Genomic DNA, 115343 nt, shown 5'->3' on the forward strand with positions numbered 1-115343 from the left:
TGCTCAAGAATGGTCGCCTTCAGTTTCTCCTCCTCTTGTTCCAAAATGGTGAAGTATAGTTCTTCTTTGGATGAGTGAAAAAGATAGAATGTTCCCTGGGCGATTCCCACCGCTTTTGTCAACTGTGTGATGGATGTCTTTTGCAGCCCGAATCTCTCAAAAAGCTCCTTTCCTTTTGTCAGCAGCTTTTCATGAATGATTTCCTTCTCTTCATTTGTAAATCCCTTGGACAAAATTTCCACCTCCATGAACCTATGAATATTTTTATTTTTTATTCATAAAAATTATAACTTTCTCCTGTACAAAAAACAATTAATTTGCAAGCTGATTGTATGCTAGATGGTGAGTAAAATCAGAAAACTATTAAACAATAACAGAATATCCACCAATTCCAAAAAGAGGAGAAGACCATATTATCTTTTGGGCAGACGCCCTTTCAGAAGGTATTATGAAGCAATTTCCCGATAAGTTTTAAACAAAAAAGCAGTACCTATTCAAAAAATAGGCACTGCTTTTTTCTATTTAAAGCATCTTCTCCAAAAACACCTTCGCACGTTCGGACTTCGGTGCGGTAAAGAATTCCTGCGGCGGAGAGTCCTCCACGAGTACGCCATTATCCAAAAATAATACGCGATCTGCCACTTCGCGGGCAAAGCCCATTTCATGCGTCACAATCGCCATGGTCATACCCGAAAGAGCGAGTGACTTCATAACCTCCAGCACTTCTTTAACCATTTCCGGATCAAGTGCAGAAGTCGGCTCGTCAAACAGCATCACTTCCGGGTCCATGGCAAGGGCACGGGCAATTGCAACACGCTGCTTCTGTCCGCCGGAAAGTCGGCTTGGGTATTCCTTCGCCTTTTCCACCAGACCCACTTTTTCAAGCAGGTCCATCGCCTTCGCTTCTGCATCCTTCTTACTGACACCTTTCACGGAAACAGGAGCGTAAGTCAGATTTTCCAACACGGATTTATGCGGGAAAAGATGAAAGTGCTGAAACACCATCCCCAGATTTTGACGCACCTTCATGATGTTTATTTTTTTTCTTGTCACATCTTCACCTTTAACGAAAATATGACCGGATGTCGGTTCTTCCAAAAGGTTTAGACAGCGGAGAAATGTTGATTTTCCAGAACCGGATGGGCCGATAATCGCTACTACTTCCCCTTCTTTTATCTGAGTTGATATGTCTTTTAATACTTCCAGCTTGCCAAAGGATTTATGCAAATTATCGACTTTAATCACTGCGTCTCATTCTCCTTTCTATCACTTTTCCAAGAAGAGTCAGAATCATAACAAGTACGTAATAGATCAGACCTGCAAAAATGAAGGCCTCCAAGAAAGCATAGGTGTTGGATCCAACCATATAGGAGCGTCTCATTACATCGCTTACCCCGATTACCGTAACAATGGCGGATTCTTTTGTAAGTGTAATGTATTCATTCATAAGTGCAGGTAAAATGTTTTTCAGTGCCTGTGGTAAAATGATATCTCTCATCATCTGACCGTAAGGAACGCCAAGAGCCATCGCTGCTTCACGCTGCCCTTTGTCTACAGCAAGGATTCCGGCACGGATTACCTCTGAGATGTATGCCCCTGAGTTCAGTCCGAATGCCAGCACTGCTGCTGTTACCGGTTCAAGATTGATGCCAATTGCTTGTGGTAGCCCATAATAGATAATCATCAATTGCAGTACAAGTGGGGTCCCACGGAAGATGGATGTATAAATATCCGCCAGAATTGTTAGTAGTTTAATTCTACCAATTTTACATAATGCCAAAAGTGTTCCAATAACAAACCCTATAACACCGGCCAAAGCTACTACTTGTAAGGTAACTTTCAGTCCTTCGAGTATATATCCAATGGAACCACTTATTGAGCTGAAGTCTAAGAAATCGAAATTCAAGTGCTACCATTCCTCTCTGCTGTAAATGCCTCTGATAACAAAATCAAAAGGGTAGCATGTACCCTTTTGATTTATAAGTCTATTATTCTTCCTCTCCGCCGAACCATTTCATGATTAGCTTATCCAATTCGCCGTTTTCTTTCATTTCCCCCAGAACACGGTTGAATTCTTCTGTAAGTTCACTGTCTTTCGGCAAAGCAATGGCAGAACCTTTTTCATCTGTATCGAGATTAAATCCAGTAAGATCGGAATCCTTTTCCATGAAGCCTTTCATGACTGTGTCTTCAATGATTGCTGCGTCAATACGCCCAGTTTTTAATTCTTGAATTAATTGAGGAATGCGATCACGGTCTTCAATCTTCTTTAGTTTGATTGTCTTATTGATTTCCTCTGCTTGTTCCAATTGAATGGAACCTAGCTGGGCACCGACCGTTTTTCCTTCTAAATCTTCCACTTTCTCAATTTTGCTATCTTTTAAAGAAACAACCATATGGTGAGCTGTATAATATACATCTGTAAAATCAACTTGCTCTAAGCGTTCTTCCGTCGGCGTCATACCTGCAAGAATCAAATCGATGTTCCCAGCATCCATTGCCGTGATCAAGCTACCGAAGTCGATATCCTGAACTTTAAGCTCATAACCCAATTCTTCTGTAATCGCTTTTGCTAGATCGATGTCGAAACCAATTATTTCTTCGCCCTTTTCCGTATCTATGTACTCGAAAGGAGGATAGTCAGCAGAAGTCCCCATTACCAGGACTTTCTTATCACCATTTTCGTCTTCATTACCACTGCCGGCTGTTTCGCCGCCATTGTTGGATGTACCGCATGCTGCTAGCAATCCTACTACTAAAATACTCATCAATGAAACTAAAAACCATTTTTTCACAATAATTTCCCCCTATGCTATTTTCAGAAAAGTAAAAATTAATACAATTATGAAACAAAATTGAGTTTTTTTCAAGTAATATTTGCATGTATGTTTATTCGATTAATTGTATTTTAACACGGTTTTATATTTATGCAATATAGTTAATAAAGATAAAAGAATTCTTTATATTTTTATTATTCTGAAATAAATATTAGGAGTTATAGCTTAAATTTCAATTGGTCATGTTATAATTAGAATGAACTAGAAAAGGAGGTGATAAGCGATGCATACTGATGAGAATAAATTGGATCTAATTCTGAACAACATGACGTATTTCAAGAAGTCCCAAGATGAAATGAAAAAAGAACTGATAGGATTGAACGATAAGACCCACACCCTCTCTATCAATCAACAGAAAATGAATGAAGAACTCCATGGGCTGAACGAAAGGACCTTTATCCTTTCAGTTGGGCAGCATCAGATAAGAGAAGAGCAACATCAGATAAGAGAAGAGCAACACCAGATAAGAGAAGAGCTTCATTCTTTAACAAACACAACCAACACATTCAGAGAGGAATTCTACATATTCAGGCAAGATACTCATGAAAGATTTAATGAAATAAGTTCCACGCTGACTAGATTAGAAGAAGAGCAAACAAAGGATATTGAAGCAATTCTCGAGAAAATATCCGTAAAATTGGATGAAAGGGATCAAAGTGATTCCAGATAGTCTCCATATTTTTTCTTCTCTAAGGAATATCACCGACAGATATGTCCCCATCGGAATTTCTCCCTAAATTTCATACACATTCCTGATAATCAAAAAGAAAGTGCAAGGAGCACTTTTTTAAAGTGTTCCTTGCACCAGCATTCTCTAAGCACTCAACTCTATGTCGATTCGCTCTCTCAACTTCCTCCTTGCCCGGTGGATTTTTGACTTCACAGCAGATGGATGCATCTTTAAAGCCTCAGCAATCTCCCGCTCCTTTAGCCCTTTTTCCATTTTAAGCACGAGCAACTTTTGGTCATCCATTGAGAAATCTTCCATCGTTTCTTTTAATATTTCTTTCATGAAACTGACTCCCACTTCTGCTTCTACATCCGTTTTTGCCTCTTTTCCGAGACAGTCGAGCATATATAACTCCATCGGGTACCCTTTTGTCTTTTTCTCACGCCTGATAAAATCAATGGCCGTCCTTGATGCGATTACACATAGCCAAGAACCGACTTTTTGCATGTCCTCCAGATCATCCTGCTTCTTGAATGCCTTGATGAAGGTTTCTTGCACATTATCTTCTGCATGTTGGCGATCGCGGATGATTGCTAGGCTAACGCGGAATAATCTGTCGTAATAGGTGTTGTAAATAGTTGCAAAATCCATTTATTCCACCACTCTCAAGCAGATGTTCACTTTAAAAAGGTCTCCGTCTGTTTCTATATTCAGGCTGCCCTCGTGTAGGTCGACGATTGACTTTGCGATGGCAAGGCCCAGGCCGGATCCTTCTGTATGTCGGGAGGTATCCCCTCTTTTAAATCGCTCGTACAACTCTTCACTCTGGTCGTTAAGTTCATACTTAGATATATTCTTAAAGGTGATATTCACTTTATCCCCAGATTTCTGCATTTGGATATACACCCGTGACTGCTCTAAAGAATACTTGATGATATTTCCGATGAGATTATCAAACACTCTCCATATTTTCTGACCATCGACCATTGCCAAAATTGGTTTTTCAGGAAGGGTAACTCTAAAATGCAAGTTCGATTCCACCATCGAACTATTCATTTCTGCAAGTGCCTGCTGAAGAAGCTGATTGATATCAACTTTCTCTTTGGCTAACTCCATGTTTCCGCTCGCCATTTTGGAGACTTCAAAGAGGTCATCAATCAACCCTTTGAGGCGTTGTGACTTCCGGTCAATAATCTCAAGGTATGCTTCGCGATCCTCAAAAGACAAATCTTCTCTTTTCAACAATTCTGTATAGGTGATGATCGAAGTCAGCGGCGTTCTCAGATCATGGCTGACATTGGTAATCAGTTCCGTCTTCAATCGCTCGCTTTTTGCCTGTTCATTTAACGAGACTTTCACCCCTTGATTTAGGACATTCAAATTGGCCGCCATCTTTGCCAGCTCAGATTTCCCCTTTATCTCCAAATCCTCCCCTAATCTGCCTGCTGCCATCTCTTCCGTTTTCATGCTGATCCGGTTGAAATAGCCGATGCTCTTGATAAAGTATCGTATAGCTGGAAAACCTACCAAGAACAAAAACAACAAGTAAAAAAAGAAGAATATCGGATGAATCAATACAGTGATGATTGTGACTCCCAATACAAATACTATCCCCAGAAGAAACAATGCCTGAATACCGATCGATCTGCTAAGGAACGCTTCTTTTAAACTACTTTTAAATCTGAGATACAAGCGTCTCAAACTTCTTGATATCCTTAATACAAGGCTGTCGGACCACTCTCTTTTGATCGTATGAAAACTCTGATGACCAGAAGCGATGTATCTTAGTTGTTGATAGAGTAATAAGCTTAAAATGGCACCTAAGATGAAACTGATAACAAGTTCCACAGTTTCAGTAATGGAACGGAAATACAGTCCTACTTCAATACTGTCTTCTATCCAAAAGAAGGTAAGCATCGTGAAAAAGGCAGTTACTGCTGTCATGACAACTCGGACATCAACCGGTATTTTTTCATAAATGCCCTGCCACCTGCCTGCCTTTTTCGGAAGCCTGGCAACCTTTATCATGATGAGTAACCAGACCAAGAGTGCCACTACCGCGCCAACTCCCAATCTCCAAAACCATTTTCTTGCCAATTCATAACTGGACTTTGCATTCATGATCTCACTGTCAGGCGAAAGCGAAGTTGGAACTGCTATTTTCCCTACATACGGCGTGACTGCCTGAGCTATCGCCTGGTACATCCAATCATCATTGGGCCAATAGCCTGCCGAGATAAAACTTTCCCCATCGATGCCAAAGCTATGACTGTAGGACACCTTTTCATCAGAGAACTGGTTCTCTACGCCATCCTCACTGTAGCCTGTGTTAGTTATAAAATCGTTTCCATTGGAAGCGTAGTAAACAAGCTCATCCTGAAATCTTGATGCTGTTGACTCATGATTGGCAAGAACCTTAAAATATTCTTCCACCATCTTTTCTTTCTCTGCGATGACCTTCTTTTCTACATGTTCATCACTTTCAAAGTTTTTTTGTATATCTGCAAGCTTCGCATCACGTTCAGCTATCAATTCTTCGACATTCTCGTCGGATTCACCAGAATCGGCAAGCTGGATTCTGTCTTCATATTGATAGCGGATATTTTCCAGTTGCTCGTCGAGGAATCCATAACGATAGCGATGGTTATCTATGTCCTCCTGTGTAACCGTAATGCTTGCTTTCACATCTTCTTCTGACAGCGTCACTTCCTCCATCGCCAGGTTGTTGATGAACATACTCAGTTCATACTGAAACTCATCTGTGTTGAAATAACTTTCATTCTCATACTTATATAGATTGAACAAAAAGTACATGCTGCCACTGAGTGCACCGGTGAACACCAACGCCATCAAAAAGGCAAATACCCTATTTCTCCATTTTGTAGCCAATCCCCCATACCACCTTTAAATATCTTGGATTTTTCGGATCTATCTCTATTTTTTCTCTGATTTTACGTATATGTACAGCCACCGTATTTTCCGCATTGTAGCCAGGCTCCTTCCACACCCGCTCATAAATGTCGTTGATGGAATAAACACGCCCGGCATTGCTCATCAGAAGTTCCACTATCTTGTATTCGATCGGTGTCAGCTTCACTGGCTCTCCCTGAACAGCGACTTCTTTCGCTTCTTTATCAAGTGTAAGTCCATTAAGATCGATAACCTTCTTGATTCCTTCAAAAGTACCAAGACTCACATATCTTCTCAGCTGTGACTTGACCCTCGCCACCAGCTCCATCGGGTTGAAAGGCTTCGTCACATAGTCGTCCGCCCCAACCTGCAAGCCCAATATTTTATCCGTGTCCTCACTTTTTGCACTCAGAATGATGATTGGAATGTTCTTCTCCTCCCGTATTCTGTGTGTGGCAGAAATGCCATCAAGTCTTGGCATCATTACATCAAGCAAAATGAGGTGCACCTGGTTTTCATGCAGCATCTCGAGCGCTTCCACTCCATCCTTCGCCTTCAGAACTCGTACCCCTTCGTTTTTCAGGTAGATCTCTATCGCATCCCGAATCTCTTTTTCATCATCCACAACCAAAACCGTATACTTCTCCATCTCTCACCCTTCTCCCACTTGCCTTCTTTCCATAAACCTATAATACTTTGAAAATCTTAACAACAAACGATCTATTTTCTTAAGAATTTCTTAAGGTTGGCAGTTTTTTCTTTATTATAACGTTTAAAATGATAGCCTAGGCAACCCAATAAAAATAGACACCCAGATCATCTAAGTGTCCATTTGTCCTCAGGCTATTTTACTTCGTCATAATAAAGCCCTTCAAGCGTACTGATTTTTATATCTTGCGGAACCTTCAAATACAGGATTGGCGCTGAATGACTGCTACCAAAACCATCGTCCTCAAGCCAGCTATCATTTGAGAATTGGGAGTAGACGAACTCCTTTTTAATCATTTTCAGATCGACCTCAAGCTTTGATGGCTTCATGATTGTTAAAGTTCCATTCTGAAGCTCTACAGTCGGAGTAGGGATCTCTGTGGAAAGATCAAATCCGTTCACTTCCAGATAACTCGCATACAATGTAGCTTCGACCCTATTTTCCAAACTGCCATCCCGTTCTACAATGATAGAAACGTAGTAATCGGGAGATGAAACTGCAAGTTGCAGGTCTTTTTCTTCTATGGAATAGCTGTTTTTGCTTCTAAGATGTTTCTGATCCACTTCTCTTTTCTCCAAGAGGTCTTCATATAACATTTCCCAGCTTGCATCCGCTAAGGGGATACTTTCAACGGGCTGATATTTCTTATTAGGCAGAAGGTAGAATACAGCAGTCGCCACTAATAATAATGCTATATATCCTGCCAGAAGATTCATACTCCTGGTAGAAGACTTTGCACGAAAAGGTTTTTTGATAAGAATGAATAATGGTATTAGAATGACTATTGGAATAATTATACTTATTAACAGCAAGGTCACTAGAATGTTCACATTCTTACCTCCGTTCTATCATTGATCATCACTGATATATACAGTAATGAGGCAACTGTAATCAGTACTTTAATAAAAAACAGGAGAAAGGAGGCTTCCGTAAAGAAAAATCCTAGTACAGACGCGACGATATCCACTCTTCCTATTATCCCACCGAAAAGTAAAAGTCCGAAAAATACTACCGGGAGCACGACCTTTACCAATGGATGCAGCTGTACCAGCGTTCCCACAAGGTAACCCAGCGCGGCAAAAAGGATCATATATAGAAAAGCGGCTAATGCTCCTTTAATGATTATTACAGGAGATGTCTGCATGTTGGAAAAATACATCACTTCCGTACTTGGCATTACATACAGGATTACTTTTATAAAGAAACTCGACAACAGTGAAGTGATTGTTCCAATCAATCCGACCGTTCCGAGAAAAGCGAAATTGGAAAGATCGCTGCTTAATCGATTTGTGACCAGGTTAAAATCAAAATTTCGATATCCCTTCAACGTGACTGTGATGGATGTGATGAAGGCCCAGAGCATCGTCAGCCCTATCACGACATCGACTGAATAGTATTTGATATCCAAACTGAATGCCTCACTGGATGTTCCAAATGAACTCATTGCATTGAACGCAAACAATAATGCGATTGCCTGTATCACCATCAAGGAGGTATATACACCGGAATACGCCTTCAATTTATGGAGATACTGCTTTTTGACCACTTCCCTGAGCGTCACCTTATTTAAAGACATCATCGATTCCCCCTTTGGCCCTATTTGTCAGATATACACAGGCATCGCTTGCGGACACCGGCGTGAGAGTAAGCCCATGACGTGCAGCCTCTGATAAGCCATAATCCTTCTTCACGACGACATATTTGCTATCAGGACCTATGCTTTTCGCATAGAGTACTTTCCTGTCAAGCAGCCATTCCTCCAAGACGCTCTCTTTACCAGAGATGCCCACTGCGTACTCCTTCATCTCTTCCATAGAAACGCTCAGGAGGACTTCCCCTTGATCAATCAATAGGATATCTTCAAGAAGATCCTCAATTTCATCAAGATGATGACTTGATACAATGATGGTTCTAGGAGAAGCTAAATAGTCTTTAAGTAACGCCCGATAAAAGTCTTTCCGGACTGCCGCATCCATACCGGTTGTCGGTTCATCGAAAATGGTCAATGGACATCTTGACGCAAGCCCGATTATCATGTTGAACGTATTTCTCTTCCCTTTAGAAAGCGTGTCGTGCGATTGCTTCGGATGGAAGGAGAAATAATCGAACAGCCTTCTTGCAAGCTCCGCATTCCAGTTCGCATAAAACCTTCCCATTTCTCCAAGGATTTCACCAAGGTTCAGTGCAGGGGCAAAGCTCATATGGTCATCCACAAAGATGGTATTGGCCGACACAGTGAGACTATTGAATGGACGTTCCCCCCAAACCTTGATCTCGCCTGAAGTTTCTTTATAGAATCCGGCAATCAGCTTCAATAAGGTTGTTTTCCCGACACCGTTTCTTCCTATCAATCCCGTAATCTTGTTTTCTTCCAGATTGAAGTTCATGCCATCTAACACTTTAGTATGGCCATATGCCTTCGTAAGACCCCTGCACGCTACTACCCTCATCGCTGATCCCCCTTCCCAAGCGATCGAATCATGTTGACCAGTTCCTCTTCATCCACATGAAGTCGCGCCGCTTCCTCCACTAATTCCAGGACAAGTTTTTTTAATGTATGATCTTTCCTTTTTCGTAAAATAATCTCTTTCGCTCCCTGATTGACAAACATCCCAAGACCCCTTTTCTTGTATAAGACATTTTCATCCACCAAAATATTTAAACCCTTTGCAGCTGTTGCGGGATTGATGTTGAATATCTCCGCCAGCTGATATTGCGAGTGAACCTTCTGATCTGTTACAAAGCTCCCGTTCAATATTTCCGCTTCGAGCCATTCTGCAATCTGTACATAAATAGGTTTTGATCCATCCGCGTTTAAAATCAACTTCGCACCTCCTCTAACATAGTGCATTACTGTTGTAATGTAGTATATAATAATTTCCATAATAAAACAACTGCTTATAGCCTATTTTTGTAAATTTTCTGAAACTGACAAAATCGGACAGGCTCATTTTGATATAATGACGGGGTTCTCCATAAGAAAATTGACAACTTTTTCTTTCTCCTATACGTTTACTTTAGGCCTAAATAATGCCTGCTTCTTCAAATAATATTTCAGTGTGGAGTGTGAAAAATGGATACACCCCAAGAAATTATCCAAGTGCAAAATCTAGTGAAAAAATACGGTGATTTTACCGCGGTAAACGGAATTGAGTTTTCTGTTCAGAAAGGGGAAGTGTTTGGCCTTTTAGGCCCTAACGGTGCAGGAAAATCGACGACATTGGAAATGCTCGTCGGACTACGCAAGCCGGATGCGGGAACTGCTATCGTAGGCGGATTCAATATTCAATCGGAATTAAAGAAGGTAAAAGAGGTTATTGGTGTCCAGCTCCAGTCGACCACATTATTCGAGCTTCTGACCGTAACAGAAATACTAAAGATGTATGCCAGCTTTTATCCAAAAAACGTGGATATTCCTGAGCTTATCGAGGATATGCAGTTAACGGACAAAGCGAAGAGCCGGATCAAGGGCTTATCAGGCGGGCAGAAACAGCGTTTGGCCATTGCACTCGCCCTCGTTCACGATCCTTGGATCCTGTTTCTGGATGAACCCACTACCGGCCTGGACCCACAAGCCAGAAGAACCCTTTGGGATATTGTGCTCCGTTTAAAGGAACGGGGAAAAACGGTTGTACTGACCACACACTATATGGATGAAGCGCATGTGCTCTGTGACCGCATCGCCATTATGGACCAGGGACAGCTCATCGCTTTGGATACTCCTTCCCTGCTTGTCAAACGGCTGCAGTCTGACAGCGCGGTTGAATTTCGCTTCCCAGACCTTGCGGAACAAGTATCTTTCGAACAGTTGAATGGAGTTAAACAAGTTGGAAAACAAAATGATACATATGTACTTTATACGGATGACATTCAAACAACCTTAACAGCCTTGATACACTTTGCTGCTGAGAAAGAGCTTGAATTGATGGACCTTCAAACCAGGACCGCAACCCTGGAGGATGTCTTTATTCACATGACAGGAAGGAGATTGCGAGAAGGATGAGAGCTTACTGGCAATTAACACTCGGGCAATTACGGATTTTCCTTCGCAATCGCCAAGTACTATTTTGGACACTTGCTTTTCCTATCTTTCTCATGGTGATGCTTGGCTCGTTCCTGGGGAATGGGAGCGAGATAAGTGTATCGCTTGCGGTGGTTGATGAAGACCAGTCAAATGAGTCCAAGGAGCTTATTGATATATTCAAGGATTACAAGGCACTTAATATGACCATGATAAGCGACCGGGATGAAGCATTTGATGTATTAAAAGAGGGAGAATTGAACCTCGTGGTCGTTATTCCGGATGGATATGGGGAATTCCTGGCGGAAGCACCTTCGGACACCGAGCCCTTTTCATTGCCTCTATTTTTCGATGAAACAAATATGGCCGTATCACAGATCGGTATCCAGCTTGTAAACAGTACAGTCGATTCGATCAGCAAGGAGATGGTGCAATATTCGCCGCTTCTAGAAACGAAGGCGGAAGGAATTGAAGCACTGGATTTACAATACATTGACTTCCTGGTCCCTGGGATAGTAGCCATGATGATCATGAGCAACAATATGAACGGAGTTGCAGGTCAAATCGCATCATGGAGGGAACGGGGTATTCTCAGAAGAATGCAGGGAACCACATTGAAGGCGTCTACATTTATCGCAGCCCAAATTACTGCGCGCCTTTTATTGAACGGCTTTCAGGCATTGATCGTCCTTTTGGTAGCCCAGCTCATTTTTGATGTAGAAGTGAGAGGCTCCTGGTTTACCCTGGTGACATTTGTTATTCTGGGGACGCTTGCTTTTATGGCCATAGGTTTTATTATTGCAGGTATTGCAAAGACTCCAGAAAGTGCGGCACCTATTGCCGGTTTTCTATCTTTTCCATTGCTGTTTTTGGGAGGCGTCTTTTTCCCGATCAGTGATATGCCTGAATTCCTGCAACCGATTGTGAACGTTATTCCGATCTCCCATCTTAGCCATGCATTGAGAGAAACCATGAATGTCGGGGCGTCATTTATGTCATTGGGTACAGAGGCTCTCATCTTGTGTTGTTGGCTGGTTGGAGCTTTCATCGTAGCAAGCTATACCTTTAAATGGGAATAAAAATAAAGCTATAAAAAGAGGAGAAACACATGAAAACTCAAAACTACGAAAACCATGTAAGAATGCATCCGATTTATCATTATTTCTTAACTTTACTGGTTCTTGCTTCGCTTATTACAGCCGTCGTGAATCTGGTGCTTTCCCTTCAATCAGGTGAAAATGTATGGTCAGCCCTTGCAATTTTGCTGATGGCTGCAGCTTTCGTCCTGACATTTATCCTGCTGCGCATCTACCCTTTGCGTGCCCAGGATAGAGCAATTCGGGCAGAAGAAAGTTTACGTCATTTCATCTTAACCGGTAAACCATTGGATTCCCGCTTAACAATGGGTCAAATTGTGGCACTTCGCTTTGCATCTGATGCAGAATTTCCCGAGCTTTGCATGGCAGCTGCTAACGAGGATTTGCCATCAAAGGAGATCAAAAAGAGGATCGTGGAGTGGCGGGCAGACCATAATAGGATTTAAGTGAACCAGTTGAAAGAACAAGGCTCATCCCATTTTACCGGGATGAGCCTTTTAACCGTTCTTCTATTCATCTTTCATATCATCATATATCTTCTTCAATAGAACCTCATCGGGATCCTGACTGAGCTCCCACATCATGGCACCACCAAGACCCAGTTCTTTGATGAAAGCCGTTTTATGGCCGATGGATTCCTGATCGTCATAGCTGACCACGGTCGTTCCATCAAAAAGCACGGGTACTTTGGAATCTTCTATCCATACACGGGAGAAACCATTCTGATTCACATAATCAGAGGCAATCTTAGCGAAACTAAGGGAGGTTCCCCCGCCGCTGAAGGACTGGTATAAACCGTTATTTCCTGAATCGGTGACCTGCTTGAAAACTCTTCCGTAAAAAGGAAGACCCATGACAAGCTTTTCAGGCGGAACTCCACCATTGATATAGGTCTGCACCCCATCCCCTACACTCCATTCGCCATGAAACCCACTCGCTGGATCAGGGTGAAGCGGTGCATTCAATCCAGATAAAGGATCCCATTCTCCATGGATATCATAGGTCATCAGCTGGATATAGTCGAGATAAGGATGAATTTCCGTGAGCTCGAGGTTGGCCGCATGGGCTTTACTAGCACCTGCCGCAATGGTTAGCAGGTATTCCTTACCATCCTTCTCAGACTGCTCGTCCAATGTTTCACGGATCTTTTTCAACAATAGAGTGTAGTTCCTTTTATCTTCGGGGCGGTTCGTGTTATCCGCTTCCCCACCGCTTACAGGGTACTCCCAATCAAGGTCTACGCCATCAAAACCATAGTCCAACAGGAATTGGCGTACACTCTCTGCAAATCTCGCTCGGGACTCCTCTGTAAGTGCCGCATCCGAGAAATTCTCCGACCATGTCCAGCCCCCGACAGATATCAGCGTCTTGAGGTGTGGGTGCAGTTCCTTCAGTTTGTTCAGTTGTTGGAAGTTTTTAATATCAGTCGCGGAATCCCCTACCGCAATCTTGCCATCCCTTGTAATGTTGGCAAAGGCATAGTTGATATGCGTAAGCTTGCTCGCATCGATATCCGTCACCTCGTATCCGGAATAGGCAGCCCATCCCGCGTAATAGCCTACGAGTTTAGCAGATTCAGGTTCCGTATTCTTGACCATCAATTTTTTGATCACTTCCGTCTTTTGATTCGAATTATCATAGGCGATAACCTTCAGGATCTGTTCCCCATCAGGCACCCAACTTTCTGTAGCCCAGTTAATCGTGTAAGGCTCTGAAGTCACAATGCCAATCAGGTATTCGCCGTTGTTGCTGTAAAATTCCACCTTGCTGATGTCTTGATCATCCGTTGCATTCACGGATAGTTTGACATCTCCACCAACCGAATTCTCTTCTGTTGAATCGGACTCGGCTGTAATCTCACTTATATGTGGCGGCTGATCTATTGTTTCTTTTTCTGTGGCAGTTACTCTGCTTGTATTCGGAGAGTCATTCTCCGGATTATCTGTCGTTAATACGATAACGACACTTACTATTAATATAGTAATCAGTAAAATACCGATCCATTTCATGCTGTTATGTTTTTTCCTTCTACGCTGCATTATGATTCTATATCCTCCTGTTCCCATACTTATCTATCATTGTAATATGGGGATACATCGGGAAGTAGCGGTAAATATTAGCACAGTTATTTTACGGTTTGTGAACAGGTATCAATATCTCAAAATGGGGATCATTCGGGTCACGATTCACCGGATACCGTTCATGCTTAATTGGCAGGTCGTCATAATAATCTAAACCAGATTCCATGAAAGGTATATATTCATTCTGCTTAAACCACTGATAGATCTTGGAGTAGGTATGGCCAATATCCTGACCTTTATCATGAGTCACCTTCAGATAGGTCATTTCTGGCACACGAATATCGACCATGCCAACTGGCACTTCCTGTTGCTCCTGCACGCGAAAGACGGAATAGTGTACAAATCCATCTGGACGGAGATGATAGGATAGCCCCAATTGAACTTCCGGCTCCACTACATAGGCCAATTCAGCAACCCGGTTACTCATCTCAGCAATAACTTCTTTTAAGCTACTGACCTCGGTGTAAGGTCCTTCCCACTTTAACCCGATTGCTTTATATGCAGGTAATTTTACCAGTTCGTATTGAAGTTTTTCCACATAGACTCTTCCTTTCTCTAAAAAAGGTCTCACAAAAAGAATCGCTCCATCAAACCAAATGGGAGCAGAAGTATGTATAAAATAATAATCATTACCGTTCCACTCAGTATTAGAATGGATTGTTTAGGTTCAGAGGAATACTTCCAATGGAAAAAGGCATTTTCCAAATCGAGAATGATTAGAAATATGAGCAATCCCACCATATAATTGCTAAAAGCAAATCCATGTTCAAATGAATACATGTTGAAAGCAATGATGAAAATTAATCCTGCAAATCTGAGAGACAGATCGACTTTTTTATGTGTTTCATTGACAAAGCCATAGGAAAAACCACTCTTTTTCTTTTCGATCTTGAACATCTTCCTGACGGCAATTTGCATAGAAATTACTAGAAGAAATATCACAATGAATAACAAGAGAAGCTTGAATAAAAACATCTGATTTCCCCTCCTCCTTTCTATTTGATGTGTTCCTTAACTATGCCGTTCTTACAGGTGAGATAAGATGAAAGTGTAAGTCTGAATCCACCGCTTGTAGCAGTAAAGGTTTCATCGACCCACTATAGCTTAGCTGCACCACTTCCTCCTCTATCGTTTTCAGGGCATCCATCAAAAAATTCCCATCAATGGCAACTGATAGCTCACTTTCCCCTTGCAAATTGATAATGCTTTGGACCTCTTCAATTTCTCCAAACACAGTGGAAGTGGAACAAATTCTAAGTTTCAAATCTCTGGTGACTTCCAATAAAACCTTGTTATTTTCAATAACACTGCCAAATAAAGAAGCACGGTCAATACCTTGCTGAAGCATTTCTTTGTTCAATGTGAGGATGGTTCTTGCCTCTGTCAGTATCAAACTCTCTACATTTGGATAGTTCCCTTCAATCAGACGGGAAAAAAGAGTAATTGAATTGAACCGAAAGATAATGTGGTGCTTGGATATGTATAGCTTTAAAATCTCATTATCTACCTCGGCCAGCCTATTAAATTCGTTGAGTGCTGAAAAGGGTACAACACAGGAAAGTGATTCTTTAGTATCCACCGTCCCTCTGCTGAAAGCCAATCTATGGGAATTGGTTGCCGTACAAGAGAATCGTCCATTTTCCAATGAAAGATGAACGCCTGTCAGGACTGGCCTTGTATCACTTCTGGACACAGCAAATAGGGTCTGTTTCACCATTCTTTTAAAAACGGAGTTGGGTATCCTTATTTCCTGGGAATCATCTAATTTGGGAGGGATCGGAAAATCATTAAAATCAAACCCATTCAGGTTGGCATCTATTCCATTGGATAATATCTTGATCTTGTTTAAATGGTCTATTTTAATATGTATGTCTCCTGGCAGCCTTTTTACGATTTGCAGCAAATATTTAGCAGATACAACAGTACTCCCTGAACAGACAATATGAAGCCGATGACTTTGTTTGTTGCAGACTGGGATCACCTTTTGAATGGTAAGGTCCGAGTTAGTTGCTAGTAACGTAATATTCTCGCTCTCTGCTGTAATCTTAATACCTGAAAGAATGGGATTCATCGTCCTTGATGATACAGCTTTACTGACATCTTGAATTGCTTGTAGGAATAATTCCCGTTCAATAAAAAACTCCACTTTATAACCTCACCATCTAATGTTTTCGTCAAGTTAATGGATATTTATGTGTTCCGATTTTATTATTGAATATACTTTTCCTTTATTATATTCACATGGTGAATCCCATGACCAGCAATGATATATGCTATTGCCCGGGCTGTTATAGGAAGTTCATTTGCTGTACCACTTCTAAGCCACGCGTGTTCCGGTATTCCACCTAATAGACTTAAGGTTGATTTTCTGACAGTTTGAAGCTCTTCCACTAATTCAGAGAGCGGTCTTTCAGTAAAATTCCCCTCAAATGCATAATCCTCTTCGCTGAATCCAGCAAGTGGCGCCTTGTCTCCCCTGGCAATCCGAAGCAGTCTATAGCTCATTATCCGTTCCGTATCCATAACATGGCCAACGACTTCCTTAACCGTCCACTTTCCACTTGCATATGCAATGTCACCCTGCTCTTCCGTCAGACCAGACAAAAGGTTTACTGTATCTGTTAACTGACTTTCAAGAATCCCCAACAGATCTCCTTCGGATACCAACTTTAAATAGCTATCGTAATAGGAGGGGTATTCATTTTTCTCAGGACGTTTCAGCATGTTCTTCACTCCATTCTCTTATTCTTTTTTGACTCTATTATCACTTCAATTAAAAATAGAATCCCTATAATCGGTAATATAAATAAAAGCAAAGATTCTAGCCAAACATATTCAAGAAAAAAGCGATTAATGAGTTTTACGATAATTACTATAAAAAATAAGTTGGTTAACACTTTTTGAAACTTCGTTTGCTTACTTGCATCTTCAAAAAATATTTCCTTTATGCCCATTGGTCACCTTCATTCAAATAATCTTTCTTTTGCTACAACAAGTTTGTCATAGTCCAACTCTCCTGTATGCTTTCCAACTATCACACCTTCCTCATCAATGAAAAAGGTTGCCGGCATGTCCAATACTTCGTAATAACGAAATAATCCTTCCGTATCGAAGAGGATGGGAAAAGAGAAACCTCCTGTAGTCACATGTTTTTCCACAACGCTTTTATTTACTTCATTGCTTGTGATGTTCACAGCTAACACATCTACCTCATCTTTGTAATCCTCATAAAATCTTTGGATTTCCGGCATTTCTTTTTTGCATGGAGGACACCATGTAGTCCAGAAGTTTATGATTACGGGTTTTCCTAGGGAATCTGATAAACTGACTTTGTTTCCTCCCATGGACTCCAGCTTAAAATCAACAGCTTTTTCTCCCTTTGCACTAGCTGGTTTTATTTCCCCCTCTTTGGAAAACTGCTGGTAGACTGCAGTACCGATTAATAGTGTCAGTATGATAAATGCGAATACTTTTCTCATTTATACACCTTCCTTGAGACCAAGAACCGAATAAACCCTTTCCCTCTCAACTTCTTTATCCATGTATTCAAACAATCCAATACGGTTACCCCAAGGATCAGAAAAAGTTGCCCACTTTACAGGCACTTCTTCTCTGGAATGAATATCGAATTCCTCAACATGAAGTCTATGTATCAATCGGGTTCTTTCTGCCTCTAAGTCAGTGACCCCTAAACGCAATGGCCCACTTCCTTCCGATGGAATTCCCTCAGCAACCTGTAGCCAGCATCCTGGTATCAGTTCCCATTCGGAGAAGCCTTCATGAGGTGTGAAATCTGGTTGCTTATTCAGTAATATCTCATACCACAATTGCCCATCCTTCATATCTTGTACACGAACCTGGTATGTCATTTCAAAAATCAAGTTATCTTCCTCCCTCTAGTTCATATTGGAAAATTCCACTATCTCAATCCTATTACCAGATGGATCTTCCAACACAAAGAAGCGTCCAGGTGGACATGGCTGCGGTTCATTAAACAGGATGGTGGCTCCTTTTTCTTTTAAACTGGCAAAATCATGCTCAATATCATGTGATAGAATGCCAAGTAAAACGGATGAATGAGCATCTTTTCTATTAGATTCCGCTTTTTCAAGGACAATGGGAAGACCTTCATGCAACAGACTGACAATGTTTTCGCCATAGTATTTGGAAACCTTGAAGTCCAACACTTCTGTATAAAATCTAACGGCGTCCTGCATATTTCCAACTTTTATTGTAATCACACAAACCTTGTTCAGCATAATCCTTCCTCCTACAAGTTATTTAACAAATTCTCTAACTCTAGTAAGTTATCACCCAACCACACCATCTCAGCAGCAAATCGGACTGGCGGCCCTTTGAACTCATCCATGTCCGCTTCGATCCACCAGGTGCTTTCCATGTACCATAGTAAGGAAAGGGCTTTATATAGATACCCTCCATCAACTTTTCGCTCTTCCTTATAACCCTCCATAAATGCAGTGGCGGCTGATACATTCAAATCACTTTCACTCAAACAGCCAGATATAACCGCTCTTGCTACATCGAGCTGTGGGTAGTCGTATTTAAGCCGGTCGAAGTCAAGGATGGCAGAGACCTTGTCTTGCTGAAATAGAATATTATCCATGAAAAGGTCACGATGAGCCCATCCTGTATCATGCAAAGTGAAGTCTTCCAGCTTAATTGTTTGAGTAACCTGCATTTGCTTTTCGATGATTGAAATGATGAAATGTTTCCTTTTGCCTTCTGCATTTTTTAAGACCGATTGCCAGTAGTTTATTCTGTGTTCTAAACTTGGAGCTATGAACTCAGGCTTCTTTTTCTTGGGAATGCCGGCATCATTTAATACTTGATGCATCCTTCCAGCCGCTTTTCCAAGGTGGTACATCTGTGATTCGGTGGCAGTACCAGGTTGCAAAATGCTCCCATTACAGAATTCCATGATCATGAACCTTTCCCCTTTACATGACTCCAGCATATATTGTCCGTCAATCGGGGAAAGCTTCGGACACGGGACATTGTGGCGGAATAGTCTTTCCTGTTGTGTATAGGCAAAGTGCAGTTCCTCGTTACTATACTTCCTGAATCTTTCCTTGTTGAATTGCTTGATCAAGTAATTTCCCTGCTCCGTCCTGACTCTCCACTTCAAATTTAGCCAGCCGCGATAGATCGGAACACAGTCCAATATTTCCATTCCGTAAACCCGGAGACAGGTTTCGCTTATATCTTCCAGTATCTCTTCTTTTGTATTTATCAATTTGTAAACCGCCAATCATCTATCCTTCTATTGAACCTGTTCCATAAAAACATTTCCTTTGCCTCTATAAAAATCTTCTTTTTCACAAGAGATCTCTTTAACCATTTTATTTAGTGCAATTCCGAACTCTACGTACGCATGACCTTGGGCAGTAAGGACATTGCCTTTTGAAACTACTGGTCGATAGGAAAATAGCTCCTCGTCAAAACAATCAAGGAAGAGTCTTTGTTCCTTGGAAAGTGTTATTGTATACGGAGTATCTTTCAGCAGCCCTGCCCTCGCCAACACGAATACACCACTGCAGATGGCTGCAGTTATTTTATTGAATGCACCAAACTTACCCACCAGTTCAAATAGGGCATCAGCTTTAGCAATAGGCCCAAGATCCCCGCCAGGAATAATCAGCAGGTCAAACTCCATTGGGTCCACTTCATCAACAGACATATCTGGCATCGTCATCAATCCTGCTTCAGACCTGCATGGATTTTTTTCAACGGAAAAGGTGTATAACTCATGCGAATTCCTTAGCATCGATATCGCAGGTGCAATTTCAAATTCACAATATCCTTCAAAAATAAATAAGAGTCCCTTTTTTCTAATTTTCTCATTTGCTCCTGTCATATTTTCCATGTTCTAGGGCTTCCTGCATTTAATAATAAGAGTAGTAGGAACCATAGTAGCCTTCTCATAGGAATACCAACGGTTAGAATGCCTCTCCCTATCCTTTTGAGTCAGTCTGACATCCTCTACAATTCGTTCGATATGGAAACCTTGATCAATTAACGTATTAATATATGTACTTACTTTGACCTGCTGCATCATGGCAGGGATTATCCATGCCTCATGATCGTAAGAGCCCTCTTCATGGTAGGACTGGTCCATGATCAATGCTCTTTCTTTCAATCTGACTCTGCTATATAGTGGATGTTCCCAGCTGAAAATGAAACTACCGCCTGATTTTAAGTAACGGTACACATTTTCCACTGTTTTGGATAAATCCGTTGTCCAACCAATCGCAAAAATGGAATACACGATATCAAAATACCCTTCAGGCAATCCGGGGTTCTCCTCCATCGGGGATTCAAAGAGCGTTACTTTTGAGTGACTGTCGTCCAAAAGCTTTCTCGCCGCATCAATCTGATTCGTGGATAAGTCCAATCCCCATAGCTCCTTCGCCTTTCGTTCGCTCATATATTTTAACGAATGCCCACTGCCACAGCCGATGTCCAATACATTCAAACCTTTAACTTCGCCGAATAGATTCAATTCATCTTCCAAAGGCGCCAACGGACCATACTCCGGGAGGGGATTCCTTCCATAGAAGTTCTCCGCAGCCTCCTCCCAGCTTCTTTTATTTACCGCAATCATATCTGTATCCATTCGCCGAACCTCCAATACCTTTATAAGAACATATATTCTCTATTTGTGATGTATTCCCTGCAAAAATTTGTATTTTTCTCAAAAAAATATCAGAGCAAAATTACTCTGATTATATCTATTAAAGCGCTTAATAAAATTTTGAAGAGCGCCATATCTTCCACATTCATTACATAAAAAATCAATCTCAACGGAACAATAAATCTGTTTAAGGAAAAGGCTCTTTTTGTAGAGTCTTGTTGTTTTTGATATACACGATTTAATTAAATATAACAAATGGACGTGGTATTGGAGTTTCATTACTATCTGGTTAACCTATTACATTTCTCGTATCTATCATAGATGGTTTTTCAAGGACCGTTCTTTTAAAAGAAAGATTTTCTATAACCTATTCAAAACACCTAGAGGATAATCGCCGCATGGATATCCTCTTTGTTCATCCTTCAGGTCAATCCTTTACTAAAGCTCCTCTCAACGTGTTATTCCCAGATTCCAGATAACCTTTTAAACAGGTTAGCATATAAACCCATCCTTCTTTATTATCAACTATGTTCCTTATCAGGTTGTCATCATTGTCATTAAATCCTTCCTCGACAACTTCCACAACGGTCTCATTATCCAATGCATGAAGCGAAATCGTAACAAGATGTCCTTCCTCATTTGTACCCCACCGAAAAACAATTTTCTTGTTTTCCTTGATTTCAATTATATTAATATCACCTTGTGCATCGTATTCCTCATATCTTAATGTGACAGTTTTACCTTGTTCCCATCTTTCAGAACTTGAAGAAAACCAGTAGTTTCCAATCTCTGAAGGGTCAACGAAGGCTTCAAATACTACATTGACTGGTCTGAATATCTTCATTTTTGTAACGTTTTTCATAATAAATTTCTCCCTTTCCATTTTAAAATACTGGAATCAGTTTATTAATCTCCTACCTCTATTCCAATTGGCCACAGTTGTTATTTATTCCTGCTTAGTTCGATGATTGCCGTCACATTTTTCCGACTTATCATAAGGTCTATCCTGCAAAAGAGAATCATAGATTAGAGAAAGGTTCCTCTTTTGGACCATCAGAAACCATAGGAAATAGGGGAGAAGCACATGTTTGTTGTCTTTTTTTACGAAGAAAAAAATCAACTGTTAAATCAATTGCGCAAAAATGTTCCATCGATAGGCGACGATTTAGTCATTAAAGGGCGTAAAGCGAAAGTGTCCAATGTGACCCATGTGGATGAAAAGAATGTCCACGTTCATGTCATTTTGGAAAAAGTAAACAAGAAACAGCTTGTCCTTGATAATTCAAAAAAGAAGAAAAGATAGACTCCTTTCTTCTATACAAAGAACGCATCTGTATGAAAATTCATAAACGGATGCGTTTTTTTATTTCCATTAATCCACGTCATATTTCCTGTTTTTCGAAGAAAGTATGCATTGTAGCATAATTAATGTTTTAATAATGATGGGATACAATACATATCAGGATGGTGATCGCATGACATATGAAATAGATAGCATTTTAATAACGGAAGATCAATTAAAGCAAAAAGTGAAACAGATTGGCGCACAGATGCAACAGGATTTCCAGGATGAACCCTTTGTCCTCATCATTGTGTTAAAAGGTGCTTATGTATTTGCAGCAGACCTGATCCGAGAGCTCGAAGGATCGGTCACCATTGATTTTGTGGCTGCTTCGAGCTATGGAGACCAAACGGAAACTACAGGAAAAGTGCGACTCTTAAAGGATATTGATGTTAACATAACCGGTAAACATGTCGTCCTTGTCGAGGACATCATCGATTCCGGCTTGACGCTAAGCTTTTTAATGGAGCACTTCCAGCTGCACAAACCGAAGTCCATGAAAATTTGTACCTTGCTGGATAAGCCTGAACGTCGAAAGGTAGATTTAATAGCTGATTATGTAGGATTTGTCATTCCTGATACATTCATTGTCGGTTACGGCATCGACTATGCGGAAAAGTATCGAAACCTGCCATACATAGCAACTGTAAAAGAAGCATAAGGCCGACATTGTCTGCCTTATGCTTTCTCTTTGAAATCCAAAGCTGAATTATTTTACATACTCTCTACAAACTCTTTTCTTTCGGATAATACACGATCCAATTCCCGATTTTTCTGACCGGCCTGCACTCTTAAATCGGTAAGGATGCGACCGATATCTGACTGCTGTCTCTTCGTATTTTCCAAAGATATAGTGATTTTGTCCTGCACCAGCATGTCCATGATGATTCCATCAAAGAAATAATCGGAGAATTTCAGCAGTCCTGATACCTCCAGTTCCATCGTCGCGGTCTGATTCAAGTTTAGGAGTTCCTTTTGAAACTTCCTCATCAAGTATTGCGCCTCATGGACGTGCCCGCTCGAATCATCCATATGGCCATGCTTTAATGCGGTCGAAAGCAGTCCTCCACCTATCATATCAACAGTACCCCAGCCTTTTGCCTTTTCCAGTGAGTCAACGGCACGTTTGAGTGCATCATTCACCTGATTACCGGCATGGATCGCCTCGTTCAGTTCTTTTTGCAATGCATTTACATCGGCTTCTTTTTCATACGATTCATAAAGAAATGTGGAAGTTCGGGCATTACTTTCTTTCAAGTATTGCTCCTTTGTGGCAATAAGCTTTTCATAATCCTTTTCCACATTAACAGCCTGGTTCAATTTATCTTCAAGGTCGCTGATGAGATCCATTACTTCCATTTTAGCAAGTCGTGCTTCTTCGAGCCTAAGCTGAACCGCTGCCACTTCTTTCTTCTCTTCCTCCAGCCTTTCGTCCGCTGTTCCTCGCAAAGTCAGGAAGAACTTGGTCACGCTGAAGCCTTCCAGACGCTCTACATCCTTGTGCTCCATATCCAATGTGTTTTCTAGATTCAACACATCCTTCTCCAGGTCGGCAAGCTCTATCCTATAATGTTTAAGCTGATTGTCCCACTTCTCCTTTTTCCTTATCTCGGCTTTCAATAGGATCAGACCCTCGTTTATGTCTTTAAGCATTTGCAATTCCCCCTATCCATCTAAAAGAAAGACGCTTATACAAGCGCCATTAAGGTTTACTTTGTTAAATAGTCATTCATTCTGTGTTCTACTATCTCTCCATCCAAGAAATGGACCACTTCTTCGGCCCGGTTTGCAATATCCCTATCATGCGTGATTAATAGAATGGTAATGCCATCTTTTTGATGGATGTCCTCTAACAATGAAATGATATTTTCCCCATTTTCGGAATCCAGATTTCCTGTTGGCTCATCTGCAAGTATTATTCTTGGCTTTGTGACAAGTGCCCTTGCTATCGCGACACGCTGTTGCTCTCCACCCGACAAGCGGGAGGGCAGGTGATGCATCCGTTGGCCGAGACCAACCCGGATCAATGCCTCCTCCGCTTTCTCCCGGATGATTTTAGTGGAGAAAAAGCGCAATAATGGCATCATCACATTTTCCAATGCTGTTGATGAGGATAATAGTTGAAATTGCTGAAAAATATACCCTATCTTTTCTAATCGCAGTTTAGCAAGCTGATATTCTTTAAGTTGGTGGACAGGCTGGTCATCCACCCAAATTTCTCCGCTGTTAATCGTTTCAAGGCCACCTATGGAATGCAAAAGAGTTGATTTCCCTGAACCTGAAGGCCCAATAACCGATATAAAACTCCCTGTTTGGATAGTCAGCGAAACATTTCTCAACACATGCAACTGTTCATTTCCAACTTGATAATACTTTGAAACATTACATAACTTTATCATTCGAACAACCCCTCTATATAATCGCTAAGCTGCATGTTGATCTCTCACGGTCGACTTCATTTTTATAAGGCGAGAGATGATAATGGTGAAAGCAAGCAGCAAACAGATCGACACGCCGAAAGCGAGCATATAAGTCCATAACGGAAGTGTGATACTCGTGAATAGCTTAAGTACTAAGGAAGCACCCAATACTCCAACCAAGGATCCGGTAAAGGCAATGACTATTACTTCCAAACTGAGAAACCATTGAATCTGCCTTAGGGACCAGCCGATGGAACGCATGATCAGGAACTCTTTCTTCCTTTCTACTATATTCAGAAAAAGAAGGAAGAAAATGCTCGTAATTGTCAGTGTCATTCCACCAATTAGAAAGATTCTTTGATACGATTTTATATTTAGATCAATCGTTTCTCCCAGGACACTTAAAAATAGAAAATCGGACATACTCTGCTGTGTCGCTACGAAAATCAGACCGATAAACAAAGTCATTGCCAATGTGCCTACTAACAAACCGAATCGCAATGGTCTTCTTACCACTTGGTGCAGGACATAGGTCCCCAACCCTTGGATCGGGATGAGTCTACTTGAGCCCCATTGATTGGTTTCTCCACTTAACCCCGCTCTTGGGGATTTCCCGAGTGATTTTCCAGCTCCAGAAATATATCCTATTCCAATCACTGCATGGAAAATAATCCAAATAATGAATAAGTGAAACGCCTCAAGAACGCCAATGAATCCATTTACAATAATTATAGTAAGTATTGCTAATGAACTTATTGTCAGTACCTCAGCACATAATCCCAGTACAATTTTTACCCGGGACCAGCCGATGGCTCGAAGCGTGGCAAATTCCATCGACCTTTTCAGTAAACTATGCGTGATGACAGTATAGGAAAAGACAAAGCTTATGATCAATAAGTAGAAAAAGAGCCATTTATTCGTTTCATCCATCTGTTTTTCAATGCTCCAGCTGACTCCTTGCTGCTGCCAGGCTTCCTCCACCACTCCCACTTCACCCTGTGCTGTGCCCTCTAGCTGTACATGTACTTTTCCACCGGCTGAGCCGAGCATAATTTCCACATGATGTCCTGTTTTTTCCATGATAGCTGCAGCTACCTGCTCAATCTTCCTTTGGCTTTCCCCTGAGCGTTCCGCCACTCCATCCACCACCACTCTGATGGAAGACACCGGAGGATTTCCTCCATAAAACCATTTTGCGGCATCCAGGGAAGTTAATAGATCTGGAGCCCCTGGATAATAAGCGCTCTTCAAAGGAATTGGGATGAGAGGAGTTGGTTCTATTTCTCTCCCTGCGCCATCTTTGATGATCATGCTATGATGAGGAGTATAGATGTCCACCGGATCTCCTTGTTTCCAGGCACCTTCAATTACCGGTCTGATTTTGTTTGCATCATAATATCCCACAATCTTCGGTGTAATCTGCTTATCTTCTTCTTGTTCATAGCGATGGCGGTAGCTCGGGAACTCAATGGGAAATTCCGCAAACTCGGGGGCATCAAACCTCTTGGCTCTTACAAAAGGGATGGATTTTTCCTGAAAGCTTATCTCTTCATATAACAATGGGCTGTATTTATATAAAGTAGAATAAGTGGAATATTGCATAAGTTGCTCATCATAACTGTTGCCATCCAAAAACAATTCAGCCTTTTTGTTTTTCCATTCAGGTGAAAATGTAGGAAGGGTAAGACTGCCAAGCTGCTGTTTAGGTAGGCTTTTCAGATAATTTTCCGCACCATCTGCCAATTCCTCCTCTGATACTAGATCAGGCACTTGAATTTTGTTCACAGTAATCGATTCTGTCACTTCGTATTCCTGATTTTTTAGTGCGATAAAGGGAATGTGGGGCATAAAAGATTGATTCTCAATTGGTGTATGGAGACCAGATAATCCTCCCTCTACACTTGTGGAAAAGGAGAAAAGCTTTTCCTCTGCGTCGGGATCTACCGCCACCACCATCAACTCATTAGGATACCTAAGCATGGTGCCCGGCGGAACCTGTACTTTGAAGCCTTCTGGAATACGCTTCTCCTCGTTGTAACGATTGTAAACCAGTGATTCCTCCAATTCAGGGGAGTAGTAACTGGTCACATAGCTGTTTTCAAATAATATGTATTCATTCAAGCCATCAAATGCTTTTTTTAGTTCATGTACTTCATAAAGTTCGCCAGGTTGTGCATTTTTGGCTTGAACATTGAGGGAATCCCCTTGATAAAAACCAATCAGGGATAATGGGGCTGCCACTTTTACTCCTGGAATATCACGAATAGCGGATACATCCTCCAACGTTATTCCACCATAGCTGGCCAGATTAGATTGAGGCGGAACCCACCCCTCATCCAGGACACGCTTTTCTTTCACGGCTTCAGGGAGTACTAAAATATCATACTGATAACGCCATTTCTCTTCCAGATTGTTTCTGGCTTCAATGGTGATACGATCTGATACTGCAAGCGATCCAATATATCCAAAACCAATAATATTTAGTGTGACAAGTATGATAAGAAAAATAGCCCACCTTTGTTTAAAAGATGACTTCAGATAATTGAATATGATATTCCCCCCATTTCTACAGCTTGTATAATTAAACAATAAAAGATAATCTTTTCCATTTCAAGCATTTTCAGTAAATTCACATTTTACTTGATTTTACTTTACCCTATAAAAAACGACATCCCAAAATACACAAGCACACACAAAATGGACCCGACCATAACCGGCCCGACCCTTAATGTCATTTTTTCATGTTTCGGCTGATAGCTGCCTGCCAGTGAGTCAAATACAGCAACCTGTGAATTTTTCGAGAATACATCCCCTGTTGAACCAAGAATGAATGCAAGAAGTACAAATGAGACCGATCCAAAAAACATTGTGCTTAATAGATTAAAGTCAAAGAAAAACGAAATGCCTAACAGGATTCCCAACTCAACAGCCAGGACTATTAACACACCAATAAGATACTTTTTCACTTTCTCATCCCCCTAACCTTTTCATCATAATAGGTATACGATGGGAATTGCAGGAAGTTTCAGATAATTTGATAAAAAAAATAAACCGCAGCTATTCTTGCAGCTGCGGTTCAGTCGGTTGACTTACAATTCTTCACAATGCTCGTCGAAGTATCCTTGAAGCTTGGAAATGACGGACATTGGTGCATGCCCTTCGATTTCGTGTCTTTCTACCATCGTGATGATCTTTCCATCTTTTAATAGAGCAAAAGATGGTGAGGATGGCGGATAGCCTTCGAAGTATTCACGTGCTTTTTCAGTTGCCTCTTTGTCTTGTCCGGCAAATACCGTTACAAGGTTTGTCGGGCGATTATCGTAATGGACAGCATGTGTCGCTGCTGGTCTTGCGATACCACCTGCACAACCACAGACGGAGTTGACCATCACAAGTGTTGTACCCTTGCGAGCAAATGCCTCTTCCACATCTTCTACTGTTCTTAATTGTTCGTAGCCAGCTGCATCCATCTCTTCTCTTGCCTGACGGACTACATCATTCATAAATAAATTGAAATCCATGTTCATGTTGTATCACCTCTTATTTTACTAATCCTATCATACCAATTTTTTTCGAATAAATAAAATAAAATGCAAGTTTAATCTTAGGATGAACGGGTATTATAAAAGTAACATCTAGATATCCATACCCCAATACTCCCTAGATGAAGGAAAGTGATGACCCGCTTTCCTTTTTTTATTGCCCTTTTTTATAGATCTCCATCAACTGATTGACCGCAGCAGACACCGATATCTTGTCCTCTCGGATCTTTTTCTCCATCACTGGAAGCTGCTTCTTCACTTCATCATTCTGGAAAAACATCATCTCAAGCTGGCTTTTAACCGAGGTATAAAGCCATGTCTTCTTCTGCTCGTTCCTTCTTTTATCAAATTCTCTTGATGCTTTTGTTGTTTCCAGAAAATCATTGATGGTCTCCCACGTCTGGTCTATCCCGATATCATGGAGCGCCGAACAGGTGAAAGCCTTTGTCTCCCAGCTCTCTGTTGCAGGCTGAAGAAAATGCAGGATCTGTTTGTACTCTTCTGCCGTCTTCCTGGCTTTGGTTGCATTCTCGCCATCAGCTTTATTGACCACAATCGCATCGACAAGTTCCATGATGCCTTTCTTCATTCCTTGAAGTTCGTCTCCTGCACCTGTCAAAACAAGCAAAAGGAAAAAATCGACCATGTCCCTGACAAGCGCTTCACTCTGTCCCACCCCAACGGTTTCCACAAGGATGACATCATAACCTGCCGCTTCACAGAGGAGAATGCTCTCCCGCGTTTTACGATGCACCCCTCCAAGTGTCCCACTTGATGGGGAAGGACGAATGAAGGCCTGCGGGTGTCTTGCAAGCTGCTCCATTCTTGTTTTGTCCCCGAGAATGCTGCCGCCAGTGCGCGAGCTGCTCGGATCTACCGCGAGAACAGCCACCTTTTTTCCAAGGCTGCACAAGTACAGTCCAAAAGCTTCAATGAAGGTACTTTTCCCGGCACCTGGCACACCGCTGATCCCAATCCGGACAGACTTGCCTGTATCAGGCATAAGCTGCCCAAGAATGTCTTGGCTTTTGCTGAAATGGCGTGCTGCATTGCTTTCCACGAGGGTAATCGCCTGGGCAAGGTCAGAACGGATACCGGCTTTCACTCCAGTGACGATTTCCTCGGTGCTTCGTTCCTGTTTGCGGAGCACCTTTTTCTTTTCTTTAGTCATTGGAGGCTTCCACATCCTCGTAGCCAAGGCGGTCGTAAATTTCCTCAAGGACTTTTTCCGCTGCGCGAGGAATCACTGTTCCCGGTCCAAAAATAGCGGAAGCGCCTTTACTGTAGAGGAATTCATAATCCTGAAACGGGATGACCCCGCCAATGACCACAATAATGTCTTCACGATTCAATTTTTTTAATTCGTCCACAAGCTGTGGCAATAATGTTTTATGTCCGGCAGCAAGCGAGCTGAATCCGATCACATGCACATCATTTTCCACGGCCTGTATTGCCGTTTCCTCCGGTGTCTGGAAAAGCGGCCCGATATCGACGTCAAAGCCTAAATCGGCAAATGCAGTTGCAATTACTTTCGCTCCTCTGTCATGGCCGTCCTGCCCCATCTTCGCAATCATGATCCTTGGTCTTCTTCCCTCTAATTCGTAAAATTCCTCAATTTTATCCTTCACGATTTTCATCTCATCCTCATTGGAAAATTCGCTGCTGTAAACACCGCTGATCGAACGGATGACCGCACGATGACGGTTTGCCACCTTTTCGATCGCATCCGAGATCTCTCCAAGACTTGCTCGCACTCTTGCTGCATTTACGGCCAGCTCCAACAGGTTCCCTTCCCCGGTCTGCGCTGCAAGGGTCAAAGCCTCCAAAGCTTCTTGAACTTTTGCATCATCACGATTTTCCCGCAGGTTCTGCAATCGTTCTAACTGCTTTTTGCGGACCTCTTCATTGTTGATATCGAGCACTTCTATTTCTCTATCCTCTTTATCCAAGCGGAACTTGTTCACGCCGATGATCGCTTCTTTGCCGGAATCGATTTTTGCTTGGCGGCGTGCCGATGCTTCCTCGATTCTCATTTTCGGAAGGCCGGTTTCAATTGCCTTGGCCATTCCGCCCAGCTCCTCGATTTCCTCGATATGCTTCCAGGCGCGCTCAATCAATTCATTCGTCAGAGACTCCACATAATAGGAACCTGCCCATGGATCGATGACCTTTGTGATGTCTGTTTCCTCCTGCAGGTACAATTGTGTATTGCGGGCTATTCGTGCCGAAAAGTCCGTCGGTAGGGCAATCGCTTCGTCCAATGCATTGGTATGCAAGGATTGTGTATGCCCGTTCGCTGCTGCAAGTGCCTCGATGCATGTACGTGTCACGTTATTAAATGGATCCTGCTCCGTCAGGCTCCAGCCGGATGTCTGGGAGTGTGTCCGAAGTGCCATCGACTTTTCATTTTTCGGACCAAATTCCTTCATCATTTTTGCCCAGATGAAGCGCGCAGCACGCATCTTGGCCACTTCCATGAAGAAGTTCATCCCGATTGCCCAGAAGAATGAGAGCCTTGGTGCAAATGCATCAATATCAATGCCTGCCTCAAGACCTGTACGTACATACTCGAGACCATCTGCAAGCGTATAGGCCAGCTCGATATCCGCCGGCGCCCCCGCCTCCTGCATATGATAACCTGAAATACTGATACTATTAAACTTCGGCATATGCTTGGATGTGTAGGCAAAAATATCCCCGATGATCCGCATCGACATTTCCGGTGGATAGATATATGTGTTACGCACCATGTATTCTTTTAAAATATCATTCTGGATCGTACCGGAAAGTTTCTCCTGGCTGACACCCTGTTCCTCTGCTGTCACGATGTAAAAAGCCATTATCGGAAGAACCGCGCCGTTCATGGTCATCGAAACCGACATCTTATCAAGCGGAATTTCATCAAAAAGGATCTTCATATCCAGAATGGAATCGATGGCCACTCCCGCCTTTCCAACATCCCCGACCACCCTCGGATGATCCGAGTCATAGCCGCGATGGGTGGCAAGGTCAAACGCAACGGAAAGTCCCTTTTGCCCCATTTCCAGATTGCGTCGGTAAAAAGCATTGCTCTCTTCCGCTGTGGAAAATCCAGCATACTGGCGAATCGTCCACGGACGGTTCACATACATCGTCGGATAAGGTCCCCGCAGGTAAGGCGCGATACCAGGTAAAGTGCCAAGGTGATCGGCTTCTTTTGTATCTTCCGCCGTATAATGTGCCTTCAGCTTGATCTTTTCATTCGTTTCATAAAATAGATCTTCAATCATGTCTTTGTGCAGAGTTTCAGTTTCCGCTGCACCGATTGTCTTGTTTAACGGTCTGTTAGTAAAATCAGGCTTCATTTGACGTCAACCCCATTTCTTGGTGAATCGCAGTCAGCTGCTCATAGCAGTTGGATTTCATATGGATAAAGTCGGTTACACCTAAATTTTTCAGATTGGCTTGACGCTCGGCATCCGGTAATCCTGCAAGGAGAATTTTGACTGGATGTTTTTGGAGAAGGCTTAAAACATGATCCAGCATGTTTCCATACGTGTCATCACTGCCACATATACATACATAATCCGTTGAGGGTCTGTTCTTAAGCCAAGCTCCCAATTCTTGAAGGCTGGAAAAACTCGGACTTGAAATGGTGGACAACCCACCAACATGGAAAAAGCCTGCCGCAAAATCCGTTCTTGGTTTATGGGACGCAAGACTGCCAAGATTGATCATGGTGATACTCGGTTTCGTACCGGTTTTTTTCGCATATTCTTTTGCTTGGTAACGCAAGGTTTCAAATGGCTGTGAAAGCGTCATTTGTGTAATCCGCTCCACTTGAATCACTGCACTTTCTGTTCGTGCGGCAAAGTGCTTCTGCTCTCTATTGGAAAGCTCCTCGGCTAAGTTGGCATACATATTCGTTCCAACCAGTACTTTTTTTCTGCTCTCCACATCTTTCAAACGCTTATCACGGACCTGTTTTACTTTTTCTTGAAGGAAGCCTGCTTGTAATGCATCTACAATTCCACCAAGCCCTTCAATCTCCTGGAATAACTTCCATGCTTCTTCCGCCAGCTGATGGGTAAGCTTTTCCACATAATAAGAACCTGCAGCAGGGTCCACCACTTTTGAGAGAAAGCTTTCTTCTTTTAATATATAGTGCGTGTTCCTTGCTATTCTTCTTGAGAAAACATCTGAACCTTGCTGATAGCTGTCAATATTGATACTCTCCGCTCCCCCGATCGCAGCAGAAAAAGCTTCGGTCGTCGTGCGAAGCATATTGACATACGGATCCAGATTTGACTTGGTGAATACCGAAGTGGTCGCATGTAAGGTCATTTTCTGTGCTTCTTCTTCTCCACCAAATGCTTCAACGATGTTTGCCCATAATAACCTTGCTGCGCGCAGCTTGGAAACCTCCATAAAGAAGTCGCTGCCGACCGGGAAACTGAAGGCCATTTCTGATGCCGCTTCCTGAACTGTTGCGCCTCTCTCCATCAGCGCATTCAAATAAGTGACGGCAGTTGCTATCGATGCTGCGAGTTCCTCGACAGAACTTGCGCCGCCATTATGGTAAGGTGCAGCTTGTATCCAAATCGTCTTTACGCTTGTTCCACTTTGTTTTTTCCACTCCAAGTTGGCTTTCATTTCATCGAAGAGCTGTTCCAAAGGCTCGTTAAGACTACCGGATGTGGCCAATTCTCCTATTGGATCTGTTCCAATGATCCCGTGCAAATTTGTCTTTTCGATACTACTATCTTTTAATAGATTCAAAAATGCAGTTGCACTTGAACCGGTGTAAACTTGTAGCGGGACCTGCTCGACATGCACATCTTTCAATAATGCTTCCAGCTCTTCAAGTCTTGTTATCTCCAATGCCTTTGGGTTTAAAGCTGGTTTTACAAAGAAGTGAATCGCTTGCAATCCTTTTTGCAACTCTTGGAGAAGCTGATTGTTGATTTCCTCCAATGATGTGCCAGGGTACAGCTGTTGACTTACTGTCCAGTCGGCACTCCCATTTTTATCTACAGGACTGATTCCCTCCAGATCCACTTCTGTATAAATCGGCTTTCTTGTTATTCCTTCATATGTAAGGCTATTCAGTTTTGGAACAGGCTTTCCCTTTAATGCTTTTTCAGCCTGGGCTGCCCAGTCCTCCAACGTCACTTCCGGGAAACTATTATTCTTCATTTCATCTAACTGACTCATTTTTCATCCCCTCGTTCCCTATGCTGCGTAACCGCTTACATGTCTATCTAGTCAAAATAGTTCTTATATTTATTTTAATATAGTTATAGAGGTTCGGCAAACTATTCAGCGACCAAATGAAAGGAGTGTTTTTTTCTGAAAATGGGTAAATGATTGAAATAACGTGATATGGAGGTTGAAAATATGGAAGGGAACAATGAGAAGGTTGCAATTATCACCGGAGCTTCTTCAGGAATGGGCAGGGCGAGTGCAATCAGCCTTGCGAAAAGCGGAGTCAGGGTGGCACTCTTTGACTTAAAAGAAGAAGGTGCAAATGAAGTCAAACAGGAAATCGAACAACTCGATGGAAAAGCTTTGGTGGTGACAGTGGATGTGTCCGATCCGACTGAAATGGAAAAAGCTTTCGAGCAAGTGCTCTCCAGCTGGGGTCGGCTTGATATCATATTCGCCAATGCCGGCATCAATGGGAAAATAGCTCCAATTGAAGATTTGAGTGCCGAGGATTGGGATAATACACTGAACACAAATTTGAAGAGTACCTTCTTAACCGTAAAATTCGCCATCCCCCATATGAAAGACCATGGCGGGAGCATCATCATCACAAGCTCAATCAATGGCTCGAGGACTTTCCGCGGCTTCGGTATGTCCGCGTACAGCTCCTCCAAGGCCGGACAGGTAGCATTCGGAAAAATGGCTGCCCTTGAACTGGCAAAATATCATATCCGGGTCAACGTCATATGCCCTGGTGCAATCGAAACCAACATCGACAAAAACACTTTTCCGGATGAGGAAAAACTTGAAAAAATAGAAATCCCAATCGAATATCCGGAGGGTTCCCACCCATTGGAAAATAAACCGGGAACACCTGAACAGGTTGCTGATCTTGTATCGTTTTTGGCGTCGGATGCGTCCAGTCATATTACTGGTAGCCAGATCTTTATTGATGGGGCGGAATCTTTGTTGTAGTTTACTGTCCAGATTATCATCCTAGAAATATGGTTGTCCAAATGGGGTATAAAAAAGCATGCTGGAAAACGAGTCATTTCTCCCGCATGTTTTTTTCTATTCGCTTTTTGTCTTCAATTACACCACAATTTAAATTTGCAAAACCGCTATATTAATCAATCACTATTCATTAGTATTCAATAGAGCGTAATTCTCAGAAAACTCCAGAATTGCTTTCGATTAATAGAGAATGAAAAAATTTATATAATCTCATATCCTATTTTAAGGACATATTTACAGCTTCAATAGCATTACTTACAGAAGGTGAACATCTAATTTCCTTTTTCACTACAAAATCTGATCCTAAAATATTGAAAACAAGCGCTATCCTTGTTCCAGAATTGCGCCTTTATATTAGCTGGCATAATTGAATATCAGTTGATATCAACACTTTTACAATTGAATAGAAATTCTAGATGGACGAATTCCAGGAAACCACCAAAAGTTTTGGCCATTTTTCTTGCCATTTATTCGCCTTATTTTCAAAGATCTCTTTAGTTATCATCAGTTTGTTTGGTCTAACTACCATTGAAAATAAATCATCCAAATCATAAGGAGCATAGATTTTATGGGAACCATCTTGTTCTAACCTTAAACCTAAAGCAGTTGCGGTGGTTGGCCAACTGTCAATCGCTGATTCAAGAGAGTTGTATGGCTTTATAGAAAAGCCAAACTTATCCTCATACCAAAGATGAACTCTTGCTTGATTTTTCACATCTATCTTAAATTGAAAATCTCCAAGTAATCTTAACAAAATATCTTTAAACTTCTTCTCACTTTCAAGTGTTATATCTTCAGGATCATAATAAACAATATCAACGTCCGAAATTCCATATTCAAGAGGATATCCAGAAATATCATTCCAAACCGTGTTCGTAATACATCCTGCACCAACATAATATTTGAAAGGTAGATTCAAATCTTTAAGTATTTGAAGAACTCTAATTAATGGTTCACTCTTTGTTATAGTCGCTACTAATAAATCCTCATATATTTTCATATTTCGCCCTCTTGCTTTAAGTAAACTTATTCAATTAACACGACCTTATTACTTAATACCAATTATTTCAAAACAAATAAACAAACTCAATCATTTTTTTATATTTAAAAGGACACTTACCTTATAACAGATAAGCGCCCGATAGCCGAAGAACAAAATCATCCAAAAATTTGTGCAGCTATGCCATATAATGTTTTATTCCGTGGTGGTAGTAGCTTTGAGTTCTTAATCATAATAGGGGGTTGACTTACTTTGATGAAGTTACATTTTTCTAGATGCGACATAAATGCATCATTGCCTGATGGAATATCTATTCTTAATTTACCTTGATGATTTCTAGCTAATCTATCAATTAATGCAGACGCTGAATGATGATCTGGTGCTACAATTGGGCCAAGTATAAGATTGATAGGTCCTAGAATGGACAAACCATACCCAATGATTTTCCCATCTGGATTTTTGACAACTAGAGACTCTTTAGCTTGGTTTATCCTATTGCTAATGAAATTTCTTCTTTCTACACCAAATGCATCCTTATCTAACTTTACAACTTGAGGTAAATCTTCCTCTCGCATCGGAAGAATCTCTACTTCCAACATGTCATCTAATATTGTGGGAATATAATTGTCACAAAGATACTTATATACACAATCTGTATATTTAAATCCCATACTCTCATACATCGGAATTCCTTCTTCTGTCGCTATTAGCATAATCGCTGCATCCTTAGAAACAGAATTTAAACATGCTTGTGTTAATTTCTTTCCAAGTCCTTGCCCTCTGTAATCTTGATGAACAATGACCATACCAATAGATGCAAGGTTTGAGCCATATGGAATTACTGCTGCACTAGATACAATTGTCCCTTCGTCATTTTTGTACCCGTAAACTTTGCCAGATGACATGATAGTTTGAATTTCATCTTTATCATAGTCCCATCCTACGGAAGTAGATAATTCAATTAATCCAGGTATATCCCTTTCCTTAAGTGTTTCTATATTTGATTTACTATTATAGGATATAATCATTTAGAAATACTCCCTAGTTTTAGCACCCAACTATTATCCTCGACCGTAAATATTTGTGGTTGCAATAAGTCAATAACGGCATCTTCTAACAAATTTTCTCTTGTTGCTTCGGTTTTTATTGGTATGTTAGCATAAGCTGAAGTTGTTATAATAAAAGTACATGAAATTAAAAGAGCTAAAATTCTTTTCAATTAATCACCTTTATCTTTCTTCATTAGTTTCGCACATAATAAAGACTTTATTCTTGTTTAGCTAACCCGCCCAATTCTTAAGTAAAGAGCCACTCAACATTCTGCAATCGCTCCCTGTTTGCTGGAGATCCCATTACTAACAATTATTGAGAAATTGCATCTTCTTCCCAGTAATTCGCACGAAAATCAATAGTAAAGGTTTAATCTAAAGCATCCCCAGGTAGAAGCCAGGTTTTCTGGCTCCCTCTATACCTTCACGACCTCTCGATTGCTCCATTTAAAACTTCCCCTACAAAAAACTACCACATAAACGGAAGCGATCACCAGTATCCCAGCCAAAGTAGAAAAACACAATAGTATCTGGCCAATCGATACTAGCCCGGTGAACAGACCCAGTAACACAATTCGTAACAAAAGCCCAACTGCTCTCAACAAACCATCGACCCTACCGATGATCTCGTTGGGAATGCGGTCCATCATGAATGCATTTCGAGCAACCCTTGAACCACTATTTCCGATGGCGATAAATAACATCATGAATAGATAGCCTGGAATGGCCAAGTACACCATGAAAGCCATAGCCATCGTAAAAAGGATCATTGCTGCTGCAACCAGCTTTTCATCCTCGAACTTTTGGCCAGCAATTGGAACAAATACCCCGGCTAAGACGGCGCCTAATCCATACACCATCCCCTGGATCCCGTAGATATTCCCTTCTACCTTCAACACATCTGCCAAGTAGACCGGGAATAGATAGTTTGTAAGCATCACCGCTATAAAAGGCAGGGAAGATGCCAACAGAAACAGGAACATACCTGGCTGCTTCTTCATAAAACCAAAAGCCGCAGTTACGCTCACCTTAGTCTCCTTAGAAGCTCCCTCTTTCTTCTTCCTCACATACGGTATTTTTACGAAAAAGTAAATGGCAAGTGCGTACGTACACACATCCAATAGCAAAATGTAATGAAGGTCCCACCTTAATAAGAGAATACTGGCGAAAGCACCAGCAAGCATGCTAGACAGCTGCCCTTGAACCTCCATCGTGCCATTCAGGACCTTAAATTGACTTTGATGAAACAGCTCCTGATTTAAAGCAAACATCGTCGGATAAAAAATCGTGTAATAAAGGCTGCCAATCATATAAATTATGATATAATGCCACAACTCATACTCCATCCCCATAAACCCGATGCCAGTAAAGATTAGTAAAGCAAGCAGGCTGACCACCTTACTACTAACAATCATTCTCTTCCTTGAAATCCTATCAATTAAATACCCTAGGTACGGAGTAAGAATAAAATTGATGATGGTCATGCAAATTGCCACATAACCAAACACTTCATTCCCGTTCTCGCTCGTCACCAACAACCAAGGGATTGCGATCATGGTGATCCCACTCCCGATGGAAGATGCCACATTTGCCAAAATAATATAACGAAATCTTTTATCTTTATATAAACTGTTCATTGGTGTACTCCCTCTCCATATTTGATACCTTCATTATAAGTGGTATAGTGAAACGCCACATTCAGCAAAGGGTGGAAGTACCTATACTGCTTTATGACCAAGAAAAGTATGGATAGCTGCGACTAAAGGTGTATGAGTGACCCTTTTGAAAGTAACTGCAATCCCATAATTATTGTATTCGATAGAATACCTTGGCTTAGAGGGAGGGGGATTCTTGGAGTAAAATTTATGTCATGCTTTTATTCACTCTCATTTGCTGTCCAACACCACCTCTTTACGGGTGGAGATGACCAAAATATCTTTCTTTCATAAACAAGAAAGTAGTAGTTAAGTTTTTGATGATAATTACGGGCTATGAACATCCCTTACAACCGCCATCTAATGCCGAAAGTAACGCCTCACTTTTAGCCAGTAATGTTTCCTCTGTGGAAGAACTGCAAGCTGCCATTAACAAGGATAATAATACGACCATAAGCATGGGGTAGAATCTCTTTGCCACCACAAATCCCTCCAATTATTCATTCACCAGAAAAAATAGATATTAATTTATTATCTAAGTCATAAGTAAAGCTTATGGTTCTTTTAAACTCTTCTCCTTCTGCACCACCATACACATGATAACCAATCTCCATGCTTTCAGGTTGGGGATTGTAATAGACAAAATACATGGGGAGGGATGCCAAGTCAGTAGTAATATAGTATGGACCATCGAATGTATCTTCACTTCCTTCAACGATGACTTCATCTTCTTCAGAAACTTTAATATCAACCCCGTACTCCGTTTTTATCCTGTCTAGATCGCCTTCCTCTATAAGTTCTACTATATTTCTAGATTGATGGTCTAGATTCTGAATGTTACTGCTAAAATTCTTAATCTTATCTTTTAAAAGTTGGTTCTCATTTCTAACTTGTTCTATTTCCTTTCTAATTTCACTTGTTTCTAAATCCTCATTACCTTCTGCGTCTTCTTGTGGGCTGCCAGCTTCATTATTGGAGCACCCGAAAAGTAAGCCGACCAATAACAGCAATAATCCGATTCGTTTCATACTTATACTCCCTTTCCAAAAAAGTCCTCCTAATCCCCATTCGCAATAAATCGAATGGTGCGGTCTTTATTGAATCCAAATATGATTGAGAATTTCCCCTCTTCCCCTGGGGTTCTATTGTAAAAATAATAACAAACACTTATCACTTCGCTGGTAGAATTATCCTGTATAGCATCTCCAGGAGCTATGTACATAAGGCGCATGGGGTAGTGGATTTTAGTTGTCGGGTTATTTACTTCAAATCCCTCATAGCCCTCAAACTCAAGCCTATCCTCACTCGCGTTGTAATCTACATTGTATCGTTCTTTCAATTCTTCGAAATCCCTACTCCCCAATAGGGAAATGATGTTCCTGGCAGTGTGGTCAAATATTTGCAAATCCACGACCATCCCAGAGAATTCTTCGCGCAATACTTCATTCTCCTCCTGAAGCGCAGCCAATTCCTCTTGGAGAGATTCATTGCCACCATCTATAGAGGTCACGAGATCCGCGTCGTTGGTTTGGAACTGCAAAACAAGGAATAGCGCCGCAGTAAGTGCTGCAGTTACTCCAAGTCCAAATAAGGCTACACGTTTCCTAGTGGATTTTGGTTCTTTTTTGCGCATATTGTGAAGAATGGCCGCTTTTTTTTCAGGGGATAAGAATGGATCATGGCAGATGTATTCATCCACACCTGCTTTCCACTTATTTCGATTCATGGAATGCCTCTCCTTTCAGCTTATCTCTTAGTTTGCTCCGGGCCCTAAAAAGACGGGTTTTCACAGTATTCAAGGAGGTATTGCATACATCCGCAATTTCTGCGATGGACAAATCTTTGTAATAATATAAAATAATGATCTCCCTGTCCTTTACAGGCAGTGATAATATTTCTTGCCCAATCATATAATTCTCACTCTGCTTTAATACGGACTCTTCGGTCTGTTCCGAGCCCTTAAACAAGTGGTTGAGCGTTGATAGTAGTTTGCTTTTTTTATAGGCAGCACTTCTTAAGTAGTCATAGCAACAATTTATGGTGATTCTGAATAAGTACGTTTTATAACTGGATTGGCCGCGGAATTTATCCTTATTCATATATATTTTCATAAAGACATCTTGCACGATATCTTCCGCAATCTGATAATCTTTTACATAGGTGTAAGCAAGCCGCGCTAATTCTTCTCCATATTTGTTCATTAACTCCACATATAGATCTTCCTCTTCTTCATATCCAATGGATTGAGAACCATTCATTGATGTCCTCCTCTCTTTTTCTCCAATACTTCTGATTAGACGGAAAAATATAATTTCAGGTTCTCTGGTAAATGGAATTTTTTTCGAATAATATGATTTTTTATGTAAGGGAAGCTCCGAGCATTATTCAAGCATGGATATTTAAGTAATACTCTTTATTCGATAATATGGTCCGTTTGCTGGATAAGGAATAGTTCTCGCTCCTCCACAATCATGCCCGATTACTTCATACCAATTTTTTAAATCTCTACCATTTTCTCAAAAATTAATTTGAAGCTTACCTTGTTTCAGATAAGCTACCCGTTAGCACAAGAAGACAATAGTTTACTTAAAGTTTATTTATTTTTATAATTTCATCTTCTACTATTTGATAATCTTCGTTTTCTTCATCAGTGAGGATGTAAAAGAATACACGACCATCGTAGTCAAAATCCATTTTCTCAAGGATTGTACCGATAAAAGCCCTATCCCTAACTTCAATATAATATCTTTCATTTCCTTCGATTTCTATGATAGTATCTTGAACCCGTATATTAAATTTACTCACTTTAAAATCACCACCCACACTTAAAAATAATACCGTAAAAGCTCCTTTACTTCATAATCCGCTACCATCCATTGGGGTTCGTGCGAGACTAAGTTGAGTTCGTGCCAAACTACCAAGAGTTGATGCGAACAGTATTTTTCCGCCACAAATAGTTGCTCTTTTAACAAAACAAAAACCGACAAAACGCCAAAGCGCCTTGTCGGTTTCCCACAAATTAATAAATTGAAGTATTCTCTTTGGACATCTTCTCGATGATCTCTTTGATGCGGGCAAGGAAGCGTCCGCATACTAGTCCGTCAAGGACACGGTGGTCAAGGGACATGCACAGATTGACCATGTCGCGTACTGCGATCATGCCGTGGTCCATGACTACCGGACGTTTTACGATGGACTCCACTTGCAGGATTGCCGCTTGTGGGTAGTTGATAATACCTTGTGATTGTACAGAACCGAATGAACCAGTGTTGTTCACTGTAAATGTTCCACCTTGCATTTCAGCAGATGTCAATTTCCCAGCGCGAACTTTGTTGGCAAGTTCCGTGATCTCACGGGCAATACCTTTGATTGTTTTCTCATCCGCATTGCGGATAACCGGTACGTATAGTGCATCGTCCGTTGCAACTGCGATGGAGATGTTGATGTCTTTCTTCTGGACGATTTTATCGCCAGCCCACATGGAGTTGATCTGCGGGAATTCTTTTAGTGCTTGAGCGACAGCTTTTACGAAGAAAGCGAAGAACGTCAGGTTGTAGCCTTCCTTCTTCTTGAAGTCGTTCTTTAAGGAATTGCGGTATTCCACTAGGTTTGTAGCATCCACTTCGATCATCGTCCAAGCATGAGGCGCTTCGTGCTTGCTGCGAAGCATGTTCGCTGCAATTGCTTTACGTACGCCAGTTACAGGGATTTCGATATCTCCCGCTTCAACAGGTACGTTGACCGGTTGAGCTGCTTTTGGTGCGCTGGCTGCTGCTGGTGCTGAAGGTGCTGGTGCTGCCTTCTCCGCTTTTGGAGCTTCCTGTGCAGGAGCCGCTGCTGCAGCTGGTTTGGAATCTGAAGTTGGGATATTACCGGATTCGATCACCGCTTGGATGTCTTTTCTTGTAATACGTCCGCCTGCACCTGTTCCAGTTACTTGCTCAAGATCCACATTGTTTTCTTGTGCAAGGCGCAGGACTGCCGGTGAGTAGCGACGCTTGTTCGGTGCATCCGCGTCAGTTGTTGCTGATGCAGGAGCACTTGTGTTTGAAGCCGCTGCAGGAGCAGACGCCTCTTCCTTCGGTGCATCAGTCTTAGCAGCATCTAAAGCTTCGCCTTCACCTGTTTCGATGTAGCAGATCACTTCGCCGACAGCCAATGTGTCGCCGTCTTCCGCTACAAGCTCTGTGATTGTACCTGTAAAAGAGGATGGAATTTCTGCATTTACTTTATCTGTCATAACCTCTGCTAGAGGGTCGTATTTGTTTACTTTGTCACCGACGCTTACGATCCAGCGACTGATAGTACCTTCAGTAACACTTTCCCCAAGCTGTGGCATCGTAATTTTTTCAACTGCCATGATGAGTGCCTCCTTTATTCCGTAAAGAAGAGTCAGCCGCGAAGTAGCGGGACTCTCTTCCTAGTATCAATACATGTATTAATAAGCCGCTAGCTCGCGCATCGCTTTTTCCACTTTGTCCGGATTAACCATGAAGTACTTCTCCATTGTTGGAGCGTATGGCATTGCAGGAACATCAGGTCCAGCCAGACGCATAATCGGAGCATCCAGGTCGAATAGGCAATTTTCCGCGATGATGGCAGAAACCTCACTCATGATGCTACCTTCTTTTGTATCTTCCGTAAGTAAAAGAACTTTACCTGTTTTAGAAGCCGCTTCCATGATCGCTTCTTTGTCCAACGGGTAAACCGTACGCAAGTCAAGGATGTGAGCGGAGATGCCATCCTGGGCAAGGCGCTCTGCTGCTTGAAGTGCAAAGTGGACACATAGGCCGTATGTGATGACCGTGATGTCTTCCCCATCACGCTTCACGTCTGCCTTACCGATTGGAAGAACATAATCATCAGTAGGGACTTCGCCTTTGATCAGACGGTATGCACGCTTGTGCTCGAAGAATAGTACCGGATCTTCGTCACGGATTGCTGCTTTCAACAAACCTTTTACATCATAAGGTGTGGAAGGCATGACGATTTTCAGACCTGGCTGGTTCGCAAATACCGCTTCAACTGATTGAGAGTGGTAAAGCGCACCGTGTACTCCTCCACCGTATGGAGCACGGACAACAAGTGGACATGTCCAGTCGTTGTTGGAACGGTAGCGGATTTTCGCCGCTTCTGAAATGATCTGGTTAACTGCAGGCATGATGAAATCAGCGAACTGCATTTCAGCGATCGGACGCATGCCGTACATTGCTGCACCGATTGCTACACCAGCGATTGCAGACTCTGCAAGTGGCGTATCGATTACTTTGTCTTCCCCGAACTGGTCATAAAGGCCGGTTGTCGCTTTGAAAACTCCACCTTTTAGTCCTACGTCTTCCCCAAGTACGAATACTTTGGAATCGCGCTCCATCTCTTCACGGATGGCCATTGTCACTGCATCTATATAAGAAATAACTGCCATGATGGTTCCCCCTTACTCTGCGTAAACATGCTTCATTGCGGATTCAGCATCTGCATATGGAGCATTTTCTGCGTATTCTGTTGCTTCGTTCACTTCTTTGGCAATCTCATCGTTCATTTCTTTCTCTTTCTCGTCAGTCAGTACGCCAACCTCTTTCAAGTATGCCGCAAAGCTGATGATCGGATCTTTCGCTTTTGCTGCATCCACTTCGTCACGCTCACGGTATGCACGATCATCGTCATCACTGGAGTGTGGAGTCAGACGGTAGGATATTGCTTCTACCAATGTTGGACCTTCGCCGCGACGGCCGCGGTCTGCCGCTTCCTTCACTGCCGCATATACTTCCAACGGATCGTTTCCGTCGATTGTAATTCCAGGCATTCCGTAACCTAATGCACGGTCAGAGATTTTTTCACATGCCACTTGCTTCTCATAAGGAACAGAGATAGCATATTTGTTGTTTTCGCACATGAAGATAACCGGTAATTTGTGAACCGCTGCGTAGTTCGCACCTTCATGGAAGTCCCCTTGGTTGGAGGAACCTTCACCAAACGTTACGAATGTCACAAGGTCCTTACCCTCCAAACGACCGCCAAGCGCTACACCTACTGCGTGTGGTACCTGGGTCGTTACAGGAGAAGAACCAGTTACGATACGGTTTTTCTTTTGGCCGAAGTGACCTGGCATCTGGCGTCCGCCTGAGTTTGGATCTTCCGCTTTCGCAAAGCCGGAAAGCATCAATTCCGTTGCTGTCATACCGAATGTCAATACAACACCCATATCACGGTAGTATGGAAGCACATAGTCTTTTTCACGATCTAGTGCAAATGCAGCTCCAACCTGTGCCGCTTCTTGACCTTGGCAGGAGATTACAAAAGGAATTTTCCCTGCACGGTTCAATAGCCACATACGCTCGTCAATACGGCGAGCCATTAACATCGTTCTAAACATTTCTAATACATTTTCATCACTTAGCCCTAAAGCCTGGTGGCGATTTTCTGCCATTGTATTTACCTCCTATATGTAGAAAGTGGAGAGCGATCTTTTTAACGACCCGCTCCCTTATTCTCTTTTTATGAATGAATTGCTTTTCCATCGACTGCCAGCGCAGCCTCACCAATTGCTTCCGATAAAGAAGGATGTGGATGGATCGTGTGTCCGATTTCCCATGGAGTCGCATCAAGTACACGTGCAAGACCTGCTTCAGAGATCATGTCTGTAACATGTGGACCGATCATGTGAACGCCAAGGATATCATCGTTCTCTTTGTTTACGACAAGCTTCACGAATCCATCAGATTCCCCGTAAACAAGCGCTTTTCCGATTGCACGGAAAGAGAACTTACCTGTTTTCACTTCGAAGCCTTTTTCTTTAGCTTCTTCCTCTGTATATCCTACGCTTGCCACTTCTGGGCTGCTGTATACACATTTGGAAATCATGCTGTAATCGATTGGAGCAGGGTTTTCATTGGCGAAATGCTCAACTGCCACTATTCCTTCATGAGAAGCAACGTGTGCAAGCTGCAAGCCTCCGATAACATCACCGATTGCATAGATGTGGGATTCTTTTGTCTGGAAACGGTCGTTTGTTTTGATGAAGCCTTTTTCCACTTGAATATCCGTGTTCTCAAGTCCGATGCCTTCCACGTTTGCTTGACGGCCGACAGATACCAACATTTTTTCAGCGGTAAAGGATTTTTCCTCGCCTTTGTGCTCCGCTTTGATTGTCACGGAATCAGCAGCTTTTTCCAATGTTTCAGGAAGTACTTTTGCACTTGTTACCACTTTGATGCCGCGCTTTTTCAATAGGCGCTGCATTTCTTTTGATACTTCCTTGTCTTCGGTTGGTAATACACGGTCTGCATATTCCAGTACCGTTACTTCCACTCCGAAATCGTCAAGCATGGAAGCCCACTCGATTCCGATTACGCCTCCACCTACGATGATGATGGATTTTGGTAGCTCTTCCAAGGATAATGCCTCATCGGAAGTCATGACCTGGGTGCCATCGATTTCAAGTCCAGGCAGGGAACGAGGACGGGAACCGGTTGCTACGATCACGTTTTTCGGGATCAACATTTCGTTTTCGTCGCCATTTTCGAACTCAACGGAGATCGTTCCAGGCATTGGAGAGAAAATGGATGGTCCCAAGATACGGCCAGTACCGTAAAATACGTCTATCTTGCCTTGCTTCATTAAGTGCTGTACGCCACCGTGAAGCTGGTCGATGATTTTCTGTTTGCGCTCCTGCACCTTGAAGAAGTCCAATTTCACTTCTCCGGAGATGACACCAAATTCTTCACTGTTCTTTGTTTGGGCAAATACTTCTGCGCTGCGAAGCAATGCTTTACTTGGGATACAACCTGCATGAAGGCAAGTTCCGCCGATTTTCTTTTTCTCTACTACTGCTGTTTTTAAGCCAAGCTGAGATGCACGGATCGCTGCTACATAACCACCCGTTCCTCCACCTAGTATGACTAAATCATATTCTTGTGCCATGTTTGCCTCTCCCTTCTTAGCTACGTACTTTGCTGTCCACTTTATTGCCTGGGTAAATTTTTGCATCCTCTTCGCCGCGAAGCACACGCAATGCTCCTTCTGTCAGGGCTTGAAGCTCATTTTCTCCAGGTTGTACAATCACGTCTGCAATCCAGCTGATACGGTCGGAGATCTGTTTAACAAATCCCTTGCCGTATGCAAGTCCGCCAGTCAGTACGATCGCATCCACTTTTCCTGCCAGCACGGCACTTGCGGATCCAATTTCTTTTGCTACCTGATAGGCCATTGCTTCATAAACCAGTTCGGCTTGCTTTTCGCCATTTTCGATCATTTTTTCTACTTGTACCGCGTCATTGGTTCCAAGATAGCCTACAAGTCCACCTTGCCCAACGAGTTTTTTCATGATTTCATCACGGTAGTAGTCACCAGAGAAGCACAGTGACACGAGATCACCGGCAGGTACTGTTCCGGCACGCTCCGGACTGAATGGTCCATCGCCGTGCAGACCATTATTAACATCCACTACACGTCCACCGATATGCGTACCAACCGTAATTCCCCCACCCATGTGAGTGACAATCAGGTTCAGTTCTTCATATTTTTTGCCAAGCTCCTTTGCCACACGGCGAGCTACAGCTTTCTGGTTCAGTGCATGGAAAATGCTCTTGCGCTCAATCAGAGAAAAACCGGAAATTCTGGCAACATCCGATAACTCATCTACAACTACAGGGTCGACAATAAAAGAAGGAATATTCAAGCCTGTGGCAATTTCATATGCTAAAATTCCGCCAAGATTTGATGCGTGCTGACCTGAATAGCCGACTTTAAGATCCTTCAGCATTTCGTCATTAACCGAATAGGTTCCACCTTCGATTGGACGAAGCAGTCCCCCACGGCCACAAACTGCACTCAACTTCGAGATATTGATGCCTTCCTGGTCCAATGCTTCCAGAATGGTTGTTTTTCTGAATTCATACTGGTCAAAGATTGATGCAAAGGAATTTATCGTTTCACTATCGTGACGTATGGTTTTCTCAAAAACGGAGCGTTCATTATCGAATACACCTATTTTCGTTGATGTTGATCCTGGATTGATGACTAGTATGCGATAAACATTTTCTAACAATGTGGAAACCTCCATTATTACAGGTAACAAGGGTGTCCCAAGCGTGTTTCCACGAAGCCTGGCACAGCCCCCGTTCCTTATTTCTATTCTCTATAATATTAGCGGCCGTTACGACGGCTTAAAATATGATGTCCGTTTTGTAAAAATTGGCTGCGTGACATTCTCATGCGTTCGATGCGTTCTTCTGCTAAACGGTCAGCAGCTTTGTATGTCGGGATTCCGTCGCGTTTTGCAATTTCAATAACTTTTTCGATGTTATCGTAGATGCCTTCTACTTTTTTCATCGCACGCTCACGGTTGTAGCCGTAAAGCTCATCCGCCACGTTGATTACCCCACCGGCATTGATAACATAGTCAGGAGCGTAGACGATACCCATTTCATGGATGATGTCCCCGTGTTTTGTATCAAGCAGCTGGTTGTTTGCAGCACCTGCAATAACTTTTGCTTTTAATTGCGGAATCGTTTCGTCGTTGATTGTTGCACCTAAAGCACATGGAGCATAGATATCACATTCCACGCTGTAGATGTCGTTGATGTCAACTGCTCTTGCCCCGAATTCTTCAACAGCACGGTTAACCGCTACTTTGTTGATATCTGTAACGATCAGTTGTGCACCTTCTTCATGCAGGTGACGGCAAAGGTTGAATGCCACGTTACCTACACCTTGAACTGCCACAACTTTACCTTCCAATGAATCTGTACCGAAAGCTTCTTTTGCAGCAGCTTTCATTCCGCGGTATACGCCGTAAGCTGTTACAGGAGATGGGTTACCGGAAGAACCGAATGCAGGTGATACACCTGTTACATAGTCAGTCTCTTCAAAGATAAGGTCCATATCTGCTACAGTTGTCCCAACATCCTCAGCAGTGATATATCGGCCATTCAATCCTTGGATGTAACGACCGAAAGCGCGGAACATTTCTTCGTTCTTGTCTGTACGAGGATCACCTATGATAACTGTTTTTCCTCCGCCAAGGTTAAGTCCAGCAGCAGCATTCTTGTATGTCATACCTTTTGCAAGGCGTAGTGCATCCTCAATCGCCGCTTCCTCAGAAGCATATGTCCACATGCGAGTTCCACCTAATGCAGGACCAAGTGTCGTATCGTGAATCGCGATGATTGCTTTTAATCCTGATTTTTTATCCTGACAAATAACTAGTTGCTCGTAATCGTAAGTCTCCATATATTTGAAAATTTCCATGATAAAATTCCTCCCCAAGATAGTGTTAATTTTTAGTTAGATATATTATTTAACAGAACAGACAGCTAGTGCTAAAGAATTTAATTTACTTTCGGCTGAGTCTGCTCTTGATGTTAAAACAATCGGAGCTATGGCACCTGATATGATGGCACCAACCTTTGCATTTGCAAAATAGATTAGTGATTTATAAAGGACATTTCCCACTTCAATGGTAGGTACAAAGAGAATATCCGCTTGTCCTGCCACCTCACTTTTGATTCCTTTATGCTCTGCTGCAAGTGCGCTCACGGCATTATCCAATGCCAACGGACCGTCTATGATGCAGTCTTTGATCTGGCCTCTGTGGTTCATCTGAGTCAGCAGGGCAGCATCCATTGTCGCTTGCATCGCAGGATTTACAACCTCCACAGCTGCAAGTGGTGCCACTTTCGGCATATCGATACCTAAAGCTCGTGCTACAGATACGGAATTCTGTACAATTTGGACTTTCTGCTCCAATGTCGGTTCAATGTTCATTGCCGCATCGGTCACAAAAATAAGTCGATCATAGCCCGGCACTTCAAATGCTGCCACATGGGATAGTACACTCCCGGTACGAAGACCATATTCCTTATTCAATACTTCTTTTAAAATTGTGGCAGTTGGGACATTCCCCTTCATCAGAACATCTGCCTCTTTACCGGAAACAGCCTTTACAGCAAGCTGCGCCGCTTCCTTTGCATTACCGGCAGATACAATCCTTACGCCAGCATGCGAACTTTCGATTCTATGGGAGGCAAGCATGCCAGTGATCTTTTCCTCATCACCGAAAAGGATAAATGAAGCTAAATCCTTTTCCAGTGCATGGGCGACCGCTTCCATCACCTCTTCATCCTCCGCAGCTGCGATAGCAACTACCTTGGATGGCAATTGGGTTGCTCTGCTGATAAGTTCATCTAGTTTCATCTCTTCAACCCTTCCTTTCTACACCATTTATATCTATGCAAGATTCGTGCCAACACGAAAATCATGTAAACGCTTTATTTATCTATAATCGTATATGCAAAAACTTGCGTATCGCGCAGTATTTTGCATGCATCATCAAGCAAGGTGGAACTTTTCCATTTTATAATAAAGATTACGGATGGATACTCCGAGCTCCTTTGCAGTCTTCGTTTTATTGCCTTTGTTTTTCTTCAGGGTCTTTTGAATAATCTTCGCTTCGTACCCTTCCAGCATTTCCATCAGCGTCTGATTCTCAGGAATGGCTTCTGACGATTCCTGACTGACATTTTCACCTTTGGCAAGTGCCGGAATATGGCTCGTATCAATCAGCACTTCACTATATTGCATGAAGATGATGGCCCGTCCGAGGACATTCTCGAGCTCCCTGACATTTCCCGGCCAGTCATAGGAGGCTAAGTAATGGATGGCTTGTGGTGTTAACCCCTCCACATTCCTGCCGTAGTCCTGGTTTATTTTTCTTATCAGATGCTCGCTTATCGCCTCGATATCCTCTTTCCGTTTTCTTAACGGAGGAATATGAATCGGCATCCTGTTCAACCGGTAATACAGATCTTCACGGAAGGTGCCATTTGCAATGCCCTTTTCCAGATTCACATTGGTCGCCGCAATGACCCGGACGTTGATGGATATCGCTTTTGTTCCACCAACCCTGATGATTTCATTTTCTTGCAATACCCTTAATAGTTTTGCTTGAGTGTTGGCAGACAATTCCCCTATTTCATCAAGGAAAATACTACCGTTGTTGGCTTCTTCAAAAAGCCCTTTCTTTCCGCCGCGTTTAGCCCCGGAAAAAGCACCTTCTTCATAGCCGAACAGTTCACTTTCCAAAAGCGATTCAGAGAGTGCCGCGCAATTGACCCGGATGAACTTGTTATACTTCCTGCTGCTTCCGTTATGGATGGCATGGGCAAATAATTCTTTCCCAGTGCCGGATTCCCCACGCAACAAAACAGTTGCAGGAGTTTTCGCACCCAATTTCGCCTGTTCGATTGCAAGGCTCATTTCCTCGGAAGAACCGATAATATCCTCAAAGGAGTATTTCGCTTCCAATGTACGGATGATCTGCCGTGCCCGGTCCAGCTCTGTTGTCAGCGTCTGGATCTCGGAGACGTCATGGATGACCCCGACACTCCCCTTCAGCTTGCCGTCCACTATAATCGGCGCAACATTAACAATAACCTCTTTTTTACCCGGGCCTACCTTTAGGTTTACCCCTCTTACCGCTCTTCTGGTTTCCAGCACCTTCATATGCATACTGTCACCTTCTGATATATCCGCAGTGGCAGGCTTCCCGATTACCTGTTCTTCCTTCAGGCCTGTCAGCCTTGAATATGCAGGGTTGATCATCAGCCCGCGGCCAAATTCATCCACAACCGATATCGCCTCATCCGAGGATTGAATGATCGCCTCGAGCATCGTCTGTATGCCCTTGAGGTTGGTCACTTCCTCAGCCAGGTTTACCACTTCCGTAATATCCTTGAATACCGCAAAAGCACCGATTACTTTTCCATCCTCATCAATCAGCGGGGACCTTGTAGTAATGATCTTCTTGCCGTTTTCCAGAATCATTTCTTTATTTTTTTCGACTCTTTTTGTATGTATCACATCAATCAGTCTGCTTGACGGAATATACTCGAGAACATGCTTGTTTTCAATGTGCTCTTTCTTTATTCCCGCAATCCGCTGCGCGCTTTTATTGAACAGGATCACCTTGCCCGACTGGTCGACTACCAATAACCCGTCATGCAAGAGATTGAAGATCAAATCGCGCTTATGCGATTCGTATTTCATTTTCGCAATTAGGTCTTCGCGTTCTTCCACAAGCTTTGCAGTAATGTGTGCGACCGTTCCTGGAACAAGAACCGTCTTTTTATCTTTCTTTTCTCTAATATCCTGAAAAACTTCTTCGGACCCGGTGGCTTCAATGATGATATCAAGCTTTTCGGCAAGAAAATCTTCCCACTTGTCACCAACTGGTATCCCCATCCGGTTTGCCATTGCCAGGCCTGCAGCGTCCTTGTCTATATCGACTACCGCAACGAGGTTGAACATCCCTGAATGCGTTAACATTTTTAAAATCGCAGAGCCACCTTTACCAGCGCCAACTATCAGTACAGTCTGCATAACAAACCCCTTTATTTAGTTAAGAACGACTAGTGAATCATCTTCTACTATTGTTGTGTCATCCAGTTGTAAATTGAAAGAAAATTCACAGTCTTCTTATAAACATATGAAATATCTTGCATACTTCCATCATAAACCGTTTTTTTCTTCTAAGCAAGACAAAATCTGATATAATATGGACGAACGCTCGGAAAGTGAGGCACATCATTTATGAAACGTATTGTCGCTCTAGTTATCTTACTTATACCTGGATGTTTTGCTGTATATGGGATCAAGCTTATGAGGGACATGGTGTTCAACATCGGCCACCCTATGATTCCTTATCTATGGCTGCAGTTTTTAATAGGACTTCTGTTTTTCCTGATCGGGCTATGGTTTGTAGCGGGATTCATCTTTTACAGGGACCGCAAACGCAGTAAAGTGCAGAAACGTTTTCAAAAATAAAAAAATCCGGTACTCCTTGATCTGGAGAACCGGATTTTTGTCTATTTTCTTAACTGCACTGCGATTTTTGGATAATCCGTGAAAAAACCTGCACAGTTTACCTCAAATAATTTTTTCATCACTTTTTTATCATTTACAGTAAAAGGTCTAACCGGCACTCCCGCTTTTTGGGACTGCTCGATCAAAACTGTTGGACATGCTTTGATACTAGGATGGATTCCATTCCCCCCCACCCATTTCGTATACTCCCAAGGCTTATAGATCCCTTCCATGTACAGAACCGCCTTATCGATATCAGGCACGAGTTTATGGAGTTTGGCAATGCTATAGTGGTTAAAGCTTGAAAAGATGATGTTGGAGTGGAGATCATATTTGTCTATCAGCTCCACCACCTTCTCCTCCAGACCCTCATAGGCGATGATGCCATTCTTGAGTTCAATATTGATAAGAATGCCTTTACCCTTTGCCCAGTTGAGCACTTGTTCAAGTGTGGGTATAGCAGCCGCTTTATATTGATCGGCAAATTTATAGACCGCGTTCAGCTTCTGCAATTCCTTCAGCTTCATGTCCTTCACGAAGCCTTTTCCATTCGTTGTCCTGTCGACCTTTTCATCGTGAATGACAACAGGGATCCCGTCCTTGCTCAGTTGAACATCAAGCTCAATGCCGTCTGCCCCATCTATGTATGCCTGCTCAAAGCTGATCATTGTATTTTCAGGATGAGTACCAGCAGAACCCCGGTGACCAAATATTTTTGTCATGTTTTCACACCTTTCGATATTCCCCTAAGAATAAGAGTTACAATTAAGCTCCGTTTTTAGTAAAATAAACGTATTACTATTCATAAACGAGGTGAACGAGATGCGACCATTGCAAATCTCCGCAGAAACCGCCCAAAGGCTAGCCAAGGCATTAGATGTACCGATTGAACAGATCATGCACCTTCCACAGCACATTTTAGTGCAAAAATTAGTGGAAATCGAACGTGAGGAAGCTAAAAAGGAATAGCTAATTCTGATTAAGTTTATCATGAAGAATGCGAAATTTAGATATAGCAGAAGCGGACTTTTGGGTTCGCTTTTTTTCTTTTGGCAATAAATCAAAAAATGACCAATAATCGCAATCACTGGTCATTTAATGATGTAGGCTATTCTATTGTTCCTTACCCTTTCAGGAAGCGCGGTGTTCAAGACGCAGCTTGTCTGCAACCATCGCAATGAATTCACTGTTGGTAGGCTTTGCTTTTGTCATGGAAACCGTGTAGCCGAACAACGACGAAATGCTATCGATATTCCCGCGGGACCACGCAACCTCAATGGCATGGCGGATTGCACGCTCTACACGGCTGGCAGTTGTGTTGTATTTCTTTGCAATATCCGGATAAAGGACTTTTGTAATGGAGCCTAAAAGCTCAATATCATTATAGACCATGCTAATTGCTTCTCTTAAATAAAGGTAACCTTTGATGTGTGCTGGTACGCCGATTTCGTGAATGATGCTCGTTATATTGGCATCCAGGTTTCTACCTTTTGGTTCTGGGCTTGAGGAGCGGAAGGACGATGAACCGGAACGTTTCAGGATCGGTGAAGATTTACCGCTTACCTGACGAATGCTGCTAACCAGGTTTTCCATATCAAATGGCTTAAGGATAAAATAGGATGCACCCAGATCCACAGCTTTCTTTGTAACATCCTCTTGTCCAAAAGCTGTAAGCATTATCACGTTCGGCTGCTTCTCAAGGTTCAGGGAACGCATTTTTTCCAATACTCCCAAACCATCAAGATGAGGCATAATAATATCTAAAATTAAGACGTCCGGTGACTTGTCTTGAATTAATTGAAGGCATTCCTGACCGTTATGTGCAACTCCTACCACTTCCATGTCTTCTTGCGCAGAAATATACTCCTCTAACAGGCCAACCAATTCACGATTATCATCTACCACACATACTTTGATTTTCATACAGCTAATTTCCTCCTCAGTCCCTATACATTCTTTTTTTTGGTTTGTAATTTTCTCTATATTTTTATTCTAATTGTTAAATTCGACAATGCAACCTCTTTTCCTCTAATATTATAAAAAATCCTTAAATTTATTAGAAAATGAGGGTTTTTCTTCAGATTCCTTCTTTTTTCGACTAATTACGCGTAAAGTCGCAAATTACTAGGTGCATTTGTCGAAAAATCTTTATATTCCCTATCATACCGTATGTGAATACCAAATAAAAGAAAAACTCCGTTAAACACTGCTGTTGATTTCCGCGCAAGGCTTCGCTTTCCGCGGGGTGCTTATGGAGCATCCTCAGCTTCGCCTGCGGGGTTTCCACTAAACGCCATCTCCCGCAGGAGTCTCCGCCTTTCGCTCCAATCAACAGCTAGCTCCCTGAAATCAAAACAAAAATTTAAGATAAACAAAAGAAAAAAAGCGAGCTGTATCAGCCCACTTTCTTCAGGTTTTCCTTTTTATAGATGTCAATTCCGGCTTCATTCAGCATCCATTCTATGTGAACACCATAACCTGAAGTCGGGTCGTTGACAAACACGTGTGTTACCGCACCGATAACCTTGCCATTCTGTATGATGGGACTGCCACTCATTCCTTGGACAATTCCACCTGTTTTCTCTAAAAGGACCGGATCCGTAATCTTGATGACCATTCCTTTTGTTGCCGGAAACTTTTGTGGTATCGAGCTGATCACTTCCACATCAAACTCCTCCACCTTGTCTTCATTTACGACGGTCAGTATTTTTGCAGGCCCCTCTTTTACCTCATGGGAGAGTGCGATCGGCAATGCTTTATCCATTATGCCGTTTTGGATATCCTGATGGAGCGTTCCGAAAATACCGAACGGACTGTTTCTGGTGATATCGCCGATGGAAGAACGATCGTTGGAGAAACGGGCCAGCTTCTCACCTGGCACCCCATTGCTTCCTTTTTCAATAGACGTTACGGTGGAACGGACAATCTGTCCATCCTGCACAACAATCGGCTTTTTGGTATCCATGTCCGAAATGACATGTCCAAGTGCACCGTACTTCATCGTGATGGGATCATAAAAAGTCATGGTCCCGATTCCTGCAGCAGAATCCCTGATATACAAACCGATTCGGAATGTACTGTCCTGCTTATCTTTTAAGGGAACTAATTTGGTCTCGATGGTTTTCTTATCTCTAGTTATGACAACATCGAGCGGAGCACCGGTTTTCCCGGCATTTTGAACAAATGGGGCAACATCGCTCATCTGTTCAATTGTTTCACCATTGATCTTTGTAATAATGTCACCGACTTGAATGCCCGCAATTTCACCAGGTGACTGCTTTCCCTCTACCGTATCCACTTGATGATGACCGACAACCAATACACCTAAAGTATTTAATTTCACACCGATGGACTGACCACCAGGATACACTTTATATTCAGGGATTACATCCACATTCACTTGCTTGATCGGGATACCGGCAAGTTCTAGTACAACTTGGCTTTCCCCGCTTTTCTTACCGTTAAGAGCCACTGCACCATTTTCCGTATCTATTCCAACAGAAGGTTCATTTCCTTTCACTACCGCATTCACAGGTAAGGATGATTGGAAATGTATGCCTTGCCCTTCAAACATCGTTATTTTATTGGGAATTTGGATAAACTCTTTAAATGGCTGACTTGCACAAAATACCATGACTGAAACAAGGAGAAATACACCGATAATTTTTCTAATTAAATCTTCTCTCAAGCTTTTTCACTCTCCTCGCTCCTATCCCACACCTTTCATGGCTACATTATATAATTTTGCCTTCTACGCCCACATTTATAACCAATATATAAATAAAAAAGCTACCCAATATGGATAGTTATACAAGGTATGTGGGATGTATAAATGCGAGTGTGGTGAGTTCGGGGTGATTTTCGAGGAAGCATTGATTTTTTTCAGTCAAATTCCACGTTCACTGGTGCTATTCTCACGTTTCTAGGTTCTGTTCTCACGTAACACCCACCTATTCTCACGTAACCTTGTTCTATCCTCTCACAACCGCACGATATCCTCACGCTGCTCTTCCTCCAATCGCACACAAAACAAAAAGCGCTTCCCACTCCAATAATGGGAAACGCACCTATTCTTTAAGCCTGCTTCATACTGCCAGCAAGCTCCAGTAATTCTTTTGCATGCTCTTTGGTGAGGCTCGTGATTTCGACACCCGAGATCATCCGGCCGATTTCGCGGATTTTCTCTTCTTCCCCAAGCACGTTCACTTTGGTTTTCGTCCGTTCTCCCTTTACATCCTTGCTGATGAAGAGATGTGTATCGGACATGGCAGCCACTTGTGGAAGGTGGGAGATGCATAGCACCTGTGAATCCACGGATACCTGATAGATCTTCTCTGCGATGCTTTGTGCGACACGACCGCTTACACCAGTATCCACTTCATCAAAGATGATTGAAGTAATCCCCTGATGCTTAGAGAAAATGCTCTTCAGAGCCAGCATGATTCGAGAAAGCTCCCCTCCTGATGCTACCTTTGCCATCGGCTTCAGCGGTTCGCCAGGGTTGGTGGTGAGATAGAACTCCACCATATCCACTCCATTCTTCTGAAAAAGAAAACCGTCTTGTCCCTTTTCTTTTCTCACTTCAAAATGGACGTCGAATATCGCTTTTTCCAAATAAAGATCCTTAAGTTCCTTATGGATGCTCTTTGTGAGCTTTGCAGCAGCCTTCATGCGGGCTTCAGTCAATGCTTTGGCTTCCAATGCGAGATCCTCTTTTAATGATTGTAGCGATTCCTGAAGCTGGTGTATGTGAGAGTCACGGTTCTGCAGGGTCTCCAGCTCTTCTTCGATTTTAGAGGCGTATTCCAGGATTTCCTCAACCGAACTGCCATACTTCCTTTTCAGTTGCTTGATTTCGTTTAATCTGCTTTCGATGAAATCCAGGCGCTTTGGATCGAATTCAAGCTGATCGATCTCGTCCCGCAGTCGATAGGATAACTCCTCAAGCTGATAGTAGGAGTTGGAGATTGTATCAAAAACATCCTTCAGATTCTTATCGATCTCCTCCAAGCCCTCCGCTTCAGACATGGCCTGTCCGATCCAATCAAGTGCCTTTTGTTCACCATGCATGGCATAGTAGCAGTTGTTCAGGGACTGATAAAGACGTTCATAGTTACTGATTTTGGTTCGTTCCTCAAAAAGCTCTTCATCCTCATCGATGGTAAGCTGTGCATTGTTGATTTCCTCTGCCTGGAATTGCAGCAGATCAAGGCGGTGTGCCACTTTCTGCTCGTTTTCCGTCAAGTGAAGGAGACGCTTTTCCACATCCTTGTACTCTTTATATATTTCTGAATAGGCCAGCAGCTCCTTTTGAACCGCCTTGCCGCCGAACTGATCAAGGAGTGCCAGATGTAGATCGGGATCCATGAGCTCCTGATGCTCGTGCTGTCCATGAATATCGACAAGGGTTTGTCCCACTTCTCGTAAAAGAGCGATTGTAACGAGCTTTCCGTTCACTCTGCATACACTCTTTCCTGTCGCATGGATTTCCCTTCTCAGTACCACCATCTCGTCTTCAATATCTATGCCAAGCTCCTTGCAGACCCGATAGCATGGATGGGACTCATCCTCAAGCAGGAACAGCCCCTCAAGCTCTGCACGTTTCTCTCCGAATCGTACAAATTCATGGGAGCCACGGCCACCAGCCAACAGGTGGATGGCATCGATGATAATGGACTTCCCTGCACCTGTTTCACCTGTCAGGACAGTCAAGCCTTTTTCAAATGAGATTGACAGAGATTCTATAATGGCAAAATTTTTGATCGTTAATTCTGCAATCATTCCATCACTTCCTTTACGGAATCGTCCTATATTTTTAAAGCATATTAATAAATTTTTCGGATAGCTCTTCGGCCTGCTCTGGGGTGCGGCAGATGACCAGGCATGTGTCATCTCCACAGATGGTTCCCAGTATTTCCGGCCAATCGAGGTTATCGATCAATACACCGATTGCATTGGCGTTACCGGGCATCGTTTTCATGACGATCATATGACCTGCGATGTCGAGTTTGACGAATGCATCCATCAGGGATCGCTTCAGCTTCTGCAACGGGTTAAAGCGCTGATCGGCTGGAAGGCTATATTTGTATCTGCCGTCCATCATCGGCACTTTTACAAGATGCAGCTCCTTGATATCCCTTGAAACCGTAGCCTGCGTGACGTTGAACCCAGCGCTTTTTAAGCGATCCACTAATTCATCCTGCGTTTCCACTTCACTGTTTGTTATCAGTTCTCTAATTTTAATATGTCTTTGCCCCTTGGTCATTTCGGCACCCCTTAAATATATCTATGTTGCATGACAATACCTAGCTTTATGTTAATTCAAACCTATTCATATGTAAAAGAAAACTATCGCCGCACGTTAAAAAAAGGAACAACTGAAAAGTCATTCCCCTTTTTCTGCTTTTAATTGTTGATGTGCCTCTGTAACCACTTGGGAAATGGTATATTTCAGGTGATCTGATCCAGCATCCTTTGGTCCGCACCATTTAAGATGGAGGAGGAATTCGATATTCCCTTCTCCTCCGGTGATTGGGGAAAAGGAGAGGTCTTCTACATCGTAGCCTTCCTTTAAGCTGAAATCGCGAATCATCTCAAGGACAGCCTCATGGATTTCCGGCTCGCGGACAATCCCTTTTTTACCTACCTGCCCTTTACCTGCTTCGAATTGCGGCTTTACAAGTGCCACAATATCACTATCAGGAACAAGCAATGTTTTAAGAACAGGCAGGATCAATTTAAGGGAAATGAATGAAACATCGATGCTTGCAAATTCAGGCATGCCGAATGTCAGGTCAACTGGAGTGACATAGCGGAAATTGGTCCGTTCCATGACAACCACACGTTCATCCTGACGAAGCTTCCAGGCAAGCTGGTTGTAGCCTACATCGAGTGCATAGCTCAGTTTCGCTCCGTTTTGAAGCGCGCAATCCGTAAAGCCACCGGTGGATGCGCCGATATCAAGGAGAATCTTGTCTAATACATTCAGATCAAAGACTTTTAGTGCTTTTTCAAGCTTAAGTCCTCCTCTGCTGACGTAAGGTATAAGATTTCCTTTTATCGTCAATGGGGCATCGATTGCCACTTTTTCACCAGGCTTGTCCAAGCGCTGTTCATTTGTATATACGAGTCCTGCCATGATGGAACGCTTCGCCTTTTCACGCGTTTCAATCAGGCCGCGTTCCACTAATAATACATCTAGTCTTTCTTTTTTCGCCATATGTCCTATGCCCTTTTTTGTTTTCTTCTTGTTGAAATCAATTTTACGTTTTCTGCTACTTTAGCAGCCGTCAGATCTATTTCATTCATTAATTCCTTTACACTGCCGTGCTCGATGAACCGGTCTGGAATTCCCATTCTGACAACTCTGTTCGTATAGCCGTGATCGCTTGCAAATTCCACGACCGCACTACCGAATCCACCTTGCAGCACAGCTTCCTCAACTGTTACAACTGGCATACCTGATTTGAACAGGTCATGCAGCATCGCTTCATCCATCGGTTTGATGAATCGCGCATTTACTACCTTCACTGAAAGTTCATCCTTTGACAAGGCTTCTGCTGCTTCAAGTGCCATGCCAATCGTTGTACCGAATGTCAGGATTGCAGCATCCGTACCTTCCTTCAGCACTTCCCACGAACCGATCGGAATTTCCTCAAGCTCCGCATCCATTTTCACGCCAAGACCGTTTCCTCTAGGATAGCGGATTGCAATTGGTCCTTGATCGTATTTACTCGCTGTATAAACCAGATGCTGACCTTCATTTTCGTCCTTCGGCATCATCAGCACCATATTTGGAAGATGCCTTAAGAAAGCAATATCAAACACTCCTTGATGGGTTTCCCCGTCCTCACCAACAAGACCAGAACGGTCAATACCAAAGAATACATTCAAGTTTTGGCGGCAAACGTCATGCACAACCTGATCGTACGCTCTTTGCAGGAATGTGGAATAGATGGCAACAAACGGCTTCATCCCTTGCGTGGCAAGTCCTGCAGCCATCGTCACGGCATGCTGCTCGGCAATGCCGACATCATACATGCGCTCTGGGAATTCCTTTGCAAAGTTCTCAAGCTTTGATCCGACAGGCATCGCAGGAGTGATGGCAACGATACGCCCATCTTCACGGGCAATCTTCCTGACGGTCTCACTTACCACACTGCTCCAGGCAGGGGGTGCGCCGGCCGGCTTCAGGACATCGCCTGTTTCGATTTTATAGGGACCTATTCCATGCCATGTCCCGATTTTATCGGATTCTGCAGGCTCATAGCCCTTCCCTTTTTTCGTCACCACATGGATCAGAACCGGGCCTTCAGTCTTCTTCGCATAATTAAGGTTTTCTATTAAATCGTTGTAATTATGTCCATCAATCGGCCCGAGATACGTAAACCCGAGCTCTTCGAAGAACATCCCGCTTACTACGAGGTATTTCAAGCTGTCCTTGATTCTTTCTGCCGTAGAAGCCAGTTTCCCGCCAACTGCCGGGATTTTCTTCAACAGCACTTCCAGCTCGTCTTTCACCCAGTTATATTTGCCGGCAGTGCGCATTCTTCCGAGTGCACTATGCAGCGCACCAACATTTGGTGCAATCGACATTTCATTATCATTCAGGATCACAATCATATCCTTCTTCTCATGCCCGATATGATTTAAAGCTTCAAGTGCCATTCCACCTGTCAAGGCGCCGTCCCCAATAACCGGGATAATGTACTCCTTGGCACCCTTGATGTCACGTGCTGCAGCCATCCCCATAGCTCCGGAAAGAGAGGTGGAGGAATGACCAGTTTCCCATACATCGTGCTCACTTTCATTGCGTTTCGGGAAACCGCAGAGACCCTTATACTTACGCAATGTGCCGAATTCACAGGCCCTGCCTGTCAAAATTTTATGTACATAGGCCTGATGCCCAACGTCCCACAGGAATTTGTCTTTCGGGCTGTCAAACACTTTATGAAGAGCGATGGTCAATTCCACCACACCAAGATTCGGACCGATATGTCCTCCGGTAGTCGATAATTGCTCAATCAGAAATTTGCGCACGTCGGCACTTAATTCTTCCAACTCGGCAATTGACATATTTTTAAGAAATTGCGGGCTTGTAATCTTTGTAAGATCCAAAAGGGATCACTCTCTTTCCTTGCTGAATTCGCTTATTTTTATCTTTAGAACAGTTCTGATGGAACCGTTTACTTTTGAACCGTTCCGCCATGGAATGATACCATTATGCTCCGCCTGAAAAAATAGCCGCTAACACAGGTGTGATAACGGCGAAAAGCTAAACTCCAATTAGTGGCTTCATTCCATTTATAAACAATAGTATAATTCTGCACCTTATATGTTAAGCATTTGTATTTTCTTCACAATTATTTATAAATTTTCACTTGATGTAAGTTTCCATATGTAGATGGGCATTTAGAGTATGCGATACTACTCTTTAGTCCCATTTACTATATCATAAAAAGAGTAAATGCTCAATTTTCCAAATGCTTTTTGTCGATTAATGGTCCCTTTTGGCAATCAGGTCACAGAGCTGTGCCAAAAGATCAGATTCAAGCGGCAAGCTCTTCAGCAACTTCTTTGCTTCTTCTATGTGGTGGTTCAGTTTTTCCTTGGCACCTTCCATAGTAAGAAGAGCTGGATAGGTCACTTTTTCATTCAGCGTATCAGACCCGACCGGTTTGCCTATCTTTTCAGCTTCTCCTTCAATATCAAGGATATCGTCCCTGATTTGAAAAGCGAGTCCAAGATGATCGGAAAACTTGGATAGCATGGTCAACTGGTCATCGGTTGCATCTGCAAGTACGGCACCCGCATAAATGCCATAGCCAAGCAGCTTTCCTGTTTTGTTCCGGTGGATATATTCAAGATCCTCAAGCAGTAGTTGTGCACCTTCCCCTTCCATATCCGCAACCTGTCCACCTACCATTCCGCTGGGACCTGCCGCCTTTGCCAACTCTTTGACAAGCATAAGCACTTTAGATGGAATAACTCCTTTTTCGAGCAGACTCTCCATCACTTCAAAGCTGTAGGTCAGAAGTGCATCTCCCGCAAGAATCGCCATTGCTTCCCCGTACACCTTATGGTTGGTAGGCTTTCCTCTGCGGAAATCATCATCATCCATACTCGGTAGATCATCATGGATCAGGGAGTAGGTATGAATCATTTCTATTGCGCACGCAACCGGAAGACCCAATTCCTCGTTTTTTCCGAAGGAATGCAGCGTTGCAAGGACAAGTAGGGGGCGGAGCCTTTTCCCTCCCGCTTTCAGGGAATATTTCATCGATTCCACAAGTACTGAAGGGGCATCCACGTTTTCCATATAACTATAAAGCTTATCTTCCACTATCGGTTTTCTATCTTGCAAAAAAGTTTGGAGGTTTGTATGTGTCGACAATTAAGCTTCATCCTCCTGTATCGCAAAGGACTCCAACTCACCGTTTTCCTTCAGGATCTTTTCCATTTCACCTTCTACATGGGTAAGCTTGTCATGACAGAGCTTGGAAAGCTTCATTCCTTCTTTATAATGGGAAATGGCCTCTTCCAATGGAACATCCCCTTCTTCGAGCTTTTCCACAATAGCTTCCAGCTCTCTCATAGCCTCTTCGAATGATACTTCTTTTTTCGTCTTCTTTTCACTCATTGTTTTTTCGCTCCTTTATCTCCTGCACTTCACAATCAAGGGTTCCATCCTGTAAATTAACCTGCAGGGTGTCCCCGACCTTCACCTGCTCTTTGCTTTTTACAATTTCTCCACTGCTTGCGTATGCCACGCTATACCCACGGCTCATTATTTTCAATGGACTTAATCCATCTATCTTGGTTAAGCGATTTTGAAACTCCCATTGCTTCTTTTGCAATGCCTGCCTCATGTATTTTGTCAGCATTTTGGTCTGCTGCTCCAAGGAGCCCTTCTCCAATTCCAGTTGCTTTCTGGGATGGTTGCGCTCGAGCAAAGATGATATCTGCAGTTGCTTGTCACGCTTTTTTTCCACAAGGCGCTTCATGGCTGCTTCAAGGTCATCCATCATCCGGTCGAGCTCCTGCTCCTTTTGAACATAGAGGTTTTTCGGGAATCTGAATGCATAGGACTTCTGCAGCGTTGCAAGACGGTCTTTGAAGCCTTGTATCAGTTTATTGGACGCGCGATGCAATCTGAATTTCCGGTCAGATAGCCGCTCCATCAGCTCATTGATATGAGGAACTGCCAGCTCTGCAGCTGCTGTCGGCGTCGGTGCTCGCATATCTGCAACAAAATCAGCTATCGTAAAGTCTGTTTCATGGCCGACCGCTGAAATGATCGGAATCTTTGAGGCGAAAATTTCCCTTGCTACGATTTCCTCGTTGAACGCCCAAAGCTCCTCAATCGATCCGCCACCACGGCCAACTATAATTACATCCACTCCATCCAGTTCATGTGCCTGTTTAATCGCCTTCACAATGGATGGTGCAGCATGTGTTCCCTGAACAAGTGCCGGGATGACAACGATGTTCGTGAGGGGATACCTTCTTTTAAGTGTCGTAATGATATCCCGGACTGCCGCTCCTGTCGGGGAGGTGATTACACCAACCGTTTGAGGATATTTGGGAAGGGGCTTTTTATATGTAGTGGAAAACAGCCCTTCGCTTGAAAGCTTTTTCTTCAGCTCCTCATAGGCAAGATATAGGCTTCCCACTCCATCCGGCTGCATTTCTTTTATGTACATCTGATACGACCCATTCGCCTCATACACAGTTAACTCCCCGCGTACCAGCACCTTCATTCCTTCTTCCGGTTTAAAGGCGAGGCTTTTGTTCTGTCCGGCAAACATCACAACCTGCAGCCTGGCATTCTGATCCTTCAGCGTGAAGTACATATGTCCTCTGCTATGCTGCTTGAAATTGGATATTTCGCCCTTTAGCCATACATCCTGCAGATGGGGATCGACATCAAACTTTCTTTTTATGTATTTTGTCAAAGCTGTAACTGTCAAGTACTTGCGATCACTCATTACGGGTCGCTCCTTTTTAAAGCCTTATCCTATCTCTTGTTCATATAGGAGGCTGAACAAAGACTATTTGAACATCCTCTATTATAAAAGAATATGAAAAAAGACGGAAGAACCAATGTTCCATCCATCTCTAAACATACCATATAGTCAGGAAAACGTCTTGTTTGCCCTTCCGATTTTTTGTGCTGATTGCAGTGTATTCTGGAGGAGCATCGTGATGGTCATCGGTCCGACTCCACCAGGAACAGGAGTGATGTAACTCGCTTTTTCCTTGACCATGTCAAAGTCCACGTCTCCACAAAGCTTTCCTGTTTCGAGCCTATTTACTCCTACATCAATGACAATCGCGCCATCTTTAACAAAATCAGGGCCAATGAGTTTTGCTTTTCCAACTGCAGCAATCAGGATATCCGCCTGCTTCGTGATGGAGGCAAGATTCTTTGTGCGCGAATGGCAATACGTTACTGTGGCATCTTCTTTTAAAAGTAGCTGCCCAACCGGTTTGCCGACAATATTACTTCTACCGATAACCACTACATGTTTTCCTGCGATAGGAATGTTCAAAGACTTGATCATTTCCACAATTCCATATGGGGTGCATGGAAGGAATGCCTGTTGATCGATCATCATTTTTCCGATATTTACGGGGTGGAAACCATCCACATCTTTGTCAGGAGAGATACTTTCAATGACTGCAAGTTCGTTTATGTGCTGAGGTAGGGGCAGTTGCACCAAAATTCCATGTACCGTTTTTTCCTGGTTATAGAAGGAGATGCGTTCCAATAGTTCCTGCTCCGTCAGGGTTTCGGGATAATGCTCCAAAATGCACTGCATCCCCGCTTCTTCACACGCTCTTTGCTTAGCTCGGACGTAGGAATGGGATGCCGGATTATCACCGACAAGAATCACTGCCAAGCTGGGTTGTGTTTGTATATCCGCTACAAGTTTCTGAACTTCTGTTTTGATGAAGGCTCTTTTCTCTGTTGCCAGTTCTTTTCCAGATACGATTACTGCTGTCATGAATAGCTCCCCCTTAAGCCTGTTACGCTTTATTTATGGCTGTTTTCGCATAGATTGTTGCTTTTGACGTACTTAAAGTAAACACGTTATATTACTATTCCTCGTGCTCTTTTCAGTGTAGTAGATTCTTTACCACTTTGAATAATATGGAGTGAAATGCTGTAAAAAATCCAATTGCCGATTTTTTTACGGGCGTAAAATAACAAACTTTAAGAAAAGAGCTTTATTTATTTTCAAAAGTTGTCTTCACTTTGGATAAAACGGCGTTAATAAAACTACTTGATTTTTCGTCACCAAATACTTTCGCCAATTCAATCGCTTCGTCAATGCTTACATTGACCGGGATTTCCGTTTCGTATTTCATTTCATAGACTGTCATACGAAGAATCGTACGATCGACAGTTCCAAGGCGGTCAAGTGACCATTTTTCCAGGTGCTGCTTCAGCGTGGAATCGATTTCTTCCCGATGCTCCATTGTTCCAAACACAATATTATTCAGGAAGTCGTCCGCTTTCTCGCCTTCTTCCAGCACATTTTGCACTGCTTCTTTCGGTTCTACATCACTAACATCCATTTGGAAGATAGCTTGAAGAGCTTTTTCTCTTGCTTTACTTCGCTTCATTCGTAAATCTCCTTATCGTGCCCAACTAGTATATAAAGATAATAGCACATTTTTATAAAAAAACACACATTTTCCATTCGCTTTTCACACAAAATACATACATTTTTAAACGGCGCATTGTATTCGTTCGTGTTTTCGGATATATCAACCGGCTTTGGGGAAGCGTTTATTATCCGTTTATTCCATTTTTCAGTTCAACATCATCATTACCTAGATTTCCTGGTGTTATTCGTTCCTTTCAAAAAAGGAAAGCGCCTAAAATTGTACCGAACATTGCTATGGAATACAAGTAATTTTTAGTAGAGCACCCGTGGCGTTTTGTCCATAAAAAAGGGCAGGCATTCAACCCGTCCTGAATGCCTGCTCCTTATGTTTGCTTTTTAGATTTCCTGTTCTACTTCCACTTCATTCTTTTGCGTCTCAAATTGAACGCCTACCACATGAATATTCACTTCTGTGATTTCAAGAGCCGTCATGTTCAATAACGCTTGGCGTATGTTGTCCTGCACTTTTTGGGCAACAGTCGGGATGGAAATGCCAAATTGCATCACGCAATACACATCCACTTTGATTCCTTCTTCGGAAAGGTCCACTTTAACACCTTTACCATGATTTTTCTTTCCAAGTCTTTCCACTACTCCTGCAGCGAAGTTTCCACGCATTTGTGAAACTCCTTCCACTTCCGAAGCAGCAATCCCGGCAATCACTTCAATAACTTCTGGAGCGATTTCCACTTTTCCAAGTGAACCGCTATTATCCATTTCCAATAAGTTTCTTTCACTCATGTTCGGACCCTCCTATTATTTTAGAATTCATGACATCATATTTTTCAAGGAATTTCGTATTAAAATTACCTTCTTTAAATTTTTCGTGATCCATTAATTTCAAATGGAATGGTATCGTGGTATGCACACCTTCGATAATGAATTCGCCTAAAGCCCGTTTCATCCTGGAGATGGCTTCTTCACGCGTTGCCCCGTAGGTGATCAGTTTTGCCACCATGCTATCATAATATGGCGGTATGCTATAGCCAGGATAAACAGCCGAATCTACACGAACCCCGAGGCCGCCTGGAGGAAGATACATTTCAATCTTACCAGGTGATGGCATAAAATTCTTTTCCGGATTTTCAGCATTAATACGACACTCGATGGACCAGCCATTGAATACAACCTCTTCTTGTGTCAAAGAAAGCTTTTCGCCAGATGCCACCCGAATTTGCTCTTTGATCAAGTCGACACCTGTAACCATTTCAGTCACCGGATGCTCCACCTGGATTCGAGTGTTCATTTCCATGAAGTAGAACTTTCTATTTTGATAGTCATAGATAAATTCTATCGTACCTGCACCCGTATAGTCCACTGCTTTCGCTGCTTTTACCGCAGCTTCTCCCATTTCAGCCCGTAATTCAGAATCGAGCACAGGAGATGGAGTTTCTTCCACAAGCTTTTGAAGACGTCGTTGAATCGAGCAATCCCGCTCACCGAGGTGAATCGTGTTCCCGAAGGAATCCGCCATCACCTGGATTTCCACATGACGGAAATCTTCAATGAATTTTTCAAGATACACACCAGGGTTTCCAAAGGCTGTTGCGGCCTCCTGCTGTGTAATGGAAATGCCTTTTTTCAGTTCCTCTTCATTTCTAGCGACACGGATCCCTTTTCCTCCGCCTCCAGCTGTCGCCTTGATGATGACAGGGTAGCCGATTTCACTCGCGATTTTCACTCCATCCGTGATGCTCTCGATGATTCCCTGTGAACCAGGCACGATTGGAACATTCGCCTTTTTCATCGTTTCCCTTGCGACATCCTTCGTACCCATTTTGGAAATTGCCTCAGGGCTAGGCCCGACAAAGGTGATATTGCATTCTCTGCAAAGCTCGGCAAAATCTGAATTCTCCGCAAGGAACCCGTAACCAGGGTGAATGGCATCAGATGCAGTCAATTTCGCCACACTGATGATATTGGTAAAGCTTAAATAACTGTCCTTTGATGCAGTCGGACCAACACAATAGGCCTCATCCGCAAGCTGTACGTGCAAGGAATTCTTATCTGCCTCCGAATAGACAGCGACTGTTTCAATATCCATTTCGCGGCAGGCACGAATAATACGCACCGCGATTTCTCCTCTATTAGCAATCAATAGCTTCTTTATCATAATACCCACTCCTTATACTGTTTTTACAAGGAATAAAGGTTGGCCGTACTCCACCAGCTGTCCGTTATCAGCTAACACCTCTACAATCTCGCCTTTAACTTCCGCTTCGATTTCGTTGAACAATTTCATCGCTTCCACGATACAAACAACGGAGTTCTCGCCCACTTTATCTCCAGCCTGTACGTAAGCCGCAGCATCAGGTGTTGGAGATGCATAGAAAGTACCAACCATCGGGGAAGTGATCTTATGTAGGTTTTCGTCTTCCACTTTTGGTGTTTCCTTTACAGCTGCTGGAGTTTCTGCTTTCACTTCCACTGCTGCAGGGGCAGCTGCAACTGGTGCTGCAGCCTGTACCGCTTGAGGTTGGGCTGCAACCGGAGCGCTAACCATCATTTGCTCCTTTTGCTTTTTCAATTTGATTTTGGAGCCTTCATGCTCATACAAAAATTCATCTATATTGGATTGGTCAATCAGTTTGATAATTTCTCTAATTTCTTGGATCTTTAACATGTCCTTCACTCCTTAAGTTCCTGTACTTTTCTTTAGGTGATGGTTTGTTTCATATGTAGACACCATAAGAGTTCATATTTATCATACGATACCAACCATCTAAATTCAACTGAAAAATAGTAATAGATGTTATTACCTAGTGCTAAATAAAGTTTTTCACTTGAAAACGCTTCACTTCTCTATTCTCTTATTCAAGTTGGATATTGACAAGCTTTTTTACTTCTTAAGTTATAGAAGGTTCGCATTTGCTGTAACTGTCGTGTCTCCGTTTTACTCCTCTGTTGGTTTCCACTGCAGGGGTTCGCTTTCCGCGGGCGGCCTCGGGAGCCTCCTCGGCGCTTTTGCGCCTGTGGGGTCTCCCTTGACACGCTGCTCCTGCAGGACAAGGAAGGCTCCGGCAGCGGTACATCGCACGCAGAAAATGCTTGCATTTTCAAGGAGTCTCACCCCTTGCGTTTCAACCAACAGGGGGCAATCCAAATAAATTTCGCGATCGGTTTTTTTCTAAAAAAGTTTATTAAAACGCCTTAATATAACAAAAACAGGTGGCGCCATTAGCACCACCTGTTTTTTTCTATTCGTTTTTGATGGAAGCGAAGTCGAACACGATGTTTTCGTTTCGAACATCCGTGAATTCACTGCGAACGATGTGGTAGATTTCATTCGCCATTTGCGGGGTATGTTCGCCGTTCACTTTCACCGTCACTTTGATCTGCTCGCCTGTTACACGAACGATTGCATCCTCTACATCTTTTCTGGATTTGATGCTAGTTTCGATCATCAGTTCTTTTCCTGCTATTTGATTTAGTGCATTCAATTCATCGCGAGCCTTGGAGATTTCCTCGGCAGGAAGCTCCGTGTTGGCCATTTGTTCATTCAGGTCGGCACGTTGCTGACTTCTGACGTTTTCGAGTTCAAGACGAAGTTCTGTGAAGGCTTCATCTCCGGAAATATATCTTACCACTTCATTTCCTTCTTCTTCCGTCCCTTCGGCTTCTTCACCGTCTGTTCCAACTGTTCCTTCTTCCCCATCACCAGCTTCTTCGTTGCCTGCCTGTTCGTTGATTCCCGGTACATCTGTTGCCATATTATCGGCTTCCTGATTTCCTAAAAAGTAGTAGACTGATAGAACAAATACTAAGCTTAACATGGTCAGTAACCAGACCGTTTGTTTTTTCAATAGCATGCTTATTCCCCCTTAGATTTTTTTGGAAGGACTGCCACCTTGTGCTGGGGTACGTCGAGCACGCGTGTAACAGCTTCCAAAATCATTTGTTTAACATGTATATTTTCAGCGCCCTGTGCTACTACAAGCACACCGCGGATGACTGGCTTTTTTGTTTCCAGTACGATCGGGTGCTCGTCATTCCCTTTTCTTGACATGACAACTTGTTCTTCCTTTGAGCCGTCTGTGACACTACGCTTTCCACCATCTTTGTCAGTTTCTTCCGTCGTTTGTGTGGAGGTGGATTCGTTTTTCTGAAGCACCTTCTTTTCGGTTGCATCGACATTGACGACAACATTGACTTTGCCGACCCCGATAATTTCTTCCAGTGCCTCTGTCATCTGGCTCTCAAAACTAGCTTCATAGTCAGAGATAGTAGAAGGTACGTTGTCACCATCTTTTTGATTGAATACAGGTGTCTCGGACTCCTGCTGGGTCATTGCCGGAATGGTAGCGTTTAATGATGACGCTTCCTCATTGCCGAAGAATAGGTTCCCAAACAGCATACATCCCACGCCGATTAGCAGCACGACGAGGAAGTACTGCTTTTTAGAAGACTTCTTATCTTTCGATGAATCAAATAAAAGAGATTTTAACCAAGGAATGAATGCTTGATTTTTCTTTTCCACCTTGTACTAATCCCCCCCTTCCACATCTACTGAGATTAATGTTTCGTGTAGTTGCCAACGATCTGATAGGAATGCTGCGATGTTTCCTTCCATGCCGGAGTTTGGTGAGGAAGGTTCTGGTTTATTAGGTCTGGAGGTGTCAATCTGAACAGGCTTTACTACTGAGATGGCTGTCTCTTCTGTTCCTTCTTCTAAAACTATCACTACCATTTCAAGGTCTTCTTCTGTCGGTATTTTGTTGAGCTGATCTTGATTTTTCACAACAAGATTTACTTTTTTTACAGTTAAACCATATTGTTCCCTCAACTCCTCTTCCACATCTTCTTTCATTTGGACAGCCGCTTGTTCTAAAATATATGCAGAGTGGGAGGCTTGTATTTCTTTTTTCTTCATTTCTATTAAATTTTCTGTATTTTTTTCTGAAATATAGGAAGGATGGGTCATCATCTTGGCAAACAGCTCGTCCATGTCTGTTGATAAAAGCTTCAGGATCGGTGTGAGGATAACGACTATCAATAATAAACCGACTACGAGCTTTGTATATTTCTGCATGCTCGAACTTGGGAGCAGCATATCCACAACAGTTGCCAGCAGTATAAAAAGGATGATGGTGGTAATCCATTCTGTTAAATAACTCACGACATTTTCACCTACCTACCGAATCATGACGGTGATATTTCCAGCCGCCACAATGACCGTAATGCTAAGAAAGAACATGAACGAAACGATGGCAAGTGCCGCAAAAATATAGATGATGCTTTTGCTGATGATGTCCAGGCACGTGATGACCGTTCCCCCGCCAAGCGGCTGCAGAAGTGCCGCTGCAAGCTTATAGATGATGGCGATCGACAGGATTTTAATAGCAGGGAATGCAGCAAGCAGAATGACCGTCACCACCCCCAGGATCCCTACAGTATTTTTTAATAGAAGAGAAGCGGTGATGACCGTGTCTGTTGCATCCGTAAACATCCTCCCAATAACCGGAATGAAGTTCCCTGTCACAAACTTGGCGGTCCGTATCGCAATCCCATCCGTTACAGCTGCTGTCGCTCCCTGTACTGAAATGACACCGAGAAAGATCGTTAAATACATTCCTAGAATCCCGATACTGACATTGCGAAGGAGCTGCGCAAGCTGGGTGACTTTATACTGCTCACTTAAGGTGCTGACAATGCTGAGCACAGCAGACAGGAAAAGCAGTGGCAGGACAATATATTGAATCAGCATGCCGCTCGTATTCATCAGGAAGAGGATGATAGGATGAAAAAATGCCGCGGATACGAGTCCTCCAGATGAAGCGATTAGCGCAATCAGTAATGGAACCAAAGCAATGATGAAGCCCGTCATAGCGGAGATCGCGTCAAGTGTGTAGTTGATGACAATATGAAAACTGTTCAGCGCAATGATGATGAGGACCATGAATACGACTGAGTAGGCAATCTTACTGACCGTCTTCTGTTCGAAGGCATTTTGCAAAGTCTGTAGGAACATACTGAATATGGTGAGCAATATCAGGCTTCCAAGCAGCTTTCCATTTGCCAGAAGTTCATAGAAAAGGTATTTTACAAACCCCTTCAGCCATTCTTTCAAGGAAAAGGACTTGTCCCCTTTTACAAATTCCATGAACGTCCCTTTCTGGCTTTCCGGAAGATAGCCACCGTATTCATCCATGATCTCTTCCCAGTAGACCTTTATCTCTTCGACTCCCACCCCTTCTATCTGATCGGTCACTAGTTCTGATGGTGATGAGGGAGATGCTTGTACAGATTGTGGCAGCAGGTTTATTAGGATAAATAGTGAAAAAAATGCTAGAAGAACTTTCATCGAATTCCCCCTCCCAAAACTTCTTTTTAAGAGGATGTTCAAAAAGTCCGGTAAAAATAGCTTTGAACTTCTTCGTCAGCTTGCCTCTGCGCTCCGCAACATTACAAATCATGCGCTTGCGGTGCTCGAGACTTCGCTTCCTCGAACTTCTTTGCTCTTTTTATCCTCCTTTTTGAACAAAAACTTTAAGAAGGTATCAGGTTTATGATTGTTTCGATAATGACGGTGAGGATCGGGATGGCCATCGCAAGAATGAGGATTTTCCCTGCCAACTCGATTTTTGAGGCGATGGCTCCCTGTCCTGCATCCTTGGTGATCTGGGCACCAAACTCGGCTATATAGGCAATCCCGACGATTTTTAAAATGGTTTCCACATAAATCAGGTTCACATTGGCATTGACCGCTATTCGTTCGAGCATCCTGATGACATGGAATACCTGGTCTATCAGGAATAAAAAGATGACACATCCGACGAAGACGACAAGCATGAACGCAAAGGTGGGCTTCTGTTCCTTGACAATGAGGGCGAGGAACGTGGCAACAAGTCCAAGGCCTACTATTTGAATGATTTCGATAGGTCAGCCCCCCTCATCATTGGAACAGGAACACCGATTTGATCTTTTTGAACAGGTCCTCCACGATGCTTGCAACCATGAATAAAATATAAATAAAGCCAAGCAATGTTACCCAGTTTGCATATTCTTCTTTACCAAGCTGCTTCAGGACGGTATGCAGAAACGCCACCACTATGCCGATGCCAGCTATTTTAAAAATGATATCCACTTCCATGCCCATGAATGCTTCCCCCTATTTTTCACATCAGTAAAATGATGAGCAATAAACCTGACAGCACCCCTAAGCTTTTCACCATTTTTTCATAGCGGATCTGCTTATCCCGTGCCTCCAGTTCCTCCCGTTCCAGATGCGTCATTGCCAGATGTATATGTTTTTGCTGGGTATGCCTGTCGTGCTGCCCCAATGTATCCCCGAACTGCTTCATGATTTCCAGCTCCGCCTTCTTGAAAGCGGTCGAGTTCCAAACCTCATCCAGGCTTTGGTGCCAAGCATCCTTAGCGTGCAGATTAGCTTGTTCCAACTTGTTGGAGAAAGCTTCAAAGAACCAGGTGAGCGGCTTATCCATCTGTTTGGCAATATTCCTTGTCGCTTCTGCCAGAGGGGTGTGGCCATACATGATCTCCGCTTCCAGAGATTGCAAGGCGACCTTCAACTGGCGCAGCTGCCTCGGCCGTTCGGTCAAATGCCTTGCCGCTTCAAAGCCAGCCCATGATGTGGAAATGATGATAAGAACCGCGCCAATCAATTTGAACATCTTCTCACGCCCTCTTCCCGGTAGATCTCTTCTCCAGCTTCGTTCAATATGCGTTTGATGGAGCCTGGCCCCTTGTCCCTCGTAAGCTCGACGAACCGCTTGACTGCCCTCAAGCTGATAATCTCACGCAAGATTGGCCGCATGAGGAGGTCTTCATAGGAAAAGGCATGTACGCTCATTAGAAGGCCCACCCCCGCATTCACCGCTTCCATGGTCGCCTCACTATCTTCCATTCTGCCAATCTCATCGACGACAATAACCTCGGGGCTCATGGAACGGATCAGCATCATCATTCCCTCCGCCTTTGGACACCCGTCCAGTACATCCACTCTTAACCCTAGATCATGCTGGGGAATCCCTTCCACACAACCGGCAATTTCAGATCGTTCATCCACAATCCCCACCTTGCATGAAGGGATGTTTTTTTCTTTTACACCACTGCTCATCAATCGCGCAAGGTCTCTGAGCATGGTCGTCTTCCCGGTCTGCGGCGGTCCGATAATCATCGTGCTTAGCCACCGCTTGTGATAGAGGTACGGAAGGAGCGGATCCGCCACTCCTATTTTCTGCTTGGCAATCCGGATGTTGAAGGAAGAGACATCCCTTATGGCCTTCACTTTTCCACTCTCGGTAATCACCTTGCCTGAAAGACCGATCCGGTGTCCTCCAGTAATGGTGATATAACCCCGGCGCAGCTCCTCTTCCAAGGCATAAATTGAATACTTACTTATTTTATTTAACAGATGAGTCCCATCTTCGCTCGTGACGGTGTAGGCAAGAAATAGTGGCAGGCCATCCACCATCACCTCCAACGGTCGATTGATCCTCACCCGGATTTCCTCCATCCTGTCCATCGTCTCGGGTGAAAGCCTCTCTATGACCTTGGCCAGATTTGGTGGAAGCACGTTCATAATACTCGCAATCATACAATCCCCTTCTTGTCCCTTTATTACTTACAATGTATGCGGGCCTGGACAATATATTCTCATTTATAGATTCCATATAGGATGAACCCGACTCCGATCGCTATGAATATGAGTTTGGAAAAGGAAATCTCATTCGCCATACTCACCAGTCCGATCATCATGGTCGATATAAAGATGACCGGACCGACAACGGCGAGCATCGAGTTCACCACCACCGCCTTCTTGACATCATTGAGGTAGAGCATAAGAAATGCCGCGCTGAGTTCCAGTATTCCTGAAAATATCCGTATGCCCGCCATCGTTAAGACAGCAGGATCTATATTACCTAAAAGCTTTTTCATTGATTTGTTTTCCTCCCTTTTGACGTACACACAATTTCCATTGTCTTGTACAACCTATGCTGGGGCGGGGGTGGACAGAAGTGGAATTTTGGGAGATTTGGTGGTGGGGTGGGGTGTCTAATGAGTTGGATAGAGCAAAAAAGCTCTTCATAACTCGGATGATGAGCTTTTTGCCGGCGTTCCTGAGGTAAAAAGCCGTTCATAACGGGTATGATGAGCTTTTTGCCGGCGTTTCTGAGATAAAAAGCCGTTCATAACGGGTATGATGAGCTTTTTCGCGGCGTTTCTGAGATAAAAAGCCGTTCATAACGGGTATGATGAGCTTTTTCGCGGCGTTTCTGAGATGAAAAGCCGTTCATAACGGGTATGATGAGCTTTTTCGCGGCGTTCCTGAGGTGAAAAGCCGTTCATAAGTCGGATGATGAGTTTTTTCGCGGCGTTCCTGAGGTGAAAAGCCGTTCATAAGTCGGATGATGAGTTTTTTCGCGGCGTTCCCAGGGCAAAAAGCTCTTCATAACTCGGATGATGAGCTTTTTCGCGGCGTTCCCGACGTAAAAAGCCGTTCATAACACGATTAAAGAGCTTTTTCGCGGCGTTCCCGACGTAAAAAGCCGTTCATAACACGGATGATAAGCTTTTTAGGATATCTCCAATAGCAAAAAGCCCTTCATAATAAAACATGAAGGACTTTTTGCACCCACCATTTGATAATTGGCTTAATCAGTTTTTTCACTGAAAGTAGGACCATTGCCGAACCCCCACTTTCTTAAAGTTCTTTCCAAGTATCTTTCTAATTCTCTCTTTTGATTCCACCACCCCACACCATTCATGAATTCTTCCTGTAGTAATTTTCGTCTCTGGAAAAAGAAGCTGAAACTCCTTCACACTCCGCATCACAGCCTCTCCAACCTTCTCTTCATAACCACACTCTCCACAAACACAGTTATGTCCCTCAACAGCAGGAGAAAACGAGGCACACTTAAAACACATCATCCCTTTTCTCAATCCCTCAAAAGTATAAGCGGGTAATTGTTTATAAGGAGAATCTGTGCAATGCAGGGAAACTAATTGTGCAGCCAGTGCCTTATGTTTGTTAGATAGCTTGGAAGACTTCTTTTCTAAGCTATTCAAATATCTACTAATTTGGGTTGGGAATATAAATGGTTTGTCGAGTGGGGTTTGGTAAAGGGTAAAAGCAGGATTGATAAAGACCACGGAGGGATCAATTTTCATGTTAATGCCTAGGCTTTGAAGTAATTGCCTGAACAGGGAAACACCTCTATTCAATTGGGTCAAGGGATTATTTATTTCCGTTTTGGATTTTGTATACAGTCTATCGGATTCGTAATAGAAATCCCCTTCAAAGTTTTTCACTTCATAAAAATGTAATACAGCATCAGTAATGATCAACGAGTCGATTTGAAACACGGTGTTATTGATTTTGAATAGCAAGTCATTAAGAATGAGGCATTCACACTCTAAGTTTCCTGTTAATAAATCAAACATCACTTCCCCATCGTAACCTTTTTGGAGGGAAAGATAGTGCAGTTTGTCTTTCTCCGGCAATTCCATTCTGACGTTCAGCGATTTTAGTATCAGCAATTCAGCAGATTCGGTACGAGTTTTATAGATCATGGCCCACTTCCTTTCATATCACTACTATACCAATTAACCTCATCTTTTGTAAGAATATTCTAAAAAACAGGGGCGGAATTACTCCGCTCGCTCCAATGCTCGCTCTTCACATAAATTGACCAGCAGGACTGACAAGTGTTTCTCCCTTGTCTGCCAAAGTACTTCTGGACGCTTCCATAGCTCCTCGAAAAAACTTTCCAAAAGCGCTTCCGTCTCGACAGCATTAGCTGCATACCTACTTATTATTTTATAGAGCATATCATCATACTCCAGATAAAACTTTCTAAAGGCCGACCGATTTCTTCCATTAACTATTGTAATAAATGCTTGTTTATTGGTGCGCATTCCATTCCCCTATTATTTTTAGTTGATATAGGTTCGTTTCCTTTAAAAAGACTTCCACAAACCTCTGCCAGCACATTTCAAGAACACAAAAAAACCGCCGGCTTCAATACGCAGCCGGCGGTGCCATCCTTTATTTATTCAACACATAAACTCTAGTTTCATAAGGCTTCAATGTCATTGCAGAAGCATCGTTATGCTCTTTCACTTTATAATTTTGCAAGCGCAGGTCACTAGAAGAAACCTTAAAAGCATCCAATTCAATTTCTGCTACCTCTTCGCTTAGGTTACATAGGACAACCGCCACTTTTTCACCTAATGTTCTTGTGTAGCCGTATACTTTCGTGTCCTCTTCCAGGATCAGATCATATGCTCCATACACGAATACTTCTTCTGCTTTACGTAGATTGATCATGTCTCTATAGAAGCTAAGGACAGAACCAGGATCGTTCCATTGGTTTTCCACGTTGATGGTTTTGTAGTTTTCGTTTACTCCCATCCATGGAGTTCCGGTTGTGAATCCGCCGTTCGGCTGATCGTTCCATTGCATCGGTGTTCGGGAGTTGTCACGGCCTTTTGCCCAGATGATTTCCATCACCTTCTGCGCGTGCTCTTCCCCTTTTGCACTTTCGATGTTGTAGAGATTTTTCATCCCAACATCATCATAGTCGTTGATGCTTTCGAAACGCACATTGGTCATACCGAGCTCCTGACCCTGGTAGATGAAAGGTGTTCCCTGCATCAGGAAGTAAAGTGCCCCCAATGATTTTGCGCTTTCCACTAAGAACTCTTTGTCATTTCCCCAAGTGGATACAGAACGAGCCTGGTCATGGTTCTCAAGGAACAATGCATTCCAGCCATTGCCTTCCAAGCCTTTTTGCCACTTCGTCAAGGTCTCTTTCAGTTGAAGAAGATCCACGCCGCCTTCTGTCCCTTTTTCCCAAAGACCAAGGTGCTCGAATTGGAAAATCATATTGAACTTACCGTTCTCTTCTCCAACCCACTCGTCTGCCTGGTTCAGCTTGACACCGTTCGCCTCGCCGACCGTCATGATATCATAACGCGCAAACGTTTGCTCTTTCAACTCTTCCAGATGCTTTTGAATGCCGTCTACATTCATCATGTAATCGAAGGAAGGTACATAATCCAGATGCTTCGGATTTGGCAGGTCAGGGAATCCAGGCTCTTTTTTGATGTGGGAGATTGCATCCACACGGAATCCATCGATGCCTTTATCCAGCCACCAGTTCACCATGTCATACAGGGCAAAGCGGACATCTTTGTTTTCCCAGTTCAGGTCAGGCTGCTCTGTTGCGAAAATATGCATATAGTACTGTTCTGTCTTTTCATCGTATTGCCATGCTGGACCGTTGAAAATACTTTCCCAGTTATTCGGCTCCTTGCCGCCTTTTCCGTCTTCCCAAATATACCAGTCACGTTTCGGGTTATCCTTTGAGGATGCAGATTCAATGAACCAAGGATGCTGGTCACTTGTATGGTTGATAACCAGATCAATGATCAGCTTCATTCCACGGTTATGGGTTTCTGCCAATAACTCATCAAAGTCCGCCATGTTTCCGAAGTCTTCCATGATATCCTGGTAATCGCTGATATCATACCCATTATCTACGTTCGGGGACTTATACATTGGGCAGATCCAAATAACATCTATGCCAAGCTCTTTTAGATAATCCAATTTTGAAATCACACCACGAAGATCACCAATTCCATCTCCATTGGAATCCATGAAGCTTCTTGGATATACTTGGTAGGCGACAGCCTCTTTCCACCATATCTTTTTCATCACGAAACACTCCCTTGTCAACAACACTTAAACTTCAAAATTTATATGGTAACGGTTGCGTAACCGTTTGCACAAATTGCGAAAAAAATATATATAGGAATAAATCCACTACTTTACTATACCATCTTTTTTCAGTTTTTCAACTAGCTTTTTCATGAAACACAAGGTCACAGGGGACACTATCAAGATAGACAACTACTCAAATAGGAGGAAGGCACCATGAAAAAATTTTGGCTTACTTTGGTCCTGCTCATCATTATGATCCCCCAAGTAAATGCCGAAGATTCCAATGGACTTCAGGCGGCATTCGTCCGGGACAAAGCGTTATGGCTTTATATGGATGGATCTGAATTAATGCTGCAGGAAAATCTGGCTATCTCCAATCTGGGCTGGTCCTTTGATGGACAGTGGCTGACCTTTGAGGCAAAAAACGAAGTGGAGGGGGAAGAGCCTGATATATGGCTATACCATGTTCCCACCAATACACATACTAAACTCAAAATGGTTGGGCATGACGTTCAATGGAATCCTAAGAAGAACAGTTTCGCTTTTTTGACTGGATCCTTTTTAACGGTCGTAGAGCTTAGGGAGAACAAGCCGATAATCCACCAGCTCAACGGCGGTGTATCACATTTCTCATGGGATGCTGAGGGGGAAAATCTCATTGCCTCTGCAAGTGCGGTCATGTTTCCAGATGGATGGAGCCACCCAAGGCTCTATGAGGTCAATTGGGAGATGGAAAAGCAAAACCAGGACCTGGATGTCAAGGTGGATCCTCTCTTAACAATCTCCTCTCCCCTGAAGCTTGATGAATTATCGATTCTATCCATTGATGCAGAGAATTTTACCTGGTCCAAGGATGGAAGGCTCCTGGCATTCGTCGTTTCCCCTACTGCATCGTGGTCAGAGGACAGCAATATGTTAAGTATATTTGTAAAAGAAAACAAAGTGTTGATTCCGATGGGCGAGATTCTACGAGAAGAGGATTGGATTAAATGGGCTCCCACGAAATCTCTGGTTGCCACCATCCAGGGAGGCGGACGTTTGCGAGGCGGTGTCAAAAACAAGACACTGACTGTCCAAAGTGTACTTCCGAATCAAACGAAACGCTTTACCCCGGACGGATTTGCGGACGTGAATTTTGATTGGCTGGATGATGATAGGCTTGTCGTTGCACGGGGGAAAGAATCCGATACCCTATCCGACTTTCGCTCCAGCTTAATTTTGGTCAATAGCAAAGAGGATGAACAAAAAAGTGACGGAAAGCCTTTTGTCGATCTGCCTGCGGGATTTTCTGATGACTTTCCAGTAACATTGGATAAACAGAAGACGCTCAGCTGGATCCGAACGGATGTAAACGGCTGGAAGAGTGTTTGGATGAGCGGGCTGGACGGTTCGGATGCACGGAAGGTAATCGAAGGGGTTAAAGAAGTGGTTTGGTTCGAAAATTAGTACGGAGTGGCCTGCCCTATTGCAGGCTTTTTTTCCTATATAAAAAGGAAAAGGCCCAATTCAGCCTTTTCCCTTCTCTTAAAATTATGCTCTGGAAACGTAAGAACCGTCAGTTGTATTAACAATCAGAACGTCGCCTTCGTTAACAAAGAATGGTACGTTTACGGATAGGCCAGTTTCCACGATTGCCGGCTTGGAACCGCCGGAAGCTGTGTCACCTTTGATACCTGGCTCCGTTTCTACCACTTTCAGCTCTACTGTGTTAGGAAGCTCTACTCCAAGTGTTTCACCTTGGTACATCATGATTGCAACTTCCATGTTCTCTTTCAAGTACTTCAACTCATACTCGATTTGGCCTGCAGGCAATTCAAGCTGGTCGTAGGACTCGTTGTCCATAAATACGTGCATGTCTCCATTTGCATAAAGGTACTGCATTCTGCGGTTGTCGATTTGAGCTTTCCCTACTTTTTCACCAGCACGGAACGTTTTTTCCTGGATCGCACCTGTACGCAGGTTGCGCAGTTTGGAACGAACGAATGCCGCTCCTTTTCCTGGCTTCACGTGTTGGAAATCCATTACGCGCCAAATTCCGTTGTCTACTTCGATAGTCAAGCCTGTACGAAAATCGTTTACTGAAATCATTATTATGTTTCCTCCTAATGCTATGTAAATAGTAGTCCTACCGGTATTGTATCCTTGAGAGATTCAGTCTACTCCACCAAGATAAGAGATTACCTTTACAAAATAATAAGTTCTTTTGTGGAATAGGACAGAGATTCATTGCCGGATTCTGTGACAATCGTATCATCCTCGATACGAACTCCTCCTAGGCCTGCAACATAGATACCCGGTTCCACGGTTACCACCATTCCTGGCTCCAATACAGTTTCGGATTTCACTGATAAGGATGGCCCTTCATGCACTTCCATTCCCAGTCCGTGTCCTGTCGAGTGACCGAAATACTCGCCATAACCCTTTTCCGTGATATAGTCGCGGGTAAGGGCATCCGCTTCACGACCGGTCATGCCAGGCTTGATGCCTTTCATCCCTCTCAATTGAGCTTCCAATACGACGTTGTAGATGTTGCGCAATTCGTCACTTGGCTCTCCAACTGCAAGGGTACGCGTAATATCGGAGTTGTAGCCTTTATAATAGGCACCGAAATCAAGCGTGACAAACTCACCTTTTTCAATAATTTTGTCTGATGCAACACCATGCGGCAGGGCAGAACGATACCCGGAAGCAACGATAATATCAAAAGAGGATGACACCGCACCTTGTTTTCTCATGAAGAATTCAAGCTCGTTGGAAACATCCAGCTCTGTAAGGCCAGGCTTTATGTACGTGATGATATGCTCAAAAGCTGCATCAGCAATCTGCGTAGCTTCCTTTAATATCTTAATCTCTTGTTCATTCTTAATCAAGCGTAACTTTTCAATAACGCCGGAAACAGGTACAAGATCCGCTTTGATGGTCGTTTTATAGCTTAAATAGCTGGAGAATGTAACATGATCCTGCTCAAAACCAAGCTTGTTGATACCGAGGTCTTTTACAACCGCAGCTATTTCATCCACAAGTCCGCCTTTATGCTGGACGATTTCAAAGCCGGTGCACTGCTTTGCGGCCTGCTCGGTGTAGCGGAAATCGGTGATGAATACCGCTTTATCCTCCGTAATGACCGCAACTCCAGCGCTGCCTGTAAAGCCTGTTAAATATTGACGGTTTTTTCCACTCGTCACCAATAATGCATCGATGTTCGACTGCTGAAAGTTTCCTCTTAATTTCGTTAATTTTTCCATTCCCTTACTCCCCCTTAATTATCTTTACCAACCCTTGTACTGCCAAGTGATAGCCATACTGGCCAAGACCGACTATCTGCCCGTATGTGACAGGCGCGGTAACGGATGTATGACGGAACTCTTCACGCTTATGTATGTTTGAAATATGTACTTCCATGACTGGAATCGAAATGCTTGCGATGGCATCACGGATAGCATAGCTATAATGCGTAAATGCACCGGGATTGATGACAACTCCCTCATAGGCATCGTCTGCGGCGTGCAGCTTATCGATAAGATTGCCTTCATGGTTGCTCTGATAGCAGTCAATCGAGATCCCAATTTCCACAGCCAAGCTTTCCAGCTGCTTTTCCAAATCCTTTAATGTGTCTTTCCCGTAGATTGCCGGCTCTCTTAGACCAAGTCGATTGAGATTCGGTCCATTCAGCACAAGTAGGCGCATATCATGACTCCTTTTTACAAATATGAACACGAAAAAAAGAATGTCCAATTACTGAACATTCTATCACATTCCACCTTTTCCTACTACCTATTTGCTGAGGGCTGGTCCTGTTGCTGCTGCTTTTGTGTCACCATTTCAGAATGTTCGAAGGAAATGGAGTAGCCGACGAAAACACCGAAGAGAATATAAAGGCAAATATTCGTGATGTTTGTATCAAGAGTCAAGCCTGGGACAGTCTTAATGGATGGAAACATGGGATTCAGCAGAAAGAAAACCACACCCCATAGTACAATGCCATATACGATTCCAATCCAATAATGCCTAAATTTTTTTAGTGTAGCTGCATAGATAAGCGCAGCACCGATACCAAACAGGCCAAGCAGGATAAAGCTGATGATATACCCCAGCACCCCTTTTTTCCAATCGCCTAAAGCCCATGGCTGCAGCACCACATTCGGACTTATTTCTGTAAAATGAAACAAATAGGCGAAAAATCCGATCAAACTCCAGAAAATCCCCCCAACAAAGCCTGTTACCATCACCTTGGTCATAAAGCTCATCGGCTGCTCGCGTTTATTCTGCTCAAGCTCTTGGTTTTCATTTTCACTCATACACGTATCACTCCCTCTCCAAATAGCTTATAAACATATCTTTCCATTATAAAAAAGAACCATTCATGATAATTTAAAAAATGAAAAGGAACGGGAGTAGAGGTTTTTTCAAGATTCAGGTAGAATATTAGTAAATAGGAAATCTTTATCCTCTTAGAATAAGTTAGGTTGGTGTCTATATGTCAAATGAATCAAAGCCCGTCTATGGTGGACAGGCCGTGGTCGAAGGTGTTATGTTCGGCGGAAAACGCCACTATGTAACTGCCATTCGCAGAAAAGATGAGTCCATCGAGTATCTACATGTTCCGAGAAAAACAAACCCCACATTGCAGAAACTGAAGCGAATCCCGTTTCTGAGAGGTGTGGTCGCAATTGTGGAAGCGGCCGGAAACGGCTCCAAGCATCTGAACTTCTCTACAGAACGTTATGATGTGGACCCAAGTCAGGACGAAGAGGTTATTTATAATAAAAAGGAAACTTCCAAACTCGAAATGATCTTGAGCGTCGCAGCGGTCGGTATTCTTTCCTTCCTTTTTGGAAAATTCATTTTTACACTAGTTCCCGTTTTCCTGGCAGAATTGACAAGTCCCTATCTTCCAGGGAAATTTGCACAAGTATTAATGGAAACCGTCTTTAAGCTGATGCTCCTATTATCCTATATATATTTCATTTCCTTCACACCTATAGTTAAAAGAGTGTTTCAATATCATGGTGCGGAACATAAAGTGATTAACGCCTATGAAAACGGGAAAGAATTAACTGTAAGCAATATTCAGGCGCAGTCAAGACTTCATTACCGTTGCGGCAGCAGTTTCATCCTTTTCACGGTCATCGTCGGTTTCTTCATCTACCTGACTGTTCCTCACGATCCTCTCTGGCTGCGTGTAGTGAATCGTTTGGCTTTGATTCCGGTTGTACTGGGAATCTCATTTGAAGTGCTGCAGCTTACAAACAAGGTCCGTGAAGTGCCTGTACTGAGAGTACTGGGATACCCTGGTCTGTGGCTTCAGCTTCTTACGACAAAAGAGCCCTCTGATGATCAGGTGGAAGTGGCAATCCATTCCTTCAATAAACTTTTAGAGCTTGAACAAGATTCAGAGAAAAAGATTACCGAAGAAATAGTATAAAAATCCGCAACAAGCCTTATCCTATAAAATATACTATTTACACAAACTTAAATTATCGGAAACACTTTTCTAACAGACTCTCCAGGGAGGTGACTAGGGTGAAACGAGGCTTTGGCAAACCGATTTTAATCATGCTGCTATCTTTGGCTGGATTCTATCTTGCTATCCAGCTGTTCCAGAATCCGGGAGGACTATTCAAAAGCCTTCTTTTAATCGTTGGGGCGGCAACTGTCCTCTATCTCGTCATCCGTTATTTCATTCAAGGCAGAATCGGCGGTGGTAAGACGGATGCAAGATACAGCAAGGCAGTTAAGCAATCCAAAAAGAAATACCCTGCTGCGAAACCGAAAACCAATGTGACTCCCCTCATTGGCAAAGATAGAACTGGCGTAAAATCCGCTGCACAAAAAAGAAGAAGCTCTTCCCACCTGACAGTCATTGAAGGGAAAAAGGGCAAGAAAAAAAATCGGGCGTTTTTTTAAACGGACCGATTTTTTATTTGGAATCTTAAGCTATTTCAATAGGTCCACGTCCTCAAAAACGCTTCCGCCCGCTTTTTCCCGATCTCCACCAACCCCCTTTTTCTTTCCTCAGTCAGGGCAAACTCCGTGACTGCAATGTGGTCCATCGGAATGAAGATGATGTTCTTTTCATGTCGCCTGTCGATGTATCTTGCATCATGGGCATCCTTCATCGTTTCAAATAGTGCACCAAACATGGTGATGGCATTATTTATTTTATTCACAGGCAAATCCCTTTGCTTGGCGCTCAGTTTGATTCCAAGTACAGGTCGAATTTTCGGGATTCGATCATTATCAAATAGCCAGATAGGGAAATTGCTTAGCACGCCACCGTCCACAAATAGATGGCAGACTCCCTTCCCCTTTATTTTCACCGGCTCAAAAAAATAAGGTATACTACAGCTCATCCGCACTGCCTTCGCAACCGAGAACTTGGATGGATCGATATGATATCTAGGCAAATCATCAGGCAGAATCGCCATTCTTCCACTAGTCAGATCGGAAGCGATGATTCGCAATTTTTGTGCTGGAAGATCGGCGAATGTATTCACTCCCTTTGCTGCCAGTTTCTCTTTTACCCAGCTTTCCAGCATTTCCCCCTTGTACAATCCCAACCGCCAATATAGCAAAAGCCATTTTGCTACAGGGGAAGGCAGGACCGTTCTTCGCTGGTCCAGGAAATCTAATACATCCGTCTCCCCGAGCATCTTATATATCTCATCCGCTGTATAGCCCGCAGCAACAAAGGAAGCTATGATGGAACCGGCGCTTGTTCCTGCAAGCCGTTGAAATTTAAATCCCCGTTGTTCCACTGCTTGAAGTGCCCCAATCAACGCGAACCCTTTAATCCCCCCACCGGAAAACACTCCATCAATCAGCAAATGGTTCCCCTCCATTCCCTTCCAACCAAAAACCTTTATAACCTTTTTTATGTAAGGGAATGGGAATTATAACTGTCCAAAAGAAAAAAGGTCGACCAAACAGTATTACGCCTGGTCCGACCTCTTATTGATTTTCTTCATTTTGTTTTTGAATGAACTGCAGAGCCTCTGTTCGCTCTTTATTTTCTTCAAAGTATTGGACAAGGTCCCCGATGCGATCGATTGCATTCCAACTCAGATGATGCTCGATGCCTTCCACATCTTCATAGATGTTCTCCTCATCCACACCGATCACCCGCAGAAACTGCTCTAAAAGCTCATGGCGATAGACGAGACGCTTCCCGATTTTCTTGCCTTTGGAAGTCAACACAAGACCTCGGTATTTTTCATAAATCAGATACTTATCCTTATCGAGCTTTTGCACCATTTTCGTTACAGATGAGGGATGTACCGCCAGTGCTTCAGCTATGTCTGATACACGTGCATATCCTTTATCTTCAATTAGCATGTAAATCTGTTCTATGTAGTCTTCCATACTTGGGGTAGGCATAATATCCCTCCATTTCCAATCCACGATCGTAACCGTCATTAAAATGATACATTAACTTAGCGCTACTGACAAGTTATGTAGAAAGGTTCAAAGATTTCAGTCTTTCATTAATGTTCTTTATATGATACATAAATCTTGTGACTCCGTTAAACACCCCTGTTGATTTCCTTTCCAGGCATTCGCTTTCCGCGGGCGGTCTCATGCCTTGCACTCCAATCAACAGGGGGCGAGCAAAATAATTAATTAATTCGGTATTTATTGCAATTTCGTCATCCAATACCAAGAACAACAATCTCTGGGAGACATTTTTCATAGATCTCATTGACAGCCTGGAAAAGGCAGAATATCCTGTATTGTCTGGTACTCATATTGCTTGATAGCAAACTGTGTATGATATAGATATTCCATCACATAAAGCTTTTGACCATCGGCGCTGCATAGGACTCCTGAGGTGCCTGTGCCATCCATAAAGGATACACCGATTGGCTGTCCGATCAGGTATGGTATTTTCATTTGCCACATTAGGCATTCCCCCTTTTAGGATAATGTATGAAAAAAGGGAGTGATGAGTACTTCCTAAAAATAAAAGACCTATTCGAATTGAGCGAATAGGTCTTTCACTTATTATTTTATAGTCCGCACTTCAGCTGTGCACCACAATCTGTACATGTGTTGCATCCGCCGATTTCCTTTACCGTCCCGATGCGGCATACCGGGCATGTGTTTCCGATTTCCGAACCGAATTGTACGTTTGTGGAACGCAGATCATTGATCGTTTCCACCAGCACGACAGGTTTTTTCACGACATCTTCCATTTGGATCTGTTCGCTTTCTTCATCCATCGTGTTTTCTTCGGCTTTCAGGGTCAGCACTTGGGAATCACGGCTTCCATCCACGTAAACCGTACCGCCTTTTGCGCCGCCTTTGTAAAGTCGCTCGTACACATTTTTTACTTGATCAACCGTATAGCCTTTCGGGGCGTTTACGGTTTTGGAGATGGAACTGTCTATCCATTGCTGGATGATGCATTGCACATCCGCATGCGCTTCAGGAGCCAATTCCATCGCAGAGATGAACCAGTTAGGCAGATTCTCAGGATCTGCTTCCGGGTTGGCATTCAAGTACTCCTGCACGATATCCGCCTTCACTTCAATGAACTTCCCTAAGCGTCCGCTGCGGAAGTAGGAGAAGGAGAAGTATGGCTCTAGTCCTGTTGACACACCGACCATTGTTCCGGTAGAACCAGTTGGTGCAACTGTCAGCAAGTGAGAGTTACGGATACCGGCCGCCAGGATGCCTTCTTTGATATCTTCAGGCATTTTGCTCATAAAGCCCGTTTCCGTGAATGCCTTACGCAGGCGGTTCGTTTCTTCTTCTGTTGCGCCTTGTAAGAATGGAAAGCTTCCCTTCTCTTTTCCAAGCTCAACAGAAGCACGGTACGCGGTCGTTGCGATTGTTTCAAATACTTGATCCACAAGCTCATTTCCTTTTTCGGAGCCGTATTCCGTTTCGCAGTAGATCAATAGGTCATGAAGTCCCATTACCCCTAATCCGACACGGCGCTCGCCAAGTGCCTGCTTTTTGTTCTCCTCGAGGAAATAAGGTGTTACATCAATTACGTTGTCCTGCATTCTAACGCCGACTTCCACTGTTTGCTTCAGTTTCTCGAAGTTGACGGTCTTTGTTTCTTTGTCTGCCATTTCCGCAAGGTTCACTGCAGCAAGGTTACAGACTGAAAAAGGCGCGAGGGGCTGCTCCCCACATGGGTTCGTTGCTACAACCTTTTGACCGTATGCTTTCGCATTTGTCATGTCGTTGGCATTATCTATAAAGAAGATACCAGGCTCAGCAGAGTAGGTGGCACAGATGTTCACGAGGTTCCAGAGCTCTTTCGCCTTGATTTTTCTGTACACACGTACCTTATGGCCAAGTTTCTCCCATTCACGTACGTCTCCAACCTCCGACCATTCCTTATTGTAAATTTCCATTTCCTCTTTATCGTAACCTTCTACATCAGGGAAGCGAAGGTCGTAATCCGCATCATTCTCCACAGCTTCCATAAAGTCATTTGTCAGCGTGATGGAAATATTGGCGCCAGTAAGGAATTCCGGATTATGCACTGTATAGGTTCCGCCTACTTTCAGCTTCTGCTCTGCGTCTCTGATAATCTGTTCCGTGAATCCACCATAGCCAGGGATGTGCTTGAAGTTTGTGACTGATTGGTACATCGTGACTTCCTGATCTGTCAGGGGAGTGAATTTCAATTTGTCCTCTGCGGCTTTCTTGATGCTTTCATCATTTGTATTTTCGATTAAGTAGCGCAGAATTCTTGGATTTTGCATTTTGGAGATGATGAATTCCACGATGTCCGGATGCCAATCTGCCAGCATGATCATTTGTGCTCCACGTCTTGAACCACCCTGTTCCACAAGATGTGTCAATTTCGCAATATCATCCAGCCAGGAAACACTTCCGGATGATTTTCCGTTTACTCCTCTAGCAAGTGCATTTCTTGGACGTAGAGTCGATCCATTCGTTCCTACCCCACCGCCGCGGCTCATGATCTCCATCACCTGTTTGCGGTGCTCGGAAATGCCTTCGCGTGAATCCTGGACAAACGGCATAACGTAGCAGTTGAAATACGTTACATCCGTATCTGCTCCCGCTCCGTACAATACGCGTCCTGCCGGTACAAAGTTGAGGTTGACAAGCTCGTGGTAGAACTTTTCGAACCACTCCTGGCGCTTCTCTTCAGTAGTTTCAGCTGCAGCAAGTCCTGTCGCATTACGTTTGGCAATCTGTTCGTAAAACACTTCAAGTGGCTTCTCGATGACGTCCAGTGTGCGGACCACGACACCAGTTTCCACTTCGCCCTGCTTTGTCAAAACTCCACGATACTCCTCTTCAATTAATACGGAAGCTTTTTTGGTAGACCAGTCTATATCTTGTATATAACCTAGTCCTCTTGCTGGGAATTTCGGATCCTCCTTGATCGTCAATACAACAAAATCTCCAGCTGTCAAGGTTACTTTTTCTGTATCTTTGAATGCGTAACGATCGAGCATCACTAGACGGGAAACACCACGGTGCGTCGTTGTCATGTCTTCTGTAATAGGATGAACCTGAGGAAACAAAGTAATATCCTTATTCAGTCGTTCTACATCAATTTTCGTTTTATTTTCATTCATGGCTATGGTCATTATTACAACTCCTCTAAAACTAGTAGTTCTACCAATAATTACTTCAGTAAAAATTGTTTGTACTGATAAGGTATCATACCTTTACATAAAATATCAACATATAGTGTCTGACATTTTTTCGACAATACTATATATTGATTTTCAGACTGATAAATCAATTTTTGTCAAATGGAAAAACAATCAAATAAATGAGATTGAGAGAGGAAAACAGAGATTACTTCGACAAAATCTCTTATAATGACGTATTTTGTCACTTGCGAAATTTCACGAATTATAGCGAGGTTTATGTATCAACCTTTCAAGAAATTCCTTCCTTTTGCAAGAAAAATATTTTTTATTTTTTTTGGTTGACTACTACCTATATGGGCGCCACATTTTTAGTACCCTACTATATCTAGTGTAAAACAAAAAGATAACGAGGAAAAATTCCTCGCTACCTTTTATAATTCCACTCATCAGTCGAATATTTACTATCCATGATTGCCTGTACTTCCTCAAGCTCGGATTCCGTTAGTTCATACGGCTCCAGCTTTATGTTCAACCCTTTTTCAAATCCTTTATAGAAGGCTTCCTTCGCCTCTTCTATCGTCACCGGGGTTTCCCTCAGCGCATTGATCGCAACAGCCTTGTTCTTGAAGTTTTTCTGCATGCGCTCTTTGACACGTTCGCTAGGATAGTTGAACAGGCTGAACAACATATCCTCATCTATTTCGAGTAGTATGGAGCCGTGCTGCAGTATGACATCCTTCTGGCGAGTCTGTGCACTGCCAGCCACTTTTCGGCCTTCCACCACGAGCTCATACCAGGACGGTGCATCAAAGCATACGGCGGACCTTGGATTTTTCAAGCCCTCTTTTTCCTCTTCCGTTCGAGGAATCGCAAAATAGGCATCCAATCCAAGTTCCTTAAATCCTTCAAGGATCCCCTCTGAAATGACGCGATATGCTTCCGTTACGGAGCTAGGCATTTCTGGATGCTCTTCGGAAACGATGACACTGTAGGTCAATTCCTTATCATGAAGCACGCCTCGTCCACCTGTCGGGCGTCGGACAAAGCCAAGCCCCAATTCCTTCACACGTTCCATATTCACTTCTTTATCCACTTTTTGAAAATAACCAACTGATAAAGTTGGTGGATTCCATCCATAGAAACGGATGGTCGGGGGAATCTTGCCTGCACTATGCCACTCAAGCAACGCTTCGTCCAATGCCATGTTAAAGGCAGGAGACTGTTCCTTTGAATCAATATATCTCCAAATTTCTTTTGTCATAGGATGTACCTCTTTTATTATGTATGATGATTTAGTGTAACAAATCATCACCACTTATTCAAAGTTAAAGCTTGGCAGTTTTTTGTTGCAGCTTTAGTAAAAGGATGACATTTTGTCCAAGCTTTTATATAATATACTTTGGAATACTAAGATAAAGAGGGGTTGTCAGCATTGTACGTTTTATTAGGAGTTTTGGGAGCTATCATTGCCTATTCGGTGATCATGTTCCTCTACCAGCGCAAAATTCTTACCACTCTAACTGAAGAGGATTTTCGTTCCGGCTATCGCAAAGCACAGCTGATTGATGTTCGCGAACAAAAGGAATATGAAGGCGGACACATCCTTGGAGCAAGAAACATTCCTCTTTCTCAACTTAAAATGAGAAGCAAAGAGATCCGCAATGATCAACCAGTCTACATCTACTGCCAAAATACATTGCGCAGCGGCCGTGCAGCACAGATGCTGAAAAGACAAGGCCACACAAAACTTTATCAGCTAAAAGGCGGATTCAAGCAATGGGGCGGAAAGATCAGAACTAAGAACTAATAGCAAAGAGCACTTACAAGGTGAATGTGAGTGCTCTTTTTTGTTTTGTACTCTATTGGATGGATTTTTTTATCTGATCGATATGTCTTCTTTCATGGAATCCGATCAGCAGTACCCATTGCTGGGCAGAGAGGTCGCCAATCCAGCGATGGTTAAACCCATATGCATGCAGCGATTCATCATCAGTTTCCTGGATGAACTTATTCAGGTTTGCTCTCGATTGCTCAAGCAGCTGGAAAAGTTCCACTTTTGTGTAGGGATGACCGGATGGTACAATATCTTCCGGAGCCTGCACTTTGTATGTACGGTTTGCGAGCATCTTTTCCAGGTTCAGATCCTTTTCTTCCACAGCAAGTTTTGCTTGAATCGCTTTTTTTAATCCGTTCACAATCTTATTTTCTATCAGGTAAAGGTGTTCCACGTTTTCACTTACAGACCAAAGCTCCGGACTTTTCTTGTGGTGGAGCTTTTCCTCTTCAAGCCCTTCCAGTACATGTAGCAGTTCTTCCCTTGCTTCGTAGGTTTTGGCGTAATACATTCGTGATCCCTCCCTTTGTTTCTACTATTTATCATACTTGCTGGAGGGGAAAATGAGAAATAATATGATGTCTTGAAAGCTATTTATTGTACCGGGTCGTTGGAACCAGCTGACGTCGGAGGACATGGCGATCAGCTTTTCCCCCACCACATAATAACTGCATCCAAACAGTCGGTACCACCTTCTACTGATGTGAAGGGTAACATCTTTAAGTTTTTTATTCCCTCACTTTCTCGCTTTGAACCGAGTCCTTGTTTTGAACCGACTGAAGGTATCATTCGACGCTTTTGATTCCTTCACTAGCTTGTTTTGAACCGAGTGAGGGTATCATTCGATGCTTTCGATTCCTTCACTTGCTTGTTTTGAGCCGACTGAAGGTATCATTCGATGCTTTTGATTCCCTCACTTGCTTGTTTTGAGCCGAGTGAAGGTATCATTCGACGCTTTTGATTCCCTCACTTGCTTGTTTTGAGCCGACTGAAGGTATCATTCGACGCTTTTGATTCCTTCACTAGCTTGTTTTGAGCCGAGTGAGGGTATCATTCGATGCTTTTGATTCCTTCACTTGCTTGTTTTGAGCCGAGTGAAGGTATCATTCGACGCTTTTGATTCCCTCACTTGCTTGTTTTGAACAGAGTGAGGGTATCATTCGATGCTTTTGATTCCTTCACTTGCTTGTTTTGAACCGAGTGAGGGTATCATTCGACGCTTTTGATTCCCTCACTTGCTTCCTTTGACAGGAGTGAAGGTATCAAAAGACGGTCATCTATCGAGTTTCCTCCATAATCTATCGACTTTCTCCATTAATCTAGCCAAAAGCCCGCAGGAACTATCCAAAATGTGCATTAATCTATCCAAATTCCTTCATAATCTATCGACTCGATAAAAAGAATCAAATTTCGACACCTTGCAACCCTTGAAAAAATTAATAAAGCAGCGGCCCCTCCCAAGGACCGCTGCTTTCAAATATTCAAAGGTGGGACAAGGAACCTGTCCCCGCTTATGCTTCCTTCTGGTAACGCAGAACAGGCTTACGCGCCGCCAGCGTTTCATCCAATCTCTTAATCACGGTTGTATGAGGTGCTTCTTGCACGACTTCCGGGTTTTCCTCGGCTTCGCGGGCAATCTGGATCATCGCTTCGATGAAGGAGTCCAGGGTTTCCTTTGATTCCGTTTCCGTTGGTTCGATCATGATACACTCTTCCACGTTTAGTGGGAAGTAGATTGTTGGCGGATGGTAGCCGAAGTCGAGCAGGCGTTTTGCGATGTCGAGCGTACGGACGCCAAGCTTCTTCTGACGCTTACCGGATAATACGAATTCATGCTTACAATGTCTGTCAAACGGCAGGTCGAAATGCTCTGCCAGGCGACGCATCATGTAGTTCGCATTCAAAACTGCATATTCCGTGACAGCTTTCAACCCATCCGGCCCCATGGAACGGATATATGTGTAGGCACGAACGTTGATACCGAAATTTCCGTAGAACGGTTTTACGCGGCCGATGGAATCCGGGCGGTCATAGTCAAAGCCGAAGCTTCCGTCTTCTTTTTTCACGACTAGCGGTTTTGGCAGGTAAGGAATCAAGTCCGCTTTTACTCCAACTGGACCTGAACCTGGTCCGCCGCCTCCGTGAGGACCTGTGAAGGTTTTGTGCAAGTTCAAGTGAACCACGTCAAAGCCCATGTCCCCAGGACGAGCCTTACTTAGAACGGCATTCAGGTTAGCACCGTCATAATAGAGCTTTCCGCCCGCTTCATGGACAATCTGCGCCATTTCAAGAATGTTTTCTTCAAACAGTCCAAGTGTGTTCGGGTTGGTCAGCATCAGAGCTGCCGTGTCTTCCCCAACCACTCTGCGAAGATCCTCCAGATCCACCAAACCATCTTCATTCGATTTTACCGTAATCGTTTCAAGTCCAGCCACGGTTGCTGAAGCAGGGTTTGTACCGTGTGCAGAGTCCGGCACGATAACCTTTGTTCGCTTTGTATCGTTGTTCGCTTCATGGTAGGCACGGATCATCATTAATCCCGTCCACTCACCGTGGGCACCTGCAGCCGGCTGAAGGGTCACTTCATCCATTCCTGTAATTTCAATCAAATGCTCCTGCAGGTCATGCATCAATTCAAGCGCACCTTGGACAGTGGACTCGTCCTGCAGGGGATGGATATGGGAAAAGCCCGGGAAACGCGCGACATTTTCATTGATTTTCGGGTTATATTTCATTGTACAAGAACCTAGTGGATAGAATCCGGAATCCACCCCATGGTTACGGTTGCTCAGCGCAGTGTAGTGGCGCATGATATCAAGTTCTGATACTTCCGGAAGCTCAGGTGCTTCTTCACGAATGAATTCTTTTGGGAACAGCTCGTTTAAATCTACTTCTGGCACATCATTTTCAGGCAGGCTGTAGCCGATGCGGCCTTCTCTGGAAAGTTCAAAAATAAGTGGTTGATCTTGCTTATTCATGGCTGCCATCCCCCAATTCTTTCACTAGTGTGTCAATTTCTTCTTTTGTACGCAGTTCTGTTACTGCAATCAGCATATGGTTTTCAAGCTCAGGGTAGTAAGTCCCCAGGTCATAACCGCCAATGATTCCTTTATCAAGCAGCTTACGGTTCACTTCTTTGATAGGAGTGGAAAGCTTCACGACAAACTCATTGAAGAATGGTCCGCTGAACGTAACTTCCAATCCTGCAGCTTCCATTGTGTTTTTGGCGTATTGAGCCTTCTGGATGTTCTGTACGGCCATTTCCTTGACGCCCTTTTTGCCAAGAGCTGTCATCGCTACAGATGCAGCCAGTGCATTCAATGCCTGGTTTGAACAGATATTGGAAGTCGCTTTATCGCGTCGGATATGCTGCTCGCGTGCTTGAAGTGTCAATACAAAGCCGCGTTGTCCTTCTTCATCCACCGTCTGACCAACTAATCTACCAGGAACCTTACGCATCAATTTCGTAGTGACCGCAAAATAACCGCAATGAGGTCCACCGAATTGTGTCGGGATCCCGAATGGCTGTGCATCACCTGTTACGATATCGGCACCAAATTTACCAGGAGGTGTCAACGCTCCTAGTGCCAATGGGTTGGAGGAGACAACGAACATTCCTTTACCGGAGTGAGCAAGCTTTTCGATTTCCTGCATCGGTTCGATCTGACCGAAGAAGTTTGGGTACTGGACCATGACCGCTGCGATTTCATCCGACATCATTTCTTCGAGTGCTGCAACGTCTGTCACACCATTTTTCGTCGGTATTTCGACAACTTCAATGTATTGGCCCTTTGCGTAGGAGTTTACCACTGCCTTTGCTTCCGGATGAACAGCACCTGAGATCAGGACTTTCTTTTTCTTTGTATGTCCTGCAGCAAGCATTGCCGCTTCTGCGAAGGAAGTCGAGCCATCATACATCGAGGAGTTTGCTACGTCCATACCCGTGAGTTCGCAGATCATCGTCTGGAATTCAAAGATTGCTTGCAGCTCCCCTTGTGAGATTTCCGGCTGGTATGGCGTGTATGCAGTATAGAACTCGGAACGGGAGATCACATGGTCCACGATGACCGGCATGTAATGGTCGTACACTCCTGCTCCAAGGAAGGAAGCATGCTTTCTCAAGTCTTTGTTTTTCGCAGCCAGATCACTTAACTCACGCATTAATGCGGATTCCGATTTAGCTTGTTTGATTTTCAGTTCTCCATCAAATCGTACACTTTCCGGGATATCTGAAAAAAGTTCATCTATGGAAGATACGCCAATTACGTTCATCATCTCTTGAATATCTTGGTCGGTCATCGGCAAATAACGATGTTTCATGTTGAAAGCCCCTCTCCACTCAGTTTTTTGGACGTTGATAAAATGGTGTTTTGACAACTTTAGCTTTTAAACGCTTTTTACGGACCTGAACTTCCACTTCCGTCTCAAGCTCCGTGAATTCTTTCTTTAATAAGGCGAGGCCGATATTCTTCTTTAATGTTGGAGATTGTGTGCCAGTCGTCACTTCCCCGACTTGTTCCTCTCCTACAAAAACTTCATATCCATGGCGCGGAATACCTTTATCGATCATTTCGATCCCTACCAATTTGCGTGGTACGCCGTTTTCCTTCTGGTCCTTCAATACTTCTTTTCCGAAGAAATCCTCTTCCTTGTTCACCTTCACCGCAAATCCGATTCCAGCTTCAAGCGGAGTGATATCCTTGGATAGCTCCTGGCCGTATAGGGCAAGGTTTGCTTCAAAGCGCAGCGTATCACGTGCACCAAGTCCACATGGCACCACGTTTTCATCCTTAAGGATTTCATTCCAAAGCTCGACCGCTTTTTCACTTGCACAGTAGATTTCAAAGCCATCTTCGCCTGTATATCCTGTGCGCGAAACCAAGGCAGGGATGCCGTTTATTTCTACATTTTCTTTAAATTTAAAAAATTTGATTTCTGATAGGTCTGTGTTGGTCAATTTTTGAAGAGCTTCTTCTGCCAATGGGCCTTGGATCGCCAGCTGTGCCATGGTTTCTGACACATTTGTAACAGTAACTTCCTCTGTCACCTTACTTGCCAGCCAATCATAATCCTTTTCAATATTGGAGGCATTGACCACAAGCAGATAGTCCGCGTCTGCTTTTTTATAGACAAGCAAATCATCCACTGTACCGCCATTTTCATAGCACATTGCGGTATATTGTGCTCCGCCATCCTTCAGTTTGGATACATCATTGGTCATCATTTTTTGCAGGTAGGCCAGACTATCTTTGCCTTTGACCTCGATTTCCCCCATATGCGAGACATCGAATAAACCTGCTTTTGTTCTTACGGCTTCATGCTCTTCCTTGATACTGGAAAATTGCACAGGCAAGTCCCATCCACCAAAGTCGATGGTCTTCGCACCAAAATCTTTATAAACTTCAAACAACGGAGTTCTTTTCAATTCAGTCAATTTCTTCTCCTCCTCTACCCTTATAAAAGATTGTAAGGCTACTAAAAATGCTGTTTTCGAAAAAAGGACAGAGAAACTCCTTTTTTTATAAAAGAGTTCCTCTGTCCTTGGCACCTGAAAGTTTACCTTATGTAAGGCTTTCCCCTTTGGTGGTTCATCTAAAGTTGAACGCTCTCCAGAGATGCGTCAAACAAGTGTCTTTTTGCCTGAGAGATTCACAATTAAGCTTGTTTGCTCCTTCGGCGCCGCCATACTTCGGCAGTCTCTCCCCTTGTTCTCATTCGCGAATATATAATTTTGCTGAAAATGGTAACAATAATAGAAAGATAAATCTTTCTCACCATTGAGCACCGTGTTGTAGGTAAATCAATCTTTCAAAGCTCACTATTATCCTACCATTAGAGAAAGCTTTCTGGCAATACAAAAAGACTGACATTATTATTTTTATATAGCTAATCGTTCGTCTTTCAAGCGTGCGATTATCATTATTTGCTAATGAAAACGTTATCTATTTTTCAACCACTATAAATTGGATAATTCAGAAAGGATGCTCATGCATGAATGTGGAGATTGTATTCGACAAAGGTTGGCAGGAAGAACTGTTAAAAAGGATGGATGATGACGGTCCATGGGCGAACTATGAATTATTCAAGCTAGCATTGGAAGTGGAAAACCATTTAAGCATACCGGAGTTTGAAGGCTTGCTCGCTCCTTCCCACCTGCCGCAATTGACGCCGCTTCCCCATCAACTTGAGGTCGCAAGGAATGTGGTGGAAGAAATGAACGGTAAAGCCATACTTGCTGATGAGGTGGGACTCGGTAAAACGATTGAAGCCGGGCTTGTCCTGAAGGAATACATGATTCGCGGACTCGTGAAAAAGGTACTCATATTGGTTCCCGCCTCCCTTGTTTCCCAATGGTCGGTTGAGCTCTATCAAAAATTTTACATACCAGCGATCGCGCAGCGCAAAAGCTATGTGTGGGAGCAGTGCGATGTGGTCGTCTCCTCGATTGATACGGCTAAAAGAAGCCCCCACCGCGAAATTATCAATAGTCTTGAGTACGATATGGTCATTATTGATGAGGCTCACAAACTAAAAAATAATAAAACAAAAAACTATGAATTTGTCCAAAATCTGAAAAAGAAGTTCTGTTTGCTGCTGACTGCCACCCCCATCCAGAATAAGGTGGAGGAGATATTCAATCTTGTTTCGCTCCTGAAACCGGGACATCTGGGCAGTTTGAGCAATTTTGAAGAAGTGTTCCGCGCGAAGGACCGGAAGCTTGAAAACGATGAGTACCTGAAGGAGCTTGTCAATAAAGTGATGATCCGGAACCGACGCGGCGATACCGGAATTGACTGGCCGAAGCGTCACGTGGAGTCGTGCATGATTGAATTTTCACCGGAGGAACAGGAGCTATATAACTCCATCAATAAATTACGGACTGATCCTTCTGTTGCGATTACCAGCCAGTTTTCCATCATGACCCTTCAAAGGGAAGCCTGCAGCAGCAGGGAAGCTGTCTATTATACAGTCAAAAATATGATTGAGCGAAAGCAGCAGGAGAATCCACACTATATTCCATCACCTGGGTTGATGGAAATTTTCCAGAAAATCGATCTTGTCGACAGAAATTCCAAGGCGGAAAAAGTACTGGAGCTTATCCGGAAGGTCAATGACAAAGTAATCATTTTTACGGAATACCGGGCCACGCAGATGTACCTTCAATGGTTCCTGAAGCAACACGGGATTACGTCCGTCCCTTTCCGCGGTGGGTTCAAGCGCGGAAAAAAGGATTGGATGAAGGAGCTTTTTAAAAATCATACACAAGTGTTGATTGCAACAGAAGCAGGAGGAGAAGGAATCAATCTGCAATTCTGTAACCATATCATCAACTATGACCTTCCCTGGAATCCGATGCGGCTCGAGCAGCGGATCGGACGTATTCATCGTCTAGGCCAGGAAAGGGATGTGCATATCTACAATTTTGCAACAAAGGACACGGTCGAGGAGCATATATTGAAGCTGTTATATGAAAAGATAAACCTGTTTGAGCGTGTCATCGGAGAGCTAGATGATATCCTGACAAAGCTTGAAATCAAGAATTTGGAAGACCACATCCAGGATATTATGCTGCATTCGAAGTCGGAGGGTGAAATGAAAATCAAGATGGAGAACCTTTCTTCCATCATAGAATTTGCGGATAGCTTGAAAAAGGAGGAGGAGCCACATGCAGCAGCAGGAAATTCATAGATTCCTGGAGCGTTATTTTACGGCAAACAGCTGTGAAATCATAGAGAATACGAATAGTCATTTGGCGGTCCAGCTCTCCATCGAGATGGACAAAGAGTTGATGAACCGCCCATTCTATTGGCACTATCTTGAGAAAACAGGCGGTGTGCCTAATCCGATGCAATTGACACTGATCACAAATAACAACGAGGCACCGGATGATTTGAAAGGAGACAACGTACATTTCGGATCCCCGAGACTGCACCAGATTTTTGAATCAACCAAGCGTCTTGCAGGATACATCCGACTATATGAGGACACCCAGGTTGCTCCAAATGTCGGCCATCTCCCCCTTCACCCTTGGCTGAATGTGAATATGAAGATCAGCTACCAATGTGATCGGAAAAAGGACGTTATCATGTCGCTTGGGATTCACCTTATTTCAGGAAGTATTATAGAAGGGTTTCAGGATGTCCTGAATAATACTCCAGTCACCCCCAAGATTCCCGATTTCTGTTTCACCATGTCGCCCATCATTAAGCCGGCGAGTGGACTTTCCAGATTGGAGCATTATGTGAATGGGTTTATTGCAAGCGAGGACCACACATGGGCGGATGCTGCAAGAGAGCGCTGGGAAAAGGACCTCCAGCTGTTGGATCATTTTTATGAGGATGAGGAGGAAAAGCCGGAATCCTATGAAACGGAGAAAAAGGCGCTACAGGAGCAGTATGAACCAAAGATTCATGTGTCCATTATAAATGGCGGGCTTTTTTATCTTACTCCAGGATTTATGAACCGCGTACAGAGTGGTAGGTAGGACTTGACCTTCAAATTTATGATAAAGAGAGCGATCCGGATCTCACCATGAAATGGATTGCTCTTTAGTTATTTATTTGGCACCCTTCCTTCTGGTACTATAAAGCTGAAGGTTAGCTTTATAGATCGTTCAGTCGTTGTTAAGGGAGTGGTTGAGTGATATTAATTGAAACTGATAGACTTATCCTACGGAAGGTGGAAGAGATCGATGCGGCATTTATTCTGCAATTGTTGAATGAACCCGGTTGGTTGGAGTATATAGGCGACAAAGGAGTCCGTTCAATGGAGGATGCTTTCCATTATATTAAAACCGGCCCTCATGCGATGTATGAGCGGGAAGGCTTTGGACTGTTCCTGGTCGAATGGAAGGGCAACCAAGCACCTATCGGCTTATGCGGTTTAATTAAGCGTGATGGTCTCGACGATGTAGACATCGGTTATGCACTTCTTGCCGATTATCACAACAAAGGATTCGCCTTTGAAGCAGCCCAAGGAACTTTGGAATACGCCAAAGATATTGGACTGAAAAGGATTACCGCCATCACAACAAAAGATAACCATTCTTCTGTGAAGCTTTTGGAAAAACTCGGAATGAAGCCAAATGGATTTGTGATATTACCAAATGATAACGAAGAATTGATGAAGTTTTCTTTAGATTTGTAGGAATACAGAAGGGGCAAGGAACCTGTCCCTCTGTTTCATATTTACGCGATATAATGTAAAATCCAATACAGATGAATTCCTGCAACTGTCCCATAACCAAGAACAGCAGCGACACTTATGTATTTGACCAGTAAGGATCTGATATCTTTTACATAATAAAGAAGAATTATCAGGAAGATCGAAAAGAATGCTTTTACCCCGAGAAACAGTAAGGGATCCTTTTGGTAGAGACCAGCCATCATAGGATTCACTTCCTCAATCATATTCAAGTTTAAGCCGATGAAGGTAGCAACAGCATCAAACAGATTTAAAACAAGTAATAGGATTAATAGCCTCTTCATCAGCCTCGCCTCCATCCGTTCTTTTTTAAGAACATTATACACCATTTTGTTCTCTATGAACAACTAAACGTTCTTTTTAAAGAAAAGCCAAACATTCGACATCTATTAAATTACCCCGTTATAATGAAAAGAAAAAGTTTTAAGGGGAAAAGGTATGAAAATCAAGCTTTTCTGGCTCTTGGTGTTGCTGATACTAGCAATGTTGACGAGTGGCTGTAGTGGAAATGATAAAACCAAAGAAAGCGAGAATGTAAAAGCGGATCGGGAAATCACCATTATTGGGCATACAGGGACGGAAGTGGATGACTTCTACTTCGAGCCTTCCGAGATAACTGTAAAAAAAGGAGAAACTGTCAAACTAATCATGGAGAGTGCCAACAATGTCGTCCATGGCATACAAGTACCTGCACTGAAAATCAATTTGACTGAAAGAGAGCCTGAGATTTTCACTCCGGATAAGACTGGAGAATATGAAGGAAGATGCAGCGTATTATGCGGAGCCGGACATTCTGTGATGAGCTTCAAAGTGATTGTGGAGGAAGAATAGAAAAAAGCAATCTTCTCTCGTAACTTGGAGAGAAGATTGCTTTTTAGTTGTTTTCAATAAACCCTATCAATTCGGTCTCCTGTAAATTGGTCCCCCCGACCCAATCCCTGAAATCCATCTCGATTACTTGATTGCTTTGTGCAATCGCAGTCAAGATCCTCGAGTCAACGAAGGAATAGGAAAAAGTATGAAGAGTACCGAACAAATTTTCATAGTCCGTAAAAAAGATGGGAGAATGTTTATCTGAAAAATTATGAAACATCTCTTTGTGACTGAACTCTCCACTGTTTAATCCTTGCATGTACCTGTTCCGCTTTATGGAATTCTCTATGAAAGCCCTGTTTTTCTCCTGAAGCTCCTCCATTTGAAAATGATTGACGCATGTCAGAAGCACCTCATCCCTTCTTGCCCTCACCTTTTCCGGACTTGCTTCCACCACTGCCGTATTTCCCCTTTCGTCGCCGAGAGAAAAATTATAACAGGCCGAATGGGGAATCTCCTCCAGCAATCGAATCGCATCCTCCACTGTCTGACAGGTATCAAGCAGCATTCTTATGGAAGTCCATGCGGACAAGCCTTCTGTATATCCATCATTACTAACGAAGTGTAAGCCTGCGACCAACCCATGCTCGTTCACACCATCGTGCCTTCCGATTGCTTGAAGATTATATCCAGCAGTAGCATAGGCGTTATTGGGCTGCAGCAAGCTGAAACATCCATCATAAAGTACCGGTGAGAAATCATAATTTCTTACATAATAATCTTTTGTAATCAAGGCGGAACATCCCATCGCTGCTACCTTTGGCATGTCGTAACCGCTGAACCTAGCTGCACATTTGTTGAATGGCAACCGCAAGCCCTCTGACAATCCCCGGAGCTCCTCCAACAAATGAGGAGCAAAAGCCAAATAAAGGGACTTCATTTTCTCCATTTCAATTTCCTGCTTCGTGATGTTTTCCATCACTTTTACGATGGGGAGATCTTTGAGAAGCTTTCCCAAACCTACACCAATATTGAAAGAGGTACCTCTCTGTTGAAGAACATCCACTTTTAAGGTTGAAATATTTATCCCTCCCTAGCCTTCGATTACTTAATCGGAATCCATATCTCCGAATACAAATCAGGGCTGGATGGATCCTCTTCCGTGTAAAGTTCGAACTCCGGTGTTCCTGCATGCTGATAGCTGTTGGATGGAAACCACTCGGAATAGATCTGCTTCCACGCTTTTTGCATTGCTGTTGGCATAGGTCCGTGCACTTCGAATACAACCCATTTGGATGCAGGGATCTCCAGGCTTTCCATTCCACTCGGCACTTCCCCGTCATATGACGCCGCAACCCAATAATCCATCACCTTGTTGCTGCGTTTTTCTTCACTTGAACCATCGCAGACCCCAAGGACCCCCTTCAGGATTCCATCATTCAGTTCAAACAGGCGGTCACATGTCCCGTTCCCATTCACTTCATCCCAAAGCTTAGGGATACCCATCTGATTTTCTTCACCATTACATGAAAACTCCCTCTTAACGCCAACAATACGAAATGCTTCTTTTTCCACCAAACTATACTTCATCGGTTCTGCCCCTTTCAATGTCACCTGGATCACCAGGCGGTTATAGGATTGCAGCTTGCCACTGTTCTTTCGCACATCACTTGGCGTCACACCATGCTGCCTGCGGAAAGCTTTCGTGAAAGCCTCGGGAGTGTCATAGCCATACTTCATCGCGATATCAATGATTTTGGAATCGGTGGTCAGAAGGTCTTGTCCAGCAAGGGTCAGCCTTCTGCGCCGCAAATACTCACCTATTGAAAAATCAGTCAAAACGGTAAAAATCCGCTGAAAATGAAAGACGGAAACATTCGCTTCCTTCGCAATATCCTCTACCGGCATATCCTCAAGCAAATGGTCTTCCATATATTCAATTGCCTTTTGTATCGACTCCAACCATGCCACTATTAGCCCTCCCATATTTTTTATTTTATCGATTATGTATGCAGTCTTCCTGTCATTTTCTGCTCATCTTTGACAGGTCTATCTTCTTTCCATCTCTTTAATTTTCGAATTTCTCACGATGCTGTATACGCCAAGGGAGAACAGCACGACAGCAAGAGCAGTAAAGGTGATTCCGGGACCGACATTTTTCAATTGGATATTATCGATGGCAAACAGCACCATTGCCATTCCGTTGATAAACAATGCCAGGATAATCATTAGATGTGTTTTCTTTTTCTGCATAGTAAAACCCCTCTTTTAGTTAATCATTAATGAAACAGTTTTATAGGTGCTTAAGGCAATCATCTTTTTTTCTACTTCTTTCGGAATATCCCTTTTAAAAAAAAGATCCACCAAACTAGTAAGGCGACATAACCCGTCGCTATGTAAATGGACCAGATTTCCCCTCTCAGCAATGATTGCAGCAGGTGCTCCGCTTCATTAAGGTCGGGTCCCCTTTCTATCCCATTCAATAAACCTGTAAACACCAATATGAAAACAAGAAATGCAAAATACATTCTTTTCCTCTTAACAAGGCAGGATAGCGCCGTCCCGAATGAAGCAAAAAAGAATAGATAATAACAAAACCAGAACCAGTTCGGAAGCGTTTCCCAATACATGATTTCCCCTCCTTCCACTTTCACCTTCTATACTTATTCTGCATTAAATTCCAGCTTCCTCTAAAAACATGCATATACTTCCAAAATAAGTAAATAATAGTTAATACTATTAACAAGAGGAAATGATATTTATATGCATGTTGTCTATAATCTAATATTTCTACTAATTGCGTGGAAATGGGGAGATTGGAAAAACTGGGAGAAATATTATCCGACCATTCTTTTTTATATTATTGGAGATCTTCTTCATAATTTTATCATGTATAACCATCATGTTTGGGTATTCCACGAAAACCTTTTGCCTGAACTATTGCCAAATCACACCTTCATTTCCTTAGTCATCATGTTTGTTTGTTATCCAGCAACCATATTGATCTACCTGAAATACTTCTTTCGAACAAAGAGCATGATTGGACGGGCACTACAGTATGGATTCTGGGTGGCCATTTACCTAGTTATCGAATATGTCAATCTCCATTTCGGTTTGATATCCCATCATAATAGCTGGCACATGGGATGGTCCTTATTATTCTTGATGGTCATGTTCGCTTTATTTCCCATCCATTTTAAGAAACCATTAGTTGCTTTAATACTATCCATACCTTTCGTGTTATTTTTGTGGTTTCAGTTTGATATTCCAATTGAAAAATTGAAGTAATGAAAAAGAAGACTATTAAAAAACGGAGAGATTATTTCCCCCACTTCAGTAGATCGAAAACAACTAAGAAAATTGCCTGGGACAAAACTAAAAAAATCTGACTAATTTAAGTGCAGGCTCTAAATACCGCTAGTGGAATCTAAATCCTAAACGCATATTTTTAATACTCTTAAAAAAACCGAACTAATTTGAACAAACTCAAATTAGTTCGGTTTTTACTTAGACTAAATCACTTTTGTCCCAGCCTCTTTTCTATCTGTCTACCTCTGCCCTTCCCATCACATTTCTCTTTCACTGAAAATCTTTTTTAATTGGCGCTTGCTTATATGAAATACTGCAATCAATATAATGGAGGACACTGGATAAAAGAGAATGGAATAATACAATTTCCAACCGGTAAGGGACATACGCCTTCTAAAATTATCATAAGAGTAAGATGGAAGATTTTTTTCCCGCTGATAAAAGAGGTGATGATATATGTCAAAACAAAAAGATTATCATATCAGGAACCATATTCCCCAACCCATAAGAAGCGATGGTGCCGGGACGGTTGATGATGGTCCACGCAATATCATGCGAGACCTTCAGAATCCCGATCTGCTTGTTCCTCCTAAAACTGATAGCGGATTATTGCCCAACTTAAGATTTTCTTTTTCTGACACCAGTATGAAACTGAATTTTGGAGGGTGGTCCAGAGAAGTAACGGTCCGGGAACTGCCTATTGCCACGACTCTTGCAGGCGTCAATATGAGCTTGACAGCAGGCGGCGTAAGGGAATTACATTGGCACAAGGAAGCGGAATGGGCTTATATGCTTTTAGGGAGAGCACGTATCACTGCAGTTGATCAGGACGGCCGCAATTTCATTGCCGATATCGGGCCAGGGGATCTGTGGTATTTCCCTCCTGGCATTCCCCATTCCATTCAAGGCTTGGAGCAATGTGAATTTCTCCTTGTCTTTGATGATGGAAATTTTACAGACTTGAGTACCCTTTCCATATCAGATTGGTTTGCACACACACCAAAGGATGTCCTTTCTGCCAATTTCGGCGTGCCTGAAGAAGCATTTGCTTCCATTCCTGACGGGCAGGTGTATATTTATCAAGCAGAGGTGCCGCCTCCGCTTATCGAACAGAAAATACAGTCCCCATCTGGCGAGGTACCACTATCTTTCAAATTCGAGCTGCTCAAACAGCCACCATTCAAGACTCCCGGTGGAAGTGTAAGGATTGTCGACTCCACCAATTTCCCTGCTTCCAAAACCATTGCCGCTGCACTCGTTGAAGTCGAACCGGGGGCTATGAGGGAAATGCACTGGCATCCGAATAACGATGAATGGCAATACTACCTTACCGGCGAAGCTCGCATGACTGTATTCACCGGAAATGGAAATGCGAGAACCTTTGATTTTAGAGCAGGTGATGTGGGCTATGTTCCTTTTGCCACAGGGCATTATATCCAGAATACCGGTTCTGAGACATTATGGTTTTTGGAGATTTTCAAAAGTGATCGGTTCGAGGACGTCTCCCTTAATCAATGGATGGCACTGACTCCAAAAGACTTAATCAGAAGTAATCTGCATGTAGGACCTGTGCTCATGGATGTACTCAGAAAAGAGAAATGGCCAGTCGTCAAATATCCCGGTTTTTCCTACTATCCGAAAAAATGATGAAAAGGACAGTTCCTGCTCGAGGACACTGTCCCTTCCTTTTTACCGTATATCTTCTCTTCATCAATTTTTTTGCTTACTACTGTTTCCAGGCACCTTTTTGCTCCTTATTGAGTTCAAGCCTTGCAAGCTGCTCCCCCCAAGACGCCATTTCAGTTTCAACAAATCCGGCTTTTTCATAGACATGCTTTGCCACTTTGTTCTCCGGATGAAAACCTAAAATGACGCAAGGTATGCCACCTGTGTTGTTTGCGTTGATATCCTCTAATATTTTCCCTATTGCCTGCTTACCCACTCCACGTCCCTGATACTTCTTATCCACCATCAACCGGTAAATCCAATAGTTGCCATCATCGGAGTCGATTCCATACATGGCAAAACCAACCATCTGTTCATCCATATACACTCCCATCGCTTTAAAATCCTTTAGAAACTGAAACTGCGCAATGGAATACAAATTTGAAGCAACATATTCCTCCTGGTCCTCACTAACCTTTAATTGTATTGCTTCTTTCCAGTTTGTTTCATCTATTTTTCTTAGAATGATAGTATTCCCCATGATCATTCTCCTACTTTGAATTTTTGCCACCGTTATTATTTCTACTTTCGATAGCTCAACTCCTTTTTAAGATTGCATGGGGATGAATCTTTGGATTCAACAAAATGGGAAGGCTTCTACTTAATATACGTTGGCACGAACTAAAGGAAAATCAAACAAACTCCTGCTCATACAGCTATTTATAACAAAAAAAATAGAATTCCTGAGAAGGAATTCCATTTTTATATCAAATCTATATCGCCCATTCACCGTTCACTAGTACAGGCTTCTTGGTACCGTCCTCAGTTTCTCCATGGATGGTCAATTCTTTCGAACCTATCATGAAATCCACGTGAATCATGCTTGTATTCACGCCTTTTGCTTCCAATTCTTCCTTCGTCAGAGACGCGCCGCCTTCGATGCAAATCGGGTAAGCTGAACCTAGTGCTAGATGGCAGGACGCATTTTCATCAAATAACGTATTGTAGAAAATGACCTCCTGTTTTGATACTGGTGAACTATGTGGCACTAGCGCTACCTCACCAAGGTAAAGGGCCCCTTCATCTGTTTCAAGTAGTTTCTTTAACACCTCATAGCCTTCTTTTGCCGTAAACTCCACAATCTTTCCATCCTTGAAGGATAATGTGAAATCTTCTACAAGATTCCCATTGAGATTCAAAGGCTTAGTCGAGGATACCACGCCGTTCACGCCAGTTTTCACTGGAAGTGTAAAGACTTCCTCGGTAGGGAGATTAGGAACAAAGTATGTTCCTTGTTCATTGTTCATACCGCCTCCAAGCCAAACCTGCTCTTTTGGAAGTTCAATCGTAAGATCTGTGCCAGGCGCTTTGTAATGCAGCTTTTTGAATTTCGTTGTATTCAGAAGCTCCAGCTTTTCCTGTAACGTTTTTATGTGCTCATTCCATGCAGCTATCGGATCCGCTTCATTGATTCTCGTAACAGCAAAGATGTTCTCCCAGAGGCGTGCAACCTGTTCATCCGACGAAAAACCTGGATAAAGCTTAGCTGCCCATTCGATTGAAGGTACAGATACAACCGCCCAGCTTACCTTTGCCGTCTGGATATAGGTACGATACTTCTGAAGAGCCTGCGCCTGAGCCTTGTTTGCAATGGAAACACGCTCTGGATCCACCGCTTTCAGAAGATCAGGATTGGATGCAACAACAGTCAAAAATGCAGCTCCCTCTTCCGCCATCCGCTCACGGCCTTGAACAATCCAGTCCTGGACATCTTTTAATGTTTCTTCTGATGCCAATTCAAATTTGATTTTTGTAAGTTCCTCGTCATTCCAATCCGTATGTACAAACTTCGCACCGATCTGGTACGCAATCTTCGCCACTTCCCTTACAAAGGGAGCAGCAGAAATAGGGGCATTGATCACTAGTCCCTGATTTTCCTGCAGGTTTATTCCAACCTTTACTGCCAATTCTGCATACTTAGATAATTTTTCTTGTAGCACCTTTGATTCCCTCCTATTTACGAATGGTCTAATTGTATCATAGGTTGGATTTCCGGGGTAAAAAAGTGCCATCCCATATCCTCATATCCTCCATTTTTAACGTCCTTTTTTATCGCACCGGGATGAAGAAGTTCGATTCACTTCTTTCCTGCTTACAAGAAAAAGTGCAACAAAAATGCCAACCCTTCATCAAAAAGGATTGGCATTTCATCTATCATCACTTCATGAATTTCTCTTTTACAAACTCCACGACTTCTTCTGCTGTGCCCATAGAAAGGATCTGCTCTCTGTAGGAAGCTGCTTCTTCCTTGGAGATGCCTCTCAGCTGGGTACGGGCAGGGAGGATGCTTGTCGCACTCATGCTGAACTCGTCAAGTCCAAGTCCAAGCAGGATCGGAATTGCAATCGGGTCGCCGGCCATTTCGCCGCACATGCCGGCCCATTTGCCGTTTTTGTGCGCAGCCTGGATCACATTATCAATCAAGCGAAGGATCGCCGGATTGTATGGCTGATACAGGTAGGAAACCTGTTCGTTCATACGGTCGGCAGCCATCGTATATTGGATGAGATCGTTCGTCCCGATGCTGAAGAAATCTACTTCTTTTGCGAAAATATCTGCCAGGACAGCAGTAGATGGAATTTCCACCATGATACCAAGCTCGATATTTTCGTTCACTTCTGTACCGTTCTTCACAAGCGCTTCCTTCTCTTCCAAAAGAATAGCCTTCGCTTGGCGGAATTCATCCAGCGTCGCAATCATCGGGAACATGATTTTCAGGTTTCCGTATGAGCTGGCACGCAATAGCGCTCGAAGCTGGGTACGGAAGATTTCCTGCTCCTCCAAGCAAAGTCGGATGGCACGGAATCCAAGGAAAGGGTTCATCTCTTTAGGAAGATTCAGATATGGAAGCTCCTTGTCCCCACCGATGTCCAATGTACGGACAACAACAGGCTTGCCTTCCATTCTTTCCAATACTTCTTTATAAGCTTTATACTGCTCTTCCTCGGTCGGAAGTTCGGTTCTGCCCATGTAAAGGAACTCCGTACGGTAAAGGCCGACACCTTCTCCACCGTTTTCAAGAACCCCTTTAACATCCTTAGGCGTTCCGATGTTCGCAGCAAGCTCAACTTGCTGACCGTCTGATGAAAGGCTGTCCTCGTTTACAAGCTTTGCCCATTCCTTCTTCTGCTCTTCATGCTTTTTCTGTTTTTCGGTGTATGTAGCAATTTCGTCGTCTGTCGGATCAACTATTACTACGCCTTCCAGGCCGTCCACTATCACCATTGTGTCATTCTGGATGGTTTCCGTTACATTTTTCGTTCCCACTACTGCAGGAATTTCCATGGAACGAGCCATGATTGCGGAGTGGGAAGTGCGCCCGCCGATATCGGTTGTAAAGGCTTTTACATATTGACGGTTCAATTGAGCAGTATCAGAAGGAGTAAGATCTTCAGCAATGATGATCACTTCTTCAGAAATAAGACTCGGATTGGATACACCTACACCCAGAAGATGAGCAAGAACACGTTTCGTCACGTCGCGGATATCCGCAGCACGCTCCTTCATGTATTCATTATCCATCTGTTCAAACATGTTGATGAACATCCCTGCCGTTTCATCTAACGCAACTTCTGCATTTACACTATCGCTTTTGATTCTATCTTTGATTGGATTCAAAAGTTCAGGATCACTCAATACAAGCAGGTGTGCAGAGAAGATTTCAGCTTTGTCCGCACCTAATTCCCGATTGGCATGCTCCTTGATCTTTTCCAATTCGTTTTTAGAGATTTCTACTGCTTTTTCAAATCTTTCCACTTCCGTTTGGACATTGTCAATCGTCTTTTTCTCCACAGTCAATTCAGGGTTTTCCAGACGATATGCTTTCGCAATGGCAATACCGCTAGAAGCAGGTATACCTTGGATCGTGTTTGACATTATTCCCCTAACCCTTCTGATTTCAAAGTTTCTTCAATAGCAGAAATTGCCTCGCTCTCATCAGAACCTTGTGCAACAATCTTGATTTCCGCTCCTTGAGGGATCCCTAAAGACATAACACCCATGATAGATTTAAGGTTTACGGATTTTCCGTTGTACTCAAGGTTTACTTCAGCATCAAATTTACCTGCTGTTTGCACCAATTGAGTAGCTGGACGTGCGTGAATTCCTGAATCTGCTGTTACTTTGAATGTTTTTTCTGCCATTGTAATCGAACTCCTTTAAGTATGTTTTATTTTATAGATAGTACTTAATGTACACGGTTCCTCTTATAGTTTTCAACAAATAAGCAACTATCACCTTTAAATTTGTTGAAAATCATCCTCAAGGAACTTCTTTGAAACCCTCATTACATAAAGAACTCCCTATTCCATTTTCCCTATACCCTGTTGACGTTGCTGCTAACCAAGGGGCAAAAGGGAAAATCAAAAAAGGCATGAGAAAGAAGATTGATCAATTCAAAGGGTATGTCTTCCTCCCTTAGTATTGGTCAAAACCTCTTCACTCATGCCTGATCGTATCAGTAACACGTAAAGTTCCTATGCTCACTTTGAAAGCATTTGCATAGATATGTAATTGATTGCTTCTAACTGTCCGAAGAGATTGTAGCATAAAAGCCTAAAAGCATGCAATACTTTTGTCCCTTTTATACCTTTACATTTTTTTCTTCTTGAATAACATCATGATCGCAAAAGGAATTACTCCGAAAAGCTGATACACGACAGGGGACCGTTCAAGCTTTCGCTGGTAGCGCTGCGCTTTCTTCACTTCTTTTGGCTGATCCATATAGGTTACAAGTTGCTGTGTCACATATTTGACATAATCATTCGTTTTCAATGGGTTCACCACCACCAGGTTTTGATTACCTACTAGTGTTGACCAGAATGCCAGCTTTTAATCGCAACAGCCAACTCTTCCGCTGCCTCATGGATGCCTAGGGAACTCGTATCCATCATGATATGGGCCTTTTTATATAAAGGGAGCCTCTCCGAAAATATGGCCATGATTTCCTCTTTGCTTTTTTGCTGAATCAAGGGTCTGGCGATGTCATTTTCCAGCCTTTGAAGCACTACTTCCATGTCACAATATAAGAACACCATTAAACCTTTTTCTTTCATCCAGGAGATATTGTTCGCTTTTTTGATGATTCCTCCGCCTGTCATGATAACGGATCCGGTCACTGGCAAACTCTGTAGCACTTCCTCCTCCAACCTGCGAAACTCAGCTTCACCATATTTTTCAAAAAACACACTGATGCTTTCCTCAGCTTTTTCCTCTATTAAAGAATCCGTATCATATACGGCCAGACCCAGCTTCTTTCCCAATGCATGTCCTATTGAAGTTTTTCCCGCTCCCATGAATCCTGTAAGGTAAATGCTTCTCATTAAACTCCCTCTTTCCATTGCTGCCATTCATTCCATTATAGGAAAATGTTGCGGGTTTCACCACTATAAAAGGTGCTTAACCAGTTTTATCAAATGATTAAACACCTTTACTGGTTAGTCAGGCATGACCCATATAATTTCTGCCGTCCGAACAAAGAAGTTTGAATCTCCTTCATATAAAACGATATGATCCGGCTTAACATCTCGTAATGTTCCTCTGATTGACCCCCGGGAGGTTTCGACCACGACCGTACTTCCTTTGATACTCATCAACGTTTGATACACAAATGGCTCCACAAGCATGTATTGAATCGGCACACCGTTTTGATCTTGGTTCACCTTTACAGATACCTCCTTTATCACACGGTACATTTATATGATAAGAGAAGTGCTTTGGTGTAGGCATTCGCCCTAAATCAATTGGATTCCACCCAGGAAACTACTCTATACGTTGTCCGTTCATAGAGGATGATTGCTTCGTATTTCCTGTCTTTTGTGGTCGTACAAATTATCTTTATCTGGGTAACCGGGTATTGTTCATCTGCAGTGATCACTGCATTTCCGTTTGGAAAATTGATGTTGGATAGGGGAGGAAAACTATCCACTTCGAGTTGCCCCTCCACCTTCTCCCAGGAATATCTCATCATGCTTTCCAATTCGAATAGCTCCCCTGACTCTGTATAAAATGCTTTTTCCATCCTGTACAGCTCTATTTGATGCAGTAGCATGGAAGAAACCAATAAGGATAGGAGGAGCGTCACCGGGAAAATATATCCCTTTTCCATTCTATTCATGCGGCCAATCCTTCAAGATGGCATGAATTGGAATCTCATGGAAATCCCCTTCATCTCCGGTAATAAAAAGTATCGCTCCGTTCCTTACTTGCACAAACACCACATCCTTTACATTCTGCAGCATGATCTCATGGCCTGTGCCATTCACACGCCTCCTGATGTTTCCTTGATATTTCTCATAGGTAATGCTCTGATTGTTCCTGTTCCTAATTGTTAGTACTTTGCCCGTTGTTGTTACCGATTTTGCCGTTCGGATCTCCATCTTTGCCTGTTGGTTGAATACCTCCAGTTCAAGAGGATGTATGCCCTTATCCTCCTTCACAAAGGTATGGATTGTCTGGAATAGAATAGGGAGAAATGCAGTAATGATCAGTACAACAGAAAAACTGACAAGGGCTTCCAAAAGCGTAAACCCCTTTTCATTCCAAATCTTCATCCCAGTATACACACCTTCTTTTTTCCCTTTTTCTATAATCCAGATATTCGGCACATATAACCGGAATGGCACCTTCAACAGATTGGTAAAGCCTAAATCTGAATCCGTTACTTTCGATTTCCTTTCCAATAAACATACCGCCACTCAATCGCACATTTTCCAATTCTTTTGTAAGAAGAAGCCTGGCTGCCCGATCTAGTTTGAAGTTGTTTCTTTCTTGATTGATCCTGACAAGGCTTGGCAGCAGTAGGGTCATGATGATCATCCAAACCACGAGTGCGGCAAGCACCTCAAGGAGGGTGAACCCCTTAGACTGATTCCACATAGAATCTTCCCTTTCCCAATTGGAAAACTAAACGGTAATTTTCCAGATTCTTATAGGATATTCCCATAGTTCCTGCTTTTTGAATGCTTCCATGCGATTGAAATACCAATAATGTACCCATCGTTCTTGGGTCAATCAGGATATCCTCATGATAGTTTCTTCTTAGTAGTTCATTTCCCGACCCTTGGGTAATCCGGTAATAGTGATTGCTTGGGCTGAAAGTGATGGTTACCGACCTTCTTGTACTCATGGCATATTGTTGGGCAAATAACAGGTCGTTGGTAAGCTCGCTGAAAAAGTTTTTCGTTACATGTTTTTCTTCTATAGCAGCTATTTTCAGGATGGTAAATGAAAGAATAACAGACACCACGGATAGGACCAGAAGCGACTCTACAAAGGTAAAACCCTGTTGTGCGTTACCTTTACGGCGTTTCCGGTGCATCAACTGCTTCCACTCCATTGGCAGTAAGGGCGATCACCTTGTCATTCGGGCAATATAGGACATCATCATCTGCAAATTTATCCTCTAAATAATCCGGAGTATTCAAATCCTGAAGGTCAGATGGTTCCCGGTCATTTTCCAAGCGGTAGGCCTGCATCTGAGCCTCGACCATCTTCACCAGGGCATCGCATCCCTTATCACCGATCAGACCGGAATTCTTGGATACATTCGGGAGCATGATCAATAGTAGAACCGTAATGACAAGCATCACCAAGAGCATTTCCACCAGTGTAAAACCTCGTTCATTTTTGAATAGCTTTTTCATTTTATAACCCTCCTAATAATTGAAACATCGGTATGAATATACATAGATATAGCAGGAGCACGAACAAGCCGATAGCAAGGAAAAGGCATGGCTGTATTTTCCCAAGTGCACTCTCCATTTTTCTTTGGAGTTTATCCAGCAGAAGGCCACTGAAATCCTCCAGTTCACGAGGCAGTCTCCCATTCTTCTGTCCATGTAAAATAGTTGGTGCCAGACCCTTATCAAAAACGGATTCGTTTTCTACAACCTTCTCCAATTTTTCCCCTTCTAACAGTCGCTCCCTGTAATCGGATGCTCTGTATTTAAAATAGGGATTATATGTTTGCTGCTCAAAAACGCCGATGGCATCATTGATGGTCATTCCGCTAGCGAGCAGACTGCTGAGTTGCTGGGAAAAGTAATGGGAGTAATGAAGGGTTAGGAACGTCCTAAGTATAGGGATTTTCATCATCCAGGAGATTTTTTGGACAGGATGGATGGTTTTGGCATAAATTTTAATGTGAAGGAGAAGTACAGCTGCCAGAAAAAATACTAAAAGCAGAAAAAGTGGAAGTTTGCTTGTCACGCTGAAGAAAAATTGTATTCCTTTGTTTATCGAAATGTTCATTTGTTGAAATAATAGCGTAAATTGTGGCATCAGTACCGTTTGCACGAAGAATAACATCAACATGACCAGGATCATCAAAAAGATCGGGTAGCGTATCAGGGTAAGCAGTTTTTGCTTGTAATACCGTTTTCTTTTCATCAACTGCCCAGCAGTCCGGAATGCCTCACCAAGATTACCGTGTCGCTGGGAGAAGAAGAGCAGGGATAAAGCATCCTGATGAAAATGAAGCAGCTCCAGTACCTTGTGGATACTATAGCCGTTTTTCAATTCTTTGACGGCAAGATGCAAATCAGCCTTTTTGTGACCTTCATAATGAATGCACATCAATTCGATGGCCTCAAGGAGCGCATATCCATTGACATAGAGATCCCCTATACGAAGAAGAAATTCCTCCTGCTCCTTTAGGCTCCACCCTCTATTTCTCATTTCCATCAAAAACCCACCGCTCATACTCGCTTTGTTTGATAAACCCTAGAGCTATTCCTTTTTTTATCACTTCTTTAAGCGTAGGGTATGTCAAATCCACTTCCGCTCCATTACATTCCTTCATGACCTTTCCAAGCTCTTTCCCATAGATCAGCTCATGGACACTTGCAAGACGGTGCGTGCGATATTTTCTGCAGAATGCTGTGCATTCCTCCAGACAAAATGGACACTTCAGTTCTACCAGCCTTTGTGCAGAAATGGCAATCAGCGTCTGTTCCAGCTCTTGTGGGGTGACGCCGAATTCCAATAACCGATAGACCGCCCCTTTTGCATTTCTCGTATGCAGGGTGCTCAGTACCAGATGTCCGGTCATGGAGGCTCTGATTGCAATCTTTGCGGTTTCCTCGTCCCTGATCTCCCCAACCATAATGATATCGGGGTCATGTCTGAGTATCGCTTTTAAACCGGTGGTATACGTAATCCCGGCCTTTTCATTGACCTGAACCTGCAGCACATTCTTGCTTTTGCGTTCCACAGGATCTTCAAGGGTGATGATATTCCGTTGTAAAAGGGATTTCGTTTCTTCAATTAAGGAGTATAGGGTGGTGGTCTTGCCCGATCCGGTAGGACCCGTAAAAATGATCAATCCATGGGAGTATTTCATTAAGGAAAGAAGCTTGGTGGTGGAGTTTGGAAATAGGGTCATGTATTTCAATGGTTGATGAGAATCCTGTGGGAGGATGCGAATGACTACACTTTCGTTATAAAAGGTCGGTAAGGTCGAGAGTCTGAGGT

The 115343-nt window shown here is 43.1% G+C and carries 125 protein-coding genes and 1 riboswitch (2 of these 126 running past the window's edge); of the genes, 20 read left to right on the forward strand and 105 right to left on the reverse strand.

Annotated features, from left to right (window positions below; genetic code table 11):
- From ACFVAD_RS01925 to ACFVAD_RS01940, 4 genes are all read right to left on the reverse strand, one after another.
- Window positions 1-233: the beginning of a TetR/AcrR family transcriptional regulator gene (locus ACFVAD_RS01925; RefSeq protein ID WP_386635536.1), read on the reverse strand. Its footprint begins 361 nt before the window's first position; only the first 233 of its 594 coding nucleotides appear in the window; its start codon is at window positions 231-233; its stop codon lies beyond the left edge, outside the window.
- A 289-nt stretch (window positions 234-522) separates the two neighbouring features.
- Complete coding sequence (locus ACFVAD_RS01930; protein ID WP_386635538.1) at window positions 523-1245, reverse strand: amino acid ABC transporter ATP-binding protein; 723 nt, start codon at window positions 1243-1245, stop codon at window positions 523-525.
- A complete protein-coding gene (locus tag ACFVAD_RS01935; RefSeq protein ID WP_386635540.1) occupies window positions 1238-1906 on the reverse strand; it encodes an amino acid ABC transporter permease in 669 nt (222 codons plus the stop codon). Before ACFVAD_RS01935 ends, ACFVAD_RS01930 begins: the two co-directional genes overlap by 8 nt.
- Before the next feature lie 82 nt (window positions 1907-1988).
- Complete coding sequence (locus tag ACFVAD_RS01940; RefSeq protein ID WP_386635542.1) at window positions 1989-2795, reverse strand: transporter substrate-binding domain-containing protein; 807 nt, start codon at window positions 2793-2795, stop codon at window positions 1989-1991.
- Window positions 2796-3060: 265 nt separating this feature from the next.
- Here ACFVAD_RS01940 and ACFVAD_RS01945 point away from each other — a divergent pair, with 265 nt between their 5' ends.
- Window positions 3061-3507, forward strand: coding sequence for a hypothetical protein (locus ACFVAD_RS01945; RefSeq protein WP_386635544.1), 447 nt, complete (start codon window positions 3061-3063; stop codon window positions 3505-3507).
- Between the two features lie 144 nt (window positions 3508-3651).
- Here the strand turns inward: ACFVAD_RS01945 and ACFVAD_RS01950 are convergent, their stop codons facing one another.
- From ACFVAD_RS01950 to ACFVAD_RS01980, 7 genes are all read right to left on the reverse strand, one after another.
- Complete coding sequence (locus ACFVAD_RS01950; RefSeq protein WP_386635546.1) at window positions 3652-4158, reverse strand: RNA polymerase sigma factor; 507 nt, start codon at window positions 4156-4158, stop codon at window positions 3652-3654.
- Entirely contained in the window at window positions 4159-6396 is a 2238-nt protein-coding gene (locus tag ACFVAD_RS01955) for a sensor histidine kinase (protein ID WP_386635548.1), read from the reverse strand.
- Window positions 6374-7066 (reverse strand): response regulator transcription factor, encoded by a 693-nt coding sequence (locus ACFVAD_RS01960; protein ID WP_386635550.1) that lies wholly within the window; start codon window positions 7064-7066, stop codon window positions 6374-6376. Before ACFVAD_RS01960 ends, ACFVAD_RS01955 begins: the two co-directional genes overlap by 23 nt.
- Window positions 7067-7260: 194 nt before the next feature.
- Window positions 7261-7956: a hypothetical protein gene (locus ACFVAD_RS01965; protein WP_386635552.1), complete on the reverse strand. Its 696-nt coding sequence runs from the start codon at window positions 7954-7956 to the stop codon at window positions 7261-7263.
- Window positions 7953-8705, reverse strand: a complete 753-nt coding sequence (locus tag ACFVAD_RS01970; protein WP_386635554.1) for a hypothetical protein — start codon at window positions 8703-8705, stop codon at window positions 7953-7955. The genes ACFVAD_RS01965 and ACFVAD_RS01970 overlap by 4 nt, the downstream gene beginning before the upstream one ends.
- A complete protein-coding gene (locus tag ACFVAD_RS01975) occupies window positions 8689-9576 on the reverse strand; it encodes an ATP-binding cassette domain-containing protein (RefSeq protein ID WP_386635556.1) in 888 nt (295 codons plus the stop codon). The genes ACFVAD_RS01970 and ACFVAD_RS01975 overlap by 17 nt, the downstream gene beginning before the upstream one ends.
- Window positions 9573-9950, reverse strand: coding sequence for a GntR family transcriptional regulator (locus ACFVAD_RS01980; RefSeq protein WP_386635558.1), 378 nt, complete (start codon window positions 9948-9950; stop codon window positions 9573-9575). The genes ACFVAD_RS01975 and ACFVAD_RS01980 overlap by 4 nt, the downstream gene beginning before the upstream one ends.
- 249 nt (window positions 9951-10199) lie before the next feature.
- Here ACFVAD_RS01980 and ACFVAD_RS01985 point away from each other — a divergent pair, with 249 nt between their 5' ends.
- From ACFVAD_RS01985 to ACFVAD_RS01995, 3 genes are read left to right on the forward strand one after another with little or no spacing between them, the layout of a single operon-like run.
- On the forward strand, window positions 10200-11129 hold the full coding sequence (locus ACFVAD_RS01985; protein WP_386635560.1) for an ABC transporter ATP-binding protein: 930 nt from the start codon (window positions 10200-10202) through the stop codon (window positions 11127-11129).
- On the forward strand, window positions 11126-12226 hold the full coding sequence (locus ACFVAD_RS01990) for an ABC transporter permease (protein ID WP_386635562.1): 1101 nt from the start codon (window positions 11126-11128) through the stop codon (window positions 12224-12226). The genes ACFVAD_RS01985 and ACFVAD_RS01990 overlap by 4 nt, the downstream gene beginning before the upstream one ends.
- 29 nt (window positions 12227-12255) lie before the next feature.
- Window positions 12256-12690 (forward strand): DUF6526 family protein, encoded by a 435-nt coding sequence (locus ACFVAD_RS01995; RefSeq protein WP_386635564.1) that lies wholly within the window; start codon window positions 12256-12258, stop codon window positions 12688-12690.
- A 63-nt stretch (window positions 12691-12753) separates the two neighbouring features.
- Here the strand turns inward: ACFVAD_RS01995 and ACFVAD_RS02000 are convergent, their stop codons facing one another.
- The 12 genes from ACFVAD_RS02000 to ACFVAD_RS02055 form a co-directional block, all read right to left on the reverse strand.
- Window positions 12754-14283, reverse strand: a complete 1530-nt coding sequence (locus tag ACFVAD_RS02000) for a glycosyl hydrolase family 18 protein (protein WP_386635566.1) — start codon at window positions 14281-14283, stop codon at window positions 12754-12756.
- A 91-nt stretch (window positions 14284-14374) separates the two neighbouring features.
- Window positions 14375-14863 (reverse strand): GyrI-like domain-containing protein, encoded by a 489-nt coding sequence (locus tag ACFVAD_RS02005; protein WP_386635568.1) that lies wholly within the window; start codon window positions 14861-14863, stop codon window positions 14375-14377.
- A gap of 29 nt (window positions 14864-14892) precedes the next feature.
- Complete coding sequence (locus ACFVAD_RS02010) at window positions 14893-15300, reverse strand: DUF4181 domain-containing protein (RefSeq protein ID WP_386635570.1); 408 nt, start codon at window positions 15298-15300, stop codon at window positions 14893-14895.
- A 40-nt stretch (window positions 15301-15340) separates the two neighbouring features.
- The gene (gene dnaN / locus ACFVAD_RS02015) at window positions 15341-16471 is read right to left on the reverse strand and encodes a DNA polymerase III subunit beta (protein ID WP_386635572.1); all 1131 of its coding nucleotides are present in this window, start codon (window positions 16469-16471) and stop codon (window positions 15341-15343) included.
- 62 nt (window positions 16472-16533) lie between these two features.
- Window positions 16534-17049 carry a DinB family protein gene (locus tag ACFVAD_RS02020; RefSeq protein ID WP_386635574.1) on the reverse strand — a complete coding sequence of 172 codons (516 nt, stop codon included), beginning with the start codon at window positions 17047-17049 and terminating at the stop codon, window positions 16534-16536.
- Between the two features lie 239 nt (window positions 17050-17288).
- The gene (locus ACFVAD_RS02025; protein ID WP_386635576.1) at window positions 17289-17804 is read right to left on the reverse strand and encodes a TlpA disulfide reductase family protein; all 516 of its coding nucleotides are present in this window, start codon (window positions 17802-17804) and stop codon (window positions 17289-17291) included.
- The gene (locus ACFVAD_RS02030) at window positions 17805-18206 is read right to left on the reverse strand and encodes a VOC family protein (RefSeq protein WP_386635578.1); all 402 of its coding nucleotides are present in this window, start codon (window positions 18204-18206) and stop codon (window positions 17805-17807) included. It abuts the gene before it with no gap.
- A gap of 15 nt (window positions 18207-18221) precedes the next feature.
- Window positions 18222-18584 (reverse strand): VOC family protein, encoded by a 363-nt coding sequence (locus tag ACFVAD_RS02035; protein ID WP_386635580.1) that lies wholly within the window; start codon window positions 18582-18584, stop codon window positions 18222-18224.
- A gap of 11 nt (window positions 18585-18595) precedes the next feature.
- Window positions 18596-19579, reverse strand: coding sequence for a phosphotransferase (locus tag ACFVAD_RS02040; RefSeq protein WP_386635582.1), 984 nt, complete (start codon window positions 19577-19579; stop codon window positions 18596-18598).
- Between the two features lie 27 nt (window positions 19580-19606).
- Window positions 19607-20209 carry a DJ-1/PfpI family protein gene (locus ACFVAD_RS02045; RefSeq protein WP_386635584.1) on the reverse strand — a complete coding sequence of 201 codons (603 nt, stop codon included), beginning with the start codon at window positions 20207-20209 and terminating at the stop codon, window positions 19607-19609.
- Window positions 20210-20212: 3 nt separating this feature from the next.
- A complete protein-coding gene (locus tag ACFVAD_RS02050; RefSeq protein WP_386635586.1) occupies window positions 20213-20959 on the reverse strand; it encodes a class I SAM-dependent methyltransferase in 747 nt (248 codons plus the stop codon).
- A 445-nt stretch (window positions 20960-21404) separates the two neighbouring features.
- Window positions 21405-21839, reverse strand: a complete 435-nt coding sequence (locus tag ACFVAD_RS02055; protein ID WP_386635588.1) for an SRPBCC domain-containing protein — start codon at window positions 21837-21839, stop codon at window positions 21405-21407.
- A 222-nt stretch (window positions 21840-22061) separates the two neighbouring features.
- On the opposite strand from ACFVAD_RS02055, the gene ACFVAD_RS02060 reads away from it, so the two are divergent.
- Both ACFVAD_RS02060 and hpt read left to right on the forward strand, forming a co-directional pair.
- On the forward strand, window positions 22062-22280 hold the full coding sequence (locus tag ACFVAD_RS02060; RefSeq protein WP_386635590.1) for a hypothetical protein: 219 nt from the start codon (window positions 22062-22064) through the stop codon (window positions 22278-22280).
- Window positions 22281-22452: 172 nt separating this feature from the next.
- Window positions 22453-22980 carry a hypoxanthine phosphoribosyltransferase gene (gene hpt, locus ACFVAD_RS02065; protein WP_386635592.1) on the forward strand — a complete coding sequence of 176 codons (528 nt, stop codon included), beginning with the start codon at window positions 22453-22455 and terminating at the stop codon, window positions 22978-22980.
- Between the two features lie 53 nt (window positions 22981-23033).
- Here the strand turns inward: hpt and ACFVAD_RS02070 are convergent, their stop codons facing one another.
- The 8 genes from ACFVAD_RS02070 to ACFVAD_RS02105 form a co-directional block, all read right to left on the reverse strand.
- On the reverse strand, window positions 23034-23972 hold the full coding sequence (locus ACFVAD_RS02070) for a hypothetical protein (RefSeq protein ID WP_386635594.1): 939 nt from the start codon (window positions 23970-23972) through the stop codon (window positions 23034-23036).
- Between the two features lie 56 nt (window positions 23973-24028).
- Window positions 24029-24718, reverse strand: coding sequence for an ABC transporter ATP-binding protein (locus ACFVAD_RS02075; protein WP_386635596.1), 690 nt, complete (start codon window positions 24716-24718; stop codon window positions 24029-24031).
- 24 nt (window positions 24719-24742) lie between these two features.
- Window positions 24743-27328 (reverse strand): ABC transporter permease, encoded by a 2586-nt coding sequence (locus ACFVAD_RS02080; protein ID WP_386635598.1) that lies wholly within the window; start codon window positions 27326-27328, stop codon window positions 24743-24745.
- 62 nt (window positions 27329-27390) lie between these two features.
- Complete coding sequence (locus tag ACFVAD_RS02085; protein WP_386635599.1) at window positions 27391-27705, reverse strand: hypothetical protein; 315 nt, start codon at window positions 27703-27705, stop codon at window positions 27391-27393.
- A gap of 123 nt (window positions 27706-27828) precedes the next feature.
- On the reverse strand, window positions 27829-28266 hold the full coding sequence (locus ACFVAD_RS02090; RefSeq protein WP_386635601.1) for a BrxA/BrxB family bacilliredoxin: 438 nt from the start codon (window positions 28264-28266) through the stop codon (window positions 27829-27831).
- Between the two features lie 169 nt (window positions 28267-28435).
- A complete protein-coding gene (gene meaB / locus ACFVAD_RS02095; RefSeq protein WP_386635603.1) occupies window positions 28436-29452 on the reverse strand; it encodes a methylmalonyl Co-A mutase-associated GTPase MeaB in 1017 nt (338 codons plus the stop codon).
- The gene (scpA, locus tag ACFVAD_RS02100) at window positions 29445-31625 is read right to left on the reverse strand and encodes a methylmalonyl-CoA mutase (protein ID WP_386635605.1); all 2181 of its coding nucleotides are present in this window, start codon (window positions 31623-31625) and stop codon (window positions 29445-29447) included. The genes meaB and scpA overlap by 8 nt, the downstream gene beginning before the upstream one ends.
- Window positions 31615-33474, reverse strand: a complete 1860-nt coding sequence (locus ACFVAD_RS02105) for a methylmalonyl-CoA mutase family protein (protein WP_386635607.1) — start codon at window positions 33472-33474, stop codon at window positions 31615-31617. Before ACFVAD_RS02105 ends, scpA begins: the two co-directional genes overlap by 11 nt.
- 183 nt (window positions 33475-33657) lie before the next feature.
- On the opposite strand from ACFVAD_RS02105, the gene ACFVAD_RS02110 reads away from it, so the two are divergent.
- Complete coding sequence (locus ACFVAD_RS02110; protein WP_386635609.1) at window positions 33658-34440, forward strand: SDR family oxidoreductase; 783 nt, start codon at window positions 33658-33660, stop codon at window positions 34438-34440.
- 451 nt (window positions 34441-34891) lie between these two features.
- Here ACFVAD_RS02110 and ACFVAD_RS02115 read toward each other — a convergent pair whose 3' ends face one another.
- From ACFVAD_RS02115 to ACFVAD_RS02125, 3 genes are all read right to left on the reverse strand, one after another.
- Window positions 34892-35479, reverse strand: coding sequence for a nucleotidyltransferase family protein (locus ACFVAD_RS02115; RefSeq protein ID WP_386635611.1), 588 nt, complete (start codon window positions 35477-35479; stop codon window positions 34892-34894).
- A gap of 158 nt (window positions 35480-35637) precedes the next feature.
- Window positions 35638-36507 (reverse strand): GNAT family N-acetyltransferase, encoded by an 870-nt coding sequence (locus tag ACFVAD_RS02120; protein WP_386635612.1) that lies wholly within the window; start codon window positions 36505-36507, stop codon window positions 35638-35640.
- A 437-nt stretch (window positions 36508-36944) separates the two neighbouring features.
- Window positions 36945-38165 (reverse strand): MFS transporter, encoded by a 1221-nt coding sequence (locus tag ACFVAD_RS02125; protein WP_386635614.1) that lies wholly within the window; start codon window positions 38163-38165, stop codon window positions 36945-36947.
- 335 nt (window positions 38166-38500) lie between these two features.
- Between ACFVAD_RS02125 and ACFVAD_RS02130 the strand changes: the two genes are divergently transcribed.
- Window positions 38501-38650 (forward strand): hypothetical protein, encoded by a 150-nt coding sequence (locus tag ACFVAD_RS02130; protein WP_386635616.1) that lies wholly within the window; start codon window positions 38501-38503, stop codon window positions 38648-38650.
- Between the two features lie 33 nt (window positions 38651-38683).
- On the opposite strand, the gene ACFVAD_RS02135 is transcribed toward ACFVAD_RS02130, so the two are convergent.
- From ACFVAD_RS02135 to ACFVAD_RS02190, 12 genes are all read right to left on the reverse strand, one after another.
- Window positions 38684-39211, reverse strand: a complete 528-nt coding sequence (locus ACFVAD_RS02135) for a hypothetical protein (protein WP_386635618.1) — start codon at window positions 39209-39211, stop codon at window positions 38684-38686.
- 29 nt (window positions 39212-39240) lie between these two features.
- Entirely contained in the window at window positions 39241-39909 is a 669-nt protein-coding gene (locus ACFVAD_RS02140) for a hypothetical protein (RefSeq protein WP_386635620.1), read from the reverse strand.
- Window positions 39896-40441, reverse strand: a complete 546-nt coding sequence (locus ACFVAD_RS02145) for a sigma-70 family RNA polymerase sigma factor (protein ID WP_386635621.1) — start codon at window positions 40439-40441, stop codon at window positions 39896-39898. The genes ACFVAD_RS02140 and ACFVAD_RS02145 overlap by 14 nt, the downstream gene beginning before the upstream one ends.
- 328 nt (window positions 40442-40769) lie before the next feature.
- A complete protein-coding gene (locus ACFVAD_RS02150; protein WP_386635625.1) occupies window positions 40770-40988 on the reverse strand; it encodes a hypothetical protein in 219 nt (72 codons plus the stop codon).
- 214 nt (window positions 40989-41202) lie between these two features.
- Entirely contained in the window at window positions 41203-42543 is a 1341-nt protein-coding gene (locus tag ACFVAD_RS02155) for a dihydrolipoamide acetyltransferase family protein (protein WP_386635627.1), read from the reverse strand.
- Between the two features lie 78 nt (window positions 42544-42621).
- A complete protein-coding gene (locus tag ACFVAD_RS02160) occupies window positions 42622-43605 on the reverse strand; it encodes an alpha-ketoacid dehydrogenase subunit beta (RefSeq protein WP_386635629.1) in 984 nt (327 codons plus the stop codon).
- Between the two features lie 12 nt (window positions 43606-43617).
- Window positions 43618-44610: a thiamine pyrophosphate-dependent dehydrogenase E1 component subunit alpha gene (locus ACFVAD_RS02165; protein ID WP_386635631.1), complete on the reverse strand. Its 993-nt coding sequence runs from the start codon at window positions 44608-44610 to the stop codon at window positions 43618-43620.
- A gap of 68 nt (window positions 44611-44678) precedes the next feature.
- Window positions 44679-46103 (reverse strand): dihydrolipoyl dehydrogenase, encoded by a 1425-nt coding sequence (gene lpdA, locus ACFVAD_RS02170; RefSeq protein ID WP_386635633.1) that lies wholly within the window; start codon window positions 46101-46103, stop codon window positions 44679-44681.
- A gap of 16 nt (window positions 46104-46119) precedes the next feature.
- The gene (gene buk, locus ACFVAD_RS02175) at window positions 46120-47244 is read right to left on the reverse strand and encodes a butyrate kinase (RefSeq protein ID WP_386636028.1); all 1125 of its coding nucleotides are present in this window, start codon (window positions 47242-47244) and stop codon (window positions 46120-46122) included.
- 83 nt (window positions 47245-47327) lie between these two features.
- Window positions 47328-48431, reverse strand: coding sequence for a branched-chain amino acid dehydrogenase (gene bcd / locus ACFVAD_RS02180; protein ID WP_386635635.1), 1104 nt, complete (start codon window positions 48429-48431; stop codon window positions 47328-47330).
- A gap of 45 nt (window positions 48432-48476) precedes the next feature.
- On the reverse strand, window positions 48477-49376 hold the full coding sequence (yqiS, locus tag ACFVAD_RS02185; protein ID WP_386635637.1) for a phosphate butyryltransferase: 900 nt from the start codon (window positions 49374-49376) through the stop codon (window positions 48477-48479).
- Window positions 49377-49511: 135 nt separating this feature from the next.
- Window positions 49512-51560 carry a sigma 54-interacting transcriptional regulator gene (locus tag ACFVAD_RS02190; protein ID WP_386635639.1) on the reverse strand — a complete coding sequence of 683 codons (2049 nt, stop codon included), beginning with the start codon at window positions 51558-51560 and terminating at the stop codon, window positions 49512-49514.
- A 210-nt stretch (window positions 51561-51770) separates the two neighbouring features.
- Here ACFVAD_RS02190 and ACFVAD_RS02195 point away from each other — a divergent pair, with 210 nt between their 5' ends.
- On the forward strand, window positions 51771-52004 hold the full coding sequence (locus tag ACFVAD_RS02195) for a DUF2627 domain-containing protein (RefSeq protein WP_386635641.1): 234 nt from the start codon (window positions 51771-51773) through the stop codon (window positions 52002-52004).
- 41 nt (window positions 52005-52045) lie between these two features.
- Here ACFVAD_RS02195 and ACFVAD_RS02200 read toward each other — a convergent pair whose 3' ends face one another.
- Window positions 52046-52765: a glycerophosphodiester phosphodiesterase gene (locus ACFVAD_RS02200; protein WP_386635643.1), complete on the reverse strand. Its 720-nt coding sequence runs from the start codon at window positions 52763-52765 to the stop codon at window positions 52046-52048.
- Between the two features lie 100 nt (window positions 52766-52865).
- Between ACFVAD_RS02200 and ACFVAD_RS02205 the strand changes: the two genes are divergently transcribed.
- Window positions 52866-53012, forward strand: coding sequence for a YycC family protein (locus ACFVAD_RS02205; protein ID WP_386635645.1), 147 nt, complete (start codon window positions 52866-52868; stop codon window positions 53010-53012).
- Between the two features lie 162 nt (window positions 53013-53174).
- On the opposite strand, the gene spo0A is transcribed toward ACFVAD_RS02205, so the two are convergent.
- The 26 genes from spo0A to ACFVAD_RS02335 form a co-directional block, all read right to left on the reverse strand.
- A complete protein-coding gene (spo0A, locus tag ACFVAD_RS02210) occupies window positions 53175-53966 on the reverse strand; it encodes a sporulation transcription factor Spo0A (protein WP_386635647.1) in 792 nt (263 codons plus the stop codon).
- Between the two features lie 472 nt (window positions 53967-54438).
- A complete protein-coding gene (gene spoIVB, locus ACFVAD_RS02215) occupies window positions 54439-55731 on the reverse strand; it encodes a SpoIVB peptidase (protein WP_386635649.1) in 1293 nt (430 codons plus the stop codon).
- Window positions 55732-56117: 386 nt separating this feature from the next.
- Window positions 56118-57824, reverse strand: coding sequence for a DNA repair protein RecN (gene recN / locus ACFVAD_RS02220; RefSeq protein ID WP_386635651.1), 1707 nt, complete (start codon window positions 57822-57824; stop codon window positions 56118-56120).
- A gap of 34 nt (window positions 57825-57858) precedes the next feature.
- Complete coding sequence (ahrC, locus tag ACFVAD_RS02225) at window positions 57859-58308, reverse strand: transcriptional regulator AhrC/ArgR (protein ID WP_386635653.1); 450 nt, start codon at window positions 58306-58308, stop codon at window positions 57859-57861.
- Window positions 58309-58428: 120 nt separating this feature from the next.
- The gene (locus ACFVAD_RS02230) at window positions 58429-59262 is read right to left on the reverse strand and encodes a TlyA family RNA methyltransferase (protein ID WP_386635655.1); all 834 of its coding nucleotides are present in this window, start codon (window positions 59260-59262) and stop codon (window positions 58429-58431) included.
- Between the two features lie 5 nt (window positions 59263-59267).
- Window positions 59268-61160, reverse strand: a complete 1893-nt coding sequence (gene dxs, locus ACFVAD_RS02235; protein ID WP_386635657.1) for a 1-deoxy-D-xylulose-5-phosphate synthase — start codon at window positions 61158-61160, stop codon at window positions 59268-59270.
- 379 nt (window positions 61161-61539) lie between these two features.
- The gene (locus ACFVAD_RS02240; protein WP_386635659.1) at window positions 61540-62436 is read right to left on the reverse strand and encodes a polyprenyl synthetase family protein; all 897 of its coding nucleotides are present in this window, start codon (window positions 62434-62436) and stop codon (window positions 61540-61542) included.
- Complete coding sequence (locus ACFVAD_RS02245; RefSeq protein WP_386635661.1) at window positions 62437-62682, reverse strand: exodeoxyribonuclease VII small subunit; 246 nt, start codon at window positions 62680-62682, stop codon at window positions 62437-62439.
- Window positions 62675-64030 carry an exodeoxyribonuclease VII large subunit gene (gene xseA, locus ACFVAD_RS02250; protein ID WP_386635663.1) on the reverse strand — a complete coding sequence of 452 codons (1356 nt, stop codon included), beginning with the start codon at window positions 64028-64030 and terminating at the stop codon, window positions 62675-62677. The genes ACFVAD_RS02245 and xseA overlap by 8 nt, the downstream gene beginning before the upstream one ends.
- A 147-nt stretch (window positions 64031-64177) precedes the next feature.
- Window positions 64178-65050: a bifunctional methylenetetrahydrofolate dehydrogenase/methenyltetrahydrofolate cyclohydrolase FolD gene (gene folD / locus ACFVAD_RS02255; protein ID WP_386635665.1), complete on the reverse strand. Its 873-nt coding sequence runs from the start codon at window positions 65048-65050 to the stop codon at window positions 64178-64180.
- A gap of 223 nt (window positions 65051-65273) precedes the next feature.
- Entirely contained in the window at window positions 65274-65672 is a 399-nt protein-coding gene (nusB, locus tag ACFVAD_RS02260; protein WP_386635667.1) for a transcription antitermination factor NusB, read from the reverse strand.
- A 380-nt stretch (window positions 65673-66052) separates the two neighbouring features.
- Window positions 66053-66457: an Asp23/Gls24 family envelope stress response protein gene (locus tag ACFVAD_RS02265; RefSeq protein ID WP_386635669.1), complete on the reverse strand. Its 405-nt coding sequence runs from the start codon at window positions 66455-66457 to the stop codon at window positions 66053-66055.
- Window positions 66450-67829, reverse strand: a complete 1380-nt coding sequence (gene accC / locus ACFVAD_RS02270) for an acetyl-CoA carboxylase biotin carboxylase subunit (protein WP_386635671.1) — start codon at window positions 67827-67829, stop codon at window positions 66450-66452. The genes ACFVAD_RS02265 and accC overlap by 8 nt, the downstream gene beginning before the upstream one ends.
- Before the next feature lie 12 nt (window positions 67830-67841).
- Window positions 67842-68339 carry an acetyl-CoA carboxylase biotin carboxyl carrier protein gene (accB, locus tag ACFVAD_RS02275; RefSeq protein WP_386635673.1) on the reverse strand — a complete coding sequence of 166 codons (498 nt, stop codon included), beginning with the start codon at window positions 68337-68339 and terminating at the stop codon, window positions 67842-67844.
- A 574-nt stretch (window positions 68340-68913) separates the two neighbouring features.
- Window positions 68914-69525, reverse strand: coding sequence for a SpoIIIAH-like family protein (locus ACFVAD_RS02280; RefSeq protein WP_386635675.1), 612 nt, complete (start codon window positions 69523-69525; stop codon window positions 68914-68916).
- Window positions 69526-69527: 2 nt separating this feature from the next.
- Window positions 69528-70193, reverse strand: coding sequence for a stage III sporulation protein AG (spoIIIAG, locus tag ACFVAD_RS02285; RefSeq protein ID WP_386635677.1), 666 nt, complete (start codon window positions 70191-70193; stop codon window positions 69528-69530).
- 6 nt (window positions 70194-70199) lie between these two features.
- The gene (spoIIIAF, locus tag ACFVAD_RS02290) at window positions 70200-70832 is read right to left on the reverse strand and encodes a stage III sporulation protein AF (RefSeq protein WP_386635680.1); all 633 of its coding nucleotides are present in this window, start codon (window positions 70830-70832) and stop codon (window positions 70200-70202) included.
- A gap of 15 nt (window positions 70833-70847) precedes the next feature.
- Complete coding sequence (spoIIIAE, locus tag ACFVAD_RS02295) at window positions 70848-72017, reverse strand: stage III sporulation protein AE (RefSeq protein ID WP_386635682.1); 1170 nt, start codon at window positions 72015-72017, stop codon at window positions 70848-70850.
- A 185-nt stretch (window positions 72018-72202) separates the two neighbouring features.
- Window positions 72203-72592: a stage III sporulation protein AD gene (spoIIIAD, locus tag ACFVAD_RS02300; RefSeq protein WP_204418101.1), complete on the reverse strand. Its 390-nt coding sequence runs from the start codon at window positions 72590-72592 to the stop codon at window positions 72203-72205.
- 16 nt (window positions 72593-72608) lie between these two features.
- Window positions 72609-72812, reverse strand: coding sequence for a stage III sporulation protein AC (spoIIIAC, locus tag ACFVAD_RS02305; RefSeq protein ID WP_204417341.1), 204 nt, complete (start codon window positions 72810-72812; stop codon window positions 72609-72611).
- A 19-nt stretch (window positions 72813-72831) separates the two neighbouring features.
- The gene (gene spoIIIAB, locus ACFVAD_RS02310; RefSeq protein ID WP_386635685.1) at window positions 72832-73347 is read right to left on the reverse strand and encodes a stage III sporulation protein SpoIIIAB; all 516 of its coding nucleotides are present in this window, start codon (window positions 73345-73347) and stop codon (window positions 72832-72834) included.
- Window positions 73335-74270, reverse strand: coding sequence for a stage III sporulation protein AA (gene spoIIIAA / locus ACFVAD_RS02315; protein WP_386636030.1), 936 nt, complete (start codon window positions 74268-74270; stop codon window positions 73335-73337). The genes spoIIIAB and spoIIIAA overlap by 13 nt, the downstream gene beginning before the upstream one ends.
- 62 nt (window positions 74271-74332) lie before the next feature.
- The gene (locus ACFVAD_RS02320; protein WP_386635687.1) at window positions 74333-74614 is read right to left on the reverse strand and encodes a YqhV family protein; all 282 of its coding nucleotides are present in this window, start codon (window positions 74612-74614) and stop codon (window positions 74333-74335) included.
- Between the two features lie 729 nt (window positions 74615-75343).
- Window positions 75344-76249, reverse strand: a complete 906-nt coding sequence (locus ACFVAD_RS02325) for a nuclease-related domain-containing protein (protein ID WP_386635689.1) — start codon at window positions 76247-76249, stop codon at window positions 75344-75346.
- A gap of 78 nt (window positions 76250-76327) precedes the next feature.
- Window positions 76328-76594: a hypothetical protein gene (locus ACFVAD_RS02330; RefSeq protein WP_386635691.1), complete on the reverse strand. Its 267-nt coding sequence runs from the start codon at window positions 76592-76594 to the stop codon at window positions 76328-76330.
- Window positions 76595-76724: 130 nt separating this feature from the next.
- Complete coding sequence (locus ACFVAD_RS02335) at window positions 76725-78395, reverse strand: glycoside hydrolase family 13 protein (protein WP_386635693.1); 1671 nt, start codon at window positions 78393-78395, stop codon at window positions 76725-76727.
- Between the two features lie 219 nt (window positions 78396-78614).
- Between ACFVAD_RS02335 and ACFVAD_RS02340 the strand changes: the two genes are divergently transcribed.
- Window positions 78615-79847 carry a hypothetical protein gene (locus tag ACFVAD_RS02340; RefSeq protein ID WP_386635695.1) on the forward strand — a complete coding sequence of 411 codons (1233 nt, stop codon included), beginning with the start codon at window positions 78615-78617 and terminating at the stop codon, window positions 79845-79847.
- Window positions 79848-79931: 84 nt separating this feature from the next.
- Here ACFVAD_RS02340 and efp read toward each other — a convergent pair whose 3' ends face one another.
- The 4 genes from efp to ACFVAD_RS02360 form a co-directional block, all read right to left on the reverse strand.
- The gene (efp, locus tag ACFVAD_RS02345) at window positions 79932-80489 is read right to left on the reverse strand and encodes an elongation factor P (protein WP_204415579.1); all 558 of its coding nucleotides are present in this window, start codon (window positions 80487-80489) and stop codon (window positions 79932-79934) included.
- A gap of 95 nt (window positions 80490-80584) precedes the next feature.
- Window positions 80585-81646 carry a M24 family metallopeptidase gene (locus ACFVAD_RS02350; protein ID WP_386635698.1) on the reverse strand — a complete coding sequence of 354 codons (1062 nt, stop codon included), beginning with the start codon at window positions 81644-81646 and terminating at the stop codon, window positions 80585-80587.
- Window positions 81647-81650: 4 nt separating this feature from the next.
- Window positions 81651-82088, reverse strand: coding sequence for a type II 3-dehydroquinate dehydratase (gene aroQ, locus ACFVAD_RS02355; protein WP_386635700.1), 438 nt, complete (start codon window positions 82086-82088; stop codon window positions 81651-81653).
- 83 nt (window positions 82089-82171) lie between these two features.
- The gene (locus tag ACFVAD_RS02360; protein ID WP_386635702.1) at window positions 82172-82699 is read right to left on the reverse strand and encodes a YqhR family membrane protein; all 528 of its coding nucleotides are present in this window, start codon (window positions 82697-82699) and stop codon (window positions 82172-82174) included.
- A gap of 179 nt (window positions 82700-82878) precedes the next feature.
- Between ACFVAD_RS02360 and ACFVAD_RS02365 the strand changes: the two genes are divergently transcribed.
- Both ACFVAD_RS02365 and ACFVAD_RS02370 read left to right on the forward strand, forming a co-directional pair.
- Complete coding sequence (locus tag ACFVAD_RS02365; RefSeq protein WP_386635704.1) at window positions 82879-83826, forward strand: DUF1385 domain-containing protein; 948 nt, start codon at window positions 82879-82881, stop codon at window positions 83824-83826.
- Window positions 83827-83924: 98 nt separating this feature from the next.
- On the forward strand, window positions 83925-84308 hold the full coding sequence (locus ACFVAD_RS02370) for an SA1362 family protein (protein WP_386635706.1): 384 nt from the start codon (window positions 83925-83927) through the stop codon (window positions 84306-84308).
- A 35-nt stretch (window positions 84309-84343) separates the two neighbouring features.
- Here the strand turns inward: ACFVAD_RS02370 and ACFVAD_RS02375 are convergent, their stop codons facing one another.
- The 5 genes from ACFVAD_RS02375 to ACFVAD_RS02395 form a co-directional block, all read right to left on the reverse strand.
- Window positions 84344-85228 carry a patatin-like phospholipase family protein gene (locus ACFVAD_RS02375; protein ID WP_386635708.1) on the reverse strand — a complete coding sequence of 295 codons (885 nt, stop codon included), beginning with the start codon at window positions 85226-85228 and terminating at the stop codon, window positions 84344-84346.
- A 124-nt stretch (window positions 85229-85352) separates the two neighbouring features.
- On the reverse strand, window positions 85353-85778 hold the full coding sequence (gene mntR / locus ACFVAD_RS02380; RefSeq protein ID WP_386635710.1) for a transcriptional regulator MntR: 426 nt from the start codon (window positions 85776-85778) through the stop codon (window positions 85353-85355).
- Window positions 85779-86096: 318 nt separating this feature from the next.
- The gene (locus ACFVAD_RS02385; protein WP_386635712.1) at window positions 86097-86300 is read right to left on the reverse strand and encodes a hypothetical protein; all 204 of its coding nucleotides are present in this window, start codon (window positions 86298-86300) and stop codon (window positions 86097-86099) included.
- A 107-nt stretch (window positions 86301-86407) separates the two neighbouring features.
- Window positions 86408-88978, reverse strand: coding sequence for a vitamin B12-dependent ribonucleotide reductase (locus ACFVAD_RS02390; protein ID WP_386635714.1), 2571 nt, complete (start codon window positions 88976-88978; stop codon window positions 86408-86410).
- Window positions 88979-89411: 433 nt separating this feature from the next.
- On the reverse strand, window positions 89412-90248 hold the full coding sequence (locus ACFVAD_RS02395) for a lipoate--protein ligase family protein (protein WP_386635716.1): 837 nt from the start codon (window positions 90246-90248) through the stop codon (window positions 89412-89414).
- Window positions 90249-90470: 222 nt separating this feature from the next.
- On the opposite strand from ACFVAD_RS02395, the gene ACFVAD_RS02400 reads away from it, so the two are divergent.
- Window positions 90471-90794, forward strand: coding sequence for a rhodanese-like domain-containing protein (locus ACFVAD_RS02400; RefSeq protein WP_386636032.1), 324 nt, complete (start codon window positions 90471-90473; stop codon window positions 90792-90794).
- A gap of 52 nt (window positions 90795-90846) precedes the next feature.
- Here the strand turns inward: ACFVAD_RS02400 and ACFVAD_RS02405 are convergent, their stop codons facing one another.
- From ACFVAD_RS02405 to gcvT, 4 genes are all read right to left on the reverse strand, one after another.
- Window positions 90847-91332, reverse strand: coding sequence for a DinB family protein (locus ACFVAD_RS02405; RefSeq protein ID WP_386635718.1), 486 nt, complete (start codon window positions 91330-91332; stop codon window positions 90847-90849).
- Window positions 91333-92332: 1000 nt separating this feature from the next.
- Window positions 92333-93799: an aminomethyl-transferring glycine dehydrogenase subunit GcvPB gene (gcvPB, locus tag ACFVAD_RS02410; protein ID WP_386635720.1), complete on the reverse strand. Its 1467-nt coding sequence runs from the start codon at window positions 93797-93799 to the stop codon at window positions 92333-92335.
- Window positions 93792-95141 carry an aminomethyl-transferring glycine dehydrogenase subunit GcvPA gene (gene gcvPA / locus ACFVAD_RS02415; RefSeq protein WP_386635722.1) on the reverse strand — a complete coding sequence of 450 codons (1350 nt, stop codon included), beginning with the start codon at window positions 95139-95141 and terminating at the stop codon, window positions 93792-93794. The genes gcvPB and gcvPA overlap by 8 nt, the downstream gene beginning before the upstream one ends.
- 19 nt (window positions 95142-95160) lie before the next feature.
- Window positions 95161-96255 carry a glycine cleavage system aminomethyltransferase GcvT gene (gene gcvT / locus ACFVAD_RS02420; protein ID WP_386635724.1) on the reverse strand — a complete coding sequence of 365 codons (1095 nt, stop codon included), beginning with the start codon at window positions 96253-96255 and terminating at the stop codon, window positions 95161-95163.
- Window positions 96256-96439: 184 nt separating this feature from the next.
- A riboswitch (glycine riboswitch) is annotated at window positions 96440-96536 on the reverse strand.
- Between the two features lie 276 nt (window positions 96537-96812).
- Here gcvT and ACFVAD_RS02425 point away from each other — a divergent pair.
- From ACFVAD_RS02425 to ACFVAD_RS02435, 3 genes are all read left to right on the forward strand, one after another.
- Window positions 96813-98510, forward strand: a complete 1698-nt coding sequence (locus ACFVAD_RS02425) for a DEAD/DEAH box helicase (RefSeq protein WP_386635726.1) — start codon at window positions 96813-96815, stop codon at window positions 98508-98510.
- Window positions 98488-99306, forward strand: a complete 819-nt coding sequence (locus ACFVAD_RS02430) for a YqhG family protein (RefSeq protein ID WP_386635728.1) — start codon at window positions 98488-98490, stop codon at window positions 99304-99306. Before ACFVAD_RS02425 ends, ACFVAD_RS02430 begins: the two co-directional genes overlap by 23 nt.
- Before the next feature lie 155 nt (window positions 99307-99461).
- Complete coding sequence (locus tag ACFVAD_RS02435) at window positions 99462-99968, forward strand: GNAT family N-acetyltransferase (RefSeq protein ID WP_386635730.1); 507 nt, start codon at window positions 99462-99464, stop codon at window positions 99966-99968.
- A 41-nt stretch (window positions 99969-100009) separates the two neighbouring features.
- Here ACFVAD_RS02435 and ACFVAD_RS02440 read toward each other — a convergent pair whose 3' ends face one another.
- Window positions 100010-100309: a DUF5658 family protein gene (locus ACFVAD_RS02440; RefSeq protein ID WP_386635732.1), complete on the reverse strand. Its 300-nt coding sequence runs from the start codon at window positions 100307-100309 to the stop codon at window positions 100010-100012.
- Between the two features lie 154 nt (window positions 100310-100463).
- Here ACFVAD_RS02440 and ACFVAD_RS02445 point away from each other — a divergent pair, with 154 nt between their 5' ends.
- Window positions 100464-100856, forward strand: a complete 393-nt coding sequence (locus ACFVAD_RS02445; RefSeq protein ID WP_386635734.1) for a cupredoxin domain-containing protein — start codon at window positions 100464-100466, stop codon at window positions 100854-100856.
- A 43-nt stretch (window positions 100857-100899) separates the two neighbouring features.
- Here the strand turns inward: ACFVAD_RS02445 and ACFVAD_RS02450 are convergent, their stop codons facing one another.
- The 4 genes from ACFVAD_RS02450 to ACFVAD_RS02465 all read right to left on the reverse strand — a co-directional run bounded on the left by ACFVAD_RS02450 (window position 100900) and on the right by ACFVAD_RS02465 (window position 103468).
- Window positions 100900-101904 carry a C45 family autoproteolytic acyltransferase/hydrolase gene (locus ACFVAD_RS02450; RefSeq protein WP_386635736.1) on the reverse strand — a complete coding sequence of 335 codons (1005 nt, stop codon included), beginning with the start codon at window positions 101902-101904 and terminating at the stop codon, window positions 100900-100902.
- 38 nt (window positions 101905-101942) lie between these two features.
- Entirely contained in the window at window positions 101943-102809 is an 867-nt protein-coding gene (locus ACFVAD_RS02455) for an effector binding domain-containing protein (RefSeq protein WP_386635738.1), read from the reverse strand.
- 78 nt (window positions 102810-102887) lie between these two features.
- Window positions 102888-103091, reverse strand: a complete 204-nt coding sequence (locus ACFVAD_RS02460; RefSeq protein WP_386635741.1) for a hypothetical protein — start codon at window positions 103089-103091, stop codon at window positions 102888-102890.
- A 71-nt stretch (window positions 103092-103162) separates the two neighbouring features.
- Window positions 103163-103468 carry a hypothetical protein gene (locus ACFVAD_RS02465; RefSeq protein ID WP_386635743.1) on the reverse strand — a complete coding sequence of 102 codons (306 nt, stop codon included), beginning with the start codon at window positions 103466-103468 and terminating at the stop codon, window positions 103163-103165.
- 133 nt (window positions 103469-103601) lie between these two features.
- On the opposite strand from ACFVAD_RS02465, the gene ACFVAD_RS02470 reads away from it, so the two are divergent.
- Together ACFVAD_RS02470 and ACFVAD_RS02475 are read left to right on the forward strand one after the other, a co-directional pair.
- Window positions 103602-104126, forward strand: coding sequence for a CBO0543 family protein (locus tag ACFVAD_RS02470; RefSeq protein ID WP_386635745.1), 525 nt, complete (start codon window positions 103602-103604; stop codon window positions 104124-104126).
- Between the two features lie 477 nt (window positions 104127-104603).
- Window positions 104604-105794, forward strand: a complete 1191-nt coding sequence (locus ACFVAD_RS02475; RefSeq protein WP_386635747.1) for an oxalate decarboxylase family bicupin — start codon at window positions 104604-104606, stop codon at window positions 105792-105794.
- Between the two features lie 79 nt (window positions 105795-105873).
- On the opposite strand, the gene ACFVAD_RS02480 is transcribed toward ACFVAD_RS02475, so the two are convergent.
- From ACFVAD_RS02480 to comGA, 14 genes are all read right to left on the reverse strand, one after another.
- Complete coding sequence (locus ACFVAD_RS02480) at window positions 105874-106353, reverse strand: GNAT family N-acetyltransferase (protein WP_386635749.1); 480 nt, start codon at window positions 106351-106353, stop codon at window positions 105874-105876.
- A 232-nt stretch (window positions 106354-106585) separates the two neighbouring features.
- On the reverse strand, window positions 106586-107812 hold the full coding sequence (locus tag ACFVAD_RS02485) for an aminopeptidase (protein WP_386635751.1): 1227 nt from the start codon (window positions 107810-107812) through the stop codon (window positions 106586-106588).
- A gap of 217 nt (window positions 107813-108029) precedes the next feature.
- The gene (gene ptsP, locus ACFVAD_RS02490) at window positions 108030-109748 is read right to left on the reverse strand and encodes a phosphoenolpyruvate--protein phosphotransferase (protein WP_386635754.1); all 1719 of its coding nucleotides are present in this window, start codon (window positions 109746-109748) and stop codon (window positions 108030-108032) included.
- Window positions 109748-110014 (reverse strand): phosphocarrier protein HPr, encoded by a 267-nt coding sequence (locus ACFVAD_RS02495; protein WP_386635756.1) that lies wholly within the window; start codon window positions 110012-110014, stop codon window positions 109748-109750. Before ACFVAD_RS02495 ends, ptsP begins: the two co-directional genes overlap by 1 nt.
- 448 nt (window positions 110015-110462) lie before the next feature.
- Window positions 110463-110645, reverse strand: a complete 183-nt coding sequence (locus ACFVAD_RS02500; protein WP_386635758.1) for a YqzE family protein — start codon at window positions 110643-110645, stop codon at window positions 110463-110465.
- A gap of 32 nt (window positions 110646-110677) precedes the next feature.
- Window positions 110678-111193 carry a shikimate kinase gene (locus tag ACFVAD_RS02505; RefSeq protein WP_386635760.1) on the reverse strand — a complete coding sequence of 172 codons (516 nt, stop codon included), beginning with the start codon at window positions 111191-111193 and terminating at the stop codon, window positions 110678-110680.
- 114 nt (window positions 111194-111307) lie between these two features.
- Complete coding sequence (locus ACFVAD_RS02510; protein WP_386635762.1) at window positions 111308-111532, reverse strand: YuzF family protein; 225 nt, start codon at window positions 111530-111532, stop codon at window positions 111308-111310.
- 77 nt (window positions 111533-111609) lie between these two features.
- Window positions 111610-111987: a competence type IV pilus minor pilin ComGG gene (locus tag ACFVAD_RS02515; protein WP_386635764.1), complete on the reverse strand. Its 378-nt coding sequence runs from the start codon at window positions 111985-111987 to the stop codon at window positions 111610-111612.
- Window positions 111980-112423 (reverse strand): competence type IV pilus minor pilin ComGF, encoded by a 444-nt coding sequence (comGF, locus tag ACFVAD_RS02520; RefSeq protein WP_386635766.1) that lies wholly within the window; start codon window positions 112421-112423, stop codon window positions 111980-111982. Before comGF ends, ACFVAD_RS02515 begins: the two co-directional genes overlap by 8 nt.
- A complete protein-coding gene (locus ACFVAD_RS02525) occupies window positions 112407-112748 on the reverse strand; it encodes a prepilin-type N-terminal cleavage/methylation domain-containing protein (RefSeq protein WP_386635768.1) in 342 nt (113 codons plus the stop codon). The genes comGF and ACFVAD_RS02525 overlap by 17 nt, the downstream gene beginning before the upstream one ends.
- Window positions 112732-113190, reverse strand: a complete 459-nt coding sequence (comGD, locus tag ACFVAD_RS02530; protein WP_386636034.1) for a competence type IV pilus minor pilin ComGD — start codon at window positions 113188-113190, stop codon at window positions 112732-112734. The genes ACFVAD_RS02525 and comGD overlap by 17 nt, the downstream gene beginning before the upstream one ends.
- Entirely contained in the window at window positions 113171-113515 is a 345-nt protein-coding gene (gene comGC / locus ACFVAD_RS02535) for a competence type IV pilus major pilin ComGC (RefSeq protein WP_386635770.1), read from the reverse strand. Before comGC ends, comGD begins: the two co-directional genes overlap by 20 nt.
- Window position 113516: 1 nt before the next feature.
- Window positions 113517-114554, reverse strand: coding sequence for a competence type IV pilus assembly protein ComGB (comGB, locus tag ACFVAD_RS02540; RefSeq protein ID WP_386635772.1), 1038 nt, complete (start codon window positions 114552-114554; stop codon window positions 113517-113519).
- Window positions 114538-115343 carry the 3' portion of a competence type IV pilus ATPase ComGA gene (comGA, locus tag ACFVAD_RS02545; RefSeq protein WP_386635774.1) on the reverse strand. It continues 262 nt past the right edge of the window, so 806 of the gene's 1068 nt are visible here — the last part of the coding sequence; its start codon lies beyond the right edge, outside the window; it ends in the stop codon at window positions 114538-114540. The genes comGB and comGA overlap by 17 nt, the downstream gene beginning before the upstream one ends.

Source organism: Sutcliffiella sp. NPDC057660 (genome assembly GCF_042800035.1).
GTDB lineage: Bacteria > Bacillota > Bacilli > Bacillales > Bacillaceae_I > Sutcliffiella_A.

Coding starts and splice junctions, on each gene's coding strand:
- ACFVAD_RS01945 (WP_386635544.1), top strand. CDS start 3,061: ATGCATACTGATGAGAATAAATTGGATCTAATTCTGAACAACATGACG.
- ACFVAD_RS01950 (WP_386635546.1), bottom strand. CDS start 4,158: ATGGATTTTGCAACTATTTACAACACCTATTACGACAGATTATTCCGC.
- ACFVAD_RS01960 (WP_386635550.1), bottom strand. CDS start 7,066: ATGGAGAAGTATACGGTTTTGGTTGTGGATGATGAAAAAGAGATTCGG.
- ACFVAD_RS01970 (WP_386635554.1), bottom strand. CDS start 8,705: ATGATGTCTTTAAATAAGGTGACGCTCAGGGAAGTGGTCAAAAAGCAG.
- ACFVAD_RS01975 (WP_386635556.1), bottom strand. CDS start 9,576: ATGAGGGTAGTAGCGTGCAGGGGTCTTACGAAGGCATATGGCCATACT.
- ACFVAD_RS01985 (WP_386635560.1), top strand. CDS start 10,200: ATGGATACACCCCAAGAAATTATCCAAGTGCAAAATCTAGTGAAAAAA.
- ACFVAD_RS01990 (WP_386635562.1), top strand. CDS start 11,126: ATGAGAGCTTACTGGCAATTAACACTCGGGCAATTACGGATTTTCCTT.
- ACFVAD_RS01995 (WP_386635564.1), top strand. CDS start 12,256: ATGAAAACTCAAAACTACGAAAACCATGTAAGAATGCATCCGATTTAT.
- ACFVAD_RS02000 (WP_386635566.1), bottom strand. CDS start 14,283: ATGCAGCGTAGAAGGAAAAAACATAACAGCATGAAATGGATCGGTATT.
- ACFVAD_RS02010 (WP_386635570.1), bottom strand. CDS start 15,300: ATGTTTTTATTCAAGCTTCTCTTGTTATTCATTGTGATATTTCTTCTA.
- ACFVAD_RS02020 (WP_386635574.1), bottom strand. CDS start 17,049: ATGCTGAAACGTCCTGAGAAAAATGAATACCCCTCCTATTACGATAGC.
- ACFVAD_RS02025 (WP_386635576.1), bottom strand. CDS start 17,804: ATGAGAAAAGTATTCGCATTTATCATACTGACACTATTAATCGGTACT.
- ACFVAD_RS02035 (WP_386635580.1), bottom strand. CDS start 18,584: ATGCTGAACAAGGTTTGTGTGATTACAATAAAAGTTGGAAATATGCAG.
- ACFVAD_RS02045 (WP_386635584.1), bottom strand. CDS start 20,209: ATGGAAAATATGACAGGAGCAAATGAGAAAATTAGAAAAAAGGGACTC.
- ACFVAD_RS02050 (WP_386635586.1), bottom strand. CDS start 20,959: ATGGATACAGATATGATTGCGGTAAATAAAAGAAGCTGGGAGGAGGCT.
- ACFVAD_RS02055 (WP_386635588.1), bottom strand. CDS start 21,839: ATGAAAAACGTTACAAAAATGAAGATATTCAGACCAGTCAATGTAGTA.
- ACFVAD_RS02060 (WP_386635590.1), top strand. CDS start 22,062: ATGTTTGTTGTCTTTTTTTACGAAGAAAAAAATCAACTGTTAAATCAA.
- hpt (WP_386635592.1), top strand. CDS start 22,453: ATGACATATGAAATAGATAGCATTTTAATAACGGAAGATCAATTAAAG.
- ACFVAD_RS02070 (WP_386635594.1), bottom strand. CDS start 23,972: ATGCTTAAAGACATAAACGAGGGTCTGATCCTATTGAAAGCCGAGATA.
- ACFVAD_RS02075 (WP_386635596.1), bottom strand. CDS start 24,718: ATGATAAAGTTATGTAATGTTTCAAAGTATTATCAAGTTGGAAATGAA.
- ACFVAD_RS02090 (WP_386635601.1), bottom strand. CDS start 28,266: ATGAACATGGATTTCAATTTATTTATGAATGATGTAGTCCGTCAGGCA.
- meaB (WP_386635603.1), bottom strand. CDS start 29,452: ATGACTAAAGAAAAGAAAAAGGTGCTCCGCAAACAGGAACGAAGCACC.
- scpA (WP_386635605.1), bottom strand. CDS start 31,625: ATGAAGCCTGATTTTACTAACAGACCGTTAAACAAGACAATCGGTGCA.
- ACFVAD_RS02105 (WP_386635607.1), bottom strand. CDS start 33,474: ATGAGTCAGTTAGATGAAATGAAGAATAATAGTTTCCCGGAAGTGACG.
- ACFVAD_RS02110 (WP_386635609.1), top strand. CDS start 33,658: ATGGAAGGGAACAATGAGAAGGTTGCAATTATCACCGGAGCTTCTTCA.
- ACFVAD_RS02115 (WP_386635611.1), bottom strand. CDS start 35,479: ATGAAAATATATGAGGATTTATTAGTAGCGACTATAACAAAGAGTGAA.
- ACFVAD_RS02120 (WP_386635612.1), bottom strand. CDS start 36,507: ATGATTATATCCTATAATAGTAAATCAAATATAGAAACACTTAAGGAA.
- ACFVAD_RS02125 (WP_386635614.1), bottom strand. CDS start 38,165: ATGAACAGTTTATATAAAGATAAAAGATTTCGTTATATTATTTTGGCA.
- ACFVAD_RS02135 (WP_386635618.1), bottom strand. CDS start 39,211: ATGAAACGAATCGGATTATTGCTGTTATTGGTCGGCTTACTTTTCGGG.
- ACFVAD_RS02140 (WP_386635620.1), bottom strand. CDS start 39,909: ATGAATCGAAATAAGTGGAAAGCAGGTGTGGATGAATACATCTGCCAT.
- ACFVAD_RS02145 (WP_386635621.1), bottom strand. CDS start 40,441: ATGAATGGTTCTCAATCCATTGGATATGAAGAAGAGGAAGATCTATAT.
- ACFVAD_RS02155 (WP_386635627.1), bottom strand. CDS start 42,543: ATGGCAGTTGAAAAAATTACGATGCCACAGCTTGGGGAAAGTGTTACT.
- ACFVAD_RS02160 (WP_386635629.1), bottom strand. CDS start 43,605: ATGGCAGTTATTTCTTATATAGATGCAGTGACAATGGCCATCCGTGAA.
- ACFVAD_RS02165 (WP_386635631.1), bottom strand. CDS start 44,610: ATGGCAGAAAATCGCCACCAGGCTTTAGGGCTAAGTGATGAAAATGTA.
- lpdA (WP_386635633.1), bottom strand. CDS start 46,103: ATGGCACAAGAATATGATTTAGTCATACTAGGTGGAGGAACGGGTGGT.
- buk (WP_386636028.1), bottom strand. CDS start 47,244: ATGGAGGTTTCCACATTGTTAGAAAATGTTTATCGCATACTAGTCATC.
- bcd (WP_386635635.1), bottom strand. CDS start 48,431: ATGGAAATTTTCAAATATATGGAGACTTACGATTACGAGCAACTAGTT.
- yqiS (WP_386635637.1), bottom strand. CDS start 49,376: ATGAAACTAGATGAACTTATCAGCAGAGCAACCCAATTGCCATCCAAG.
- ACFVAD_RS02190 (WP_386635639.1), bottom strand. CDS start 51,560: ATGCAGACTGTACTGATAGTTGGCGCTGGTAAAGGTGGCTCTGCGATT.
- ACFVAD_RS02195 (WP_386635641.1), top strand. CDS start 51,771: ATGAAACGTATTGTCGCTCTAGTTATCTTACTTATACCTGGATGTTTT.
- ACFVAD_RS02200 (WP_386635643.1), bottom strand. CDS start 52,765: ATGACAAAAATATTTGGTCACCGGGGTTCTGCTGGTACTCATCCTGAA.
- ACFVAD_RS02205 (WP_386635645.1), top strand. CDS start 52,866: ATGCGACCATTGCAAATCTCCGCAGAAACCGCCCAAAGGCTAGCCAAG.
- spo0A (WP_386635647.1), bottom strand. CDS start 53,966: ATGAAAATCAAAGTATGTGTGGTAGATGATAATCGTGAATTGGTTGGC.
- recN (WP_386635651.1), bottom strand. CDS start 57,824: ATGATTGCAGAATTAACGATCAAAAATTTTGCCATTATAGAATCTCTG.
- ahrC (WP_386635653.1), bottom strand. CDS start 58,308: ATGACCAAGGGGCAAAGACATATTAAAATTAGAGAACTGATAACAAAC.
- ACFVAD_RS02230 (WP_386635655.1), bottom strand. CDS start 59,262: ATGGCGAAAAAAGAAAGACTAGATGTATTATTAGTGGAACGCGGCCTG.
- ACFVAD_RS02245 (WP_386635661.1), bottom strand. CDS start 62,682: ATGAGTGAAAAGAAGACGAAAAAAGAAGTATCATTCGAAGAGGCTATG.
- xseA (WP_386635663.1), bottom strand. CDS start 64,030: ATGAGTGATCGCAAGTACTTGACAGTTACAGCTTTGACAAAATACATA.
- folD (WP_386635665.1), bottom strand. CDS start 65,050: ATGACAGCAGTAATCGTATCTGGAAAAGAACTGGCAACAGAGAAAAGA.
- nusB (WP_386635667.1), bottom strand. CDS start 65,672: ATGAAGCGAAGTAAAGCAAGAGAAAAAGCTCTTCAAGCTATCTTCCAA.
- ACFVAD_RS02265 (WP_386635669.1), bottom strand. CDS start 66,457: ATGAGTGAAAGAAACTTATTGGAAATGGATAATAGCGGTTCACTTGGA.
- accC (WP_386635671.1), bottom strand. CDS start 67,829: ATGATAAAGAAGCTATTGATTGCTAATAGAGGAGAAATCGCGGTGCGT.
- accB (WP_386635673.1), bottom strand. CDS start 68,339: ATGTTAAAGATCCAAGAAATTAGAGAAATTATCAAACTGATTGACCAA.
- ACFVAD_RS02280 (WP_386635675.1), bottom strand. CDS start 69,525: ATGCTATTGAAAAAACAAACGGTCTGGTTACTGACCATGTTAAGCTTA.
- spoIIIAE (WP_386635682.1), bottom strand. CDS start 72,017: ATGAAAGTTCTTCTAGCATTTTTTTCACTATTTATCCTAATAAACCTG.
- spoIIIAC (WP_204417341.1), bottom strand. CDS start 72,812: ATGGGCATGGAAGTGGATATCATTTTTAAAATAGCTGGCATCGGCATA.
- spoIIIAB (WP_386635685.1), bottom strand. CDS start 73,347: ATGTTCAAATTGATTGGCGCGGTTCTTATCATCATTTCCACATCATGG.
- ACFVAD_RS02320 (WP_386635687.1), bottom strand. CDS start 74,614: ATGAAAAAGCTTTTAGGTAATATAGATCCTGCTGTCTTAACGATGGCG.
- ACFVAD_RS02325 (WP_386635689.1), bottom strand. CDS start 76,249: ATGATCTATAAAACTCGTACCGAATCTGCTGAATTGCTGATACTAAAA.
- ACFVAD_RS02330 (WP_386635691.1), bottom strand. CDS start 76,594: ATGCGCACCAATAAACAAGCATTTATTACAATAGTTAATGGAAGAAAT.
- ACFVAD_RS02335 (WP_386635693.1), bottom strand. CDS start 78,395: ATGAAAAAGATATGGTGGAAAGAGGCTGTCGCCTACCAAGTATATCCA.
- ACFVAD_RS02340 (WP_386635695.1), top strand. CDS start 78,615: ATGAAAAAATTTTGGCTTACTTTGGTCCTGCTCATCATTATGATCCCC.
- efp (WP_204415579.1), bottom strand. CDS start 80,489: ATGATTTCAGTAAACGATTTTCGTACAGGCTTGACTATCGAAGTAGAC.
- ACFVAD_RS02350 (WP_386635698.1), bottom strand. CDS start 81,646: ATGGAAAAATTAACGAAATTAAGAGGAAACTTTCAGCAGTCGAACATC.
- aroQ (WP_386635700.1), bottom strand. CDS start 82,088: ATGCGCCTACTTGTGCTGAATGGACCGAATCTCAATCGACTTGGTCTA.
- ACFVAD_RS02360 (WP_386635702.1), bottom strand. CDS start 82,699: ATGAGTGAAAATGAAAACCAAGAGCTTGAGCAGAATAAACGCGAGCAG.
- ACFVAD_RS02365 (WP_386635704.1), top strand. CDS start 82,879: ATGTCAAATGAATCAAAGCCCGTCTATGGTGGACAGGCCGTGGTCGAA.
- mntR (WP_386635710.1), bottom strand. CDS start 85,778: ATGCCTACCCCAAGTATGGAAGACTACATAGAACAGATTTACATGCTA.
- ACFVAD_RS02385 (WP_386635712.1), bottom strand. CDS start 86,300: ATGTGGCAAATGAAAATACCATACCTGATCGGACAGCCAATCGGTGTA.
- ACFVAD_RS02390 (WP_386635714.1), bottom strand. CDS start 88,978: ATGACCATAGCCATGAATGAAAATAAAACGAAAATTGATGTAGAACGA.
- ACFVAD_RS02395 (WP_386635716.1), bottom strand. CDS start 90,248: ATGACAAAAGAAATTTGGAGATATATTGATTCAAAGGAACAGTCTCCT.
- ACFVAD_RS02400 (WP_386636032.1), top strand. CDS start 90,471: ATGTTCCTCTACCAGCGCAAAATTCTTACCACTCTAACTGAAGAGGAT.
- ACFVAD_RS02405 (WP_386635718.1), bottom strand. CDS start 91,332: ATGTATTACGCCAAAACCTACGAAGCAAGGGAAGAACTGCTACATGTA.
- gcvPB (WP_386635720.1), bottom strand. CDS start 93,799: ATGAATAAGCAAGATCAACCACTTATTTTTGAACTTTCCAGAGAAGGC.
- gcvPA (WP_386635722.1), bottom strand. CDS start 95,141: ATGAAACATCGTTATTTGCCGATGACCGACCAAGATATTCAAGAGATG.
- ACFVAD_RS02425 (WP_386635726.1), top strand. CDS start 96,813: ATGAATGTGGAGATTGTATTCGACAAAGGTTGGCAGGAAGAACTGTTA.
- ACFVAD_RS02430 (WP_386635728.1), top strand. CDS start 98,488: ATGCAGCAGCAGGAAATTCATAGATTCCTGGAGCGTTATTTTACGGCA.
- ACFVAD_RS02440 (WP_386635732.1), bottom strand. CDS start 100,309: ATGAAGAGGCTATTAATCCTATTACTTGTTTTAAATCTGTTTGATGCT.
- ACFVAD_RS02445 (WP_386635734.1), top strand. CDS start 100,464: ATGAAAATCAAGCTTTTCTGGCTCTTGGTGTTGCTGATACTAGCAATG.
- ACFVAD_RS02460 (WP_386635741.1), bottom strand. CDS start 103,091: ATGCAGAAAAAGAAAACACATCTAATGATTATCCTGGCATTGTTTATC.
- ACFVAD_RS02465 (WP_386635743.1), bottom strand. CDS start 103,468: ATGTATTGGGAAACGCTTCCGAACTGGTTCTGGTTTTGTTATTATCTA.
- ACFVAD_RS02470 (WP_386635745.1), top strand. CDS start 103,602: ATGCATGTTGTCTATAATCTAATATTTCTACTAATTGCGTGGAAATGG.
- ACFVAD_RS02475 (WP_386635747.1), top strand. CDS start 104,604: ATGTCAAAACAAAAAGATTATCATATCAGGAACCATATTCCCCAACCC.
- ACFVAD_RS02480 (WP_386635749.1), bottom strand. CDS start 106,353: ATGGGGAATACTATCATTCTAAGAAAAATAGATGAAACAAACTGGAAA.
- ptsP (WP_386635754.1), bottom strand. CDS start 109,748: ATGTCAAACACGATCCAAGGTATACCTGCTTCTAGCGGTATTGCCATT.
- ACFVAD_RS02495 (WP_386635756.1), bottom strand. CDS start 110,014: ATGGCAGAAAAAACATTCAAAGTAACAGCAGATTCAGGAATTCACGCA.
- ACFVAD_RS02505 (WP_386635760.1), bottom strand. CDS start 111,193: ATGAGAAGCATTTACCTTACAGGATTCATGGGAGCGGGAAAAACTTCA.
- ACFVAD_RS02515 (WP_386635764.1), bottom strand. CDS start 111,987: ATGAATAGAATGGAAAAGGGATATATTTTCCCGGTGACGCTCCTCCTA.
- comGF (WP_386635766.1), bottom strand. CDS start 112,423: ATGAAGATTTGGAATGAAAAGGGGTTTACGCTTTTGGAAGCCCTTGTC.
- ACFVAD_RS02525 (WP_386635768.1), bottom strand. CDS start 112,748: ATGTGGAATCAGTCTAAGGGGTTCACCCTCCTTGAGGTGCTTGCCGCA.
- comGD (WP_386636034.1), bottom strand. CDS start 113,190: ATGCACCGGAAACGCCGTAAAGGTAACGCACAACAGGGTTTTACCTTT.
- comGC (WP_386635770.1), bottom strand. CDS start 113,515: ATGAAAAAGCTATTCAAAAATGAACGAGGTTTTACACTGGTGGAAATG.
- comGB (WP_386635772.1), bottom strand. CDS start 114,554: ATGGAAATGAGAAATAGAGGGTGGAGCCTAAAGGAGCAGGAGGAATTT.